The organism is Micromonospora sp. NPDC005305, from assembly GCF_040607315.1.
Taxonomy (GTDB): Bacteria; Actinomycetota; Actinomycetes; order Mycobacteriales; family Micromonosporaceae; genus Micromonospora.
Genome location: NZ_JBEXGL010000015.1, coordinates 1 through 113,153, shown reverse-complemented (window position 1 = coordinate 113,153; position 113,153 = coordinate 1). Strand labels below are relative to the sequence as shown.

At 73.7% G+C, this 113,153-nt stretch carries 96 protein-coding genes and 7 pseudogenes (1 of these 103 running past the window's edge); 58 read left to right on the top strand and 45 right to left on the bottom strand.

Features of this window, described 5'->3' with window-relative positions; translation table 11 throughout:
- The 3 genes from fabI to ABZS80_RS23570 form a co-directional block, all read left to right on the top strand.
- Positions 1 to 477, top strand: the 3' portion of a protein-coding gene (fabI, locus tag ABZS80_RS23580) for an enoyl-ACP reductase FabI (protein ID WP_355059019.1). 291 nt of this gene lie to the left of the window's left edge; the window shows 477 of its 768 coding nt (coding positions 292–768); its start codon lies off the left edge, out of view; its stop codon occupies positions 475 to 477.
- Between the two features lie 113 nt (positions 478 to 590).
- Positions 591 to 1,622, top strand: a complete 1,032-nt coding sequence (locus tag ABZS80_RS23575; RefSeq protein ID WP_355059017.1) for a ferrochelatase — start codon at positions 591 to 593, stop codon at positions 1,620 to 1,622.
- Positions 1,571 to 2,437: an HAD-IIA family hydrolase gene (locus ABZS80_RS23570; RefSeq protein WP_355059060.1), complete on the top strand. Its 867-nt coding sequence runs from the start codon at positions 1,571 to 1,573 to the stop codon at positions 2,435 to 2,437. Before ABZS80_RS23575 ends, ABZS80_RS23570 begins: the two co-directional genes overlap by 52 nt.
- 10 nt (positions 2,438 to 2,447) lie before the next feature.
- Here the strand turns inward: ABZS80_RS23570 and ABZS80_RS23565 are convergent, their stop codons facing one another.
- On the bottom strand, positions 2,448 to 3,242 hold the full coding sequence (locus ABZS80_RS23565; RefSeq protein ID WP_355059015.1) for a hypothetical protein: 795 nt from the start codon (positions 3,240 to 3,242) through the stop codon (positions 2,448 to 2,450).
- A gap of 161 nt (positions 3,243 to 3,403) precedes the next feature.
- Here ABZS80_RS23565 and ABZS80_RS23560 point away from each other — a divergent pair, with 161 nt between their 5' ends.
- The gene (locus ABZS80_RS23560; RefSeq protein WP_355059013.1) at positions 3,404 to 4,216 is read left to right on the top strand and encodes a DUF3097 domain-containing protein; all 813 of its coding nucleotides are present in this window, start codon (positions 3,404 to 3,406) and stop codon (positions 4,214 to 4,216) included.
- 132 nt (positions 4,217 to 4,348) lie between these two features.
- Here ABZS80_RS23560 and ABZS80_RS23555 read toward each other — a convergent pair whose 3' ends face one another.
- Complete coding sequence (locus ABZS80_RS23555; RefSeq protein WP_355059011.1) at positions 4,349 to 5,659, bottom strand: serine hydrolase domain-containing protein; 1,311 nt, start codon at positions 5,657 to 5,659, stop codon at positions 4,349 to 4,351.
- A gap of 91 nt (positions 5,660 to 5,750) precedes the next feature.
- Between ABZS80_RS23555 and ABZS80_RS23550 the strand changes: the two genes are divergently transcribed.
- The 4 genes from ABZS80_RS23550 (at position 5,751) to ABZS80_RS23535 (ending at position 10,663) form a co-directional block, all read left to right on the top strand.
- A complete protein-coding gene (locus ABZS80_RS23550; RefSeq protein WP_151464837.1) occupies positions 5,751 to 6,224 on the top strand; it encodes an NfeD family protein in 474 nt (157 codons plus the stop codon).
- A 4-nt stretch (positions 6,225 to 6,228) separates the two neighbouring features.
- A complete protein-coding gene (locus ABZS80_RS23545) occupies positions 6,229 to 7,335 on the top strand; it encodes an SPFH domain-containing protein (RefSeq protein ID WP_355059009.1) in 1,107 nt (368 codons plus the stop codon).
- Between the two features lie 138 nt (positions 7,336 to 7,473).
- Positions 7,474 to 8,268: a hypothetical protein gene (locus ABZS80_RS23540; RefSeq protein WP_355059008.1), complete on the top strand. Its 795-nt coding sequence runs from the start codon at positions 7,474 to 7,476 to the stop codon at positions 8,266 to 8,268.
- Positions 8,269 to 8,458: 190 nt separating this feature from the next.
- A complete protein-coding gene (locus ABZS80_RS23535; RefSeq protein ID WP_355059006.1) occupies positions 8,459 to 10,663 on the top strand; it encodes a transglycosylase domain-containing protein in 2,205 nt (734 codons plus the stop codon).
- Positions 10,664 to 10,684: 21 nt separating this feature from the next.
- Here the strand turns inward: ABZS80_RS23535 and ABZS80_RS23530 are convergent, their stop codons facing one another.
- The gene (locus ABZS80_RS23530) at positions 10,685 to 11,326 is read right to left on the bottom strand and encodes a thymidylate kinase (RefSeq protein ID WP_355059004.1); all 642 of its coding nucleotides are present in this window, start codon (positions 11,324 to 11,326) and stop codon (positions 10,685 to 10,687) included.
- A 133-nt stretch (positions 11,327 to 11,459) separates the two neighbouring features.
- Between ABZS80_RS23530 and ABZS80_RS23525 the strand changes: the two genes are divergently transcribed.
- Positions 11,460 to 12,017 (top strand): dihydrofolate reductase family protein, encoded by a 558-nt coding sequence (locus ABZS80_RS23525; protein ID WP_355059003.1) that lies wholly within the window; start codon positions 11,460 to 11,462, stop codon positions 12,015 to 12,017.
- A 3-nt stretch (positions 12,018 to 12,020) separates the two neighbouring features.
- On the opposite strand, the gene ABZS80_RS23520 is transcribed toward ABZS80_RS23525, so the two are convergent.
- A complete protein-coding gene (locus ABZS80_RS23520) occupies positions 12,021 to 13,859 on the bottom strand; it encodes a thiamine pyrophosphate-requiring protein (RefSeq protein WP_355059002.1) in 1,839 nt (612 codons plus the stop codon).
- A 110-nt stretch (positions 13,860 to 13,969) separates the two neighbouring features.
- Between ABZS80_RS23520 and ABZS80_RS23515 the strand changes: the two genes are divergently transcribed.
- A complete protein-coding gene (locus tag ABZS80_RS23515; RefSeq protein WP_355059000.1) occupies positions 13,970 to 14,779 on the top strand; it encodes an RNA methyltransferase in 810 nt (269 codons plus the stop codon).
- A 39-nt stretch (positions 14,780 to 14,818) separates the two neighbouring features.
- Here the strand turns inward: ABZS80_RS23515 and ABZS80_RS23510 are convergent, their stop codons facing one another.
- The gene (locus ABZS80_RS23510) at positions 14,819 to 16,093 is read right to left on the bottom strand and encodes a serine hydrolase domain-containing protein (RefSeq protein ID WP_355058998.1); all 1,275 of its coding nucleotides are present in this window, start codon (positions 16,091 to 16,093) and stop codon (positions 14,819 to 14,821) included.
- A 112-nt stretch (positions 16,094 to 16,205) separates the two neighbouring features.
- Here ABZS80_RS23510 and ABZS80_RS23505 point away from each other — a divergent pair.
- Both ABZS80_RS23505 and ABZS80_RS23500 read left to right on the top strand, forming a co-directional pair.
- Positions 16,206 to 16,925 (top strand): annotated as a pseudogene (locus ABZS80_RS23505) (PucR family transcriptional regulator ligand-binding domain-containing protein); the annotation flags it as partial.
- A gap of 279 nt (positions 16,926 to 17,204) precedes the next feature.
- A pseudogene (locus tag ABZS80_RS23500) lies at positions 17,205 to 18,245 on the top strand (helix-turn-helix domain-containing protein); the annotation flags it as partial.
- 12 nt (positions 18,246 to 18,257) lie between these two features.
- Here the strand turns inward: ABZS80_RS23500 and ABZS80_RS23495 are convergent.
- Positions 18,258 to 19,607, bottom strand: a complete 1,350-nt coding sequence (locus tag ABZS80_RS23495) for a hypothetical protein (protein ID WP_355058997.1) — start codon at positions 19,605 to 19,607, stop codon at positions 18,258 to 18,260.
- A 90-nt stretch (positions 19,608 to 19,697) separates the two neighbouring features.
- Here ABZS80_RS23495 and murD point away from each other — a divergent pair, with 90 nt between their 5' ends.
- A complete protein-coding gene (gene murD / locus ABZS80_RS23490; RefSeq protein ID WP_355058995.1) occupies positions 19,698 to 21,044 on the top strand; it encodes a UDP-N-acetylmuramoyl-L-alanine--D-glutamate ligase in 1,347 nt (448 codons plus the stop codon).
- Between the two features lie 66 nt (positions 21,045 to 21,110).
- Here the strand turns inward: murD and ABZS80_RS23485 are convergent, their stop codons facing one another.
- From ABZS80_RS23485 to ABZS80_RS23475, 3 genes are all read right to left on the bottom strand, one after another.
- Entirely contained in the window at positions 21,111 to 21,668 is a 558-nt protein-coding gene (locus ABZS80_RS23485) for a DUF6114 domain-containing protein (RefSeq protein WP_355058993.1), read from the bottom strand.
- A gap of 1 nt (position 21,669) precedes the next feature.
- On the bottom strand, positions 21,670 to 22,299 hold the full coding sequence (locus ABZS80_RS23480) for a DUF6230 family protein (protein ID WP_151464342.1): 630 nt from the start codon (positions 22,297 to 22,299) through the stop codon (positions 21,670 to 21,672).
- Positions 22,300 to 22,503: 204 nt separating this feature from the next.
- A complete protein-coding gene (locus ABZS80_RS23475; protein WP_355058991.1) occupies positions 22,504 to 23,268 on the bottom strand; it encodes a TetR/AcrR family transcriptional regulator in 765 nt (254 codons plus the stop codon).
- 397 nt (positions 23,269 to 23,665) lie between these two features.
- On the opposite strand from ABZS80_RS23475, the gene ABZS80_RS23470 reads away from it, so the two are divergent.
- Positions 23,666 to 24,352: a Tat pathway signal sequence domain protein gene (locus tag ABZS80_RS23470; protein WP_355058989.1), complete on the top strand. Its 687-nt coding sequence runs from the start codon at positions 23,666 to 23,668 to the stop codon at positions 24,350 to 24,352.
- A gap of 59 nt (positions 24,353 to 24,411) precedes the next feature.
- On the opposite strand, the gene ABZS80_RS23465 is transcribed toward ABZS80_RS23470, so the two are convergent.
- Positions 24,412 to 25,389 (bottom strand): hypothetical protein, encoded by a 978-nt coding sequence (locus tag ABZS80_RS23465; RefSeq protein WP_355058987.1) that lies wholly within the window; start codon positions 25,387 to 25,389, stop codon positions 24,412 to 24,414.
- 144 nt (positions 25,390 to 25,533) lie between these two features.
- Here ABZS80_RS23465 and ABZS80_RS23460 point away from each other — a divergent pair, with 144 nt between their 5' ends.
- From ABZS80_RS23460 to ABZS80_RS23440, 5 genes are all read left to right on the top strand, one after another.
- Positions 25,534 to 26,112, top strand: coding sequence for an IS607 family transposase (locus ABZS80_RS23460; protein WP_355058985.1), 579 nt, complete (start codon positions 25,534 to 25,536; stop codon positions 26,110 to 26,112).
- A 301-nt stretch (positions 26,113 to 26,413) separates the two neighbouring features.
- Complete coding sequence (locus ABZS80_RS23455) at positions 26,414 to 26,932, top strand: helix-turn-helix domain-containing protein (protein WP_355058983.1); 519 nt, start codon at positions 26,414 to 26,416, stop codon at positions 26,930 to 26,932.
- Positions 26,933 to 27,416: 484 nt separating this feature from the next.
- Positions 27,417 to 27,830, top strand: a complete 414-nt coding sequence (locus ABZS80_RS23450) for a hypothetical protein (RefSeq protein WP_355058981.1) — start codon at positions 27,417 to 27,419, stop codon at positions 27,828 to 27,830.
- A 104-nt stretch (positions 27,831 to 27,934) separates the two neighbouring features.
- Positions 27,935 to 29,242 carry an aspartate aminotransferase family protein gene (locus tag ABZS80_RS23445; protein WP_355058979.1) on the top strand — a complete coding sequence of 436 codons (1,308 nt, stop codon included), beginning with the start codon at positions 27,935 to 27,937 and terminating at the stop codon, positions 29,240 to 29,242.
- Entirely contained in the window at positions 29,239 to 30,729 is a 1,491-nt protein-coding gene (locus tag ABZS80_RS23440; protein ID WP_355058977.1) for a CoA-acylating methylmalonate-semialdehyde dehydrogenase, read from the top strand. Before ABZS80_RS23445 ends, ABZS80_RS23440 begins: the two co-directional genes overlap by 4 nt.
- Here the strand turns inward: ABZS80_RS23440 and ABZS80_RS23435 are convergent.
- Entirely contained in the window at positions 30,701 to 32,086 is a 1,386-nt protein-coding gene (locus tag ABZS80_RS23435) for an acyltransferase (RefSeq protein WP_355058975.1), read from the bottom strand. The two genes, ABZS80_RS23440 and ABZS80_RS23435, sit on opposite strands and share 29 nt — an antisense overlap.
- A 173-nt stretch (positions 32,087 to 32,259) precedes the next feature.
- On the opposite strand from ABZS80_RS23435, the gene ngcE (ABZS80_RS23430) reads away from it, so the two are divergent.
- From ngcE (ABZS80_RS23430) to ABZS80_RS23415, 4 genes are all read left to right on the top strand, one after another.
- Positions 32,260 to 33,678, top strand: coding sequence for an N-acetylglucosamine/diacetylchitobiose ABC transporter substrate-binding protein (gene ngcE, locus ABZS80_RS23430; RefSeq protein WP_355058973.1), 1,419 nt, complete (start codon positions 32,260 to 32,262; stop codon positions 33,676 to 33,678).
- A gap of 66 nt (positions 33,679 to 33,744) precedes the next feature.
- Positions 33,745 to 34,653: a sugar ABC transporter permease gene (locus ABZS80_RS23425; RefSeq protein ID WP_355058971.1), complete on the top strand. Its 909-nt coding sequence runs from the start codon at positions 33,745 to 33,747 to the stop codon at positions 34,651 to 34,653.
- Complete coding sequence (locus ABZS80_RS23420; protein ID WP_355058969.1) at positions 34,650 to 35,558, top strand: carbohydrate ABC transporter permease; 909 nt, start codon at positions 34,650 to 34,652, stop codon at positions 35,556 to 35,558. The genes ABZS80_RS23425 and ABZS80_RS23420 overlap by 4 nt, the downstream gene beginning before the upstream one ends.
- A gap of 86 nt (positions 35,559 to 35,644) precedes the next feature.
- A complete protein-coding gene (locus ABZS80_RS23415; RefSeq protein WP_355058967.1) occupies positions 35,645 to 36,172 on the top strand; it encodes a hypothetical protein in 528 nt (175 codons plus the stop codon).
- Positions 36,173 to 37,094: 922 nt separating this feature from the next.
- On the opposite strand, the gene ABZS80_RS23410 is transcribed toward ABZS80_RS23415, so the two are convergent.
- Positions 37,095 to 38,081 carry a BadF/BadG/BcrA/BcrD ATPase family protein gene (locus ABZS80_RS23410; protein WP_355058965.1) on the bottom strand — a complete coding sequence of 329 codons (987 nt, stop codon included), beginning with the start codon at positions 38,079 to 38,081 and terminating at the stop codon, positions 37,095 to 37,097.
- A gap of 153 nt (positions 38,082 to 38,234) precedes the next feature.
- Here ABZS80_RS23410 and ABZS80_RS23405 point away from each other — a divergent pair, with 153 nt between their 5' ends.
- From ABZS80_RS23405 to ABZS80_RS23365, 9 genes are all read left to right on the top strand, one after another.
- Positions 38,235 to 39,197 carry a MurR/RpiR family transcriptional regulator gene (locus tag ABZS80_RS23405; RefSeq protein ID WP_355058963.1) on the top strand — a complete coding sequence of 321 codons (963 nt, stop codon included), beginning with the start codon at positions 38,235 to 38,237 and terminating at the stop codon, positions 39,195 to 39,197.
- Positions 39,194 to 39,943 (top strand): SIS domain-containing protein, encoded by a 750-nt coding sequence (locus tag ABZS80_RS23400; RefSeq protein ID WP_355058961.1) that lies wholly within the window; start codon positions 39,194 to 39,196, stop codon positions 39,941 to 39,943. The genes ABZS80_RS23405 and ABZS80_RS23400 overlap by 4 nt, the downstream gene beginning before the upstream one ends.
- Positions 39,944 to 39,968: 25 nt before the next feature.
- Positions 39,969 to 41,384, top strand: coding sequence for an N-acetylglucosamine/diacetylchitobiose ABC transporter substrate-binding protein (gene ngcE, locus ABZS80_RS23395; protein WP_355058959.1), 1,416 nt, complete (start codon positions 39,969 to 39,971; stop codon positions 41,382 to 41,384).
- Between the two features lie 22 nt (positions 41,385 to 41,406).
- Complete coding sequence (locus ABZS80_RS23390; protein WP_355058957.1) at positions 41,407 to 42,348, top strand: sugar ABC transporter permease; 942 nt, start codon at positions 41,407 to 41,409, stop codon at positions 42,346 to 42,348.
- Between the two features lie 166 nt (positions 42,349 to 42,514).
- Positions 42,515 to 43,315: a carbohydrate ABC transporter permease gene (locus ABZS80_RS23385; RefSeq protein ID WP_225853937.1), complete on the top strand. Its 801-nt coding sequence runs from the start codon at positions 42,515 to 42,517 to the stop codon at positions 43,313 to 43,315.
- Positions 43,316 to 43,383: 68 nt separating this feature from the next.
- Positions 43,384 to 45,087: a bifunctional 3'-5' exonuclease/DNA polymerase gene (locus tag ABZS80_RS23380; RefSeq protein WP_355058955.1), complete on the top strand. Its 1,704-nt coding sequence runs from the start codon at positions 43,384 to 43,386 to the stop codon at positions 45,085 to 45,087.
- A 143-nt stretch (positions 45,088 to 45,230) separates the two neighbouring features.
- Positions 45,231 to 45,833: a nucleotidyltransferase family protein gene (locus ABZS80_RS23375; protein ID WP_151464500.1), complete on the top strand. Its 603-nt coding sequence runs from the start codon at positions 45,231 to 45,233 to the stop codon at positions 45,831 to 45,833.
- A 48-nt stretch (positions 45,834 to 45,881) separates the two neighbouring features.
- Positions 45,882 to 46,676 carry a hypothetical protein gene (locus ABZS80_RS23370; RefSeq protein ID WP_355058953.1) on the top strand — a complete coding sequence of 265 codons (795 nt, stop codon included), beginning with the start codon at positions 45,882 to 45,884 and terminating at the stop codon, positions 46,674 to 46,676.
- A gap of 36 nt (positions 46,677 to 46,712) precedes the next feature.
- Complete coding sequence (locus ABZS80_RS23365) at positions 46,713 to 47,060, top strand: TfoX/Sxy family protein (RefSeq protein ID WP_355058951.1); 348 nt, start codon at positions 46,713 to 46,715, stop codon at positions 47,058 to 47,060.
- Between the two features lie 22 nt (positions 47,061 to 47,082).
- On the opposite strand, the gene ABZS80_RS23360 is transcribed toward ABZS80_RS23365, so the two are convergent.
- Both ABZS80_RS23360 and ABZS80_RS23355 read right to left on the bottom strand, forming a co-directional pair.
- Positions 47,083 to 47,754 carry an MBL fold metallo-hydrolase gene (locus ABZS80_RS23360; RefSeq protein ID WP_355058949.1) on the bottom strand — a complete coding sequence of 224 codons (672 nt, stop codon included), beginning with the start codon at positions 47,752 to 47,754 and terminating at the stop codon, positions 47,083 to 47,085.
- Positions 47,755 to 47,773: 19 nt separating this feature from the next.
- The gene (locus ABZS80_RS23355; RefSeq protein ID WP_355058947.1) at positions 47,774 to 48,652 is read right to left on the bottom strand and encodes a LysR family transcriptional regulator; all 879 of its coding nucleotides are present in this window, start codon (positions 48,650 to 48,652) and stop codon (positions 47,774 to 47,776) included.
- 73 nt (positions 48,653 to 48,725) lie between these two features.
- Here ABZS80_RS23355 and ABZS80_RS23350 point away from each other — a divergent pair, with 73 nt between their 5' ends.
- Positions 48,726 to 49,958: an MFS transporter gene (locus ABZS80_RS23350; RefSeq protein WP_355058945.1), complete on the top strand. Its 1,233-nt coding sequence runs from the start codon at positions 48,726 to 48,728 to the stop codon at positions 49,956 to 49,958.
- Positions 49,959 to 50,013: 55 nt separating this feature from the next.
- Entirely contained in the window at positions 50,014 to 51,057 is a 1,044-nt protein-coding gene (locus tag ABZS80_RS23345) for a phosphotransferase (RefSeq protein ID WP_355058943.1), read from the top strand.
- Between the two features lie 7 nt (positions 51,058 to 51,064).
- Here the strand turns inward: ABZS80_RS23345 and ABZS80_RS23340 are convergent, their stop codons facing one another.
- The 9 genes and pseudogenes from ABZS80_RS23340 to ABZS80_RS23300 form a co-directional block, all read right to left on the bottom strand.
- Positions 51,065 to 51,988, bottom strand: coding sequence for an amidohydrolase family protein (locus ABZS80_RS23340; RefSeq protein ID WP_355059058.1), 924 nt, complete (start codon positions 51,986 to 51,988; stop codon positions 51,065 to 51,067).
- A 5-nt stretch (positions 51,989 to 51,993) separates the two neighbouring features.
- Complete coding sequence (locus ABZS80_RS23335) at positions 51,994 to 52,803, bottom strand: metal-dependent hydrolase (protein WP_355058941.1); 810 nt, start codon at positions 52,801 to 52,803, stop codon at positions 51,994 to 51,996.
- Positions 52,804 to 52,856: 53 nt separating this feature from the next.
- Complete coding sequence (locus ABZS80_RS23330; protein ID WP_355058939.1) at positions 52,857 to 53,594, bottom strand: zinc ribbon domain-containing protein; 738 nt, start codon at positions 53,592 to 53,594, stop codon at positions 52,857 to 52,859.
- A 104-nt stretch (positions 53,595 to 53,698) separates the two neighbouring features.
- On the bottom strand, positions 53,699 to 55,867 hold the full coding sequence (locus tag ABZS80_RS23325) for a protein kinase (RefSeq protein ID WP_355058937.1): 2,169 nt from the start codon (positions 55,865 to 55,867) through the stop codon (positions 53,699 to 53,701).
- A gap of 11 nt (positions 55,868 to 55,878) precedes the next feature.
- The gene (locus ABZS80_RS23320) at positions 55,879 to 56,076 is read right to left on the bottom strand and encodes a hypothetical protein (protein WP_355059064.1); all 198 of its coding nucleotides are present in this window, start codon (positions 56,074 to 56,076) and stop codon (positions 55,879 to 55,881) included.
- Positions 56,077 to 56,100: 24 nt separating this feature from the next.
- Positions 56,101 to 56,253: pseudogene (locus ABZS80_RS23315) on the bottom strand (hypothetical protein); the annotation flags it as partial.
- 1,039 nt (positions 56,254 to 57,292) lie between these two features.
- Positions 57,293 to 57,911 (bottom strand): annotated as a pseudogene (locus ABZS80_RS23310) (IS607 family transposase).
- A 120-nt stretch (positions 57,912 to 58,031) separates the two neighbouring features.
- Entirely contained in the window at positions 58,032 to 59,357 is a 1,326-nt protein-coding gene (locus ABZS80_RS23305) for a glycosyltransferase family 4 protein (protein ID WP_355058935.1), read from the bottom strand.
- A gap of 130 nt (positions 59,358 to 59,487) precedes the next feature.
- Entirely contained in the window at positions 59,488 to 61,431 is a 1,944-nt protein-coding gene (locus ABZS80_RS23300) for an amylo-alpha-1,6-glucosidase (protein ID WP_355058933.1), read from the bottom strand.
- Between the two features lie 42 nt (positions 61,432 to 61,473).
- Between ABZS80_RS23300 and ABZS80_RS23295 the strand changes: the two genes are divergently transcribed.
- Entirely contained in the window at positions 61,474 to 64,173 is a 2,700-nt protein-coding gene (locus tag ABZS80_RS23295) for a glucosidase (protein ID WP_355058931.1), read from the top strand.
- Positions 64,174 to 64,210: 37 nt separating this feature from the next.
- Here ABZS80_RS23295 and ABZS80_RS23290 read toward each other — a convergent pair whose 3' ends face one another.
- The gene (locus ABZS80_RS23290; protein ID WP_355058929.1) at positions 64,211 to 65,548 is read right to left on the bottom strand and encodes a hypothetical protein; all 1,338 of its coding nucleotides are present in this window, start codon (positions 65,546 to 65,548) and stop codon (positions 64,211 to 64,213) included.
- A gap of 210 nt (positions 65,549 to 65,758) precedes the next feature.
- On the opposite strand from ABZS80_RS23290, the gene ABZS80_RS23285 reads away from it, so the two are divergent.
- The 4 genes from ABZS80_RS23285 (at position 65,759) to ABZS80_RS23270 (ending at position 69,405) form a co-directional block, all read left to right on the top strand.
- The gene (locus tag ABZS80_RS23285) at positions 65,759 to 66,457 is read left to right on the top strand and encodes an HAD family hydrolase (protein WP_355058927.1); all 699 of its coding nucleotides are present in this window, start codon (positions 65,759 to 65,761) and stop codon (positions 66,455 to 66,457) included.
- A 22-nt stretch (positions 66,458 to 66,479) separates the two neighbouring features.
- Entirely contained in the window at positions 66,480 to 67,271 is a 792-nt protein-coding gene (locus ABZS80_RS23280) for a DUF4184 family protein (RefSeq protein ID WP_355058925.1), read from the top strand.
- A gap of 427 nt (positions 67,272 to 67,698) precedes the next feature.
- Positions 67,699 to 68,637, top strand: coding sequence for a rhomboid family intramembrane serine protease (locus ABZS80_RS23275; RefSeq protein ID WP_355058923.1), 939 nt, complete (start codon positions 67,699 to 67,701; stop codon positions 68,635 to 68,637).
- Positions 68,638 to 68,712: 75 nt separating this feature from the next.
- The gene (locus tag ABZS80_RS23270; RefSeq protein WP_355058921.1) at positions 68,713 to 69,405 is read left to right on the top strand and encodes a hypothetical protein; all 693 of its coding nucleotides are present in this window, start codon (positions 68,713 to 68,715) and stop codon (positions 69,403 to 69,405) included.
- 51 nt (positions 69,406 to 69,456) lie between these two features.
- Here the strand turns inward: ABZS80_RS23270 and ABZS80_RS23265 are convergent, their stop codons facing one another.
- Both ABZS80_RS23265 and ABZS80_RS23260 read right to left on the bottom strand, forming a co-directional pair.
- Entirely contained in the window at positions 69,457 to 69,732 is a 276-nt protein-coding gene (locus tag ABZS80_RS23265; RefSeq protein WP_151462940.1) for a hypothetical protein, read from the bottom strand.
- Between the two features lie 47 nt (positions 69,733 to 69,779).
- A complete protein-coding gene (locus ABZS80_RS23260) occupies positions 69,780 to 70,211 on the bottom strand; it encodes a RusA family crossover junction endodeoxyribonuclease (RefSeq protein ID WP_151462938.1) in 432 nt (143 codons plus the stop codon).
- A gap of 456 nt (positions 70,212 to 70,667) precedes the next feature.
- Here ABZS80_RS23260 and ABZS80_RS23255 point away from each other — a divergent pair, with 456 nt between their 5' ends.
- From ABZS80_RS23255 to ugpC, 4 genes are read left to right on the top strand one after another with little or no spacing between them, the layout of a single operon-like run.
- Positions 70,668 to 71,954: an ABC transporter substrate-binding protein gene (locus ABZS80_RS23255; RefSeq protein WP_355058918.1), complete on the top strand. Its 1,287-nt coding sequence runs from the start codon at positions 70,668 to 70,670 to the stop codon at positions 71,952 to 71,954.
- On the top strand, positions 71,951 to 72,946 hold the full coding sequence (locus tag ABZS80_RS23250) for a sugar ABC transporter permease (protein WP_355058915.1): 996 nt from the start codon (positions 71,951 to 71,953) through the stop codon (positions 72,944 to 72,946). The genes ABZS80_RS23255 and ABZS80_RS23250 overlap by 4 nt, the downstream gene beginning before the upstream one ends.
- A gap of 1 nt (position 72,947) precedes the next feature.
- Positions 72,948 to 73,784, top strand: coding sequence for a carbohydrate ABC transporter permease (locus tag ABZS80_RS23245; RefSeq protein WP_151462932.1), 837 nt, complete (start codon positions 72,948 to 72,950; stop codon positions 73,782 to 73,784).
- Between the two features lie 11 nt (positions 73,785 to 73,795).
- Entirely contained in the window at positions 73,796 to 75,004 is a 1,209-nt protein-coding gene (ugpC, locus tag ABZS80_RS23240; protein ID WP_151462930.1) for a sn-glycerol-3-phosphate ABC transporter ATP-binding protein UgpC, read from the top strand.
- A gap of 45 nt (positions 75,005 to 75,049) precedes the next feature.
- On the opposite strand, the gene ABZS80_RS23235 is transcribed toward ugpC, so the two are convergent.
- Positions 75,050 to 76,153 carry a winged helix DNA-binding domain-containing protein gene (locus ABZS80_RS23235; protein WP_355058913.1) on the bottom strand — a complete coding sequence of 368 codons (1,104 nt, stop codon included), beginning with the start codon at positions 76,151 to 76,153 and terminating at the stop codon, positions 75,050 to 75,052.
- A 146-nt stretch (positions 76,154 to 76,299) separates the two neighbouring features.
- Between ABZS80_RS23235 and ABZS80_RS23230 the strand changes: the two genes are divergently transcribed.
- Positions 76,300 to 76,692 (top strand): DUF4190 domain-containing protein, encoded by a 393-nt coding sequence (locus ABZS80_RS23230; protein ID WP_355058911.1) that lies wholly within the window; start codon positions 76,300 to 76,302, stop codon positions 76,690 to 76,692.
- A 191-nt stretch (positions 76,693 to 76,883) separates the two neighbouring features.
- Here ABZS80_RS23230 and ABZS80_RS23225 read toward each other — a convergent pair whose 3' ends face one another.
- Positions 76,884 to 77,375, bottom strand: coding sequence for a GNAT family N-acetyltransferase (locus ABZS80_RS23225; protein ID WP_355058909.1), 492 nt, complete (start codon positions 77,373 to 77,375; stop codon positions 76,884 to 76,886).
- A 95-nt stretch (positions 77,376 to 77,470) separates the two neighbouring features.
- Here ABZS80_RS23225 and wrbA point away from each other — a divergent pair, with 95 nt between their 5' ends.
- Positions 77,471 to 78,088: an NAD(P)H:quinone oxidoreductase gene (gene wrbA, locus ABZS80_RS23220; RefSeq protein WP_355058907.1), complete on the top strand. Its 618-nt coding sequence runs from the start codon at positions 77,471 to 77,473 to the stop codon at positions 78,086 to 78,088.
- 75 nt (positions 78,089 to 78,163) lie between these two features.
- On the opposite strand, the gene ABZS80_RS23215 is transcribed toward wrbA, so the two are convergent.
- Entirely contained in the window at positions 78,164 to 80,083 is a 1,920-nt protein-coding gene (locus ABZS80_RS23215) for a chorismate-binding protein (protein WP_355058905.1), read from the bottom strand.
- 259 nt (positions 80,084 to 80,342) lie between these two features.
- Between ABZS80_RS23215 and ABZS80_RS23210 the strand changes: the two genes are divergently transcribed.
- The 3 genes from ABZS80_RS23210 to ABZS80_RS23200 all read left to right on the top strand — a co-directional run bounded on the left by ABZS80_RS23210 (position 80,343) and on the right by ABZS80_RS23200 (position 84,881).
- Positions 80,343 to 81,746, top strand: a complete 1,404-nt coding sequence (locus ABZS80_RS23210) for an FGGY family carbohydrate kinase (protein ID WP_355058903.1) — start codon at positions 80,343 to 80,345, stop codon at positions 81,744 to 81,746.
- A gap of 109 nt (positions 81,747 to 81,855) precedes the next feature.
- Positions 81,856 to 84,462, top strand: a complete 2,607-nt coding sequence (locus tag ABZS80_RS23205; protein WP_355058901.1) for an ATP-binding protein — start codon at positions 81,856 to 81,858, stop codon at positions 84,460 to 84,462.
- 5 nt (positions 84,463 to 84,467) lie between these two features.
- Positions 84,468 to 84,881, top strand: a complete 414-nt coding sequence (locus ABZS80_RS23200; RefSeq protein WP_204342026.1) for a roadblock/LC7 domain-containing protein — start codon at positions 84,468 to 84,470, stop codon at positions 84,879 to 84,881.
- Positions 84,882 to 84,926: 45 nt separating this feature from the next.
- Here ABZS80_RS23200 and ABZS80_RS23195 read toward each other — a convergent pair whose 3' ends face one another.
- Positions 84,927 to 86,420, bottom strand: coding sequence for a GH1 family beta-glucosidase (locus ABZS80_RS23195; RefSeq protein ID WP_355058900.1), 1,494 nt, complete (start codon positions 86,418 to 86,420; stop codon positions 84,927 to 84,929).
- Positions 86,421 to 87,278: 858 nt separating this feature from the next.
- On the opposite strand from ABZS80_RS23195, the gene ABZS80_RS23190 reads away from it, so the two are divergent.
- The gene (locus tag ABZS80_RS23190) at positions 87,279 to 90,176 is read left to right on the top strand and encodes a glycoside hydrolase family 48 protein (RefSeq protein WP_355059056.1); all 2,898 of its coding nucleotides are present in this window, start codon (positions 87,279 to 87,281) and stop codon (positions 90,174 to 90,176) included.
- A 287-nt stretch (positions 90,177 to 90,463) separates the two neighbouring features.
- On the opposite strand, the gene ABZS80_RS23185 is transcribed toward ABZS80_RS23190, so the two are convergent.
- Positions 90,464 to 91,147, bottom strand: coding sequence for a DUF3159 domain-containing protein (locus ABZS80_RS23185; protein ID WP_355058898.1), 684 nt, complete (start codon positions 91,145 to 91,147; stop codon positions 90,464 to 90,466).
- 91 nt (positions 91,148 to 91,238) lie between these two features.
- On the opposite strand from ABZS80_RS23185, the gene ABZS80_RS23180 reads away from it, so the two are divergent.
- Complete coding sequence (locus ABZS80_RS23180; RefSeq protein WP_355058896.1) at positions 91,239 to 92,120, top strand: phosphatase PAP2 family protein; 882 nt, start codon at positions 91,239 to 91,241, stop codon at positions 92,118 to 92,120.
- Between the two features lie 34 nt (positions 92,121 to 92,154).
- Here ABZS80_RS23180 and ABZS80_RS23175 read toward each other — a convergent pair whose 3' ends face one another.
- The 4 genes from ABZS80_RS23175 to ABZS80_RS23160 form a co-directional block, all read right to left on the bottom strand.
- Complete coding sequence (locus tag ABZS80_RS23175) at positions 92,155 to 92,607, bottom strand: YbhB/YbcL family Raf kinase inhibitor-like protein (protein ID WP_355058894.1); 453 nt, start codon at positions 92,605 to 92,607, stop codon at positions 92,155 to 92,157.
- A 164-nt stretch (positions 92,608 to 92,771) separates the two neighbouring features.
- The gene (locus ABZS80_RS23170; RefSeq protein ID WP_355058893.1) at positions 92,772 to 93,416 is read right to left on the bottom strand and encodes a response regulator transcription factor; all 645 of its coding nucleotides are present in this window, start codon (positions 93,414 to 93,416) and stop codon (positions 92,772 to 92,774) included.
- The gene (locus ABZS80_RS23165; RefSeq protein WP_355058891.1) at positions 93,407 to 94,579 is read right to left on the bottom strand and encodes a histidine kinase; all 1,173 of its coding nucleotides are present in this window, start codon (positions 94,577 to 94,579) and stop codon (positions 93,407 to 93,409) included. The genes ABZS80_RS23170 and ABZS80_RS23165 overlap by 10 nt, the downstream gene beginning before the upstream one ends.
- 66 nt (positions 94,580 to 94,645) lie before the next feature.
- Positions 94,646 to 95,461, bottom strand: coding sequence for a DedA family protein (locus ABZS80_RS23160; RefSeq protein ID WP_355058889.1), 816 nt, complete (start codon positions 95,459 to 95,461; stop codon positions 94,646 to 94,648).
- A gap of 156 nt (positions 95,462 to 95,617) precedes the next feature.
- Between ABZS80_RS23160 and ABZS80_RS23155 the strand changes: the two genes are divergently transcribed.
- Positions 95,618 to 96,289, top strand: a complete 672-nt coding sequence (locus ABZS80_RS23155; RefSeq protein ID WP_355058887.1) for a maleylpyruvate isomerase N-terminal domain-containing protein — start codon at positions 95,618 to 95,620, stop codon at positions 96,287 to 96,289.
- A gap of 64 nt (positions 96,290 to 96,353) precedes the next feature.
- On the opposite strand, the gene ABZS80_RS23150 is transcribed toward ABZS80_RS23155, so the two are convergent.
- Positions 96,354 to 96,803, bottom strand: a complete 450-nt coding sequence (locus tag ABZS80_RS23150) for a hypothetical protein (protein ID WP_355058886.1) — start codon at positions 96,801 to 96,803, stop codon at positions 96,354 to 96,356.
- On the bottom strand, positions 96,796 to 98,112 hold the full coding sequence (locus ABZS80_RS23145) for a molybdopterin-dependent oxidoreductase (RefSeq protein ID WP_355058884.1): 1,317 nt from the start codon (positions 98,110 to 98,112) through the stop codon (positions 96,796 to 96,798). The genes ABZS80_RS23150 and ABZS80_RS23145 overlap by 8 nt, the downstream gene beginning before the upstream one ends.
- 170 nt (positions 98,113 to 98,282) lie before the next feature.
- Between ABZS80_RS23145 and ABZS80_RS23140 the strand changes: the two genes are divergently transcribed.
- Positions 98,283 to 99,344: an NAD-dependent epimerase/dehydratase family protein gene (locus ABZS80_RS23140; RefSeq protein WP_355058882.1), complete on the top strand. Its 1,062-nt coding sequence runs from the start codon at positions 98,283 to 98,285 to the stop codon at positions 99,342 to 99,344.
- Positions 99,345 to 99,363: 19 nt separating this feature from the next.
- On the opposite strand, the gene ABZS80_RS23135 is transcribed toward ABZS80_RS23140, so the two are convergent.
- Positions 99,364 to 100,755: a hypothetical protein gene (locus ABZS80_RS23135; protein ID WP_355058880.1), complete on the bottom strand. Its 1,392-nt coding sequence runs from the start codon at positions 100,753 to 100,755 to the stop codon at positions 99,364 to 99,366.
- Between the two features lie 144 nt (positions 100,756 to 100,899).
- Between ABZS80_RS23135 and ABZS80_RS23130 the strand changes: the two genes are divergently transcribed.
- The 3 genes from ABZS80_RS23130 to ABZS80_RS23120 are packed head-to-tail and all read left to right on the top strand — an operon-like array spanning position 100,900 to position 102,925.
- The gene (locus tag ABZS80_RS23130; protein ID WP_151463320.1) at positions 100,900 to 101,574 is read left to right on the top strand and encodes a glycosyltransferase family 2 protein; all 675 of its coding nucleotides are present in this window, start codon (positions 100,900 to 100,902) and stop codon (positions 101,572 to 101,574) included.
- Positions 101,571 to 102,257, top strand: coding sequence for a DUF2064 domain-containing protein (locus ABZS80_RS23125; RefSeq protein ID WP_355058878.1), 687 nt, complete (start codon positions 101,571 to 101,573; stop codon positions 102,255 to 102,257). Before ABZS80_RS23130 ends, ABZS80_RS23125 begins: the two co-directional genes overlap by 4 nt.
- A complete protein-coding gene (locus ABZS80_RS23120) occupies positions 102,254 to 102,925 on the top strand; it encodes a class I SAM-dependent methyltransferase (protein ID WP_355058876.1) in 672 nt (223 codons plus the stop codon). The genes ABZS80_RS23125 and ABZS80_RS23120 overlap by 4 nt, the downstream gene beginning before the upstream one ends.
- A gap of 33 nt (positions 102,926 to 102,958) precedes the next feature.
- On the opposite strand, the gene ABZS80_RS23115 is transcribed toward ABZS80_RS23120, so the two are convergent.
- From ABZS80_RS23115 to ABZS80_RS23100, 4 genes are all read right to left on the bottom strand, one after another.
- On the bottom strand, positions 102,959 to 103,981 hold the full coding sequence (locus tag ABZS80_RS23115; protein ID WP_355058875.1) for an ATP-binding protein: 1,023 nt from the start codon (positions 103,979 to 103,981) through the stop codon (positions 102,959 to 102,961).
- Entirely contained in the window at positions 103,974 to 104,669 is a 696-nt protein-coding gene (locus ABZS80_RS23110) for a response regulator transcription factor (protein WP_355058873.1), read from the bottom strand. The genes ABZS80_RS23115 and ABZS80_RS23110 overlap by 8 nt, the downstream gene beginning before the upstream one ends.
- A 132-nt stretch (positions 104,670 to 104,801) precedes the next feature.
- Positions 104,802 to 105,653 (bottom strand): DUF1028 domain-containing protein, encoded by an 852-nt coding sequence (locus tag ABZS80_RS23105; RefSeq protein ID WP_355058871.1) that lies wholly within the window; start codon positions 105,651 to 105,653, stop codon positions 104,802 to 104,804.
- A 51-nt stretch (positions 105,654 to 105,704) separates the two neighbouring features.
- A complete protein-coding gene (locus ABZS80_RS23100; protein ID WP_355058869.1) occupies positions 105,705 to 106,940 on the bottom strand; it encodes a low temperature requirement protein A in 1,236 nt (411 codons plus the stop codon).
- Between the two features lie 181 nt (positions 106,941 to 107,121).
- Between ABZS80_RS23100 and ABZS80_RS23095 the strand changes: the two are divergent.
- A pseudogene (locus ABZS80_RS23095) lies at positions 107,122 to 107,736 on the top strand (LLM class F420-dependent oxidoreductase); the annotation flags it as partial.
- Between the two features lie 9 nt (positions 107,737 to 107,745).
- Here the strand turns inward: ABZS80_RS23095 and tnpB are convergent.
- Together tnpB and ABZS80_RS23085 are read right to left on the bottom strand one after the other, a co-directional pair.
- Entirely contained in the window at positions 107,746 to 109,125 is a 1,380-nt protein-coding gene (tnpB, locus tag ABZS80_RS23090) for an IS607 family element RNA-guided endonuclease TnpB (protein WP_355058867.1), read from the bottom strand.
- Positions 109,122 to 109,700: an IS607 family transposase gene (locus ABZS80_RS23085; RefSeq protein WP_355058865.1), complete on the bottom strand. Its 579-nt coding sequence runs from the start codon at positions 109,698 to 109,700 to the stop codon at positions 109,122 to 109,124. The genes tnpB and ABZS80_RS23085 overlap by 4 nt, the downstream gene beginning before the upstream one ends.
- Positions 109,701 to 109,755: 55 nt before the next feature.
- On the opposite strand from ABZS80_RS23085, the pseudogene ABZS80_RS23080 reads away from it, so the two are divergent.
- Both ABZS80_RS23080 and ABZS80_RS23075 read left to right on the top strand, forming a co-directional pair.
- A pseudogene (locus ABZS80_RS23080) lies at positions 109,756 to 110,132 on the top strand (LLM class flavin-dependent oxidoreductase); the annotation flags it as partial.
- A pseudogene (locus ABZS80_RS23075) lies at positions 110,129 to 110,981 on the top strand (SDR family oxidoreductase). The pseudogenes ABZS80_RS23080 and ABZS80_RS23075, both read left to right, overlap by 4 nt.
- A gap of 524 nt (positions 110,982 to 111,505) precedes the next feature.
- Here ABZS80_RS23075 and ABZS80_RS23070 read toward each other — a convergent pair.
- Positions 111,506 to 113,153 (bottom strand): DUF3488 and transglutaminase-like domain-containing protein (locus ABZS80_RS23070; RefSeq protein WP_355058863.1); only part of this gene is annotated, 1,648 nt, incomplete at its 5' end.

The window sequence follows — 113,153 nt, the reverse complement described above, 5'->3', positions numbered from 1 at the left end:
AGCTGCCTCGGCGGCGGCTTCCTCGACGCGCCCTGGGAGGACGTGGCGACCGCGCTCCAGGTCTCCACCTACTCCTACAAGTCCCTGGCCATGGCGGCGCTGCCGCTGATGTCGGCGGGCGGCGCCGTGGTGGGCCTCACCTTCGACGCCACCAAGGCGTGGCCGGTCTACGACTGGATGGGCGTGGCCAAGGCCGGGCTGGAGTCCGCCTCCCGCTACCTGGCCCTGCACCTGGGCAAGCAGGGCATCCGCAGCAACCTGGTCGCCGCCGGGCCGCTGCGCACCATCGCCGCCAAGTCGATCCCCGGCTTCGACCAGTTCGAGGACGCCTGGACCGAGCGCGCCCCGCTGGGCTGGGACCTCACCGACCAGGAGCCGGCCGCCCGGGCCTGCCTGGCGCTGCTGTCCGACTGGTTCCCGGCCACCACCGGCGAGATCGTCCACGTCGACGGCGGCTACCACGCGATCGGCGCCTGAAAGCGCAAGGAAGGGCCCCTTCTTAACGTCTCCGGTATAGGAGGGGACCCTTCCTAACGCCCTGGACCCGGGGTGTCACGCAGGGAGCAGCCCGGTCGGGGGAGAATGAGCCCATGGCGTACGACGCGTTGGTGCTGGTCTCCTTCGGCGGCCCGGAGCGGCCGGAGGACGTGCTGCCCTTCCTGCAGAACGTGACCCGGGGGCGGGGCGTGCCGCCCGAGCGGCTCGCCGAGGTCGCCGAGCACTACCTGCACTTCGGCGGGGTGTCCCCGATCAACCAGCAGTGCCGCGACCTGCTCGCGGCGATCCGCGAGGACTTCGCCGCCAACGGCGTCGACCTGCCGGTCTACTGGGGCAACCGCAACTGGGACCCGATGCTCGCCGACACGGTGGCGCGGATGCGCGACGACGGCGTCCAGCGGGCCCTGGCCTTCGTCACCAGCGCCTACGGCGGCTACTCGTCGTGCCGGCAGTACCAGGAGGACATCGCCGCGGCCCGGGCCGCGGTCGGGCCGGATGCCCCGCTCATCGAGAAGCTGCGCCAGTTCTGGGACCATCCGGGCTTCGTCGAGCCGCACACCGACGCGGTGCGGGCCGCGCTCGCCCAGCTCGACCCGGCCCGGCGGGACAGCACCCGGCTCGTGTTCACCGCGCACTCGGTGCCGGTGTCGGCGGCCGCCACCGCCGGCCCGCACGGCGGCCGGTACACCGCCCAGCTCGCCGAGACCGCCCGGCTCGTGCACGCCGCCGCGGCGCCGGACCTGCCCTACGACCTGGTCTGGCAGAGCCGTTCCGGGCCGCCGCAGGTGCCGTGGCTGGAGCCGGACGTCAACGACCACCTGACGGCGCTGGCCGGCCAGGGCGTGACCGGCGTGGTGGTCAGCCCGATCGGGTTCGTCTCCGACCACCTCGAGGTGGTCTGGGACCTGGACACCGAGGCCCTCGACACGGCCAAGCAGCTCGGCCTGGACTTCGTCCGCGCCGGCACGCCGGGCACCGACCCGCGGTTCGTGGCGATGGTCCGCGAGCTGGTGCGGGAACGGAACGCCCCGGACGGCGGGCGATACTTCCGCCGCCTCGGGGAACTGCCCACCTGGGACACCTGCCCGGCGCTGTGCTGCGTGCCCCCGTCCCGCCGGCCCTGAGCCCGGCCACCTTCGACATCCTGTGGGGACGACACATGCATGACCGCAAGCCGGTGCAGAGCTGGCTCACCGACATGGACGGCGTGCTGGTGCACGAGGGCCAGCCGGTGCCCGGCGCGCCCGAGTTCGTCAAGAAGCTGCGTGCCTCCGGCAAGCCGTTCCTGGTGCTCACCAACAACTCGATCTACACGCCGCGGGACCTGCGGGCCCGGCTGGCCCGGATGGGGCTGGACGTGCCGGAGGAGGCGATCTGGTCGTCCGCGCTGGCGACCGCCCAGTTCCTGGCCGACCAGCGGCCGGGCGGCACCGCGTACGTGATCGGCGAGGCCGGCCTCACCACGGCGCTACACGCGGTGGGCTACGTGCTCAGCGACTTCGCCCCCGACTACGTGGTGCTGGGGGAGACCCGCACCTACAGCTTCGAGGCGATCACCAAGGCGATCCGGCTGATCAACGACGGGGCCCGGTTCATCTGCACCAACCCGGACGCGACCGGCCCGTCGGTGGAGGGCGCCCTGCCGGCTGCCGGCTCGGTGGCCGCGATGATCTCCAAGGCGACCGGGGTGGACCCGTACTTCGTCGGCAAGCCGAACCCGATGATGATGCGCTCGGCGTTGAACACCATCGACGCGCACTCCGAGTCGACCGCCATGATCGGCGACCGGATGGACACCGACATCCTCTGCGGCCTGGAGGCCGGGCTGGAGACGATCCTGGTGCTCACCGGGATCAGCAGCCGGGCCGAGGCCGAGCGCTACCCCTACCGGCCGTCCCGGATCGTCAACTCGGTGGCCGACCTGATCGACGAGGTCTGAGAGCCGGGGGTCAGGGGCGCAGCGGGGCGTTGCAGGCGGCCACCAGGGCCTGCCGGCAGGCGGTGGTCAACGGCCGCAGCGCCGCGTCCCGCTGCTGCGCCTCGAAGGTGTTCACCGCCCCGCCCGGGGCGCTCTCCCCGGCCAGGGCGAGCACCCGGTCCAGCACGGCCGCGCGGGCGAACAGCCGGCGGGACCGCGGGTCGAAGCCGGGCGGCAGGTCGGTCCCGCCGTCCGGGCGGCGCAGCGCGGCGAGCGCGCCGGCCAGCTCCGGCCGCCACTGGGCCACGTCGAGCCGGGTCAGCGCGGCGGTCGTCTCGGCCAGCGCGGCGGCCAGTTCGGCCTCCGCCTCGGCCGCGCCGGGCGTGATCAGCGACGCCTTCGGCGCGTCGGCCGGCAGCGGGTAGACCCGCCAGAGCACGGTCTCCCAGGTCATCCCCGAGCCCGAGGTGTGCGTGCGCACCTCCGGGACGAATCCCAGCCCGCTGGCCACCACGGCCTCGCCGGCCAGCAGCGCCGCCCCGGCGAAGTCGCCGGGACCGGGCAGCCCGCGGGGGTCGCCCGGTGCGGGCAGCACCAGCCGGATCTCGTCCGGGGAGAGCTTGGCCAGGCTGGGCAGCGCCTCCCGCAGGGACACGTCGGTCCAGGTGCCGGGGGCGTCGGCGACCAGGTGCTCCTCGTCGCCGGCGATCTCGTCGGCGACCTCGTCGAAGGGCACCAGGCCGGCGCGCCAGGCGCGAACCCAGGCGACGAACCGGCTCGACCGGCGCGGAGCCAGCGTGGCCGCGCCCGTTGCGGGGGAGGACATGCCGAAAGGGTACGTGCTCGCCGCCGTCGCTGTCTCGGCTGCCGCTCCGGCGGCGTGACCTGCCCCCAACTACCCCCTTCGCCCCTTTCTGTGCCGCCGGTGGGGCACCTGGTCGGCGCGTCGCCGGGCGACGCGCCGGGCCGGTGGCTAGCGTGATCCACATGGCGGGGCGATACGACGGCGACGTGCTGGCGGGCAACTGGCGGCGGCGGAAGGTGATCCCCGAGGTCGACGCCGAACCGGACCTGGTGGTCGAGGACGCCGACTCCGGGTTCTGCGGCGCGGTGGTCGGGTTCGAGTCCGGCGCGGTGGTGCTGGAGGACCGGCACGGCCGGCGGCGGAACTTCCCGCTGCTGCCCGCCGCGTTCCTGCTCGACGGGCGGCCGGTCACCCTGCGCCGCCCGGCCCGCGCCCCGGTGCCCGCCGCCCGGCGGCGCACGGCCTCCGGCTCGATCGCGGTCGACAACGTCCGGGCGCAGGTCGCCAAGGCCAGCCGGATCTGGGTCGAGGGCGTGCACGACGCGGCGCTCGTCGAACGGATCTGGGGCGACGACCTGCGGATCGAGGGCGTGGTGGTGGAACCCCTCGACGGCATCGACGAACTCGCCGCCGAGGTGCGCGCCTTCGGCCCCGGCCCGGGCCGCCGGCTCGGCGTGCTGGTCGACCACCTGGTGCCCGGCTCCAAGGAGAGCCGGATCGTCGCGCGGGTCACCTCGCCGCACGTGCTGGTCACCGGGCATCCGTACGTGGACGTGTGGCAGGCCGTGAAGCCCCGGGCGCTGGGCATCCCGGCCTGGCCTGTGGTGCCACCCGGGCGGCCCTGGAAGGAGGGCGTCTGCGCGGCCCTCGGGGTGGCCGAGCCGGCGGACATGTGGCGACACATCCTGTCCCGGGTGGACAGTTTCGCCGACGTGGAGACGCCGTTGATCAACGCCATGGAGCGATTGATCGATTTCGTGACGTCGCCCTCCTGAGTGGTTGCGGTTCCGGCCGGGGGCGACGGTGCCCGGCTCCGGGCGGTCAGGCTTGATCCCTCCGCGGGGTGAGTCATCCGCGTCATCAGGTTTGCAGCGACTGGAACGGATCCGGTCGTCCGCGCGGGTCGGTCAGGGTTCCTGGTCGGGGGTTCGGGTGAAGACGAAGGTGGCGATGTCGAGGGCGACCGGGCGGCCCTTGTCGTCGCGGATGACGGTGAGGAGTTCCCCGTCCTGGGAGCCGGAGCGGCCGCGCCAGCGGTCCGGGGCCTCCGGGGTGAAGCGGAGCTGCGGGTTGCCCACCAGGCCGCCCACCAGGTCACCGGCCGGGTCGACGCGGAACTCGTACTCGTTGCCCATCCACCACCAGCGGCCGGTCAGCCCGGCCAGGTCGGCGGGTGGCGCCTCGGCCGGGCGCCACGGGGCGGGCGCGGCCGGCTCGGCGTCCAGCACCAGGGTGAGGATGTCGCGGGCCAGGCCGACGACGTGGTGGCCGCGCAGGCCGTACGAGTTGGCGAAGTCGACCACGGCGGTGCGGGTGGGGCGGTGCACGGCCAGGCCGGCCACGTAGCCGGGCATCGAGCCGCCGTGGCCCACGTACACGCGGTCGCCGACCCGGTAGAGCTCCACGCCCAGGCCGTGCCCGCCGGTCCAGGCGTCCAGGTCGCTGATCACCACGGGCGCGCACATCTCGGTGAGCGTCGCCGGGGCGAGCAGGTCCGGGGCCGGGTCGGCCAGGAAGGCCGCCCAGCGGGCCAGGTCCTCGACGGTCGACCAGAGCTGGCCGGCCGGCGCCATCGCCCCGGTGTCGGTGCGCGGCTCCTCCCGCACGGTGTCGTGCCAGGGGTGCACCACGTAGCCGCGCGCGTAGGGCTCGGTCGGGTGGTAGGTGGTGCGGCGCATGCCCAGCGGGTCGAGCAGCCGCTCGCGCAGCAGGTCCGCCCAGGGCGTGCCGGTGAGCCGCTCCAGCACCCCGCCGAGCAGCCCGTACGCCAGGTTCGAGTAGTGGTAGACGTGGTGCGGCGGGTGGGCGATCTTCGCCGGGGTGAGCCCGGCGAGCAGGGTGGCCAGGTCGGCGCCCGCGGCCCGCTCCCACCACTGCCCGTCCGGCTCCCGCTGGAGGCCGCTGGCGTGCCCGAGCAGTTGGCGCAGGGTGAGCGCGCCGGCCGGGGTGCCGGGCAGGTGCTTGTCGAGCGGGTCGTCCAGGTCCAACCGGCCGGCGTCGCGCTGCTGCATCACCAGCACGGCGGTCATGGTCTTGCTGATCGAGCCGATCCGGTACTGGAGGTCCGCGTCGGGGCGGGGCTGCTCGCCGGCGAACGCCACGTGCGCCAGGCCGCCGTCGCGGACCACGCCGAGGGCGAGCGAGGGGCCGCGCCCCTCCGCCTGGGCCCGCGCGACCAGCAGGTCCACCTGTCGGCCGGTCTCGGGCAGCAGGGCCATGAAGTCCTCCTCGGCGGTCGTCGGCGCGGTGCCGAGCTTAGGTGATCATTTCGGGTCGGTGTTGCGTGCGTCGGCGTGTCACGATCTAAGGGTGGACGCCGTGTTCTGGATCGTGCTGGGTGTGCTGCTGGCGGTCGCCGAGATCTTCACGACGACGCTCTTCCTGATCATGTTCGCGGCCGGGGCCTTCGCCGCCGCGGGCGCCGCCGCGCTGGGCGCCCCGGTCGCGCTCCAGGCGCTGGTCTTCGCGGTGGTCTCCGCGCTGTCGGTGGCCCTGGTCCGGCCGGTCATCAAGCGGCACGCCATGCCGGCGCTGGAGAGCGGCGACCAGCCGTTCGGGGTCGAGGCGATCGAGGGGTCGACCGCGGTGGTGCTCGAGCCGGTCGACGCCGAGCGCGGCCTCGTCAAGATCGACGGTGAGCTGTGGACGGCCCGGGCGTACGACGCGACGCGCAGCTACGCGGCGGGCGAGCGGGTGCAGGTGATAAAGGTCCGGGGCGCGACCGCCCTGGTCTGGCAGGACGAGATTTCCACCCCGGGCGGAATGCCCGAAGGGAAAAGGTGAAGATATGGAGTTTGCAGCGATCCTGTTGATCGCCGTCGCCGTGATCGTCGTGGTGACGCTGGTGAAGGCGGTGCGGATCGTGCCGCAGCAGCGCCAGGACGTGGTGGAGCGGCTGGGCAAGTACAAGCGGACCTTGAACCCGGGTCTGAACCTGCTGGTGCCGTACATCGACGCGGTGCGGACCAAGGTCGACATGCGCGAGCAGGTGGTCAGCTTTCCGCCGCAGCCGGTGATCACCTCGGACAACCTCGTGGTCTCGATCGACACGGTGCTCTACTTCAAGGTGGTCGACTCGGTCCGCGCCACCTACGAGATCTCGAACTTCCTCCAGGCCATCGAGCAGCTCACCGTCACCACGCTGCGTAACGTGATCGGCTCGCTGGACCTGGAGCGCGCGCTGACCAGCCGCGAGGAGATCAACCGGCACCTCTCGGGGGTGCTGGACGAGACCACCGGCCGGTGGGGCATCAAGGTGACCCGGGTCGAGATCAAGGCGATCGAGCCGCCGCCGAGCATCCGCGACTCGATGGAGAAGCAGATGCGCGCCGAGCGGGACCGCCGCGCCGCCATCCTCAACGCCGAGGGGCACAAGCAGTCCCAGATCCTCACGGCCGAGGGTGAGAAGCAGGCCGCGGTGCTGCGCGCCGACGGTGACCGGCAGGCCCGGATCCTCCAGGCGGAGGGTCAGGCCAAGGCGATCCGGACGGTCTTCGACGCGATCCACCAGGCCAACCCGAGCCAGAAGGTGCTCGCCTACCAGTACCTCCAGGCCCTGCCGCAGATCGCCAACGGCACGGCCAACAAGGTCTGGATCGTGCCGACCGAGCTGACCAAGGCCCTGGAGGGCATGGGTGGCGCGCTCGGCGGGCTGGCCAACATGGTCGGCGACGTCCCGTCGCCCGAGGCGACCAAGAGCGCCACCGAGGTGGAGCGCGAGGCCGCCGAGGCCGCGCACGCCGCCGCCACGGCGGCCCAGGAGATCCACGACGAGGTACGCGTCGCCGAGGCCCAGGCCACCGGCGGCAACGGGCCGCAGGGGCTCCCGGCGCCCGAGCCGGTCTCCCCGCAGAGCCTGCTCAACGACCCGTCGGACCAGCGCGAACGGGGCTGACGGAGGGCCGCCGGCAAATCCGAGAATCGCTCATACGGCGCCCCGGCGCCTGCCACCATCGGTCTGAGGACGGGTGGTGACCAGGGCCGGGGCGCCGTTGCGCGTCCCGCGCCACCCGCACAGTGAGCGAGGTGGCGCATGAAGGATCCGGCGAACCGGCTGTTCTCCAGGACCCCCGTCCCGGGCGCGCACGACCCGGCCGGGCCGCTCGGCACCCGGCGTACCGGGGGCGGGTTCGGGGTGCTGCCGTTCGTCTCCGAGCCCGGGCCGGCCGCCCCGGCCACCGACGCGAGCTGGGCCTGGTCGATCCGCCGGTTCGCCCGCGCGGCGGTCTGGCTGCTGCCCGCGTACGCGGTCCTCTACGGCCTGGTGGCCATGGCCAGCGACGGCGGGGTGGGCAACGACCCCTACCCGGCCGACGGCCAGCCGGTCTACCTCGTGGGCTGGGTGGCCGCGGTGTGGCTCGGGCTGCTCGCCCTGCTGGCGCTCGCCGGCCTGCTCGCGGCCACCCGGTGCCGGCGGATCGCCCTCGTCGGGCTGCTGGCCAGCATCGGCGGGATGGTGCTGATGCTGCCCTTCGCCGGGCTGGCCGAGCAGGCGCCGGTCTTCGGCACCACGGCGCGCACCCTGGTCCTGGTCGGCGCCACCTTCTACAGCCTGGGTTGGTTCCTCACCGGGTGGTCGGTCGCCCGCTCCGGAATGTTCTCCTACGGCGACGGCGTCATGCTGATGATCGCCGCCCCGCTGCTCGGCCTGGGCGGCGCGTTGATCGGCTCCCTGCAGACCTTCGGCGCGATCTTCGTGCTGGTCGCCGGCATCGGCATCGGCTACCGCTCCGGCCGCCTCGTCCCGGCGGTGATCGCCCAGGACGCCCTGGCCGCCAGCGTCACGGCCACCCCGCCAACCCCCACCAGAGGCCCCCGCCCCACCTGACCCCGCCTGACCTCCCCGACCTCCCCGCCCCCGCCGCGTCGATCAAGAAGTTTGCGTCATTCCGAGGCGGTCGACAGACGCAAACTTCTTGATCAACAGGGGGAGGGGCGGCTGGGAGGTCGCCGTGAGGTTACTGACAGTTGTCTGACGGGGTGGCCGAATCGCCGTATTCGCGGTAATCCTGGGGTCCATGCCGTCTCCCCGGTCGCCGCTGTCGCGGCTCTTCACCGTGCTCCTCGCCGGCGTCCTCGGCGGGCTCGTCCTCGCGGTCGCCGCGCTTCCCAGCGGCCTGCTCGGCGGGCTCGCGGCCCAGGCCGGCCTGGGCGCGTACGCGGAGCTGCCCGACGCGCTGCGCACCCCCGCGCAGCCGCAGCGCTCCTACCTCTACGCGAACGACGGCAAGACCCTGATCACGACGTTCTACGACGTCAACCGCAGCGACGTCCCCCTCGCCGAGATCGCCCCGGTGATGCGGCAGGCGATCATCGCGGCCGAGGACCGCCGCTTCTACTCGCACGGCGGCGCCGACCTGCGCGGCATCGCCCGCGCCCTGGTGGCCAACGTCAGGGGCGGCGGCACCGAGCAGGGCGGCTCGACGCTGACCATGCAGTACGTCCGCAACGTGCTCAAGACCGACCCGACCCGCACCGCCGAGGAGCGGCAGGCCGCCACCGAGCAGACCGTCGGACGCAAGCTCCAGGAGATCCGGTACGCGAACGCGCTGGAGGAGACGCTCAGCAAGGACGAGATCCTCAACCGCTACCTGAACATCGCGTACTTCGGCTCCGGCGCGTACGGCGTCGCGGCGGCCAGCCAGCGCTACTTCGGCAAGGCCCCGGCGGACCTGACCCTGGGCGAGGCGGCGCTGCTGGCCGGCCTGGTCCAGTCGCCCGACCAGTACAGCCCGATCGACGGCGACAAGGACCAGGCGCTCGCCCGGCGGGGGTACGTGCTCGACTCGATGGCCGAGACCGGCGCGATCACCGCGCAGCAGGCCGCCGCGGCCAAGGCCGAGCCGCTGACCCTGCACCCGACCGCCCAGCCCAACGGCTGCACCGCGGTCGCCCAGGGCCACGACGACTGGGGCTTCTTCTGCGACTACCTGCGCCAGTGGTGGCGTACCCAGCCGGCCTTCGGCGCCACCGTCGAGGAGCGCGAGCAGGCGCTGCGCCGGGGCGGCTACCGCGTGGTCACCACGCTCGACGCGAAGATCCAGCAGACCGCCCAGAAGCAGGCCACCGCCGTCTACGGCTATGGCAACAAGCGCGCCCTGCCGATCGCCGCGGTCGAGCCGGGCACCGGCCGGGTGCTGGCCATGGCGGTCAACCGGCACTACAGCCTCGCCGACAACCCGGCCGGGCAGGCCAACCACCCGAACACCGTCAACCCGCTGATCTCCGGCGGCGCGAGTGTCGACGGCTACCAGGCCGGCTCGACGTTCAAGATGTTCACGATGCTCGCCGCGCTGGAGGCCGGCAAGCCGCTCGCCACCGGCTTCGACGCCCCGGCCAAGCTGCCCACCCGCTACGCCTCCGACGCCGAGGGCAACTGCAACGGCACGTGGTGCCCGGCCAACGCCAACCCGGAGTGGATGGACGGCTACCGGATGATGTGGGACGGCTTCGGCCGTTCGGTGAACACCTACTTCGTCTGGCTGGCCGAGCAGGTCGGCGAGGACAAGGTGGTGGAGATGGCGCGGCGGCTCGGCATCACCTTCCGGGCCGACTCCGACGCCGCCTTCGCGAAGGACGACGCGGAGAACTGGGGCGCGTTCACGCTCGGCGTCGCGGCCACCACCCCGCTCGACCTGGCCAACGCGTACGCCACCGTGGCCGCCGAGGGCACCTACTGCACCCCGCTGCCGGTGGTCTCGGTGACCGCGGCCAACGGCGAGAAGGTCGCCGTCGGGCAGCCCTCCTGCAAGCGGGTGCTCGACGCCGACGTGGCCCGGGCGGCCACCGACGCGGCCCGCTGCCCGGTCGGCCAGCAGTCCGCGTACGGGCAGTGCAACGGCGGGACGGCCACCTCGGTGGACGGGATCGTCGACCGCCCGGTGGCCGGCAAGACCGGTAGCTCCGAGGAGAACGCCACCGAGACCTTCGTGGGGTTCACTGCGCAGGTGGCGGTGGCCGGCATCGCGGCGAACCCGGACGACGCGACGGACCTGGTCGGCTCGGCCGTGCAGGCCAAGGTCATCGACGCGGTCGCCCGGGTCATCCGGACGGCGGTGGACGGCAAGCCGGTGAAGGACTTCACGGCGCCGAGCCGCGAGCTGGCCGGCGACCCGCACCGCCCTCAGCCGCGCCCCACCCCGAAGCCCGACGAGGAGCGCCGGCAGGACCGCGGCCTCCCCTCGGACCTGCTCCGCTGGCTCCAGGGCCGCGACCGCGGCTGAGCCAGAAGGAAGGGCCCCCTGTTAACGCCTGCGGTATAGCAGGGGGCCCTTCCTAACGTCGGCTTCGGGGAGGAGCGGCGCGACGACGCGGTCCAGCGCCGTCGCCACCTCGTCGGGGGTGGCGTCGCCGTCGAGGAGCGCGAACGTCGTGAAGTCGGGCAGCGCGCGGTAGGCGCTGTCCAGCGCGCGCAGGTGCGCCAGTTCCTCGGTGTCGATGCCCCGGGCGGCCACCCGCCGCTGCGCCACCTCGGGTGAGGTGGCCAGGAAGCAGACCACCGCCGGGCGCGGGAACATCGCGTAGACCGCCCGGACCGCGCGCCGTCCGCGGTCGCCGCGGGCGGCCATGATGACCTCCTGGCACCAGGTCCACCGGTCCAGCACCGCCGTGCGCCCGGTCACCCGGGCCGTCAGCACGGTGCGGGCCATGGCCAGCGCGCGGACCGTCGCCTCCAGCGCCGGATAGAGGGTACGGCCGAACAGCGCCACCCCGTCCGGCCGGCCGAGCGCCCGGGCCAGCCGGTTCCACAGCGGCCGGCCGCCGGCGTTCTCGAAGTAGGTCGCCGGGACCCCTTGGGCCGTCAGCCGGCGGGCGAGCGCTCTGGCCTGGGTGCTCTTGCCGGAGCCGTCGACACCGACCAGGGCGATCATCACGGGGCGGGCCACGGATCCGGACGTTAGCCGCCCCGGGCAAATTTCCTGAGAAAGAATCCCTGCGGGCTGTCGGATCCGGTCGGCCGGCTCCGACCCACCGGTGAGCGCGCCCCGCCCCGGGGCGCCGCCGGAAGCGGAGGACATCATGCGCAAGCTCGTCTACTGGGTGCACCAGTCGGTCGACGGCTTCATCGAGGGCCCGAACGGGGAGTTCGACTGGGCGGCCATGGGACCGGAGCTGTCCGCGTACTCCCTGGAGCTGACCGACCGGGCCGACGCCTTCCTGTACGGCCGGAAGGTGTGGGAGATGATGTCCTGGTACTGGCCGCGCGCCGAGCAGATGTCCCCGGACCCGCACGACCTGGCCTTCGCCCCGGTCTGGGCCCGCACCCCGAAGATCGTCATCTCCCGCACCCTGGAGAGCGCCGAGTACGGCGCCCGGGTGATCGGCCGTGACCTGGCCGCCGAGGTGGCCGAGCTGAAGACGCAGCCCGGTGGGGAGCTGCTGCTCACCGGCGGCTCCGGCGCGGCGGCGGCGCTGGGCGAACTGGGGCTGGTCGACGAGTACCAGGTGGTGGTGCACCCGGTCGTGCTGGGCGGGGGCACACCCGTCTTCCCCGGCAAGGAGCGCCTCGACCTGCGGCTGACCGGCACCCGGGGCTTCGACGGCCGGTCGGTGCTGCTGCGCTACGAGCGGGCGTGAGGGTCACCGCCCCCGGCGGCGGGGACGGTACGTGGCGAGGACCGAGGGCAGCCCGCGCCGGATGATCTCCGTCCGGTCGCTGTCCCCGCGCAGCACCGCGGCGGCCGTCTTGCGGGCCTGCTCGGCGGTGAAGTGCGGGGGCAGCATCAGCTCGGCCGGGTCGACGACCGCGTTCACCACCACCGGCCGGTCGGCGGTGAGCGCCCGCTGCCACAGGTCGGGCACCTGGTCGGGGGAGTCGACCAGGACGCCGTCGAGCCCCAGCACCTCCGCCCACCGGTGGTACGCCACGTCCGGCAGGTCCTGGCTGGCCGGGAACATCGGCGTGCCCTCGCCGGAGCGCTGCTCCCAGCTCACGAAGGACAGGTCGCGGTTGTTGAGCACCAGCACCACGAACCGCGGGTCCGCCCACTCCCGCCAGTACTTGGCCACGGTGATCAGCTCGTTGACGCCGTTCATCTGCATGGCGCCGTCGCCGATGAGCGCCACGAGCGGCCGGTCCGGGTGGGCGAACTTGGCGCTGATGGCGTACGGCATGGCCCCGCCCATGGAGAGCAGGGTGCCGGAGAGGCTGGCCAGCATGCCGGGGCGGACCCGGATGTGGCGGGCGTACCAGGCGGTCGCCGTGCCGCAGTCCACGGCCAGCATGGCGTTGTCCGGCAGGGCGTCGTCCAGGGTCGCGAAGAGCAGCTGCGGGTTCACCGGGTCGGCCGTCTGCTCGGCCACCTCCCGCTGGGACTGCCGCCACTTCGCGGTGGCGTCGGCCAGGGTGGCCCGCCAGGCGGCCGGCACCGGCCCGGTGCCCAGCTCCCGCAGCAGCGCCCGCAGGGTCGGCGCGGCGTCCCCGGTCAGGTTCACCTCGGTCGGGTAGCGCAGCCCCATCCGGCTGCCGTCCAGGTCGATCTGCACCGCCCGGGCCTTGCCCGGCGGCGGATAGAACTCCGAGTACGGCATGTTGCTGCCCACGATCAGCAGCCGGTCGCACTCCTGCATGAGCTGCCAGCTCGGGCGGCTGCCCAGCAGGCCGATGGCCCCGGTCACCCAGGGCTCGCGGTGGTCGACGGCGGCGAAGCCGAGCAGGGCGGTGGCCACCCCGGCACCGAGCCGGTCGGCGACCCGGCGGACCTCGTCCTCCGCGCCGAGGGCGCCCTGACCGACCAGCATGGCGACCTTCTCGCCGCCGCGCAGCACCTCGGCCGCCCGGCGCACCTCCTCTTCCGGCGGCACGGTCGGCATGCTGCTCGGCACCGCGCTGGTGTGGTAGTAGCCGTGCGCGTGCGGCGGCTCCGGCACCGCGGGCTCGTCCTGCACGTCGGAGGGGAGCACCAGGGCGGTGACCGTACGCCGGGCCAGGGCGGTCCGGCAGGCCCGGTCGACCAGGTGCCGCGCCTGCGACGGGTCGTCGAGCTGGGCCAGGAAGGCCGACGCCACGTCCTTGTAGAGGGCGAGCAGGTCGACCTCCTGGTAGTAGCCGCCGCCCTCGGCGGGCAACGCCGTGTGCCCGAGCAGGGCCACCACCGGCTGGTGGTCGAGCTTGGCGTCGTACAGGCCGTTGAGCACGTGGATGGCGCCCGGGCCGCTGGTCACCACCACGCACCCGAGCGGCCCGCCGCCGTACTTGACGTGGGCGCTGGCCGCGAAGCCGGCCGTCTCCTCGTGCCGCACCTGGATGAACTCGGCCCGGCCGGCGGCGCGTTGCAGCGCCGAGGTCATGCCGTTGATGCCGTCGCCGGGGTAGCCGTAGTAGCGGTGCACGCCCCACTCCGCCAGCCGGGCCACGATGTAGTCGGCGACCGTGGCATCCCGGGGCAGCCGGCCGTCGCCGGTGGGGTCCGCGCTCATCGGGGTGATCCCTTCGTCGCTGTCCGCTTTCCGGGGCTCCGTTCCCTTCTCGGGGCGGCGGAAACCCGGGCCGTGCCGGGCCGACCGCAGGGACCAGGCAGAATCGTCCGGTGTCCGTCCACGAGATCACCAACCCCGACGACGACCGGATCGCCGACTACCGCGCGCTGACCGACGTGGAGCTGCGGACCCGGTGGGAGCCCCCGCACGGTCTGTTCATCGCCGAGGGGGAGCTGGTGCTGCGGCGGGCGCTGCGGGCCGGCTACCCGGCCCGGTCGTACCTGGTCGACGCCAAGCGGGTGGACCAGCTCGCCGACCTGGACACGGGGGACACCCCCGTCTACGCGGCCACGCAGGAGGTGCTCCAGCGGGCCACCGGCTTCCACGTGCACCGGGGCGTGCTCGCCTCGTTCCGCCGCAAGCCGCTGCCGTCGGCCGCCGAGGTGCTGGCCACCGCCCGCCGGGTGGTGATCCTGGAGGACGTCAACAACCACACCAACCTGGGCGCGATCTTCCGGGCCGTGGCGGCGCTCGGCGTGGACGCCGTGCTGCTCTCGCCGACCTGCGCCGACCCGCTCTACCGGCGCAGCGTCCGGGTCAGCATGGGCGAGGTCTTCGCCATCCCGTACGCGAAACTGGAGCCCTGGCCGGACGCGCTCGGCGAGGTCCGGGCGGCGGGATTCACGGTGCTGGCCATGACCCCCGCGCCGGACGCCGTCCCGATCCAGCGGCTGGACGCCGGGCAGCGGGCCCGCGCGGCCCTGCTCATGGGGGCCGAGGGCGCCGGCCTGACCGGGGCCGCGATGGCCGCCAGCGACGTCCGCGTGGTGATCCCCATGCGGCGCGGGGTGGACTCGCTCAACGTCGCCGCCGCCACCGCGGTGGCCTGCTGGGAGCTGGGCCGCGACGACCCGCTGTGACGCCGGGGGCGGCGCGGCCCGCCCCCCGACGCCACGCGGTCAGGCGAAGTACTTCGACCAGAGGTTGTGCGTCGGCCAGCTGGTCACCGCCCGGGAGGCGGTCCACAGCGCCGAGTCGATCGGGGCGTAGCTCAGCCCGGACTCGTCGTCGCGCTGGTTGAACACCGCCGCCCAGCTCATCCCCTGGTAGGTGCGCACCAGGATGCTGTACGTGCCGGCGAAGCTGCCGGTGTGCCAGGTGTTGCGGCCGGTGCCGCCGGTGAGCGGGCGGACCGCCCAGCCGAGGCCGTAGTACCAGCCGTCGGCGTTGACCCCGGTCGGGCTGGGGACCGCGAAGACCCGGCCGGTCGAGGTGCTGTTCAGCACGGGGCTGCCGCTGTCGAACGCGGTCGCCCAGCGGACCAGGTCGACCGCCGAGGCGAGCCAGCCGCCGTTGGCGTCGTGGACGCGCATGCTGAACGTGCCGTACGGGGCGTCGACCACGGTGCCGGAGTTGTCCAGCACGGTCGGGCCCGTGTACTGCGAGCGGTAGCCGACCTCGCCGGGGTGCCGGCTGACCGTCCCGCCCAGCCCCATCCGGGTGATGCCGAGGGGCGCGAGCAGCTTCTGCTTCACGTACGTCTCGTAGGGCAGGCCGCTGACCTTCTCGACGATCCGGCCGGCGAGCAGGTAGCCGTAGTTGCTGTAGGAGACCGTCGAGCCGGGGTCGTGCATCAGCGGCTGGCCGGACATGAAGCGGATGACGTCGGCGTGGGTCAGCTCCATCGGCACGCCCAGCGCGTTGGCGATGATCCGGTCCTTGAACACCGGGTCGAACGCGGTGAGGTCCCGGTCCCAGCCGCCGGTGTGCTGGAGCAGCCGCCAGAGCGTGACCTTGGCGAGGCGGGGGTCGGCGTTCTGCCCGGCCGGCGGGGTCAGGTCGAGGAATTTGGTGATCGGGTCACCGAGGCTGAGCTTGCCGTCCTGGGCGAGCCGGACCACCGCCGCCGCGGTCAGCGACTTGGAGAGGCTGGCCACCCGGAACAGCGAGGTGGGCTGGATGAGCATCGGGGAGTTGTTGCCGTAGCCCCGGGCCAGCACCAGCCGGCCCTTGTAGGTGACCGCGAGCTGGCCGGCGTCGATGTGCCGGGCCTGCATGAAGCTCTTCATCGTGTCGTCGAACGCGCTCAGCGCGCTCACCGCGGTGCCGGTGGTCGTCCACGTTTCCGGCGCGGCCTGCGCCGGCGCCGCCACCGCGCCCGCGCCGACCGCCCCCGCCCCCGCGGCGGTGACCAGCTTCGCGAACGCCCGCCGGCTGACCGTCGTCCCGTCCATGCCTCCCCTTCCGATTGATCACGATCACCGGCACGCTACTGGAGGTGATCGGCCGGCGGGGGGCCGCCCGGCACGCTCGGAATCGGCGGTGACGCAGGGTAGCGTGTCGCCCGTGTTCCCTACCGTCCGTGAGGTGCTCGCCCTGGTGCCGGTGCGCCACGGCGCGCCGCGCCTGGTCGCCGGGGACGCGGGCCTGGACCGGCCGGTGCGGTGGGTGCACGTGGCCGAGGTGCCGGACATCGCCACCCTGCTCGGCGGCGGCGAGCTGGTGCTCACCACCGGGATCGGGCTGCCCGCCGACGACGCCGGCCTGCGCGCGTTCATCGGCGACCTGGCCGACGTCGGGGTCTCCGGGCTGGTCGTGGAGCTGGGCCGGCGCTACGTGAGCGGGGTGCCCCGGGTGATGGCGGCCGCCGCCGAGCGGCGCGGGCTGCCCCTGGTCGAGCTGCGCCGGGCCACCCCGTTCGTGCGGATCACCGAGGCGGTGCACGCGCTGATCGTGGATGCCCAGCTCACCGAGCTGCGCGCCACCGAGGAGATCCACCAGCGGTTCACCGAACTGTCCGTGGAGGGCGCCGAGCCGGCCGAGGTGGTCCGGCAGGCCGCCGAGCTGGCCGGCTGCCCGGTGGTGCTGGAGAACCTGTCCCGGCAGGTGCTCGCGTACGACCCGGCGGGGGAGAGCGCCGAGCTGCTGCTGGACGGCTGGGAGCAGCACTCCCGGCGGATCCGGCCGGCCGGGCGGACCGCGTACGACCGGGACAGCGGGTGGCTGGTCACCACCGTCGGCGCCCGCGGCCAGGACTGGGGGCGGCTGCTGCTGCGCTGGCCGGCCGGTGCCGAGCTGACCACGCGCGACCCCGAACGGACGCCGGCCTTCTTGGAGGACCGACCGCGGTTTGGCGAGGCGTGGCGCGCCAGCGCGGCCGGAGAACCGGCCGGCGGACCCGACGCCGGGGCGGGCGGCGCCGACGGCGGGGCGGGGGGTGCCGACGGCGGCCAGCCGACCACGAGCGCCGGGCCGGCCGACGCCGCGCCGGTCGACGCCGCGCCGGTCGAGGGCTGGACGCCACCGCACCCGCGCCGGGATGCCGGCGCCGGCGGGGGAGCCGGCGCCACCCCGCCCACCCGGCTCACCATCCTGATCGAGCGGGCCGCCTCCACCCTCGCCCTGGGCCGGCTGATCCGCCGTGACGCCGAGGGGCTGGAACGGCAGATCCACCGCACCCTGCTCACCGCCCTGATCGACCATTCCCGCCCGGTGGACGAGGTGGCGCTGCGGGCCAAGGCGCTCGGCGTGACCCTGGACCGCCGCCACCTGGTCGGCGTCGTGGTCCGCCACCGGGCCGACGACCCGGGCGAGGGCGGCGGTCCGGGCCCCGACGCCGGCCCCGAGGCCGGTCCGGCCCGGCTGCGCGACCTCGCCGAGGCGGTCGGCCAGGCGCTGCGCGAGGCCAAGCTCACGGCCCTGACCAGCGCCGTCGACGACCAGGCGGTGGGCGCGCTGCTGGCGCTGCCCGACCCGGCCGCCGAGGAGAAGGCGCTCGCCGCGTTCGCCGCCGCGCTGCGCCGGGTACGCCTCGACGCCGACCCCGCCCGCCCGCCGGCGCCCCGGTCCGCCCGCCCCGCCGACCCGCCCGCCCGGACCGTGGCGGTCGGCGCCCTGCGCGCCGCGGATCCGGCGTCCCGCCCGCGCCCGGCCGGCCCGGCCGTGATCGTGGCGGCCGGTTCCGGGGTGGGCAGCCTGCGGGAGGCGCGCCGCTCGCTGGTCGAGGCGCGGCAGATCGCCGAGGCCGCCCGCCGCGACCGGCGGGACCTGCCCTACTTCCGGCTGCCGCACGTCGGGCTCGCCGGCCTGCTGCACCTGCTCCGGGACGAGCCGCGGTTGCAGACCTTCGTCGAGCGCGAGCTGGGCGGGCTGCTGGCGTACGACGCCCAGCACCCGAGGGAGCAACTGCTCGGCACCCTCCGGGCGTACCTGGAGCAGGGCCGCAACAAGTCCGCGGCGGCCGCCGCCGCCCACCTGTCCCGGCCGGCCTTCTACGAGCGGCTGGCCCGCATCGGCCGCATCCTGGACGTCGACCTCGACTCGGTGGAGCAGTGCCTCAGCCTGCACGTGGCCCTGCTGGCCCTGGACGCCGTCCGCACCCCCTGACGGCCCAGGCGGTCAGGTCAGGGCCGTGAGGGCCTTGGCGTAGGAGGCCGGGACGTACGTCGGGCCGCCGGGGGTGAAGACGTCCGAGGTGGCGGCCGTCGACCAGGCCGTCGGGGGTACCGCGTCGACCAGGGCGCGGATCACCGGGGCGTCGCGCCACTGCTCCTGCTCGGCGAGCAGGAGCAGCGCCACCACCGACTCCTCCACCTCGCCGACGCACTCGAAGGGCTTGTGCCCGTCGACGCCGAGCAGTTCCCGGTAGCCGGGGATCTGCGACTCGTCGGCCAGCAGGTCGCCGCCGAAGATCGTGGTGATCCGTTCGCGGGACATGAACGGGGCCATGGCCAGGAAGACGAACCGGCACTTCGGGCAGTCGCGGCACCAGCGCTCGCTCGCGTCGCGCAGCTTGAACGCGGCGTTGCAGCTGGTCACCACCGCGTCGTACCGGTCGGTCTCGGCGAAGAGCCGCGCGATGTGCAGCTCGGACAGCGACCGCAGCAGGGAGAAGTACGGCTCGGTGAGGCCGGCGTGCTCGGCCAGGGCGGCACGCAGCAGCCCCTCCGCCTCGACGCCCTTGGACCACTGGTGGTTGATCTCGTGGCCGTGCCAGACCAGGTTCGGGTCGGACGCCGAACGCTCGTTGGACATGACCACCGGCCCGAGCCCGTGCAGCACGGCCGTGGCGACCGCGATCAGCGAGTTGATCGCGGTGACCGGGATGTGCCCGTTCAACGCGCCGGCCGCGTTGAGGTCGAACAGCACCGGGTCGATCCGCCGGCGCGCGGCGAGCGGCACCAGGTCGGACGCCTCGTTGACCGAGACGATGACGTGGTTCGGGTTGACCGAGAAGGGCACCGGGTCGAAGCCGGCCCGGCGCAGCGCCTCCAGCGTGACGATCGAGTCCTTGCCGCCGCCGACGGCCGACAGCGGCCGGCGGTCCGAGTCGTCGTACACCCGGGGCGGGGCGACCTCGCCGGCCGGCACCTCCGGCCGCAGCTCCAGCACGTGCGGCAACTGGTTGCGGTACGCGTACTCGGCGAGGCCCTTGGTGTAGACGGCGGTGACGAGGTCGGCGGCGGCCACGCCCAGCGGCGCGGGCAGCACCAGCCGTTGCGGCGCGGCGGCCTTGTAGTAGCTGACCCCGGCGACCACGTGCAAAAGTTCGAGGACCCGGGCGAGGGTGGCCGCGGTCTCGTCGGACACCGGCTCCGCCGGCAATGGAAGGGTGACCGCCTCGGTGAACCGCTGCTCGCCGTCGGGGCCGGTCAGGGCGTAGTCGAACAACACCTCGCCGGTGGCGAAGTCGATCGAGTAGGACGGGAAGGTGAAGGCGTCCATCCGCCGCAGCTGCTCGTTGGGCACACGCCATAATAGGCCCTGGTCTGTCCTGCCGTGTCCGGCTGTGCCGGACCGCACCCGCCGACCCGCCGACCCGACCCCCGAGGAGAGCCTGTGCGCCTGTCTGATCTGCGCGGACGTCATGTCGCCGTCTGGGGCGCCGGCCGCGAGGGCCGCGCCGCGGTGATCGCCATCGCCGCGCACGGGCCGGCCGACCTGGTGGCCGTCGACGACAGCGCGAACTTCCTCACCCTGCCCTGGGAGGGCCCGCTCGCCGCGGCCGCGCCGCTGGTGACCGGGGAGGACGGCTTCGCCCGGCTGGCGGCCGCCGACGTCGTTGTCCGCTCGCCGGGGGTGCCGAACACCCACCCGTGGATGGTGGAGCTGCGCCGCCGGGCCGTCCCGGTGACCCAGGGCAGCGCGCTCTGGATGGCCGACCACGCGGACCGGACCGTCGGGGTGACCGGCAGCAAGGGCAAGAGCACCACCTCCAGCCTCATCAGCCACCTGCTCACCGCGATGGACCGGCCGAACGTGTTCGGCGGCAACATCGGGGTGCCGCTGCTCGACCTGCCCGAGGCCGAGCTGTACGTGCTGGAGCTCTCCAGCTACCAGTGCGCCGACCTGACCGACTCGCCCCGGGTGGCCGTGGTGACCGCGCTGTTCCCCGAGCACCTCGACGCGCACGGCGGCGAGCGGGAGTACTACCGGGACAAGCTCAACCTGCTGGCACACGGCCCGCACACCGTGGTGGTCAACGGCGCCGACCCGCGCCTGGCGCTCGAACTGGGTGACCGGGCGGCGATCCGGGCCGGCTCGGCGGACACCACCCACGTGGCCAGCGGCCCGGACGGCACCCCCTGGTTCCACCTGCGGGACACCCCGCTCTTCCCGCGCGCCGTGCTGCCCCTGGTCGGCCGGCACAACGAGGGCAACCTCTGCGTCGCCCTCGCCGTGCTCGACGCGCTCGGCGTCGACGTGGTCGCCCGCAAGGACAGCCTGGCCATCGCGGTCGCGGAGTTCCAGGGCCTCGCCCACCGGCTCACCGAGATCCCCGACCCGTCCGGGCTCACCTTCGTCGACGACACCCTCGCCACCAGCCCGTACGCGGCCATGCACGCGATCGACGCGTACGAGGGGCGGCCGCTGACCGTCATCGTCGGCGGGACGGACCGGGGGCTGGACTACACGCCGCTGCGCGAGCACCTGGCCGAGCGGGACATCACCGTGATCGGCATCCCGGACAGCGGCCCCCGGATCGTGGAGGCCCTGGCCGGGCTGCCCGCGGTGCGCACCGAGAGCGCCGAGGACCTGGTCGCCGCGGTGGGGCTGGCCCGCAAGCTCACGCCGGCCGGCGGGGTGGTGCTGCTGTCGCCGGCCGCGCCCAGCTACGGCCGGTTCCGCAACTTCGAGCACCGCTCCGAGGTGTTCGCGCAAGCGGTCACCGACACGGCCCGCTGAGTCGCTCCGGCCGGCAACTGGTCGGCGCCGTCTTCCGGGCGATCGGCCGGGCCCGCTTCCGCTGACTCAGCGCCGGTCGCCCGGCGCCGCCTCCGGCCTGCCCACCCGGGCCTCCGCCTCTGCCGGGCCGGTCTGCGCCGGGAGGCCCGCAACCGGGTCCGGCTCCGCGACCGCGCCCGCCGGCGTCTCCTCGTCCCGCGGCGCCGCCGGCCGGGCGGTCCGGGGCTGCTTGGCCGGAGTCCAGGCGAAGGCGAGCGCCCCGCCGACCAGGGCGAGCAGCATGCCGACCAGGAAGCCGCCCAGGTTCGAGGTCAGCCAGGACACCAGCCCGAGCACCAGGGTGAGCAGCGCGTAGAAGACCCGTTGCTGCGGCGTGGCGATCAGCAGCACCCCGCAGAGCACGAGGACGACCGGCACCAGGTACGCGGCCAGCCCCTGCGGCCCGACGTGCAGCAGCACGCCGAGCGGGGCCCGCAGCGTCAGGAGCATCTCGGCGCCGCCGAGCGCGACCAGCACCCCGGCGGCGAACGGGCGGCCCCGCCGCCAGCGGCGCCAGCGCCCGCCGGAGCGGCTGACGGCCGGCGCCTCCGCCGCCTCCGCCGCCTCGTGTCGTCCGGCGGTCATGTCAGCACCCGTCGGAGCTGAACGCCATGTGCAGGTTGGGCAGGGTGAAGACGGCGGCCGTGGTGGCGTAGTTGTTCTGCCGCAGGTTGGTGATGGTCACCGTGTCGGCCTGCTGGGCGAAGACGCCCGGGTTGCCGCGCACGCCGGGCACCTGGTCGACGGTGCTGGCGTCCTGCCCGACGTTGATGTTCCTGAACGACGCGTTGCCGGCGACCTCGTCGCCGTCGACCACGAGGGTGCGGGCGGTGACCGGTTTGCCGGCGCCGCCGGCCGTGATCCGCAGGTTGATGCCGCCCAGGCTGATGCTCTGGCAGAGGTTGGTCAGTTCGGCCTTGTCGATCGCCGAGACGATCACCACGACCTGGCCGCCGGTGTCGCCCTGGTTGGGGCTGTCCGGGATCATCTGGTCGAGCGTGGCGAACTGCTCGAACCCGGTGCCGGTGAGCTTGTCGGCGGTGACGGTGAACGGCATTCCGGAGATGGCGAACTGCGCGCCGAGCACGCCCTGCGCGGTCAGCACGACCATGCCGGCCGCGCCCGCCACGACGGTGCCCATGGTGACGGCGAACCGGCGCCAGCGCACGCCGCTGCGCGGCGGCTCGGGGTCGTGCGGTGCGATCTGCTCCGACATGGCGGCTCTCCTTTTCGAGATCAATTCATCGACGACGATGCGGGATGAGATCTGAATTGGTTCGCAGAATTCCTCGCGCGGGGGGGCGCACGGCCGAAGTTACCGCTGGGTAAAGAGCGGGTCAACGGCGCGTAGCAGTTCGTTGGACGGCATGTGCGAATTGCGGCCAAAGTGAAAAACCGCTGCGGTTTTCGACGCCGCAGGTCAGGAGTGCGCGGTCGGCGCGCACGGGGCGGCGGCGCTGGGGCCGTCGTCCGGGTGGACCGGCCGGATCGCCCGCACCGCGCCGTCGGTGCCGAGGAACGGGGCGGTGGCCGCGTAGGTGAGCACCGGCAGCAGCAGGGGCAGGTCCTCCGCCCGGTCCTGCGCGACCCGGGCGCGGATGGTCGCGTGGATGCCGCCGACCACCGTGGACACCAGCGTCTCCCGGTCCACGCCGGCGGCGGCCGGCCCGGGGCCGGCATCGGCGAAGAACCGGCGGAAGCTGCCCAGCAGGGCGTCCCGCTCCCGGCGGGCGTCGGGGCCGGCCGCGTCCACCTCGACCAGTGCCATGCGGGCGAACGCCGGCACGCTGGCGAGGACCTCCAGCAGGGTGCGCAGCGCGGCGCGGGCCGCGTCCGGCCAGGCCGGCCCCGCCTCGCGGTAGGCACTCTCCATGAGCTGCGACACCACCGCGATGCCGTGCCGGTAGGCGGCGAGGAACGCGTCCTCCTTGCCGGTGAAGAGGGCGTAGAAGGCGGGTCGGGTCACCCCGGCGGCGTGGCAGATGTCGCTGACCCGGGCGTTGTCGTAGCCCCTCGTGGCCACCTCCTGCACCAGCCCGTCGAAGAGGCGGTCGCGCTGGGTGGCCGCCACCACCTCGGCGGAGACCTGGCGCGGGCCGCGCTTGATGGCGCGGTCCGGGTCGCGGCCGGGGCGCGCGCCGGGCAGCGGGACCGGCACCAGTTGCGGGCGGTGCTGCGTGGTCAACTTATCGACCTCCCTGGATGCATTGACTTTACGACCCTCCGGGGTTTACAACTATCTGCACCCTGAGTTGACGCACCCGTCACCGTTGGTGACCTCCCCGGATGGTCACCCCGGCACGTCGAAGGAGGGCTCGATGGCTGCCATTATCACCGAGCGCGAGTGCCCTCCCAAGACCGGAAAGGCGCAGGTGACGCGGCTCGGCCGCAGTGCACCACGCCGACCCGGCCGCTGACGTCGCGGCAGCTCCACCACCGCCCGGCGGCCGGACGTGCCGCCCGGCGTCCTCCAGCGCGTCCGTCCAGCCCGGACGGCCGCGTTCACCGCCCGGCCGTCCCCGCCGGGCGCGGACCGCCTGCGCGGTCCGAGCATCCCCGTCCCACCGCCGGAAGGAAGAACCATGCCCAGGTACGGACGAATCGGCGCGGGCCTCGCCGCCCTGGCGCTGCTGACCGGTGTGGTCGGCGCCGCCCCCGCCGTCGCCGCCCCCTCGTCGTCGCTCGCCAGCGCCGTGCTCACCTACCCGACCCCGGCCGGCACCGCCGTCGCCGTCAACGACGCCATCCAGGCCAGCCTGAAGACCGGCACCAACGCCACCTTCTACTCCTCGGCCACCGGCAACACCGGCGTGCGGTGCGCCGCGTCCAGCTTCAGCGCCACGGTGCTGAGCAACCCGCCCGCACCGGGCACCGCCACCGAGAGCCTCACCGGGCAGAGCTTCACCAGCTGCACCACCAACGTGTTCGGCACCACCGGGGTGCAGAGCGTGACGGTGAACAACCTGCCGTACGCCACGTCGGTCACCAGCGGCGGCGTCGTCACCATCTCCGGCACGGCGACCGCGCCGATCCAGAGCACGGTCGTGCTGAACAGCCTGCTCGGCACGATCACCTGCGTCTACCGGACCGGCACGAACACCCTCACCGGCACGGCGGCCAACGCCACCAACTCCATCACCTTCACCAACCAGGTGCTGACCAAGTCCTCCGGGCCCAGCCTCTGCTTCGGCACCGCGTACTTCAGCGCCACGTACTCGCCGGTGCGGGACACCAGCAGGACCGGCACGCCGGCGGTCTACGTCAACTGACCACCCGTCCACGGGCCGGTGCGCGGTGGTTCGCCGGGCACCGGCCCCGCCGTGCGCGGTCAGCCGGCCGCGAGCGCCGCGTGCAGGGCGCGCATGGACCGGACCGCCGAACGGATCTCCTGGAGATAGCGCCCCGCCGTGAGGGTGGGCTCCGGCACGGGGACCGGCGCGGCAAGCGCCGGGTCCACCCCGACCGTGTCGATCCCGCAGCCGAACGGCACGGCGAGGGTGCGCAGCGCGTCGCAGTGCTGGAACGGCACGTAGATCGGTGCGGTCACCATGAGCACCGGATCGCCGACCCGCAGCCGGACGTGCTCGGCCCAGAACCGCTGGGTGTCGGCGGTGTGCGCCCGGCGGCGGTCCGGCTCGCCGGAGGGGGCGGCGAGCACCCGGACCGGGGGCAGCCCGACCGGCCGGTAGGTGCGCGAGGACCAGGCCCGGTGCGGGTCGTCCGCGGTCTCGCAGGTCTCCTCGGCCGGCGCCGCCACCCCGAACGCCAGGCGCACCCCGGCGTCGAGGGCGTCGACCTCGGTGGCGCAGCCGTGCACCCCGACCTCGGCGAGCAGCCGCGACTCGACCGGGGAGAGGGCCCGGAAGCTGCCCAGCACCGCCACCTCGCCGGCCACCCCGGCGCCCGTCCGGGCCAGGTGCGCGGCGTACGCGGTGCGCCGCAGGCAGGCGTGCGCCAGGCCACCGAGGACCAGCAGGTGCGCGTACCGGGGCAGGGCGGGTGGGAGGGACCGGACCAGGCCCAGCGCGCTCGCCGCGTCGTGCACCAGCCCGACCGTGGCCGGGTCGAACGCCGGCTCCCGGGCGTCGGGGCGTTCCCGCCCGCCCCGGAAGTCCCAGTGCCGGGCGGAGAAGTCGTCCAGCCCGGCCAGCACCGCGCCCAGGTCACCGGCCGGCCAGTCGCCGCCGAAGTGCCCGACCAGGGCCCGCATCGGGGGCGAACCCACCCAGGCCCCGATCCCCGCCGCGAGGTCCGCCCGGGTCGTCCCCGCCGCGCCGGCCGGCAGCGCCACCTCCGTCGTCCGCACCCGGCGGATGCTACCGGCGGCGAGCGCGTGCCGACCGACCGGAGTCGGCCCGCACCTGCACGTCAACCTCGTGGTCTGGGACGGGTCGAGCTGCTGGCAGGGGCTGTCAACAGCTGTCCACTGATGATGCTTTATGATGCGTGAGTGAACTTGAAGCAGTGGGCGGAGCGCGAGGGCGTGCACCACGTCACCGCATACCGGTGGTTCCGGGAAGGCCGGCTACCCGTCCCCGCTCGCAAGGTCGGACGGCTGATCCTGGTGGAGGTGTCGGGCTCGACGGAGCCCGTCACGGAGTCGGTCGTTGTGTATGCGCGGGTGTCCTCGGCGGACCAGCGCGCCGACCTGGACCGCCAGGTTGCCCGGGTGACCGGGTGGGCCACTGGCCAAGGGCTGGCGGTGTCGCGTGTGGTGACCGAGGTCGGTTCCGCACTCAATGGACACCGGAAGAAGTTCCTCGCCCTGCTGCGTGATGCGTCGGTCACCACGATCGTGGTGGAACATCGCGACAGGTTCGCTCGCTTCGGTGCCGAGTATGTCGAGGCGGCGCTGGCTGCGCAGGGGCGGCGCCTCTTGGTCGTCGACCCCGCGGAGGTTGACGACGACCTGGTCCGGGACGTGACCGAAATTCTGACCAGCCTCGGCGCCCGCCTGTACGGGCGTCGTGAGGCGGCGAGCCGTGCCCGCCGTGCAGTTCAGGCCGTCACCGGAGCGGGCGCGCGCTGATGGCCGCAGGGAAGGTCGTGGTGAGGTGCAACGGCTGCGCGAAGACGCAGACGCTCAGACCGTCCAGGATTGAGCCGTGTGACGGCTACTACTGCACACCCGAGCACGGGCCGAAGGACGACCAGCCCCCAGGGCTGGTACGTGAGCAGATCATCAACGCTGCCGGCGGATTTTGGGGTTGGCGTGACGTCGTGCCGACCCAGGAGGACATGGACGCGATCGGCCGTGCTCGGGCGATCATGGCTCTCGGCCAGGCCAAGCAGATCGTCGACGAGGCCGTGGGTGGCGTCGCGTGAAGGTGATGCAGGCCTACCGCTTCGCCCTGGACCTAACCCCCGGTCAGGAGCGAGACCTCGCCCGTCACGCTGGTGCGGCAAGGAAGGCTCACAACTGGGCGCTGGACCGGGTGAAGGCGGTGATGGCGCAGCGGGCCGCCGAACGTTCCTACGGCATCGGCGACGATCAGCTCACCCCGGCCGTTGGTTGGACGCTGCCGGCGCTGCGACGTGAGTGGAACCAAGTCAAGGACGAGGTGGCGCCGTGGTGGCGGGAGTGCTCGAAGGAGGCGTACAACACCGGCCTGGATGCGCTCGCCCGCGCGTTGAAGAACTGGTCCGACTCCCGCTGCGGCAAACGCGCCGGTCGGCCGGTCGGTTTCCCGCGGCGCAAGTCGAAGCGCCGCACGACCCCGTCCGTGCGATTCACCACCGGAGTCATCCGCGTCGCGCCCGACCGCAAGCATGTGACCCTGCCCCGGTTGGGAACGATCAAGCTACACGAGTCCGCCCGCAAGCTGGCCCGCCGGCGGCGAGATCAGTGAGCACGAGTTCTCCGTCCACCCGGCCGACGTGGAGCGGCTGACCCGGATCTTCCGGCTCTGCGCCGACATCGCCACCTTCCCGGGCTGACCGCCATGACGTGGACCGCGGTGCTGCTGGTGACCGCCGTGGTCTGGGCGGTCAGCGTGGTCCGCTCGGTGCGGGTGCGGGCCTTCGTCTACAGCCTGCCGCTGCCGATGACCCTGGCCCTGGTCACCACCGGGCACCGGGTGGACGGGCCGCAGCTGCTCGGCGTGGTCGGCCTCAACCTCTTCTTCGTCACGGTGGCGGTCACCCACCGCCGGCTGCGCTGGCCGATCCTCCCGGCCGACCTGGCCGGCGTCGTGGTCTACGTGGCGCTCAGCGCCGATGTGCTGGCGGTGCCGGTGCCGTTCGAGGCGGCGCTGGCCGGCACCGTGGTGCTCTGGGTGCTGACCATGGTGCTGCTGCGCCGCCGGCCCGTCGTCGCGCCGCCCCCCCGATCCCGTGGCGGCCCGGCCGGCCGGTCTCGCCGCGCCGGTCAAGCTGGCGGTGATCTTCGTCGGCGCGCTGCTCACCGGGCTGCTCGGCGAGCTGCTGCGCGGCATGGTCGTCACCTTCCCGTACTCCGGGGTGCTGGTCGCCGTCGAGGCCCGCCGCCAGCTCGCCGAGTTCAGCCGGCACTTCGCCCGCAACAGCCTGGCCCTGGTCGGCTTCCTCGCCGGCCACCACTACCTGCAGGACACCTCGCCGGTCCTCGCCCTGGCCGCCGGTTGGGCCGCCTTCGCGCTGGTCGCCGGCGCCCTGCACCTGCCTCGCGTGTCTGCGTTGCTGCGGATCGAGTGGCCGATGAGCCGCCTGACCAGCGGAAGGGCGAGCCATGGCCGGATTTTGCTCCGGAAACCGCAGCAGAACGGTTGACGTGGTGTCAGGCGGGCGACCCCGCTGCGCTACACAGTGACAGTTGTCCCTGCCTCCCCGTGATGAGAGCGTGCGGGGACCAACCGCCGCTGAAGGGTGCGCCGATGACCTCCGACGACCTGCTGGCCCGACACCGGGCCGTGCTCCCGTCCTGGATGCCGCTCTACTACGCCGAACCGCTCGAACTGGTCTCCGGCTCCGGCCGCCGGGTAACCGACGCGGCCGGCCGCACCTACCTGGACTTCTTCGGCGGCGTGCTGACCAACATGATCGGCTACGACATCCCGGAGATCCGGGAGGCGGTCGAACGGCAGGTGCGCACCGGCATCGTGCACAGCTCGACGCTCTACCTGATCCGGCAGCAGGTCGAGCTGGCCGAGAAGGTCGCCCGGCTCTCCGGCATCCCGGACGCCCGGGTCTTCTTCACCAACTCCGGCACCGAGGCCAACGAGGCGGCCCTGCTGGTCGCCACCAACTACCGCCGCTCCCACCAGATCCTCGCCGTGCGCAACAGCTACCACGGCCGGTCGTACGCGGCCATGGGCGTCACCGGCAACCGGGGCTGGTCGGCCAGCGCGCTCAACCCGCTCCAGGTGGCCTGGCTGCACTCCGGCGAGCGGCTGCGCGGCCTGCTGGCCCGGCTCGACGAGGACGACCGGATCGACGCGGCGGTGGAGGACCTGCGCGAGGTGCTCGCCACCCAGACCGCCGGCGACGTGGCGTGCCTCATCGCCGAGCCGATCCAGGGCGTCGGCGGCTTCGTGCACGGCCCGGACGGGCTCTTCGCCGCCTGGAAGAAGGTGCTCGACGAGCACGGCATCCTGCTCGTCTCCGACGAGGTGCAGACCGGCTGGGGCCGCACCGGCGAGCATTTCTGGGGCTACCAGGCGCACGGCGTCACCCCGGACCTGCTCACCTTCGCCAAGGGCGTCGGCAACGGTTTCGCCCTGGCCGGCGTGGTCGGCCGGGCCGACGTGCTGGAGTCGGTGCCGGCCATCAGCTTCTCCACCTTCGGCGGCAACCCGGTCTCCGCGGCGGCCGGCAACGCCGTCCTCGACTACCTGCTCGACCACGACCTCCAGGCCAACGCGGCGCGGGTCGGCGCGATCCTCGGCGACGGCCTGCGCGCCGCCACCGCCGACCTCGACGCCGTCGCCGAGGTCCGCGGCAAGGGCCTCATGCTCGGCGTCGAGTTCGTCCGGCCGGGCACCACCGAGCCGGACCCGGCGCTCACCACCCGGGTCTTCGAGGCATGCCGGGAGGGCGGCCTCCTCGTCGGCAAGGGCGGCCTGCACGGCAACGTGGTGCGGATGGGCCCACCGCTGACCCTCACCGAGGACGAGGCCCGCGAGGGCCTGGCCATCCTGGTCGAGGCCATCCGCTCATCCGTCCCCGCGGAGGTGACCGCATGAACCAGATCGGGCATTTCGTCGACGGCAAGCGGATCACGGGGGACTCCGAGCGGCGCGGGGACGTCTTCGACCCGGCCACCGGTCGGCGTACCGGGCAGGTGGCGCTGGCCTCCGCCGCCGACGTGGCGGGCGCCGTCGAGGCCGCCGAGCGGGCCGCCCGGACCTGGCGGGACGCCTCGCTGGCCAAGCGGACGGCCGTCATGTTCGCCTTCCGCGAGCTGGTCAACGCCCGGCGCGACCGGCTCGCCGAGGTGATCACCGCCGAGCACGGCAAGGTGCTCGCGGACGCCGCCGGCGAGGTGCAGCGCGGCCTCGAGGTGATCGAGTACGCCTGCGGCATCCCCTCGGCGCTGCGCGGCGGCTTCAGCGAGAACGTCTCCACCGAGGTCGACTCGTACAGCCTGCGGCAGCCGCTCGGCGTGGTGGCGGTGATCTCCCCGTTCAACTTCCCGGTGATGGTGCCGCTCTGGTTCGTCCCGGTCGCCGTGGCCTGCGGCAACGCCGTGGTGCTCAAGCCCAGCGAGAAGGACCCGAGCGCGGCGCTGCTGCTGGCCGAGTGGTTCACCGAGGCCGGGCTGCCGGACGGCGTGCTCAACGTGGTCAACGGCGACAAGGAGGCGGTCGACGCCCTGCTCGACCACCCGGGCGTCAAGGCGGTGTCGTTCGTCGGCTCCACCCCGGTGGCCCGGTACGTGCACCAGCGCGGCTCGCTGGCCGGCAAGCGGGTGCAGGCCCTCGGCGGGGCGAAGAACCACATGGTGGTGCTCCCCGACGCCGACCTGGACCTGGCCGCCGACGCGGCGGTCAACGCCGGGTTCGGCTCGGCGGGGGAGCGGTGCATGGCGATCTCCGCCCTGGTCGCGGTGGAGCCGGTGGCCGACGCGCTGGTCGCCCGCATCGCCGAGCGGATGGGCCGGCTGCGCACCGGGGACGGCCGGCGTGGCTGCGACATGGGCCCGCTGGTCACCGCCGCGCACGCCGAGCGGGTCCGCTCCTACGTGGAGTCCGGCGTCGCGGCCGGCGCCGTGCCGGTGGTGGACGGGCGGGAGGTCACCCCGGACGGGGACGCCGACGGGTTCTGGCTGGGCCCGACCCTCTTCGACCACGTCACCCCGGACATGTCCATCTACACCGACGAGATCTTCGGCCCGGTGCTCAGCGTGGTCCGGGTCGGCTCGTACGACGAGGCGGTCGAGCTGGTCAATGCCAACCCGTACGGCAACGGCACGGCGATCTTCACCAACGACGGCGGGGCCGCCCGGCGCTACCAGCACGAGGTGGAGGTCGGCATGATCGGCGTCAACGTGCCGATCCCGGTGCCGATGGCCTACTACTCCTTCGGCGGCTGGAAGGCCTCCCTGTTCGGTGACCTGCACGCGCACGGCGCCGACGGCGTCGCCTTCTTCACCCGGGGCAAGGTGGTCACCAGCCGCTGGCTCGACCCGCGCCACGGCGGGGTCAACCTCGGCTTCCCCACCCAGACCTGAGCAGCCGCAGCACCCCCGCCCCGGCCAGGTACGCCACCAGCGCCGGGGCGGGCAGCCCCAGCGGCTCCGGTGCGCTCTTGCGGGCGAGGCTGTTCAGGAGCAGCCCGGCGACCAGCCCGGCGTACCCGAGGACGGCCAGCGCGGTGCGGAGCCGGCGGGCGCCCTCGCCGGCCGGAGCGGTCGCGGGCGGGCGGCGGGTGCGGGCCTCGATCGGGCCGAACACGGCGACCAGCGCGGCCAGCACCACGGTGAGGGCGAGCAGCCAGGGGATGCGCCAGCCCCACCAGGCGGCCGAGCCGACCGGAGGGGTGGGCAGCGCGCCGAGGGCGTCGAGCAGCCCGACCAGCAGCACGGCCGCGGTCAGGTGCCAGAGGAAGACGGTGAGCACCACGGCGTTCACCGCGATCACCGCCCGCCAGGGGCGGGGCCGGCGCAGCCAGCGTCCGGCCGGCTCCCGCAGCAGCAGGATCAGCCCGAGCTGGGCGGTGGCCACGGCCAGCAGCGCGAGGCTCGGCGGCGCCGTGTTGTCCAGGCGCTCGCCGGGCACGTTCAACATCGCCACCGGGTACGGGCCGACCAGCGTCAGCAGGACCACCGCGACCAGCCCAGTGGCGAGCAGCGCCGTCCCGGCGGTGCGGGAGAGCGGCAGCCGGCGCCGCCGCAGGCCGCGCGGCTCGGGCGCCTCGCCCCGGGAGCGCTCCTGGGTGCGGCTGTCGTACCAGGCGAAGCCGAGCTGATGGACGGCCAGCCAGCCGAACAGGTAGTTGCCCGTCGCGAGCCCCGACGGGCCCCAGATCCGGCCCGCATCGCCGAGCGCCACCAGGCCGACCAGCACGACGGGCACGGCGAGCCCGAAGCGGCGGTGCAGTGCGTACATGGGCGGGGTCAGCGGCACCACCACGAGGTAGGCCGCCAGGAACCACAGCGGGATGGTGGCGAACCAGACGACGGTGCGGACCTGCGCCGGGTCGGCGCCGCGCAGCGTGGCCACCGCGGCGCCGGCCGCCAGCACCACCAGCAGCGCGGTGGTCGGCCGGACCAGCCGGGCGCTGCGGTCGACCAGCCACCCGGTGGGGGTGCCGCCGCGGCGCCGGCGGGCGGCCAGCGAGGCGGCGTTGGCATAGCCGCCGACCAGGAAGAACACCGGTATCACCTGGGCCACCCAGGTCAGCGGCCAGGCCCACGGCAGGTCGCCGAGGGCGGAGTGGCCGGCGGGGCGGCCGGCGCGGTCGTACCCGATGACGGTCACGCCCCAGTGGCCGAGCACGACCATGGTGATGGCGAGCGCCCGGAGCAGGTCGACGTAGCGCTCCCGAGTAACCGGCGTGCGCTCGGCGAGCTGCCGCAGGCGGCGCATGGGCCCAGGCTATGCCAGCGGCCACCGACCGGTATGAATAACGGTTCGGTCCTGAGGTCTTGTGGTCCGCGCCGCGCTGCCGTAGAAATTCTTCAGCAACATCACGTTGAGTGAAGACAAGCGACAGCTGACACCTCAGAGCCTCGACGTTCACCCGAAACCGAGGAGATGCGATGAACAGGCGTGAGATCCTCCGGCGCACCGCTGCGGCGGGACTGCTGGCCACCCCCGCCGCCGGCCTGCTCGCCGGCTGTGCCACCTCCGGTGGCGACGACGACAAGGGCGACTCCGGCGCCTACAAGGGCACCAAGAGCGAGCAGAACCCGCTCGGCGTCAAGGAGGACGCCCCGCTCGAGGTGGTGATCTTCAACGGCGGCTTCGGCGAGGGGTACGCGAAGGCCCACGAGGCCATGTACAAGGAGAAGTACCCGAAGGCGAAGATCACGCACTCGGCCACCCAGGAGATCAACAAGACTCTCCAGCCGCGCTTCGTCGACGGCACCCCGCCGGACGTGGTGAACAACTCCGGCGCCGGTCAGATCGACTTCAACGGTCTGGTCTCGCAGAACGCCATCGCCGACCTGGGCGACCTGCTCGCCGCGCCCAGCCTGGACATCCCCGGCAAGTCGGTGAAGGACACCCTGCTCCCCGGCGCCGTCGAGGTCGGTTCGTACGACGGCAAGTTCATGGTCCTGAACTACACGTACACCGCCTACGGCATCTGGTACTCCACCAAGACCTTCACCGAGCGCAACTGGCAGTACGCGAAGACCTGGGACGAGCACATCGCGCTCTGCAAGCAGATCAAGGCCGCCGGGATCGCCCCCTGGACGTACGCGGGCAAGCACCCCCGCTACATGAGCTGGCCGCTGATCGCCACCGCGATCAAGTTCGGCGGGCCGTCGGTGGGGGTCGCGATCGACAACCTCGAACCGAACGCCTGGAAGTCCGACGCCATGAAGGCGGCGGCCGACGCCTGGTACCAGATCGTCAAGGACAAGTACATCCTGGACGGTTCGCCGGGCCTGGACCACGTCCAGTCGCAGACCGCCTGGTGCCAGGGCAAGGCCGCCTTCATCTCCTGCGGCTCCTGGCTGGAGAGTGAGCAGGCGAAGGTGACCCCGGCCGGCTTCAACATGACCATCGCGCCGACGCCGAGCCTGGGCAGCGGCGACAAGCTGCCGTTCGAGGCGATCCGGGGCACCGCGGGCGAGCCGTTCATGGTGCCGGCGAAGGCCAAGAACGTCGCCGGCGGCCTGGAGTACTTCCGGACGATGCTCTCCAAGAAGGGCGCGCAGGACTTCACGAAGAAGGTCTCCAGCCTGACCGTGGTGGCCGGCGCGACCGACGGGGTCACGCTGCCCTTCGGCCTGACCAGCGTGGTCAAGGCGCTGGAGGCGTCCGGCAGCAACGGCTTCAACTGGGTCTACAACAACTACTACCGCAAGCTCGAGCGCGAGCTGGTCGACGCCGCCTGCGGCGAGTTCTTCAGCGGCCGGAGCACCCCGGCCGAGTTCCTCGACCAGTGCCAGAAGGGCGCGGACTCGATCGCCCAGGACAGCTCGATCAAGAAGTACAAGCGGGCTGCGTAACATCCGGCCGGTGGGGGCGGCCCGTCCGCCCCCACCGTTCCGCCGCTGGGGGAGTAGGTCCATCTCGTGAGACACGGCAAGTACCCGCTGATCATCACCTTCCTGGTGCCACCGCTGCTGCTCTACGGCATCTTCGTGCTGTCGCCGTACCTGCAGACGTTCCAGATCTCCACCACCAACTGGCTCGGCTACTCCGCGAAGGCCGACCCGGTGGGGATGGCCAACTTCCGGACGCTGCTGCACGACGGCCACGTGTGGAACGCGATCAAGAACAACGCGATCATGCTCGCCGTGGTGCCGGTGCTCACCATCGGGCTCGGACTGTTCTTCGCCACCATGCTCAACATGGGTGGCCGCAAGGGGCGGGCCGGGGTCACCGGCGTCCGGGGCACCTCCGTCTACCGGATGGTCTACTTCTTCCCGCAGGTGCTGTCGGTGGTGATCATCGCCTTGCTCTGGAAGGAGGTCTACCACCCCAACAACGGCCTGCTCAACGGCGCGTTGCGGGCCTTGGGCCTGCCGGCGCCGACGTGGCTGGGCGATCCGCGCACGGCATTCTGGTGCGTGCTGGCGGTGATGGTCTGGAGCAACGTGGGCTTCTACGTGGTGCTCTTCGGCGCCGCCATGTCCGCCATTCCGCGGGACATCTACGAGGCGGTGATGCTCGACGGGGCATCACGGTGGACGACCCTGCGCCGGATCACCGTGCCGCTGCTCTGGGACACCGTGCAGGTCGCCTGGATCTACCTGGCCATCGCCGCGCTGGACGGCTTCATCCTGGTCCAGCAGATGACCAACGGCGGCCCCAACTTCTCGTCCGACGTGATCGGCCTGCGCATGTACGAGACGGCGTTCGGCAGCGAGAGCAAGTTCGGGTACGCCTCCGCCATCGGTGTGGTGATGCTGTTCCTGACCCTGTCGGTCGCGGTGCTGGCGCTGCGTACCGCCCGCCGTGATCGGATCGAATACTCGTGACCACGCTGGATCGGCACACCACGACGGAGACTGAGAAGCCCGGGGCCGCCCGTGGCGCGGACCGGCGGCTGCGCCGCGAACTGGGCGTCGCCAACCTCTTCTCGCACGGCTTCCTGCTGCTCTGGGCGGCGCTGACCGCGCTGCCGCTGCTGTGGATGTTCCTCAGTTCGTTCAAGAGCGACGGCGAGATCCTCTCCGACCCCTGGGGCCTGCCGGGGGCGCTGCGCTTCGAGAACTGGTCCCGGGCCTGGACCGAGGCGCACATCGGCCGGTACTTCCTGAACAGCGGCATCGTGGTGGCCGGCTCGCTCACCCTCACCATGCTGCTCGGCGCCACGGCGGCGTACGTCTTCGCCCGGTACGAGTTCCGGGGCCGGCAGGTCGTCTACTACCTGTTCGTCGGCGGGATGATGTTCCCGGTGTTCCTCGCCCTCGTGCCGCTGTTCTTCGTGGTGCGCAACGCCGGCCTGTTCGGCAGTTGGACCGGGCTGATCCTGGTCTACGCCGCCTACTCGCTGCCCTTCACGGTCTTCTTCCTGACCGCCTTCTTCCGGACGCTGCCGACGTCGATCGCCGAGGCGGCGCTCATCGACGGCTGCGGGCACTTCCGGCTCTTCTTCCGGGTGATGCTGCCGATGGCGCGTCCAGGATTGATCAGCGTGGCGCTCTTCAACTTCCTCAACCACTGGAACCAGTTCATCCTGCCGCAGGTGCTGATGCAGGGCGACGACTCCAAGTGGGTGCTGGCGCAGGGCCTCACCGCGCTCGCCGTCAGCCAGGGCTACCAGGGCGACTTCAGCGGCCTGTTCGCCGGCCTGACCATCGCCACCCTGCCGGTGCTCGCGGTGTACGTCGCGTTCCAGCGGCAGATCCAGACCGGCCTCACCGCCGGGCAGCTCAAGTGAGGTCGTTGCCACAGGCAACGGGGCAGCGCGACCGCTGAGGGCTCCTCTATCGTGGGCCGGCACCTTCACCGATCGACAGGAATCACATGTTTGAACTTGTCTACGAGCTCCTGCTTATTCTCGGCGGCATCGCGATGGTCGCGATCGGCATCGCCATCAAAGAGCAGAGCACGGGCTCTCGGATTTTGAATGTCGTCGTGGGCCTCGGCTTCTTCGGCTACGGCTTCTACCTGATGTTCCTCGCGCCCGTGGGCAGTAGGTACACGATTTTCTTCTACGCCTTCATCCTGCCGATCCTGCTGATCGTGCGGGCCGTGAAGGCCCGCAAGGAGGCCCGCGAGCAGGCCGCCGCGCACCAGTTCGCCGGCGCGCCTCAGCCCGGCCAGTTCGCCCCGTCGGCCCCGGCCCAGTCGGGCCAGGGTTGGCCGGCCCCGCAGGGTCAGCCCGCCCCCTACGGCCAGGCGCCCCAGGGACAGCCCGGCCAGGCCCCGCACCAGCCCGGCCACCCGGCGCCGCAGGCGCCCTACGGCCAGCCGGCCCCCCAGGGTCAGTACGGCCAGCCTCAGGGCCAGTACGGCCAGCCGCAGGCGCAGCCTGGCCACCCGAACGCCTGAACCTCGCACCGCGGCAGCGGGCTGGTCGACGCGCTGTCGACCGGCCCGCTGTTCCGTTCCGGCTCCCGCCCAACGCGGCCAGGTCGCGTTCGCCGTCGAGGCCGTCGCCGTCGCGCAGTCCTGGGGCGCCGGGTCGGCGCGAGCCGGCCGGTCCGGCTCGCGTGGCTGACCGATTTTGACCATCGATTCGCACAGGCTCACGTCGCGGTGGCGGGCATCACGTACCTTCATCGCGGCCAGGCGCCCCGCGCCTTCCCACCGGCCGCTGATCCCTGCGCCGCGCCCTGACGAGCTGAGTCGTTCGTGATGTCACCGTCCGACAGCGTCCCCGCCGCCGCGACACGGGCCGGCGGAGCACCCGCCCGGCCGCCCACCAGATCTTGACGACTTACCGTCAGCAGCGGACAGCAACTCGCCAAGATCCGGCGGACCTCGACGCCCGAGACGCGATTCGCGGCGCGCGAGGCGGCTCGGGGATAGCTCACGAGCTGCTAGGAACTTGATGACGTGGGTGACTCACTCGACCTGATGACGCGGGCGATTCAGCGGGCTCGCCCAAACGGCGCTGGGATGAGTCACTTACGACATCAAGTTGCTAGGCGCTGAGCAGAAGGCGGCCGACCCGCAGGTGCCTCCCGAGCGCCGTTAAGCCGACATCGGCAACGACGTGGGTTCGCTGGCCGAGCGCGCCCGGCGGGATCCTCTTCGTGCCGGTTCATCGACGGCACGATCTCCGGCCGCCGCCGGGTCGGCATCCAGGTCGCACTCCCGCGGCCGCAGCGGGACGGTCGGCGGTTCCCCCCAAGGCGCGTCACGGCCGCCGAGTAGCGGCGTAGGCCGCCGGGTGCAGGTGCAGGACCCGGGGTGCAGTGCGGGCCGAGGGGTCAGGGCGGCGGGACGAGCAGGGCGGCGGGACCAGGGGTCAGGGCGGCGGGACGAGCAGGGCGTGCAGTGTCGCCGGGTCGGCGACCTCGGGCAGGTCGCGAGCGGCTAGCCAGGCGGCTGCCGCCGCTCCGTCGCCGGCGCTGTGCAAAGGGGCGGCCGGCCACCGGCGGGCGAGTTCCCGGCGCACCGCGGCGGCCAGCGGGGTGTCCCCGGTGAGCAGGCCGCCGCCGAGCACCACCGGGTCGGTCGCGTCGGGCGGCCGGATGCGGGAGACGCTCTCGGCCAGCAGCGCGGCCGCCTCCGCGACCAGGGCCAGGCCGGTCGGCTCGCCGTCCCGGGCCGCGGCGACGACCAGCGGCGCGAGTCGAGCCAGCTCGACCGGTGGTCGCCGGGTCACCGCCTGCACCACCGTGTCGGCGGTCGCGCGGGGGCGGGCGGCGACCTCGGCGCTGCCGGTCAGGTCGGCGAGGACCTGGCGGGCCAGGTCGCCGGGCGGCTGGGCGCGGTCCAGGTCGGTGAGGAGCCTGCGGACCGCCTCGCGGCCCAGCCAGAATCCGGAACCGGCGTCGCCGAGCAGCCAGCCGTGGCCGTCGGCGGTCCGGTCGAGGCGCATGTCGTGCACCTGGGCGGCGATGGCTCCGGTGCCGGCGATGAGCACGGTGCCGTCCGGGGCCGCCGTGCCGGAGGCGTACGCGACGAGGGCGTCGCCGTGGACCGTGTAGGGGCAGCGCAGGCCCGCGTCGGCCCAGGCGTGGTCGAAGGCGGCCCGGCCCTGCGGGTCGGCGAGGAGCCGGCCGGCCCCGGCCAGCCCGATGACGCCGCCGCGGACCCGGGCCGGGTCGACGTCGGCGAGCGCGGCGCGCAGCGCGGTGAGGAGTTCGGCGGCGGCCCGGTCGGCGCCGTGGCTGGTCGGGTTGCCCCCGCCGGCCCGGCCGGCGCCGAGGCGTACCCCGTCGAGGCTGAGGGCGGCGGCGCGGGTGGACGTACCCCCGACGTCGAGGCCGACCACGACGGTGTCCGACATCCCCTCATGCTGGTCGGCCGGGCTTCAGGACGCAAGATCCCGCCTGTGCGCCAGGTAACAGTTTGAAAACTTCGCCCACGGCCTTGACACGGAGGGGCCTTCAGTAAGAAATTTTACCACTAACAGTTAACACTCTTTTCCGAAAGGCGTCCCATGGTTGATCACGAGGTGGACACCCCCGCGGGGACCGCGGTGGTCGACGCCGACGCGGTCGACCGGCGGGGTGCGATGGCCGTCTCCTCCGACGGCGTGCTGGCCAGGGTCCGGGCCGGGGCGGGGGAGCTGACGGGGGCGTTGCGCCGGGTCGCCGAGCACGTGCTCAGTGACCCGGAGGCGGCCGCCCGGGCCACCATCGTCGAGTTGGCCGAGCGCAGCGGCACCTCACCGGCCACCATCACCCGGTTCTGCCGGGCCATGGGCTTTGAGGGCTACGCCGACCTGCGGCTCGGCATCGCCGCGGAGACCGGCCGGGCCCGCTCGGCGGGCTGGACGGTCGACATCGGCCGGGAGATCCAGCCCAGCGACCCGCTGTCCCGGGTGCTCGACCAGATCATGGCCGCCGACACCCGGGCCATGCACGACACCGCCGCGCTGCTCGACCTCGGCGAGGTGGAGCGGGCGGCCGTGGCCATCGCCGGAGCCAGCCGGGTGAACATCTTCGGCGCCAGCGGCAGCGCCCTGGTCGGCGAGGAGATGCAGTTCAGCCTGCACCGCATCGGGGTGGCCGCCTGGGCCTGGAGCGACGTGCACGAGGGGCTGGCGAGCGCCGCGCTGCTCGGCGTCGGCGACGTCGCGCTCGGCATCTCGCACACCGGGCAGACCCGGGAGACCATCGAGATGCTCGCGGAGGCGGGCAGCCGGGGGGCGACCACGGTCGCGCTGACCGGCTTCCCCCGCTCGCCGCTGGCCGAGCTGGCCGACATCGTGCTGGTCACCGCCAGCCAGGCCACCACCTTCCGGCCCGACGCGCTCTCCGCGCGGCACCCCCAGCTCGTCGTGCTCGACCTGCTCTACATCGCGGTGGCGCAGCGCACCCACGACCGCGCCCACGCGGCCTTCCGGCGTACCGCACAGGCCGTCGACGGGCACAAGGCCGAGAAGGGGGCCACCTCATGATCAGTGCCCAGCGGTACGCGGACGCTGTCCGCCCGGTGCTCGACCGGTTGGTCGACACCCAGTCGGAGGCGGTCGACCGGGCGGCCGACGTGATCGCCGGCGGCCTGCGTGCCGGCGGGGTGCTCCAGGCGTTCGGCGCCGGGCACTCCGAGGCGTTCGCCGCCGAGCTGGTGGCCCGCGCCGGCGGCCTGGTCCCGACCAACCGGCTCTCCCTGCACGACCTCGTGCTGCACGGCGGCGCGCCCCGCGACGTGCTCGCCGACCCCAAGCTGGAACGCGACCCGGCCGTGGCGCACCAGCTCTTCGCCCTGGCGGCGCCGCAGCCGGAGGACGTTTTCGTGGTCGCCTCCCAGTCCGGCATCAACGGCTCGGTCGTCGAGCTGGCGACGCTGGTCCGGGAACACGGCCACCCCCTGATCGCGGTCACCTCGGTCGAGCACACCGCACGGGTCGCCCCGCGGCACCCGTCCGGTCACCGGCTCGCCGACCTCGCCGACGTCGTGCTGGACAACGGCGCGCCGTACGGTGACGCACTGCTGCCGCTCGAGGGCGGCGGCGCGGTCTGTGCGGTCTCGTCGGTCACCGCGGCGCTGCTGGCGCAGCTGCTGACCGCCGAGGTCGTACGACGGTTCCACCAGGCCGGGGAGGTACCCCCTATCTACCTCTCCGCCAACGTCCCCGGTGGGGACGAGCACAACCTCGCCCTCGAGTCGCGGTACGCCGGGCGCCTCCGGCGGACCGCCTGACCCGACACCACAAGGAGAGACAAAGATGTCGGTTTCCCCCGAGAACATCGGTGACCTCAGTCGCCGGACCCTGCTCCAGCGGGCCGCCGCGGCCGGCCTCCTCGCCGCCCCGGCGATGGGCCTGCTCAGCGCCTGCGCCGGCAGCGAGCCGAGCAAGTCCGACAACGGCGGCGGCGCGGCCAAGAGCAAGGACAACCCGTTCGGTGTGAAGGACGGCAGCGCCGTCAAGGTGGTCATCTTCAACGGCGGCCTGGGCGACCAGTGGGCCAAGGAAGACAAGGTCATCTTCAGCGCCAAGCACCCGAACGTCACGGTCAACATGTCGTCGACGCAGAAGATCAAGACCGAAGAGCAGCCGAAGATGGCGACGCAGCCGAGTGACCTGGTCATGAACTCGGGCGCCGACATGATGGACCGCAGCACCCTGATCAACGAGGGCGCCATCGAGCCGCTCGACGACCTGCTCACCGCGCCCGCCTGGGACAGCGAGGGCACGGTGGCGGACTCGCTGCTGCCGGGCACGGTCGGCGACGGCACCCAGAACGGCAAGTTCTACGTCGTGAACGTGGCGTACACGGTGTGGGGCAACTGGTACAACGCGGCGCTGTTCAAGAAGGAGGGTTGGCAGGCGCCGACCACCTGGGACGAGTTCTTCGCGCTGGCCCCGAAGATCAAGGCCAAGGGCATGGCCCCGTACGTGCACGACGCGCTCCACGGCTACTACCCGCGCTGGGGGCTCATGGCGAGCATCTGGAAGACGGCCGGCAAGCAGGTCATCGTCGACATCGACAACCTGAAGGAGAACGCCTGGAAGGCCGACGGCGTGCTCAAGGCGCTGGAGCCGTGGGAGAAGCTCGTCAAGGACAAGCTGCTCCTCCCGGGCAAGCTCGACCACACCCAGTCGCAGCAGGCCTGGCTCGACGGCAAGGCGGCGTTCATCCAGGTCGGCACCTGGCTGAAGAACGAGATGGCGGCGACCATCCCGCCGGGCTTCGAGCTGACCCTGTCCGACTACTGGCACAACGCGGACGACAAGGCGCCGAAGGACGTGTTCGCCGCGTCCGGTGAGGGCTTCGTCGTGCCGAGCAAGGCCCCCAACAAGGAGGCCGCGAAGGAGTTCCTGCGGGCGATGCTGTCGAAGGCCGGTTCGGCCAAGTTCGCCGAGCTGACCAAGTCGCTGGCCTCCACCAAGGGCTCCGGCGACAACGTGCAGGACACGGCGCTCGCCAGCGCCAACGCCCTGATGAAGAACGGTGGCACCGAGCTGATCTCGGTCAAGTTCCAGGACTTCTACGCCGACCTGGACAAGGAGAGCCAGAACCTCTCCGAGGAGCTGATGGCCGGCCGGCTCACCGCGCAGCAGTTCGTCGACAAGATGCAGGCGGCCGCCGACAAGGTCGCCAAGGACTCGTCGATCAAGAAGCAGACCCGCACCGCCTGATCCGACGGAGAGAGTGAGTCCTATGCGGCACGGAGTCGCGCGTTTCGTCACGGGCTTCCTGGCCCTGCCCGTCGCGCTGTACCTGTTCTACGTGGTGTGGCCGTTCGTGCAGGCGGCGGGATATTCGCTGACCGACTGGGGTGGGTACTCGGACTCCCAGCGCTTCGTCGGGCTGGACAACTACGTCCGGCTGCTCTCTGACGAACTGATCCGGAAGGCGTTCTGGCACAACGTTTTCTTCCTGGTCACCGTGCCGCTGTTCACCATCGCGCTGGCCCTGTTCCTCGCGTTCCTGCTCAACGTGGGCGGACGCGAGGACAGGGCCGGCATCCGCGGGGTGTTCGGCTCGGCCCTCTACAAGGTCATTTTCTTCTTCCCGCAGGTGCTGTCGCTGGTGGTCATCGCCGTCATGTGGCAGCAGATCTACCGGACCGACAGCCAGGGCCTGATCAACGGCCTGCTCGTCAAGATCGGGTTGGTCGACGCCGACAACCCGATCGCCTTCACCGCCGACCCGGAGCCGTTCCTCGGCATCCCCGCGGTGCTGTGGTGGCTGCTGCTCATTGCGGTGTGGAGCGGCGCCGGCTTCTACATGGTGCTGTTCTCCGCGGCCATGCAGTCGATCCCGAAGGACATCTACGAGGCGGCGATCCTCGACGGGGCGGGCCGGTTCCACACGTTCTTCCGGGTCACCCTGCCGCTGCTCCGGGACACCATCTCGGTGGCCTGGGTCTACCTGGGCTTCATCGCCCTGGACATGTACGCCCTGGTCTTCGTCATGACGCCGAGCCAGGGCGGCCCGAACCACGCGAGCGAGATCTTCGCCTCGGTGATCCAGTTCAACGCGTTCCAGAAGGGCCAGTTCGGCTACGCCTGCGCGATCGCCGTGGCGCTGGCCATCTTCACCATCCTGCTGGCCGCCGTCCAGCTGAGGATCACCCGTCGTGAGCGGATCGAGTTCTGAGGAGGCCTGGACGATGAGCACGGTGACCCACACCTCCGACCAGAGGCGACCCGGCGCGACGCCGCCGGTCGGTCCCGCAGAGGACCGGCGGGCGCGAGCCGCGGGCGGCATCGGCGGCCGGATATTCAACGGCTTCTCACACCTGTTCCTCGTGGTGTGGGCCGTGATGGTGATCTACCCGCTGCTGTGGGTGGTGATGTCGGCACTGAAGACCGACTCGGAGGTGATCCGCGAGCCCCTGTCGCTGATCCCCAAGTCGCTGCAGTGGGACAACTTCGCCCGGGCCTGGTCGGCCGGGATCGACAGCTTCTTCCTGAACACGCTGCTCGTGCTCGTCTTCAGCGTGACCCTGACGATGCTGCTGGGCTCGATGGCGGCGTACGCGCTGGCCCGCTACGAGTTCCGGGGCAACCGGCTCATCTACTGGATGTTCCTGTCGGGGCTGACCCTGCCGATCTACCTCGCCGCGGTGCCGCTGTTCAAGGGCGTCTACAACATGAACGTGGTGTTCCCGCTGCTGGGCCCGAACAAGCACCTCACGCTGATCCTGGTCTACGTGGCCTGGTCGCTGTCGTTCACGGTCTTCTTCATGCACTCGTTCTTCCGGACGCTGCCCGATTCGATCGCCGAGGCGGCCATGGTCGACGGCGCCACGCACACCCGGACCTTCTTCAGTGTGATGCTGCCGATGGCCAAGCCCGGCCTGATCAGCATCGGCATCTTCAACGTGCTCGGCCAGTGGAACCAGTGGTACCTGCCGACCCTGCTCATGCAGTCGGTGGCCGGTGAGCCGAAGCACCAGGTGATCGCCCAGGGGCTGATCGAGCTGTCGGTCAACCAGGGCTACAAGTCCGACTGGTCCGGCCTCTTCGCCGGGGTCACCATGGCGATGCTGCCGGTGCTGATCGTGTACGTCGTGTTCCAGCGCCAGGTGCAGTCCGGCCTGACGGCCGGCGTCAGCAAGTAACCCCCGCGGTTAGGAAGGGGCCCTTCTTATGCCTTAGGCGTTAAGAAGGGCCCCTTCCTTGCGACGAGGTGTCGGTGGGGCGAGGCAGAATCGCGTCCGTGCTGGTGGCGGTGGTGGGGGACGAGCGGGGCGGCGGCGTGCTGCAACCGCTCGACGACGCGGGGCGCCCGACCGGCCCGGCCGAGCCGGTGGCCGACCTGGCCGCCGCGGTGGCCGCCCGGGAAGCCGCCGACCGGCCGCGCTGGGTGTGGGCCACCGGCGCGACGCTCTACCCGGCGCTGCTGCGCGCCGGCGTCCGGCTCGACCGGTGTCACGACGTCGAGCTGACCGAGGCGCTGCTGCTCGGCCACGCCGGCCGCTGGGGCGAGCCGCGCTCGCTCGCCGCGGCGTGGGCCCGGCTCACCGGTGCGCCGGTCCCGCCGGACCCGGCGCCCCGCCCGCCGGAGCCGCCCGGCCACGGCCAGGGCGCGCTCTTCGACGCGCCGTCCGGCCCGCCCGGTCCGGGCATCGCGGCGTTGACGAGGGTGTACGCGGACCAGGTCGCCCGGATCGCGGGGACCGGGCACCCCGGCCGGTTCCGGCTGCTGGTGGCCGCCGAGTCGGCGGGCGCGCTGATCGCCGCCGAGATGGGCGCGGCCGGCCTGCCCTGGCGCGCCGACGTGCACGACGCCATCCTGGCCGACCTGCTCGGCGAGGCGTCCCCGGTCGGCGGGCCACCCCGCCGGCTGGCCGAGTTGGCCGCGCGGATCGCCGAGGCGTTCGGCGTCCGCCAGGTGCACGCCGACTCCCCGGCCGAGCTGCTGAAGGCGTTCGCGCGGGTCGGCGTGGAGCTGCCGAACACCCGGGCGTGGTCGCTGCGCGGGGTGGAGCACCCGGCGGTGCCGCTGGTCCTGGAATACAAGGAGCTCTACCGGATCTGGACGGCGCACGCCTGGGCCTGGCGCGACGCCTGGGTGTCCAGCGGCCGCTTCCACCCGGAGTACGTGCCCGGCGGCGTGGTCTCCGGCCGCTGGGCCACCCGGGGCGGCGGGGCGTTGCAGATCCCGAAGGTGATCCGGCGCGCCGTGGTGGCCGATCCGGGCTGGACGTTCGTGGTGGCCGACGCGGGCCAGCTCGAGCCGCGGGTGCTCGCGGCGGTCTCCGGCGACGAGCGGCTGGCCGCCGCCGGTGGCGCGGGTGACCTCTACGCGGCGCTGGCCCGGGACGCGTTCGCCGGTGACCGGGCCCGCGCCAAGGTGGCCCTGCTCGGCGCCATGTACGGGCAGACCGGCGGGGCCGCGCTGCCCGCCCTGGCGGTGCTGAAGAAGAACTACCCGACGGCGTTCGGCCACGTCGAGGCGGCGGCCCGCACCGGCGAGGCGGGCGGGCTGGTCCGGTCGTGGCTGGGGCGCACCTGCCCGCCGGGGTCGGTGGGTTTCGGTGACGGCGACGAGGCGGTGGTCGACACCGGGGCGGACCCGCAGAGCCCACGGGCCCGGGCGGCCCGCTCGCGGGGGCGGTTCACCCGCAACTTCGTCATCCAGGCCACCGCCGCCGAGTGGGCGTCCACCCTGCTCGCCACGCTCCGCACCGAGCTGGCCGGCGCCCGGGCCGAGCTGGTCTTCTTCCAGCACGACGAGGTGATCGTGCACTGCCCGGCCGAGACCGCCGAGGCGGTCGCCGCGGCGGTGACCGGGGCCGGGGAGCGGGCCACCCGGCTGATCTTCGGCGAGACCCCGGTCCGCTTCCCGCTCGACCTCTCCGTGGTGGACTGCTACGCCGACGCGGCATAGTCCCGCAATTTTCCGATTTGCCCCGCTACCCGCCCCCCGGCGCGCTCGTTGGGCCCGGTGTGCGTACGACGGGACGGACGGGGTGCGGCTGCCTCCGGTCCGTCCCCCAGGTCGAGGGGGCACCGCTGAACCGGATCGCAGGAATGATCATCGCCGCTGGTGGGGGCCGCCGGATCGGTGGGCCCGAGGCGCTGCTGCACCAGGGGGAGAAGCCCCTGGTCAGCCGGATGATCGACACGATGGCCGAGGCGGGCTGCGTCGAGGTCGTCGTCGTGCTGGGCGCGGCGGCGGACCAGGTGCGGCAGACCACCGACCTGGCCGCGGCCACCGTGGTGGTCAACCGGGCGTGGGGGACCGGGGTCGGCTCCTCGATCCGCGCCGGGCTGGCCGCGTTGACCGACGAGACCATCGAGGCCGTGGTCGTGGTGCCGGTGGACATGCCCGGGCTCACGGCCACGGCGGTCCGCCGGGTCGCCGCCCTGCCGTACCCCGACGTGCTGGTCTGCGCCACCTACGACGGGCTGCGCGGCTACCCGATGCTCTTCGGCCGCCGGCACTGGTCCGGCATCGCCACCCTGGCCAGCGCCGACGTGGGCGCCCGGCCCTATCTGCTGGCGCACAAGGACCAGATCGTCGACATCGCCTGCGACTCGGTGGCCGACGGCAGCCGGATCGACAGCCCGGAACTGATGGCCCTCTACGGCCTGAGCATCCCCGAACAGCGGGTCGCCTCCGAAGTGGGCTGAGTATCCGTACGGATGTGCCGGGTGGGCCGCGTGGCCAGACTCGGTGCCATGCGTCGACTCGCCACCGCCCTACTGTGCCTGTCCACGCTCGTCGGCTGCGCCCAGCCGGGCGCCCTGCCGCCGGCCGACGGCCCCGCCATCGACACGGTCCCCGCCACGCAGGAGGCGCCCGCCACGGACACCGGTTGGGTCACCTACCAGGCCGATGTCACGGCCGTCCGGGTCGGCCCCGACCCGCGCTCGCTCGCGCTGACCGTGGCGTTGCTCGGAGACGCCGACGGGTGCTCCCGCAACCCGCGGATCACCTACCTCACTGAGGAGAACAACCGCGTCTATGCCAACGTGGTGCAGGACTCGCGCCTGTCCGGCACGGTCGGGGCCTGCCCCACACACACCCCGGGCACGGTGACGCTGACGACGCCCGGACCGATCGGTGACCGGATCGTCGTGCTCAACCAGGAACCGTGGAAACGCGACGGTGACGGGTACCAACGCTGCGACACGACGTTCGGCTGCGACCCGATGCCGACCGACCACTGTGACCCCGCCTGGATCAGCGTCGCGGTACGCGGCATGGACGTGTCGCGGCACTCCGTCGGCTCGCCCGAGGGCTGCGACGGCCGATGGCTGGTCATGACGGTGCCGTTCGACCCGGTGCCGTGCGGCGTCGAGGCGCGGGCGGGCTGCGACGCGTCAGTCACCGTACGCCGCTACTTCCTGCGCTGGGCCGGCGAGCGCGGCTGGGCCTCGATCGCCACCTCGACCGAGGCCGGTTGTGGACGTGTCCGCAGCGTGGAGCCCGCGTTCCCGAGAAAGCTGTGCGCCGACCTGCCCACGCCGTGACGGCGTCTTGTCGGCCCCGGGTGCCAGGATTCGGCTGTGGCGTATGACGAGGACCTCGCGGACCGGGTCCGCGAACTGGTCGAGCGGGAGCCCGGGTTCGCCGAGAAGCGCATGTTCGGCGGCCTAGCGATGATGGTGAGGGGCAACATGGCGGTGGTCGTCCGCGGCGCCGGTGGCCTCATGGTCCGCGTCGACCCGACGGAGTCCGAGCGGCTGAAGGCGGAGCCGGGCGCGCAGGCGACGGTGATGCGGGGGCGGCCGATGCGGGGCTGGATCACGGTGGACCCCTCGGCCTGCGCGGGCGACGCCGATCTGGCCCGGTGGGTCGATCGCGGCGTCGGCTACACCGGGACGCTGCCCGCGAAGCACGGGGATTCCCGGTGACGCCGACTCGCCGCGACTCGTCTCAGAGCGACTGGCCGGGCGCCAGATACCGGTAGCCGTAGTCGGCCTCCTCCGCGAGCCAGCCGTTGACGCTGCCGAGCCCGCGATTGTTGATCTGGGCGTCGTGGATGGGGAACGCCCGCCGCGGTTTGATCGCCTTGACGAAGTCGATCGCCTCCGCCATCTTCAGCCAGGATCCTTGCGCGGGAACCAGCAGTGTTTCGATCGGCTGCTCGGGGACGTGCAGCGAGTCGCCGGGGTGGTAGACGGCCTCGTCGATGATGTAGCCGAGGTTCGCGCAGTCCGGCTGGCCGCCGTAGATGAACGCGTGACGGCCGCCGACGGCCCGTACGCGGAAGCCGGCGGCGGTGAACTCCTCGCCGGAGGACACGCCGGTGACCTCCAGCCGCGGAATGTTCGCTTCGGCGGGGGCGTAGACCGGCACTCCGAGCCCGGCCAGGCGAAGGACGTCGACATGGTCGGCGTGTTCATGAGTTACCAGAACCGCGTCCGCGCCGGCCAGGGCCTGCGGCTCGCTCCAGGTGCCAGGGTCGATGACGAGCACCCCGCCGTCGTGTTCGAGCCGTACGCAGGCATGGGTGAATTTCACAATCTGCACGGTGCTCAACGTACGCTGGCCGCATCGCCTGCTCCACCCGGCGGCATACAGCGGGCCGCTGGTGGCCGCGAGCATCGGCGGTCAACCGCCCGGGCTAGGGCCGGCCGCCGGACGGCGGCTCTAGGCCGAGCCGGTCAGCCAGCTGGCCCACCACGGCCGCCAGCGCGGCCGGCACCGGCCGCCGGGTGACCAGGAAGAGGGTGAAGCGGCCCGGCACCGGCGCGGGGGCGACCCGCTCGTCCGGTGCCGCGTACGCGAGCGCGAGCCCGTGCGGCAGCACGACCGGGCAGCCGAGCAGCCGGCCCATCCGCACCGCGGTCTCACCCGTGGCCGCCGGCTTCGGCCGCGCGCCCAGCGCGGAGAGCCGCCGGTGCAGGGCGTCGGCGGACGGGTCGTAGCTGTGCGCCACCACGTCGAGCCCGGCGAACGGCCGGCGGCCGCGCCCGAGGCGTACCCCGGGCGGGGTGAGCAGGGCCAGCCGGTCGGCGGCCACCGGTGTCGCGGTGGCCGTGGCCGGCAGCCGCATCTGGTTGGCGACCGTCACGAAGGCGGCGTCGAGCGAGCCCTCGCCCACCCACTCGACCAGGCGATCGCCGTGATCGGTGACCTGGTGCAGCGTCGCCTCCCGCAGCAGGTCGGCCAGCGCGGGAAACAGCCACGCGGCCAGGCTCGGAAAGGTGCCGACGCTCAGCACCTCGCCGCGCGCCGCCGCGCGGGTCCGGTCGAAGATCGCCTCCAGGTGGCCGAGCACGTGGACCGCCTCCGCCGCCAGGGCCCGCCCGGCCGGGGTCGGTCGCGCCCCCGTGGTGTCCCGGTCGAAGAGCCGCTCGCCGATCCGCCGCTCCAGCGCCGCCAGCCGGCTGCTGGCGGCCGGTTGGCTGATCCGCATCTCGCGCCCCGCCGCGCCGAGGGAGCCGTGCCGCGCCAGCGCCGCCACGAGCCGGAGGTCCTCGACCGTGGGTAGGGAGCTCATAGGCCCAGGTTATGAGGCCGGCGATGGAACCGCCAGCTACCGGGCGAGCTGCCGGGACCAGAGGATCGAACCCGTGAACACCCGCCGGGACATCGCCGCCATGCTCACCACCACCTTCGTCAGCTGGCTGGGGCAGCGCACCACCGCCGTCGCGCTGCCCCTGGTCGCGCTCGCCGAGACCGGGTCGGCCTGGACCACCGGCCTGGTCGGCGGCGCGGTCGGGCTGCCCATGCTCACCTCCGCGTGGTGGGCGCGCGGCCTGCGACAGCGGCTGACCACCGGCCGGGCCCTCGCCGGGGTGCTCGCCATCCAGGTGCTCGGCCTGCTCGTCATCCCGGTCGGCGCGGCCGTCGGCACCGTCGGCCCGCCGCACCTGGCCGCCGCCGGGCTGATCACCGGGGCCGCCACCACGCTCAGCGGGCCGGGCCAGCGGGCGCTGCTCGCCGACCTCTGCGCCGACCCCGGGGTCGCCACCCGGATGCTGGCCTGGCAGGACTTCGCGCACCGCAGCACCATGATCCTCGCGCCGCCGCTGGCCGGCTGGGCGGTCACCGCCGGCGGACCGCTCCGACTGCTCTGGGCGGAGGCAGCCGGCGTCACCCTCGGCGCGGCCCTGCTGCTGGCCGTCCACGGCAGCGCGGCCCCCGCCGCCGAGGCCGCCACCGGCGCTCCCGCCCTCCGCCACGTGCTGGCCCGGCACCCCGAGGTACGCCGTGCGGTCACCATGGCCGGCGTCGGCGGCCTCACCTGGTTCGCCTTCACCCTCGGGCTCGCCATCCTCGGCGCCGAGACGGGCCGGCCCGGGCTGCTCGTCTCGGCCGGCATGACCGGCTACGGCGCCGGCTCGCTCGCCGGCGCGCTGGTCGCCCCCGCGCTCGTACCCCGGCTGCCGCCGCTGGGCACCATGGCGGCCGGCTGGATCCTGCTCGGCGTGACCTTCGCGGCGCTGCCCGCGGTCACCGCGTCGCTCCCGCTCATCGCGGTCGTGGCCGCCGTGGGCGGCCTCGCCATGCCGCTGGGCATCGGGGCAGTCAACCACCTGATCACCACCCGCACCGAGGGCGCGGAACGGCGGGCCGCCTTCGCCGTGGAGAGCCTGGTGCACGACGGCGCCGTCTCGATCGGCCTGCTCGGCGGTGGGGCGGTGATCGGCCTGGCCGGCGCCGGGCCGACGCTCGTCGTGGCGGGCGCCGCCCAGGTCGCCGTCGGGCTCCTCGCCGGCCCCTGGCTGCTCCCGCCGCCGAAACGGACCACAGCGGCGACCGCGGCCTCCGACCGGCCGGTCCGGGAGCGGGTCGCCGGCTGACCGGCCCACCGTCCTGTGGACCGTGCATCCGGTCCCCCGGCGTTAGGCTCGCCCCGTGACCCGCCCTCCGGCCGACCTCGTTCCCGCCGAGGTGCCAGCACGACCGCTGGCGCACAACCCGCTCAACGGAGTCACCGGCGGGATCTGGCGGACCCGTCGCGCCGGGCGGCCGGCGGTGCTCAAGCTGGTCGCCCCGCCGGGAGCCGGCGCCGGCCCGGCCCACTGGGCCGCGAGTGACGACACCGGACACTGGAACTACTGGCGGCGCGAGGTGGAGGCGTACCGGAGCGGGTTGGCCACGACCTGCTACGCGGACGGCGGTCTCGTCGCTCCGGACCCGCTGGCGATCGACGATCGTCCGGACGGGACGGTCGCGCTCTGGCTGAGCGAGGCGGTCGGCCGCCCGGGCGCCGCCGGCACCGTGTCGGACCTCGCGGACCTGGCCCGGCGGCTCGGGACGGCCCACGCCGCGTGGCTCGCCGGCTCCGTCCCGGCCGCCCCGCGGTACGACTGGCTGGCCCGGGACTGGTTGCGCCACTACACGCTGAGCCGCCCCGTCACCGAGCCGGTGCCCTGGGACCATCCGGTCGCCGCCGCGACCTGGCCGGTGTCGCTGCGGGACGACCTCCGCCGGCTCTGGGAGCGGCGGCAGGCCGTGCTGGCGGCCACCGACCGGCTGCCCCGTACCCTCTGCCACCACGACGTCTGGCCGGCGAACCTGGTGTTCGCCGACGGTGGCCCGGTCCTGCTGGACTGGTCCTTCGTCGGCCCGGGGCCGATCGGTGAGGACGCGGCCAACCTGATCCTGGACACCTTCTTCGACGGTCTGGTGGACGTGGCGCTGCTGGCCGACGTGGCCGACGCGGTGGTCGACGGCTATGTCGACGGCCTGCGCGGCGCTGTCGATCCGGCCCTGGTCGCCTCAGCGGTCCGGCTCAGCGGCGCGGCCAAGTACTTCTGGCTCGCGCCCGTGATGCTCAACCGGGCCGGCGGCGCCACCGGCCAGACCTACGACCGGCGCGACGAGGCCGCCATGTTCGCCGGGCGCCGCCCGGTCCTGGAACTCCTCGCCCGATGGGCGACCACCGCGGTCGGCTGACCGCCGTTCAGGCCAGGCCGAACAGGGCGGCCGCGTTGCCCCAGCAGACCGCCCGCAGCCAGTCGTCGCCCAGGTCGAGCCGGGCCAACCCGTCGAGCTGCTCGGCGTACGGGTAGGGGATGTTCGGGAAGTCGCTGCCGAGCAGCACCTTGCCGGCCAGCCCCAGCTCGCGCAGCCGGGGCAGCTCGGCCGCCGGAAACGGCATGAACCGGTCGAAGAACGAGGTGAACACCATCGTCGTGTCCAGCCGCACGTGCCGGTGCCGCTCGGCCAGATCCAGGAAGGCCGCGTAGTCGGGCGCGCCCAGGTGCGCCACGACCGCGGCCAGCCCGGGGTGCCGGGCCAGCAGCGCGGCGAACGACGCCGGTCCGGTGTGTGCGGTGCCGACCGGCGCGTGCCCGGCGTGCACCACCACCGGCACGCCCGCCTCGGCCAGCAGCCCCCACACGGCGTCCAGCGCCGGGTCGGTCGGCGCGAACCCGCCCACCTGGACGTGCACCTTGAACACCCGGGCGCCGGCCGCGAGGGCGTCCGCTACGTAGCGCGCGGCCGCCGGCTCCGGGAAGAAGGTCGCCGAGGGCAGGCAACCCGGGGTACGCGCCGCGAAGTCCAGCGTCCACCCGTTCAGCGACTCGGCCATGCCGGGCCGGTGCGGGTACGCCAGCGCGCTGAACGCCCGCACGCCGAGCCGGCGCAGGTGCGCCACCCGTGCCTCGTCGTCCCACCGGTACCGGATCGGCCACTCGGTGCCGACCAGCGGCCCGGCCGCGTCGAAGTACGCCCACACCTTGCGCAGCATCCGGGGCGGCAGGAAGTGGGTGTGCACGTCGGCGAGCCCGGGCAGCCCGAGCCGCCGCCAGAACTCCGGCACGGCCGCGTCCTCGGCCGGCGGCCGGGCGTGGCCCGCCGGCCCCTCGCCGCCGTCAATCAGGTCCGTCACCCCTCGATGTTGAACCGCTGGAGCACCGAGGGCGCGACCAGCCCCACCGCCGCCAGCACGGCGAGCACGGTCAGCGCCGCGCGCAGCACGATCGTCTCGGCCTTGCTCCCGGTGCGCAGCGCGATGCCGTTGGGCAGCCCGACCATCGTCCACATCCGCCGCTTGATCGGGATGGGCCAGAGGATCGGCACCCCCGCCTTGGTGATCATGTCGCCGAGGATGTGCACGAAGCAGCCCACCCCGACCGCCGTGCCGATGAGCGGATAGCCACGGTCGCCGGGCAGGTTGGCGAACGTGAACCACGCCGCGGCCGCCGACAACAGGGTGACGACCACCCAGCCGGCCCGCTCGGCCCACTCGTCGAAGAGGCCGCGCAGCGCCAGACCGATCATGAAGAAGAGGATGCTGACCACCGCCCACTTGCCGTACGCGGCGCAGAGCGCGGTGGTGCCCCAGCCGACCAGCAGGGTGAACGGGATGGTGTGGGTCAGGGTCCGGTGCCCGTTGTTGCGGCGCGGGTCCCTGCTCAGCTTGGTCGCGTAGTAGACCCCCAGCGAGATCTTCTCCATCACCTCGGCGATGAAGAGGCTGAACACGCCGAAGGTCCGGGCCACGGTGGCGCCGCCCTGGTTGCGGGTCACCTTGCCGGACAGGTCGAGGTCGGGAAAGAGCGCCCCGCCGGCGCAGACCGCGGTGCCGACCGCCAGCGCGAGCGGTGTCTGGTGGTAGTCGGCGAACTGGTCCAGCGCCCAGGAGCCGGTCAGCCACACCGCCGCGCCGGACAGCGCGTGGGACGGTCCCATCATCTCGGCTCGCCTTTCCCGGAGATCTCTTGATCGCCAAAACTACGCCACTGTAGTTAGTGCGGTGTCCACTGACGTTCACCGGGTGTCCGGTGTTGGTTATGGATCCTCGCCGGGTGGGCGAGCGACTCCCCCGGTGGTGGGGCGGGCCTCCGCGGGCCAACTGATCCTCGCGCCGCCCTGCGTGGGCGGCGGGGGTCACGCCGGGACCGACCGGAACCGGGGAGGTGTCGGCCGGCTCGACGGTGCGTGACCACCCCGGGCACCACGACCGGTGGTGTGGGGGTGGTGGTTCCGCCGCCCGGGGTGCGGGTGGCGATGGTGGCGGCGGCGACGAGGTCGCGGTGCCCGGTAAACGTGCAGTGTGGGCAGGTCAGGGTCCGGCCGCGGGGTTTCGGTACCCGCCGCCGGCAGGCGGGGCAGGTCGAGGAGCTGCGACGCTCGTCGACGAGGTGGACGGTGATGCCGGCCAGGACGGCTTTGTCGGTGAGGACCTGTAGGAGCCGGCCGATCTGCCACTGCCGCAGCCGCAGGTTGTGCCGCCGCCCCGCGTCCAGGTCGAGCACGCCGCGTGGGTCGCCCACGTGCAGCACACCCACCCGCTGGCGTACCGCCCAGGACACCACCTGACGGGCGGCCTCGTGCTGGGCCTGACGCACCCGACGCCGATGCCGGCTCTCTACCTGCCGCGCCCGACGCCGGTACTGGCGCCATCGCCGTGACCCCTTCTGACCGGGCTTCGGGGCCCGCCGGGCGACCGCACGGCGGCGGGCCTTCGTATCCGCGAGGTGCATGCGGTGTTCGGCGCGGATCGCCCGCCCCGACACCAACAACCCCGCACCGTCGGGGCCAAAATCTTCGAACGGCATTACCTAAACCGTCCACTGGGGAGGGGATGTCAGCCGGCCGCGCGAGTGGCGCGGCCCGCCCGGAAACTGTCTCGGATCACCGCCAGTTGCGTGGCCGCGCCGGACCAGTCGGCGTCCGAGGTGGTCCACCCGAGCGTCCATCCGCCGGTGTCGCCGGGCAGCACCCGCAGGGCGTGCAGCCGCTCCCCGTACGGGGCGGTCCAGCGGCACTCCCACTCCGCGCCGCCGCCCACGGCGGCCAGCCGCACCTGCTGGTAGCCGGGCAGCCGGCCGTCGGTGGTCAGCTCCCGTTCGGCCGCCCGCAACTGGTTGAGCGGGTCACCGCCGGCCGGATAGGGCTCGACCCCGAGGATCCGCCGCGTGGTCGGGTCCTGGAAGCAGGTGGTGCTGCCGGATCGCAGGTGCAGCCAACCGGCCGGCACCGCGACCCGGAAGCCGGCAGAGTCGGCGTACCAGATCCAGCCGGCCGGGAGCGTGAGCGCCGCGTCGGCGGGCGGCGAGCCGGCCCGCACCGTGTTGCCCGCCGCGTCGGGCCGGACGCACGGAAAGGGCGGCGGGGGTACGCCGGGCGGCGGTCCGCCGCCGGGCCGGCCGGGCGGGTGTCCCCACGGATCACCCTGCGCCTCGCCGTGCGGGTCGCCGCCCGGCGTCCCGTCGTGGTCGTGGGTGACCGCCAGCGCGGTGCCGATCCCCGCCGCCACGGCGAGCACGGCCGCGGCCGCCGCGAGCGCCCAGCGCCGCAGCGCCGCCCGGCGCCGCCGGCTCGGGCACTCGCCGCTCCCGCCCGGGGCCGGTGCGCCGTCCGGGTGGTCGGCGCCGGCCGTGCCGGCGGCCTCGCTGGTGGCGGGGCCGGCGAGTGCGCCGCTGATGGTGGCGGAGGTGCCGGCCGCCCCGCTGATGGTGGCGGAGGTGCCGGTCGCCCCGCTGATGGTGGCGGAGGTGCCGGGGCCGTCCCCGCCGGGCCGCCCGGGGCCTTCCGCGACTCCGGGCCGGCCGGCGGCCAGCGGCAGGGTGGCGTCGCGGTTCCGTCCGGCCGGCGGCGCCCACTCGCTCCGGCGCGCGGCCCGGCTCCATTCGCGGGCGGCGGCGGCCGGTGGCATCACGTCCGGGTAGCCGCGCTCCGGCGGTGGCACGGCGGTCGCGCCGCCGCTGTCCCAGCCGGGCCCGCCGGCCGTGCCTGCCGTGTCGCCGCTGTCCCAGCCCGGCCCGCCGGCAGTGCCTGCCGTGCCTGTCGCGCCGCCGCTGTCCCGCGCCGGTCCGCCGGCTACCGTGCCGCCGCTGTCGCGGCCGGGCCCGCCGGTCGCGCCCACCGTGCCGCTGTCCCGGCCCGGCCCGCCGGGGGACGGTGTGGCGCCCGCAACCGGCCAGCCGGGCAGGTCGACGGTCGGGGCGGTGGCGGCGGCCAGGAGGCGGGCCGCGTCGACGTGCCCGAGCCGGTGCCGCGGGTCGCGGCGCAGCAGCCCGACCAGCACCGGTGCCAGTGGGCCGGCGTGCGGCGCCGGATCCGGCGGCTGGCTGGCCAGCGCCGCCAGCGTGGCCATGGCGGTGCTGCGGGCGTACGGGGACCGGCCCTCGACGGCGGCGTGCAGGGTGGCGCCCAACGACCACAGGTCGGCCTCGACGCTGGACACCCCCTCGGCGGCCCGCTCCGGGGCCACGTACTGGGGGGAGCCGAGGACCAGGCCGGGGCGGGTCATCATCCCGTCGCCGCCGTCGAAGACGGCCAGCCCGAAGTCGGTGAGCAGCACCCGGCCGTCCCGGGCCAGCAGCACGTTGGCGGGCTTCACGTCCCGGTGCAGCACGCCCGCCTCGTGCGCGGCGCGCAACGCGGCCAGCACCGCCAGCCCGATCCCCGCGGCCCGGCGCGGGTCCACCGGCCCGTCCGAGTCGACGATCTCCTGCAACGAGCGGGACGGGACGTACTCCATCACCAGCCACGGGTCGCCGTCGACCCGGACCACGTCGTAGACCCGGACCACGTTGGGGTGGCTGAGCCGGGCGGTCGCGCGCGCCTCGCGGAGGGTCCGGCCGCGCAGCTCGTCGCGTTCGTGCGCGGCGAGCCAGCCCGGTGGCACCACCTGCTTCACCGCCACCTCGCGGTGCAGCATCTCGTCCCGGGCCCGCCAGACCCGACCCATCCCGCCGCGTCCGACCAGGTCGAGCAGGCGGTACCGGCCGGCGATCATTACTTGCTGCACCGCACTGCTTCCTACTTGTTGCTCATAGTTGAGCGGTTCGGATAGTTCGCTCTCCGCCCAGCGGTGGCTGGGCTGGAGTCCTGGACCGGCAGTCTGGTCCGGTGGCGATCGGTCCTGTCCTGCAGGATCTGCTTCACCTTGTGGTGCGGGGTGTGCAGGGCGATGTCGGGGTCGCCGGCTCGGTGCAGGATGTTGATCGCGGCGTTCACGTCGGCCTGCCACACCACCCCGCAAGGAGTGCAGTGAAACCGGTCCCCGCTGCGTCGGCCGAAGGCGCCGCAGCGGTGACAGGTTGTGAGGTGTAGGCGGCGTTGACGTGCACGAGCGCAGAACCTCTGCGCTCCGACACGTTTTTCAGTGCCTCGGCGGTGACTCCTTTGGTCCACCCGGCGAGACGCCGGTTGATGTTCTTAGGAAGCTTCTTGCGGCCGGTGAAGCGTTGGGTGAGGTCTTCGGCGACCACGCTGCCGGCCTTGTCCACGACCTCGTGCACAGCCGTGAAGATCTGCGTACGCACCCGGGCACGATGGCGGGCGGCCTGCCGGCTTCGCTTGATCGTGCCGAGGTTGTTGGCCTTGATCCGGTGCGCTTTCGCGTAGTCGCCACGGAGCGCGGCATTGTTGGCGATTGAGCGGAGCTTCGCCCGACGGCGGTTTCGTCCATTCAACCGGTCCGACTCGCGGGTGAGCAGGTCGCCGAGCTGCTCACCGTGGGGCTGGCCGTCGGAGTCGGTGAGCGCTTCGGTGTAGCCCTTGTCCACGCCGATCGTCGCCTCGCCGCATGGTCGCTGTGACGACCGCATCTGCGCCGCGTCGATTTGGTAGTGGACCTCGACCCGACCGCCGCGCAGGATCAGGCGCAGCGTCCCGGTCGGGGCGACAGTCGTGGACAGCGGGATCTTGACCAGTTTGCGGGGCTCGAGACCGGGAATCGCCAGCCACAACCGTCCCCGCCCATCGACGGCGGTGTTGTACCTGTCGGCGCGCACCACGATCTGATCGTGCGTGCGGTTGCGGCCCCGCTTCCAGTGCTTGCGCATCTGCCGAGCCAGGAACGGATCACTGGCCCAATCGTCAGCCTTCAACGCCGTGAACATCCGCCTACGCTTGGCCGGATCGTTGGCGCGTCGGCTGATCGCCCGCCGAACGTCGACCTTGGCCGCCGCCAGGTTCGCTGCGATGTCGGCCATGGCATCGCGGACGGTTTCCTTCCACGCATTCGCCAGCACACCAAACAACGCGTGCGTGCCGTCGGTCAGCCACCGGTCCCGTACCTGTCGGTCTGTCAACCCAGACCCGACCCCGGCGATCGAGCCGTAGCGCTGCCACACCTCGCTGCGTACCCGGCCCAACCGGCGGGCCTGCTCCACCAGGGCAGCGTACTTGCCCGCATTGAGTCGGGCCGAGTAGGCGATCCGGGTGACCTTCATCGATCACCCTCCATGGCCAAGTCCGCCCTTTCCAACTCCGTCTCGTAGCGGCGCAAACCAAACAGCCGGCACGAGAAGGTGTGCACGACGGCCAGGACGTCCTCGATCAACTCCTGCTGCGGGGACAGGAACTCCTGATCGGCCACGACAATCTCGCAGCCGCCACGCGCCGCCAGATGTTCCAACACGTCAAACCCGAACCGGACCAACCGGTCCGTGTGCGCCATCACCAGCCTGCCAACCTCACCCCGATCGACGGCGTCCATCAACGCCAGAAACTTCTTGCGACGAAGGCCCATCCCGCCGCCCACCTCGCTGATCCACTCATCAACGGCCAGACCATGAGCGAGGCAGTACTGCTGCATCGCCGCCACCTGCAAGGCCAAGTCAGACTTCTGACCCGGCGATGAGACCCGGCACTACAACACAACCTTCCGCCGGTCGATGTCCGAGCCCGGCTGACGTACCCCGCGCACATTCGAATCTTCGAAGAAACGCTGCCCGGACGGCAGGGCGACGAGCCGTGATCCGGCCCTCCGCCTCTCACCGGCGAACCGTGCTCACCGAGCGGCCCACCCGCTTGGCGAACTTTCCGATCCGATAGACACTGCCCACGACAGGCATCTATGGACAGCTCTAAAGGAAAGCAACCACTAGTAACTGCTCCGCACCGCTGGTCGATGTCCACAATAACCAACGGATCGGACAACACCTATCCCCGGCGGGGCGGCACGCTCAGCTCGCGGCGCCGGCCAGCAGATTCCCCTCCGGAATGGCGATCGCGGAGCGGCCACCGGCCAGCAGCGCCGCCGCCCGACGGGTCTGGAACGCGCCGTGCTCCCGGCGTGCGGTGGCGTAGCTGCCGGCGGTCCGGGCGGCGATGGCGGACCAGGCGTAGCGCTCGGCGACCACGGTGCGGGCCCGGCGGGCCACCCGGCGGGCGAAGACCTCGTCGCCCAGCAGCCGGCCGACCGCGCCGGCCAGCGCGTCCGGGTCGCCGTGCGGGAAGGTCACCCCGGTCACGCCCGGCTCGACGATCTCGGCCAGGCCGCCGGTGTCCGCCACCGCGAGGGGCGCGCCGGCGGCGGCCGCCTCCAGGGCGATCATGCCGAACGGCTCGTAGAGGCTGGGGACCACCGTCGCGTCGGTGGCGGCCAGGACGGCCGGGAGCTGCGTGGCGTCCAGGAAGCCGGCGAACCGGACGGTCTCGGCGAGGTCCAGCCGGTGCGCCTGGTCGACCAGCTCGTCGCGGTACGGGCCGTCGCCGGCGATCACCACCCGCAGGCCGGGGTGCCGGTCCCGCAGGTACGGCACGGCGTGTACCAGGTGCTGTACGCCCTTCTCGTACACCAGCCGGCCGGCGTACCCGACCAGCGGGCCGCCGGCGGCGAACCGGGCGCGGGCGGCGGAGACCGCCCGGGGGCGGGCGCGCCAGGCCTGGTCGTCCACGCCGTTGGGGACCACGTCCATCCGCGTGGCGGGCACGTCGAACAGCTGCCCCACCTGGTCGCGCATGTAGCCGGAGCAGGCGATCACCCGGGTCGAGGCGTTGCTCAGCCAGTGCTCGACGCCGTGGATGGTGCGGTTCATCTCCTCGGGCAGCCAGCCCTGGTGCCGGCCGGCCTCGGTGGCGTGGACGGTGGTGACCAGGGGCAGGTCCAGGTGCTCGGCCAGGGTGACGGCGGTGTGCGCGACCAGCCAGTCGTGGGCGTGGATGACGTCGTAGCCGCCGGAGCCGGCGGCGCGCAGGGCGGCCCGGGTGAGGGTGTGGTTGAACGCCATGGTCCAGGCCAGCAGCGAGTCGGTGGCGAGCGGGAACCGGACCGGGTCCTCGGCGGCCCGCAGGACGCGCACGCCCTCGGCGTACTCCTCCAGGGGGACGCCCTCGGCGTGCCGGGTGACGACGGTGACCTCGTGGCCGGCGGCGGCCAGGGCGACGGAGAGCGCGTGCACGTGGCGGCCGAGGCCACCGACGAGCACGGGTGGGTACTCCCAGGAGAGGATCAGCACCCGCTGGCGCCGGGCGGGCTGGATGTCGATCACTTCGGCGTCAGCTGGCATGCGGCCCCCTTGGAGTTGTGGTTCCCGCACCGCCCGACGGCACCGCGTCCGGCGCGTCGTGGGGTCGTAGCCCATCCTGCCCGGCGGTCGATAACCAGCGGCGACGCGCCGGTTGCCGGTCTGTAACGCGTTACCCCCGAAGGCGCCGGACGCGGAGCAGCTCGGCCACCGACCAGGCCTGGAACGGGCAGCCGGTGGCGGCGTGCGGGGCGAGCCCGTCGGCGGTCTCGCTCACCGAGCCCAGGCCGTACTCGGTGAGGTGCCCCTCCAGCCCCACCAGCAGGTCGTCGGTGGGCAGGCCGGCCCGGCGGTACGCGTCGACGAACGGCCCGATCAGCCAGGGCCAGACGGTCCCCTGGTGGTAGGCGGAGTCCCGCTCGGCGGGGCCGCCGCGGTGCCGGCCGACGAAGCCGGGGGAGTCGGGGGCGAGGCTGCGCGGCCCGAGCGGCGTGAACAGCCCTTCGGTGACCAGGCGCAGGGTGGCCTCGTCCGGTTCGAGGGGCGCGTACGGCAGCGACCAGGCGAGCAGCTGGTTGGGGCGGAGCAGGTCGTCGTCGTGGTGCGGCGCCCCGCCGAGCGGGTACGCGGGCGCCGGCGCGTCCACCACGTCGTGCAGCCAGCCGGCCGGGGTGGGGAAGCGCTCCCGGAACGCGGCGGCGGCCCGCTGGTGCCGGCCCCAGAGCTCGGTGGCGTCGCGGCCGGCCAGCTCGGTCAGCTCGGCGAGCCCGGCCAGCCCGTTCACCCAGAGCGCGTTGACCTCGACCGGCTTGCCGGTGCGGGGGGTGACCGGCACCCCGTGGACGCGGGCGTCCATCCAGGTGAGCGCCACGTCCGGCGGCCCGCCCTGGGTGAGCAGCCCGTCGGCCGGGTCGACGCCGATGCCGTACCGGGTGCCCGCCACGTGCGCGGCCACCACGGCCTCCAGCGCGGGCAGCAGCTCCACGCCGAGGTCGGTGTCCCCGGTGAGGGTGACGTGCCGGTTCACCGCGTGCAGGAACCACAGCGTCGCGTCGACGGTGTTGTGCTCCACCCGCCCGGTGTCGGCGGTGTTGGCGAGCATCCCCTCCGACAGCGTGGCCGCGTACGCCCGCAGCAGCTCCCGGCCCTCGTCGCCCCGGCCGGTGCGGAGGAGGAGCCCCTCGTAGGAGGTCATGGTGTCCCGCGACCAGGCACCGAACCAGGGGTAGCCGGCCACCACGTCCGGGCCGGTGGCGGTGTGCACCACGAAGGCGTCGGCGGCCAGGGCGAGGGTCGCGTCGACGTCGTCGTCCGGCTTCGCCGCGGTCACCACCGCCCGGTGCCGCCGCCGGGCGGACTCGACCAGCGCGGTCGCCGGCGGCGGCTCCTCGGCCAGGTCGTCCGCCCAGGCCAGCACGGACACCTCGGCGCCCGGCTCGTCGAGGGCGCCGGAGAACCGGCCCGCGTACCAGAGGTCCTCGTCGGGGTGCAGGCCGCGCGCCGCCTCCTCCCGGTGGCGCACGCCGAGCCACCACTGCCCCTCGGGAGTCCAGCCCGGCCCGGCCAGCCGGTACGCGCCCTCCACCACGGCGCCGCCGGCCACCTCCTCCAGCCGCGGGGCGGGGCCGTCGGCCCGCCGCTCGCCGTGCGCGTCCCGCCAGGTGCAGGCCGCGGCCAGGTCCAGCCGGACCGGGCCGCCGGAGACGAGCCGGTGCACCACCGCCACGCAGGACCGGCCGTACGCCATGGCGATCTCCCGCTCGATCACCACGTCGCCGACCCGCCAGCGCCAGCGGGGCACCCCGTCGGTGAGGTCGAAGCGCTCCAGCAGCTCGTAGCCGCGCGGGTCGACCACGCCCGAGGACCACTCGTGCGCGCCGAGCCGGACCTGCCGCCCCGACGGCAGGGTCACCGCCGGGTCGAGGCTGACCAGGCCGACCCTGCGGGCGGCGGGCGTCTCCCCGGCCACCACCAGCAGCCCGTGGTAGCGCCGGGTGCGCAGCCCGGCGACCGTGCCCATGGCGTAGCCGCCGCGCCCGTCGGTGACCAGCCACTCCCGGGTCGACGAGGCGGACAGCTCCCCGCAGACCTGCGGACCGAAGCGAATGTCGATCAACTTTCCTCCACCACCGGCGGGGTGTCACCCGCCACGACGACAATGGCCCCTGTGGAGAAGTACCCCGGCGGCGTCGAAGATGTGCAGGTGATCACTGACCGCCCGACCTCCGCGACCCCCGACCCCGAGCGGCACCGGCTCGCCCAGGCCGACGCCGGGGAGCAGGACTGGCGCGCATGGGGTCCCTATCTGTCCGAGCGGGCGTGGGGGACGGTACGGGAGGACTACAGCGAACACGGCACGGCCTGGGACTACTTCCCCCACGATCACGCGCGCTCCCGAGCCTACCGGTGGAACGAGGACGGCATGGCGGGCGTCTGCGACGACCGGCAGACGTTCTGCTTCGCCCTGGCCCTGTGGAACGGCCGGGACCCGATCCTCAAGGAGCGGATGTTCGGCCTCGGCGGCGACGGCGGCAACCACGGGGAGGACGTGAAGGACTACTGGTGGTACGAGGACTCCACGCCGACCCACTCGTGGATGCGCTGGCGCTACCACTACCCGCAGGCCGCCTTCCCCTACGACGAGCTGGTCGCCGTGAACGCGCTGCGCGGCCGGGACGACACCGAGTACGAGCTGGTCGACACGGGGATCTTCGACGACGACCGGTACTGGGCCGTCACCGTCGACTACGCCAAGGCGTCCCCGACCGACCTGTGCGTGCTGGTCACGGTGGCCAACCGGGGGGACACCGACGAGACCCTGCACGTGCTGCCGACCCTCTGGTTCCGCAACACCTGGGCGTGGGGGCTGCCCGGCGGCGACCGGGTGCCGAAGCTGACCGGTGCGGGGTCCCGGCTGGTCGGCGAGCACTGGGTGCTCGGCCAGCTCCTGCTGGAGGGCGACGGCGCGCCCACGCCGCTGCTGTGTGACAACGACACCAACGCCGAGCGGCTGTGGGGGCTGCCCGGGCGCTCGGCGTACCCGAAGGACGGGATTAACGACCACGTGGTGGCCGGAGCGGCCACCGTCAACCCGGACCGGGAGGGGACCAAGGGGGCGCTGCACTACGTGCTGGACGTGCCGGCCGGCGGGCAGCGCCAGATCCGGCTGCGGTTGACCCGCACCGCCCCGCCCCCGGCGAGCGACCCGCCGCCCCCGGCCGACCTGGGCGACGGGTTCGACACGGTGCTCTGGGCGCGGCGCGCCGAGGCGAACCGGTTCTTCGACAGCGTCATCCCGGCCGCCGCGAGCGCCGACGAGGCGCTGGTCGCCCGGCAGGCCATCGCCGGGCTCATGTGGGGCAAGCAGTTCTACCACTTCGACGTGAAGCGCTGGCTGGAGGGCGACCCGGGCTCCACCCCGCCGGCCGGCCGCCGGCACGGGCGCAACAGCGCCTGGTGGCACATGAACAGCTTCGACGTGATCTCCATGCCGGACCCGTGGGAATACCCCTGGTACGCCGCCTGGGACCTGGCCTTCCACTGCGTCACGATCGCCCGGGTCGACCCGGGCTTCGCCAAGGAGCAGGTGCTGCTCCTGCTCCGCGAGTGGTACCTGCACCCGAACGGGCAGATCCCGGCGTACGAGTGGGCGTTCGGCGACGTGAACCCGCCGGTGCACGCCTGGGCGGCGCTCAAGGTGTTCGAGATCGACGGTTCCTCCGACCACGAGTTCCTCGCCCGGGTGATGCACAAGCTGCTGCTCAACTTCACCTGGTGGGTCAACCGGAAGGACACCGGCGGCAACAACGTCTTCGAGGGGGGTTTCCTCGGGCTGGACAACGTCGGCCCGTTCGACCGCTCGGCCGCGCTGCCGGTAGCCGGGGTGCTGGAGCAGTCCGACGGCACCGGCTGGATGGCCATGTACGCGCTCAACCTGCTCGACATGGCCGTCGTGCTGGCCGAGCACGACCGGGCGTACGTGGACACCGCGACGAAGTTCTTCGAGCACTTCGCGTACATCGCCGCGGCCGCGTACGACCAGGGGCTCTGGGACGACGAGGACGCGTTCTTCTACGACGTGCTGCGGCAGGCCGACGGCACGAAGGTGCCGCTGAAGGTCCGCTCGGTGGTCGGGCTGCTGCCCCTCGCCGCGGTCACCCGGCTCACCGCGCGCACCGTGCGCCGGCTGCCCGAGCTGGGCGCCCGGCTGCGCTGGTTCCTCACCCACCGCCCCGAGTACGCCGAGGTGATCGGCGCCCGCCGGCTCGGCCCGGACGGCCGGCAGCAGCGGCTGCTCTCCATGGTCGGCCCCGACCAGATGGTGCGCCTGCTCGCCCGGATGCTCGACACCGACGAGTTCCTCTCCGACTACGGGCTGCGCACGCTCTCCCGCGCGCACCTGGACAAGCCGTTCACGGTCACCCTCGGCGGCCAGGAGTTCAGCGTCGGCTACGAGCCGGCCGAGTCGACGAGCGGCCTGTTCGGCGGCAACTCCAACTGGCGCGGCCCGATCTGGATGCCGACCAACTTCCTGCTGATCAGCGCGCTGCGCGACTACGCCGCCTTCTTCGGCGACGACCTCCAGGTGGAATATCCGACCCGGTCCGGGGTGAAGCGCACCCTCGACGAGATCGCCGACGACCTGTCGGCGCGACTGATCTCGCTGTTCACCCGGGACGGCTGGGGCCGGCGGCCGATCTACGGGGCGGCCCAGCTCTTCCAGACGCACCCCGACTGGCGGGACCTGATCTGCTTCCCGGAGTATTTCCACGGCGACAACGGCGCCGGTCTGGGCGCGTGGCACCAGACCGGGTGGACCGCCCTGGTCGCCGACCTGATCCTCACCCTGCGCCGCTGAGGGTGGGGCGCGACGCCGAGCGCCACGCCCCACCCGTTCAGGGCAGCGGGAGGAACGCCACCCGGGCGTGGTACTCGCCGGCCACCGTGACGGTGTCGCTGCCGACCCAGAGCCCCTGCTCCGTGGCGTACAGCTCCTGGGTGCCGACGCCCCGGTCCTTGGTCGGGTTCCAGGGCAGGGCCTTGCCGGTGGTGGGGTGGATCGCCCCGATCCCCGGCCGGGACACGGCGCCCGGGCCGGCCGAGTCGCGCCCGAGCGGGTTGTCCAGCCACCGCTGGTGGCCGCCCACGTAGACCGCCGCGCCGGTGATCGCCACCGAGAGCAGCGTGTCGCCGCCGGTGTAGTTCGCCCACGTCGGCTGCTTGCCGCCAATCTCGGCGCCGAACTCGAAGCGGGACGCCGTGTCGCACAGCGTGCCCGGGAACGAGGCGCCGGTGGTGACCGCCACGAACCAGGTGCCGTCCGGGGAGATGTCGACCCCGCGCAGGTAGGTGGGCATGGTCTTGGCGCACTGCGGCTGGTAGCGGTCGGTCGACCAGGTCGACAGAGTGGCGCCCGTGGCGGTCAGGTTGGCCACCGCGAGCTGGTGCCGCGTCACGCCGGCGACCGAGCTGAAGTTGCCCACGAAGACGAGCCGCCGGCCGTCCGCGGAGACGTCCAGCGCCTCGATCTTGACCGGTGCGGTCGCCCCGGAGGTGGTCTTCCGGGGGCCCTCGATCCGCAGGTTGACCGACGTGTCGGCGGCGCCGGTGGTCGCGTTCAACGCGGCCAGGGCCCGCCGTGTCACCCCGCCGACGGTCTGGAACGCGCCGCCGACGATCAGTCGGCCGCCGACCAGCCGCATGTCGTTGACCTGGTTGTTGAGCGCGGCGGGGGCGAACCCGGCGACCCGGGCGCCGGTAACCGCGTCGACCCGGGCCACCCGCGGTGCGGCCACGCCGTTGACGGTCGTGAACGCGCCACCGAGGTAGAGCGAACGGCCGTCGGGCGCGGCGGCGAGCGCCTTGACCGTGCCGTTGACCGCGGGCCGGAACGTGGTGTCGATCCGGCCGGTGGTGGCGTCGAAGGCCACCAGCCACGGCATCGCCAGCTGTGCGGTCTGGCCCGCGTTGCGGACCTTGGTGAACGAGCCGGCCAGGTAGACCCGGTTACCGATCTGGAGGATCCGGTACACGGTGCCGTCGAGCGCGTGCGGCGTCCAGTCCACCGGATTGGCAACGACCACCGTGGAGTGGGTGGCGTTGACGGCGAGGGCCGGGGACGGGGGGAGCGCGCCGCCCGCGGCGGCGAGCGCGGCCACGACGGCGGTGGCCGCCCTCCGGCGACGCCGGCGCCGGGCCGGGGTCGCGCGGGGCTGATCGCGTGAGGTCGTCATCGCCGAAGCATGCCGCCCCGACCCGGTTCGGCACAGTCGGGTTCCCGCCGCTGGTCGCACGGCGTTCGGCCAGTCCGGACGGTCCATCCGTCCGGTGCGGGATGATCTTGTCGGCCGATCCCGGACCCGCCCGGCGCGCCGGAAACCCGGCTGCCGGGGCGAGGCGGAGGCAGTACCGTGTCCCGGTCCGCCACACGGGAGGAGTACGCGATGCCACAGCGCCGGGAGGCCGCGGTGCTGGTCTTCGACGCCGACGACACGCTCTGGGAGAACAACGTCCTCTTCGAGCGGGTGATCGACGACTTCCTCACCTGGCTGGACCACCCGACGCTGGACCGTACGGAGATCCGGACGGTGCTCGACGACATCGAGCGGGCCAACGCGGTAGCGCACGGCTACGGCAGCAAGGTCTTCCTGCGCAGCCTGGGAGAGTGCCTGGAGAAGCTGCGCGCGCGCCCGGCGACCGACCGGGAGCGCGCCGAGATCGACGACCTGGCGGCGGCGCTGGTCGGCCACCAGGTCGAGCTGATGCCCGGCGTGGCGGAGACCCTCGACGACCTGGCCACCCGGCACGAGCTGCTGCTGCTCACCAAGGGGGAGCACGAGGAGCAGCAGCGCAAGCTCGACGCCTGCGGCCTGCTGCACCACTTCCGTGCCGCGCACATCGTGCCGGAGAAGGACGTCGACACCTACCGCTGGCTGGCCCGGGAACACGGGTTCGCCCCGGCCACCGCCTGGATGGTCGGCAACTCGCCGCGGTCGGACATCCTGCCCGCCCGGGCCGCCGGGCTGAACGCGGTCTTCATTCCCAACGAGAACACCTGGGTGCTGGAACACGACGAGCTGGACCCGACCGACCCCGGGGTGATCCGGCTGGCCGCCTTCCCCGACCTGGTCCGGCACTTCTGATCCGGCGGGTAACGTCCGAGGCGTGCCGCTGACCTTCCCCTCGCACCTCGCGCCGGTGCTGCCGCTGAAGCTCTGGCGGCCGCACTGGTTCGACGGGGTGGCGCTGGCCACCGGGGCGGTCGCGCCGGACGTGGGTTACCTGTTCACCGGCACCGGGCTCAGCCCCGGGCTGCGCACGCACACCCTCGGCGGGCTGCTCTGGTGGTGCCTGCCGGTCGCCCTCGGCTACGCCTGGATCGTCCGCCGGGTGATCGCCGGGATCGCCGTGCACCTGCCCGGCCAGCGGCTGTTCGGCTGGCCCGACCACGCCGCGCTGGCCGGCGTCCGGCACCCCTGGCAGGTCACCGTCTGCTCGGCGCTGATCGGCGCGTTCAGCCATGTCGCCTGGGACCGGATCACCCACAGTGACCGGTGGCCGCGCCTGCTCGGCATCGCCGACTTCCACGCCCTGACCGGGCTGCACTGGTGGCAGCTGGCGGATGTGGTGGGCACCCTCGGCGGCGGGCTGGTGGTCGCCGTCCTGGCGGTGCGCGCCGCCCACCGGGGTGAGATCTTCGACGGCGTGCGGCCGCCGGCGCCGCCGGCCCGGCCGGGGATGTTCTGGGGGGTGGCCCTGGCGGTCACCGGACTCGGGACGATGCTGCTGCCCGGCCTGCCGGCGGCCACCGTCCCGGCGCCGGCCGGGGTGCGCCTGCTGCACCTCGCGGCGGTCGCGCTGATCGCCGGGGCGGCCGCGGCCGGGGCCCTGGCCGGGCCTCCGCCGGACGGCGGTCGCAGTCGTCGTCTCGAAACCGAACAGCGCTGGCCCGGCTGACCCTGTTACGCCGACATGCCGTATTTCAACGTTGGCATCAATCACATTCTCCCGAGCCCGCCCCGCCTTGTCCGACCTGCGAGAACCTGCCTAACCTGAGCCCGCGCCCACGCCTCTTCGGGGTGAGTCGGGGGCGCGCCGAAGTCCGGTAGTTGGGCACCGTGGAGCTGAGTGCAGGCGGGTCGGCTCGCCGTATTGAGCCCGGCGTTGGCGGCGTGCCACGCCCGCCGTGCTCACACACGGCGAAGACCGCTACCACGCCGGACGGCTGGGGTCAGGACCGGGGAGTTGCGGACCCGGTCCTGACCCGTCCGGCCCCCCCGCCGCCACCCGTGGGGACCGACCGGGACCGGGGCGGTGCGCGGCCCCGCCCCGTGCGAGGATCCTCCGCGTGAGGCCGACGAGGCCGCCCGGCTGAAGGACACCCATGTCGATGGACACGGCCAGCACCGGCCAACCGCCCGCCGAGAACGCCGCCAGCACCTGCTACCGGCACCCGAAGCGGGAGACGCTGCTGCGGTGCAGCCGCTGCGACCGCCGCATCTGCCCCGACTGCATGCGGGAGGCGCCGGTCGGCCACCGCTGCCCGGACTGCGTCCGCACGGACAACCGGACGGTCCGCCAGGCCCGCACCGTCTTCGGCGGACGGCCGGTCGCGCGCCCGCTGGTGACGTACGCGCTGATCGCCCTCATCGTGCTCGCGTACCTGGTCGAGCTGGTCCACCCGGCCGTGCTCGGCCGGTTCGACAGCCTGGGCACGGGGCTGGTCGACGATGCCGGCCAGCGCTACGTCGACGACGGCGTCGCCCGCCCCGGGTACGAGCCGGTCGGGATCGCGCACGGCGAGTGGTACCGGCTCATCACCTCGGCGTTCCTGCACCTGCTGCCCACCCAGGGCGCCCTCGGCTTCCTGCACATCGCGTTCAACCTGTGGTGGCTGTGGGTGCTCGGCCGGGTGATCGAGGACCGGCTGGGGCACGCCCGTTACCTGGCCGTCTACCTGCTCTCCGCCCTGGGCGGCGGGGTCCTGGGCTTCCTGGTCTCCCCGGACCAGGCGGCGGTCGGCGCCTCCGGCGCGGTCTACGGCCTGGCCGGCTGCTACGTGGTGCTCACCCGGCGGCTGCATCACCATCCGATCGAGCCGCAACGGGTCCTCATCCCGTTCGTGATCTGGATGGTGCTCTCCGCCGGCTGGACCTCCTGGGAGGGGCACCTGGGGGGCCTGCTGGCCGGCGGCCTCGTCGGCCTCGGGTTCGCGTACGCCCCGGCCGGGCGGCGGACCGCCGTGCAGGTGGCGGTCACCGCGGCGGTCGCCGTGCTGCTCGTCGCGCTGGTCGTCGTGAAGTCGCTCGCCCTCACCGGCTGACCGTCGCCGGGCGTCCGCCGGCCGGGCGGACGAACGGCTCTGGTGGACGGGGGCCGCCCGGCGCGACACTGAGCCATGACACCTCAGCGCGTACCACTGCTCGCCGGCCTGGTCGTGCTGCTCGCGGCGGCCTGCACGGCGACCGACCACGACGGCGCCGCCCCGACGACCTCAGCGGCGCCGGCAGCCGGCACCACCGCCGCCGCGACCACGCCCGCCGCCGGCCCGTCCGCGCCCACCGGCGCGACGCCCGCCGAGGGCGCCTGGCGGGTGACCTACGACTGGACGGTGCCCACCGCGGCCGCCCGGGTGACGCACCAGGTCCGGGTGCCGGTCACCCCGGCGCCGGGGGAGCCGCTGCCGGTCCTCGTCGAGGTGCGGGTCGGCGACCATCCGGCCGAGGGGTTCAGCCGGATCACCTTCGCCTTCCGCGGCCCGACGCCGTCCTACCAGGTCGGCTACGTGCCGCAGGTGTCGACGGAGGGGCGCGGCGCGCCCGTCGAACTGCCCGGCACCGCGTACCTGTCGGTGCGGTTCGACCCGGCGCAGGCGCACGACGCCCGCGGCGCCGGCACGGCCACCCTGCCCCCGGCGCGGATCGGCTACCCGACCCTGCGCGGGTGGGCCGCGGCCGGGGACTTCGAGGGCCACCTCAGCTTCGGGCTCGGGCTCCGGCCCCTGGCCGGCGGGACGCTGCCGGTGCGGCTGGGCGAGGCCACCCGCGCCGACGGCACCCACGTCGTCGCGGTCGACGTGCGACGCGGCTGAGCGCGCGGAACGGCCGCGCCGGCCCGGTGGCCGGCGCGGTCGGCGCGTGGGTCAGCCGACCTCGCCGCGGACGATGGCCACCGCGACCCGGCAGAACTCGTCCATGTCCGGCTGGAAGCCGGCGGCGATGTCCGGGTGCAGCCCGGCACGGGTCTCGTCGAGCAGCCGACGGCAGACCTCCTCCACGGGCTCACCGGCGTAGCCGGCGCGGACCCGGTCGGCGGCCGCCTGCAGGGCCGAGGTCAGCTGATCCTCCAACGGGCCGCGCAGCTTCTGCTGCACAGGGTCGAGCCCGCTCGGATCGAGCGTGACATGTGGCTCCGACATCGGCGCTCCCTTCTTCGGCGACCGCGGTACCCCACCGCGGTCGTCGGTCAAACCATCCTCGGTACGGCCGCCACCCGGACCTGGTACGAGAAGTCCTCCGCGGGCTCCTCGACGTAGGACAACCGGCGGATCTGCCGGTCGTCGGACCAGAGGACGACGTCGACCAGCACCCCGAGGTGGGCCAGGCCGATGTTCGCCACCCGCTTCTTGTCCTGGAGCACCGCGCAGACCCCGCCCACCAGCGTGCTGGCGTCGGAGGTGCGGTGCCCGGGCGGGCAGCGCAGGGTCACGTCCACCTCGATCGGACCGGTGAGCGGAGTCCACCCCGTGCGCTGGGCCGCCGTGCAGGCGGCCTGGAGCAGGGCGCGGACCCTCGTCGCCTGCCGGTGCCCGGCGGCGAAGATGGACAGGGCCTCGGTCTTGACCGGGGGCAGGCCGCTCACCTCGAACGTCAGGGCGAGAGCGCGGGTGTCCTGCACGACGGCACCTCCTCGTGGGGATCCTGCCCAACCGGTGGGACCGCAGAAGGGAGTTCGCGCGAGAACCAACCGATCGGACGGGCTGGGGTCGGCCGGAGGCGTATCGACTTCGACGGCGACGCGCTGGCTGCGGAGCTACGGAAACGCTAGTCCACCGGGCGCACGCTGGGTAGCTCGCCGCTCACTGCGTGGGACGGGCCGGGACGGCGCGGAACCCGTTCCCCTCCGGGTCGGGCCAGCACCCACCACGACGGCGCCGCCGTCCGTGATCCGTCCCACACCGCGGGCCGTCGTATCCGTCTCGTGACCGTCAGGTTTCGCAGCGTCGCAGCCAGGGCACTGTCTGGCCCACGAAACGTCCCGGGGCGCCCGCCCGACCACGGTGCCCCGGCCGTCTCGCCGTGCGCCGGGGCACGGGTGACTCCCCGGTTCTTCGCCGAAGAAAGGGGGAGGGCGATGACGGCAGACCCCGACGCGGCCCCGAGGAGGCGGCCGGCCCGGCGTGCGGCGGCGGCAGCCGCCGCACTTGCGTTGGTGGCCCCGCTGGCCGCCTGCGGGTCGGGCGGCGAGGGCGGCACGCCCACCATCAACCTGTACTACCCGCCCGAGCAGAACCTGCAGAAGGTCGTCGACGACTGCAACGCCCAGGCCCAGGGGCGCTACCGGATCGCCTACCGGGTGCTGCCACGGCAGGCCGACGAGCAGCGGGTGCAGATGGTGCGGCGGCTCGCGGCGCAGGACAGCGGGATGGACGTGCTCGGCCTCGACGTGACCTGGACCCAGGAGTTCGCCAGCGCCGAGTGGATCCGGGAGTGGACCGGCCAGGACAAGGCCGAGGTCGAGCAGGGCACGCTCGCCGGCCCGCTGGACACCGCCCGGTACGAGGGCAAGCTCTACGCCGCGCCGAAGAACACCAACGTGCAGCTGCTCTGGTACCGCAGCGACCTGGTGCCGGAGCCGCCGAAGAGCTGGGACGAGATGATCTCCGCCGCCCAGCAGCTCAAGCAGCAGGGCAAGCCCTACCAGGTGCTCACCATGGGAGCCCAGTACGAGGGCCTGGTCGTCCTCTACAACACCCTGGCGGAGAGCGCGGGTGGGAAGGTCCTCAGCGACGACGGCCGGAAGGCCGTGATGGACGAGGGCACGGTGCGGGCGCTCGACCAGCTCAAGAAGTTCGCCACCTCGGGGGTGACCTCGCCGTCGTTCAGCAACGCCACCGAGGACCCGGTCCGGCTGGAGTTCCAGTCCGGCTCCGGCGCCTTCCAGGTCAACTGGCCGTTCGTGTATCCGGCCATGCAGGAGGCCAACCCGGAGCTGGCGCAGAAGGTGAAGTGGGCGCGGGTGCCGGGCGTCGACGCGAACACCCCGAGCAAGGTCACCATCGGCGGGGTGAACATGGCGGTCAGCTCCTACTCGAAGCACCCAACGGAGTCCTTCGAGGCGGCGAAGTGCATCCGCGACGCCGAGCACCAGAAGTTCTCCGCGGTCAACGACGGGGTGCCGCCCACCATCGAGGCGGCCTACGCCGACCCGGAGATGGACAAGGCGTACCCCATGAAGGAAACCATCCTGGAGGAGCTGAAGGAGCCGGCGGTCCGGCCGCTGACCCCCGCGTACCAGAGCATCTCCACGGTCATGTCGGCGATCCTGTCGCCGCCGTCGGCGATCCGGCCCGAGCAGACCGCGAACGAGCTGCGCGACGCCATCGCCGACGCCCTGGAATCGAAGGGGGTCCTGCCATGAGCGTCAACGCCACGCCCGCCGGCGCGGACGTCGCGGCGGACGCCGAACGGTCCGCCGGCCGGCACGCCGCCGTGCCCGCCCAGCGGGCCCGCCGCGGGTCGAAGCCGCCGCTGAGCGAGAACAAGCGCGCCGAGCGGCGCCTCGGCTGGCTGCTCTGCGCGCCGGCCGCGCTGGTCATGGTGCTGGTCACCGCCTACCCGATCCTCTACTCGGTCTGGTTGTCGCTGCAGCGTTTCGACCTGCGCTTCCCCGACGAGCGCGAGTTCATCGGGCTGGAGAACTACGTGACCGTGCTGACCAACCAGTTCTGGTGGACGGCGTTCGGGGTGACCGCCCTGATCACCGTGGTCACCGTGGTGATCGAGCTGGTGCTCGGCATGGCCCTGGCGCTGATCATGCACCGGACGCTGGTCGGCCGGGGCATCGTCCGCACCGCGGCGCTGATCCCGTACGGCATCGTCACGGTGGTCGCCGCCTTCTCCTGGCGGTACGCCTGGACGCCCGGCACCGGCTACCTGGCCAACCTGTTCGACGGCAGCGCGCCGCTGACCGAGCGGGCCAGCTCGCTGGCGATCATCATGCTGGCCGAGATCTGGAAGACCACCCCGTTCATGGCGCTGCTGCTGATGGCCGGCCTGGCGCTGGTGCCGGAGGACCTGCTCAAGGCGGCCTCCACCGACGGCGCGACGGCCTGGCAGCGGTTCACCAAGGTGATGCTGCCGGTGATGAAGCCGGCCATCCTGGTCGCGCTGCTGTTCCGCACCCTGGACGCGTTCCGGGTGTTCGACAACATCTTCGTGCTCACCGCCGGCGGCAACGAGACCTCGTCGGTGTCGATGCTCGCCTACAACAACCTCATCCGGGGGTTGAACCTCGGCATCGGCTCCACGATGTCGGTGCTGATCTTCCTCACCGTGGCGGTCATCGCGTTCGTGTTCGTGAAGCTGTTCGGCACCGCTGCCCCCGGCAGCGACGACGGGGAGAGGCGCTGAGATGGCCACCGAAACCACCCCCCGGGCGAAGCTGCGCTGGGGCCTGCTGGACGTCATCGTCGTCGTCTTCGCGCTGGTCCCGGTGCTCTGGATCGCCTCGCTGTCGTTCAAGACCCCGGCCACCCTCACCGACGGGAAGTTCTGGCCCCGGGAGTGGACGCTGGACAACTACCGGACGATCTTCGACACCGACCAGTTCGTCCGGGCCCTGGTCAACTCCATCGGCATCGCGCTGATCGCCACCCTGATCGCGGTGGTGCTGGGCGCGATGGCCGCGTACGCGATCTCCCGGCTGGACTTCCCCGGCAAGAAGCTGCTGGTCGGGGTGTCCCTGCTGATCGCCATGTTCCCGCAGGTGTCGCTGGTGTCGCCGCTGTTCGAGATCGAGCGGCAGCTCGGCCTGTTCGACACCTGGCCGGGGCTCATCCTGCCGTACATCACCTTCGCCCTGCCGCTGGCGATCTACACGCTCTCGGCGTTCTTCAAGCAGATCCCGTGGGACCTGGAGAAGGCGGCGAAGATGGACGGCGCCACCCAGGGGCAGGCGTTCCGGCGGGTGATCGCCCCGCTGGCCGCGCCGGGCCTGTTCACCACGGCCATCCTGGTGTTCATCTTCTGCTGGAACGACTTCCTGTTCGCCATCACGCTCACCTCGACCGAGCGGTCCCGCACGGTCCCGGTGGCCCTGCAGTTCTTCACCGGCGAGTCGCAGTTCGAGGACCCCACCGGGGCGATCTGCGCCGCCGCCGTGGTGATCACCATTCCGATCATCCTGTTCGTGCTCTTCTTCCAGCGCCGCATCGTCTCCGGTCTGACCTCCGGCGCAGTCAAGGGTTAGGTGGTGTTGTCATGGCCGACATCGTGCTGGACAAGGTGAGCAAGCGGTTCCCGGACGGGACGACCGCGGTGCGGGACGTCGACCTGGAGATCGCCGACGGCGAGTTCGTGATCCTGGTGGGCCCGTCCGGCTGCGGGAAGTCCACCACGCTGAACATGATCGCCGGGCTGGAGGACATCAGCTCCGGGGAGCTGCGCATCGCGGGGGAGCGGGTCAACGACAGGGCGCCCCGGGACCGGGACATCGCCATGGTCTTCCAGTCCTACGCCCTCTACCCGAACATGAGCGTCCGGGAGAACATGGCCTTCCCGCTCCGGCTGGCGAAGCTGGACAAGGAGACCATCCACCAGAAGGTGGAGGAGGCCGCGAAGGTCCTGGAGCTGACCCCGCTGCTGGACCGCAAGCCGGCCAACCTCTCCGGCGGGCAGCGGCAGCGGGTGGCCATGGGCCGGGCGATCGTCCGGCAGCCCAAGGCGTTCCTCATGGACGAGCCGCTGTCCAACCTGGACGCGAAGCTGCGGGTGCAGATGCGCACCGTGGTGTCCCGGCTGCAGAAGCAGCTCGGCACCACCACCGTCTACGTGACCCACGACCAGACCGAGGCCATGACCCTCGGCGACCGCGTGGTGATCATGCGGGGCGGCGCCGTGCAGCAGGTCGGCCCGCCGCAGGAGCTGTACGACCACCCCCGCAACCTCTTCGTGGCCGGGTTCATCGGCTCCCCGTCGATGAACTTCCTGCACGCCGCCGTCGAGGACGGGCACCTGCGCACGGCGCTGGGCGACGTGCCGATCGGGGACCGGGTACGCCGGCAGCTCGACGGCGCCGACGCACCGCGCGAGCTGATCCTCGGCATCCGCCCGGAGCACTTCGAGGACGCCGCGCTGATCGACGACGACACCCTCCGCCGGGGCCTGGAGTTCGAGGCGCCGGTCGACATCGTCGAGTCGATGGGCTCGGACAAGTACGTCTACTTCACCGTCGAGGGGGAACGGGCCAGCGCCGCCGAACTGGAGGAACTGGCCGCCGACGCGGGCGCGGCGGACTTCACCGGGACCGGGTCGAGCCTGGTCACCCGGCTGTCGGCCGAGTCGCCGGTGCGCGAGGGCGAGCCGCGGCGGGTCTGGTTCAACCTGGAGAAGATCCACCTGTTCGACCCGTCCACCGGACGAAACCTCACCCTGCACGAGGGACGGGCGTCGGGCGCGCTGGCCGACTGAGCGTCACCGGGCCGGTGGGCGTCGCCCGCCGGCCCGGTCGCGGTGCTACCAGGTGAGGCGCAGCGGCAGCCCGAGGAAGGCGGCGTAGCCGGCGAGGGCCGACTCGACGCGGGCCCGCAGCGCGGCGTCGAACGGCGTCAACTGCCGCACGGTCACCGTGACCGCCCGCTTGCCCACGGCCCGCTTCCAGATGCCGACGGTCCGGCCGCCGCGCACCACCGTGGCCTGGAAGATCCCGTTGTTGCCGGGGACGACGGCGTTCGCGTGCGCCGGATCGAGCATGAGCGACCGGTCCTTGTAGCCCAGCAGGTACTCGTCGAAGCCGGGCAGGGTGTGCACGTCGTCGACCGGCCCCCGGGGCGCGTCGAGCAGGGCGGCGTCGACCACGGCCGGCACGCCGTCCACCTCGACCGGGGCCAGCGCGTCGCCGGCCGCCGCGATGCCCCGGGTGGCGTCGGTGACCGTGAGGCCGGTCCACCGGGCCAGCTCGTGCCGGGTCACCGGCCCGTGGCCGCGCACGTAGCGGTGGGCCAGCAGGCCCAGGGCCTCGTCGCGCTCGGGGCGGTGCGGATCCGGCGCCCACTCGTCGAGCAGCGCGAACGTCTGTTCGGTGCCCACGTGCGGGGCGATGCAGGTGACGCCGCGCTGGCTCGCATACCAGAGCATGTGGTAGCCGCGCTGGCCGGTGGTGTCCAGGCCGGCGGCCCGCAGGGTGGCCAGGCACTCGGCCCGGCTGAGCCGGCCCCCGCCCGCGAGGGCCTCACCCAGCACCTCGGCGGCGCGGCCCGCATCGGTCCCGGCCAGGCCGAGCTGGGCCCACCGGCCGGCCACGCCGGACAGCGCCCGGACACCGGTCACGGCCAGCATCCAGCGCGCGTCGCGGGGCGGCACCAGGTGCACGGTGCCCCGCATGGGCCAGGTGCGCAGCGCCTCGCACCGCTCCAGCGCCGCGCGCACGTCGTCCTGGGTGCGGCCGGGCAGGCGAACGCCGAGGGACCAGAGGCCGCTCGCCGCGTCCTGGGCCTGCATGGCGCCGAACCACTCGACCACCCCGGCCACGCTGTCCGGGCGCCCGGTCGGATGGGGGCGCAGCAGCAGGCTGGTCATCCGCAGCGCCAGCGCCTCGGCCCCGGTGAGACGTACCGTCACGCTGCCTCCCGTCGACGTGGACGGTCAGCATAGGCCGCGGGTGTGACGCTTCCGGCCGGGCCGGTGAGCCGGGCCCGGGAGGATTGAGAGCCGCCGGAGTGGGGATGCGCCGCCGGAAACCGAGGCGAGGAATGCGAGGTGAGGGTGTGACAGCGTCCAGTGAACCGGCCCGGGGCGCCGGGCGGGCCACCACCGCCCGGCCGGCGGGGCCGTCCGGCGGGGCGAAGACCAGCGCCGCGGCCACCTTCTCGCTGGTCTTCGGCGTGGCGGGCCTGCTCAGCGTGCTCACCGCGATCCTGGCGTCGGTCGGGCTGCTGCTCGGGATCATCGGCGTCATCCTGGGCATCTTCGGGCTGCGGATGAGCCGGCGCCCCGGCGTCACCGGGCGCGGCGTGGCGATCGGCGGTCTGGTGCTCAGCGCCCTGGCGGTGTTGATCGGGCTGGCGCTCGCCGCCGGCATCAGCACGTTCCTCAACAACGAGCAGGCGGTGGACCGGCTGGAGAAGCGGGTGACCGACCTGCGGGACAAGCTCGACTGAGCCCCGAAGTACCCCTGATCGCGCTACGCCAGCCACGTTGCCGGCGGAGCGCGATCCCCCGTTCAGGTTCCCGGTGCGGGGCGGCGGCGGTACGCCGGCACCGATGGGACCAGGATCCTCGCGCGCCCGCGCCCGGGGAAGCGTTTTCCATCGGAACTTGCGCAAATCTTGAGCTGGGGCAAGGTATCGACTCAGGTCAGTCGGCGATACATCACGAGCAGGTCCACGTACCCCTCGACGGGGTGCCGGAAGCCCTCCGGCACCCGGCCGACGACCTCGAAGCCCAGCGACCGCCACAGCTCCACCGCCCGGATGTTGCTGGCCACCACGGCGTTGAACTGCATGGCCCGGTAGCCCTCGGCGCGGGCCAGCGCCAGCACGTGCCCGGCCAGCGCCCGGCCCACGCCCCGACCGGCGGCGGCCGGGGCGACCATGAAGCTGGCGTTCGCCACGTGGCCCCCCGGGCCGGCCTGGTTGGGCAACAGCTTGGCCGAGCCGAGCACCGTGCCGTCGGCGTCCACGGCGACCAGCGTCCGCCCCGGTGGGCCCACCAGCCACAGCTCACGGGCCCGCGCCTCGGTGACGTCCCGCGGCCAGGTGTACGTCTCGCCGGCCGCCACGATCTCGCGCAGGAACGGCCAGATCTGGGCCCAGTCGGCGGCGGTCGCCTCGCGGATCTCCACCCGCCGAGCATGCCATGGCCGCGGCGCCCGCCGTTTGGCGCAGCAGGCAACGGGTAGTCGCCGGAGCTGACCCGACACCGAGGAGGAAACGTCTGATGGATGGCCAGGTCAAGGCCGCGGTGATCTACTACAGCGCGACCGGAATCACCTACCAGATGGCGCAGGCGGCGGTCGAGGCCGCCGGGGAGGCCGGAGCCGAGGTACGCCTGCGCAAGGTACGTGAGCTGGCGCCGGACGAGGCGATCCGCTCGAACTCGGGCTGGCAGGCGCACCGCCTGGAGACCCAGGACGTGGAGGAGGCGCAGCCGGACGACCTCTCCTGGGCCGACGTCGTCATCATGGGCTCGCCCACCCGCTACGGCATGGTCGCCGCCCAGCTCAAGCAGTTCATCGACACCACCGGCCCGCTCTGGGCGCAGGGCGCGCTGGCCAACAAGGTCTACACCGGCTTCACCTCGACCGCCACCTCGCACGGCGGCCAGGAGGCGACCCTGCTCTCGCTGTACACGGTCTTCTACCACTGGGGCGGCATCGTGGTCACCCCCGGCTACACCGACCCCAGCCAGTTCGTCGCCGGCAACCCGTACGGCGCCTCGCACACCAGCAACAACGGGGAGGTCCCGCCGGACCACGTGGCCCTCGGCGCCACCGCGCTGACCGCCCGGCGGGCCGTGCAGATCGGTGCCGCCCTGAAGAAGGGCATGGCCGGCTGACCCCCGGCGCGACGTGCGGCGACCGGTGGTGGGACGAGGGCTCTCGACTCGTGCCACCACCGGTCGCCTTCCGCCCTACCCGCGATCGGCCGGTCCATGCCCGGTCAGCGCCGGATGGGCCAGCAGGTGCCCGAGCAGATCCGCCAGGACCGCCATCCCGTCCCGGCTCAGCACCGACTCCGGGTGGAACTGCACTCCGGCGAAGCCCGGCCCGCGCAGCGCGTGCACCGCACCGTCCGCCGGGTCCCGGGACAGCTCCACCGGGCCGTACGCGGTGGCGATCCGGTCCGCGCCGGCCCGCGCCGTGAAGCTGGAGTAGAAGCCGACGCGGCGGGTCGAGCCGAACACCGGCACGTCCCGCGGCAGCCCCTGGTAGGGGGCGTCGCGGCGGTGCAGCGTCAGCCCGAGCAGCCCGGCGAGCAGCTGGTGGCCGAGGCAGACCGCCAGCGTGGGCCGGCCCGCCGCGAGCAGCCCCGCCAGCAGCGCCCGCATGCGCGCCATCTTCGGCTCGGCCAGGTCGTTCGGGTCGCCCGGGCCGGGGCCGACCACCACGAGGTCGTACCCGCCGACCGGGCCGGCCTCGTGCCAGTCCCGGCGGGTCACCGCCAGGCCGAGCGCGCCGAGCTGGTGGGCGAGCATCCCGGTGAAGGTGTCCTCACCGTCCACGATCAACGCGCGGCGGCCGGCCAGGCCCGGCAGCGCGGTCGCCCCCGGGGTGCGCTGGTCCAGCCAGAACCGGGCCAGCGGGAGATTCCGGGCGGCCAGCGCGGCGCGCACCTCGGGGTCGTCGGCGTACCGCGGCGCGGGCCCGGCGCCGCGCGCCGGGGCGTCCGGGCCGAGGCCGAGCGCGGCCAGCACCCCGGCCGCCTTGGCGTGCGTCTCGGCCACCTCGCCCTCGGCCGTGGAGTGCCGCACCAGGGTCGCCCCGACCGGCACCCGCAGCTCCCCGTCGGGGGACAGCTCGGCGGTGCGGATCAGGATCGGCGCGTCGAGCGTCTGCCGGCCCTGCTCGTCGCGGCCGAGCAGGGCGAGCACCCCGGCGTAGTACCGCCGGCCGGTGCGCTCGTGGCGGGCGATCACCCGGCAGGCGTTCTCCATCGGGCTGCCGGTGACCGTGGGCGCGAACATGGTCTCCCGCAGCACCTCCCGGACGTCCAGCGAGCCCCGCCCGGCCAGCAGGTACTCGGTGTGCGCGAGGTGCGCCATCTCCTTCAGGTACGGCCCGACCACCTGGCCGCCGTGCTCGGCGACGGTGGCCATCATCTTCAGCTCCTCGTCGAGCACCATGTACAGCTCCTCGACCTCCTTGGGGTCGTCGAGGAACCGCAGCAGCGCCTCCCGGTCCGCCGCCGCGCCGGTGTGCCGGAACGTGCCGCTGATCGGGTTCATCATGACCAGGCCGTCGTCCACGCTGACGTGCCGCTCCGGGCTCGCCCCGACCAGGGTGCGGCTGCCGGTGTGCACCACGAACGTCCAGTACGCGCCGCGCTCGCGCAGCAGCAGCCGGCGCAGCGCCGCCAGGGCGGCCACCAGCGGCGTGCCCTCGACGGTGGCCCGCAGGGTGCGGTGGATGACGAAGTTGGCGCCCTCGCCCCGGCCGATCTCGTGGCTCAGCACCCGGCCCACGGTGTCCGCGTACTCGGCGTCGGAGATGTCGAACGCGGCGTCGCGGGTCACCACCGGCGCGTCCGGCAGGGCCGCCAGCACCTCGTCGAGCGGGAGCCGCCGGTGCCCGGTGACCAGCAGGCACTCCAGCGGCAGGCCGTCGTCCACGCAGGCGAAGCCGCGCTCGGCGATCTGCCGGTAGGGCACCAGTGCCAGCGTGCGCGGCCCGGGCCCGCCGTCAGGCAGCGGGACGTCGGCGAGCCGGTCGGCCGTGCGGACCGGACCGGTGAACAGGTCGACGTGGTCGGCGCCCTCGCGGCGGACGAGCGCGAACGGGCCGGGGTCACGGCCGGCCGCGATGGCGGCGAGCGGGTCGTGCGGGCGGGTCATCGGGTCTCCTCGGTGGGCCGGAGGCCGCCGGCGGGGCGACCCGGGGTGCCGGGGAGAGACCGGCGGCCGCCTCGTCGGGCGGCCGCGTGGGGAAGCTACGCGCGGGGGTGGGCCGCCGGGTCGGCGGGCCACCAGCAGGTCAGGTGCGCGGGCATGGCGATCACTGTACGCGAGCGGGGGTGCCCGGGGAACCCGATCGCGGCGCCGGGCCGGCCGATCTTGGCTTCGCCGCCCCTCGCGGCGGGTAGGTTGACCCGCGATGGACATTCTCGCTCTGGACCTGGGCACCTCCTCGGTGCGCGGGCTCGTGCTCGACGCGGACGCCGTCCCGCGCCCCGGCGCGCTGGCCCGCCGGAAGGTGCACCTGGTGACCGGGGACGACGGCAGCGGCGTCCTGGACGGCCCCCGCTACCTGGGGTGCCTCGCGGAGTGCCTGGACGAGCTCGCCGCCGGCGGGCACCTGCGGGACGTCGAGCTGGTCGCCACCTCGGCGCAGTGGCACTCGGTGCTGCCGCTCGGCCCCGGCGGCGCCCCGCTGGGCCCGGTGCTCACCTGGATGGACACCCGGCCGGAGGCGGTCGCCGGGGCCACCGGACCGGCCGATCCGGACGCCTTCCACCACCGCACCGGCGCCTGGTGGCACCGCTGCTACTGGACCATCCGGCTGCCCTGGCTGCGGGAACACTGCGGCAGCCCGGTGGCCCGCTTCGGCGGGCTCGTCGAGTACGCCCTCGGCGAACTGCTCGACGAGGCGCCGATGTCCATGTCGATGGCCTCCGGCACCGGGCTGCTCGACCTGCGCCGGCTCGAGTGGGACGCCGAGGCGTGCGAGCTGGCCGGCGTACGCCCCGAGGACCTTCCCGCGCTGGCCCCGCAGCGGTGGCGCGGCCGGCTCCGCGCCAAGCACGCCCAGCGCTGGCCGCAGCTCGCCGACGCCCGCTGGGCCGCACCGGTCGGCGACGGCGCGGCGTCCAACGTGGGCTCCGGCTGCGTCGACCCGTCGCGCGCCGCGGTCACGGTCGGCACCTCGGCCGCCGTACGCCTCCTGCAGGCCGTGCCGGCCGGTGCGCCGCTGCCGCCGCTGCCCGAGCAGCTCTGGCGCTACCGGGTCGACCACCAGCACGTGGTGACCGGGGCGGCGTACTCCAGCGGGGGGAACCTGTTCGCGTGGGCGAACCGCGAGCTGCGGCTGCCGCCCGGCGCCGAGCTGGAGGCCGCGCTGGCCCGGGCCGGCGCGAACCTGACCCTGCAGGCCAACCCGCGCTTGGGCGGGGACCGGCCCCCCGGCGTGGGCCCGGCCGGCTCCGGGGAGCTGCGCGGCCTGAGCTTCGGCACGACGGCGGTCGACATCCTGGCCGTCCTGATGACCGAGCTGTGCCGGCTGATGGCCGACGACCTGGCGCTGCTGGAGGCCGGGGTGGGCGAGCCCGCCGAGGTGGTGCTCGGCGGGGGCGCGATGGCCGCCTCGCCCTGGTGGCGGGCCGCGTTCGTCGACGCGCTGGCGCCTCGCCCGGTGCGCCACCAGCACAACCCGGAGATCGGGGCGACCGGGGCCGCGCTGGTGGCGCTCGGCAGGATCGCCGAGGCGGCGCACGTGGGCGGCATCGGCCGGACGGACGACCGGAACGCGCCGAACACCGTAGCCGCCCACCCGCCGCGCTGACCTTCCTGCTCGTGCCGCTGGCCGCAGCGTTTGACACCGCCCGCCGGCCTGGTTGGATGGACTTCCGCTCCCCGTCCCGGTGGAGCCGAGGGGGACTCAGGAGGAGAGCGTGGGCGCAGGTCCCGACCCGGCTCGCGGCGCGGCGCCGCAGTCGCGCCGGAGCCCGTCCGACGACCGGGTGGCGCCGCACCGGCGGCGGCGCTCGCGCTTCCGGTTGCGGGACTGGCGGATGGGCACGAAGCTCGCCACCGTGCTGGTGCTGCCCTCGGTGGCGTTCCTGGTGCTCGCCGGGGTGCAGACCCGGGGGCTGGTCGGGCAGACCACCGCGCTGAGCGACTTCGCCCAGCAGGTCGGCATCGGCCGGCAGATCAGCACCGCCGTGGACCGGCTCCAGCAGGAGCGGGACCGCTCCGCCGGTGAGCTGGCCGCGCTGCGCAGGGCGGGCGGCGGCGCCGACCGGGACGCGGCGGTCGCCGCGCTCAAGCCGCTCCAGGACGCCTCCGACCGGGCGATGGGCGACCTCCGCGCCGCGGCCGAGCCCCTCGCCGACGCCGACGCCGCCTGGCGGGTCGCCTACTCCGAGGTGCTGGAGGCCTACGACCAGGTCGTCTACATCCGTGCCGCCGTGCCGCCGGCGGTGCTGTCCAGCGACACCGTGCTGAGCAACTACCACCGGGCCATCGCCGCCCTGCTCAACCTGATGGCCGAGCCGTCGCCCGGCGACGACCAGCGGGCGCTGACCAACGCGGTGCTGCGCTACGTGCAGCTGTCCCGCGTCAAGGAGCTGTCCTCGCGGATCCGGGCCGAGCTGTACGCCGCCGCCCGCGCCGGCCGCTACGAGGTGGACGACCAGGTTTCCCTGACCGACCTGCGCGCCCAGCAGCTCACCGCGCTGGGCGCGTTCCGGGTCGCGGCGACCGGCGACCAGGTCCGCCGCTACGACGAGACCTCGGTGGACCCGGCGTTCGTCTCGGCCGCCCGGCTGGAGGAGCAGACCCTGCCCAGCGGGGCCGCCGAGCCGGCGGTGCTGCCGGCGACCCAGTGGTGGGCGGCCAGCGAGCAGCGGCAGGAGCTGCTCCGCCAGTTGGAGGCCGGCATCCTCGACGACGCCGTACGCCAGGCCGACGACGCCAGCGCCCGGCAGCTGCGGGACACCCTGCTGGTGGTCGGCGGCATCGTCGGCGTGCTCCTGGTCGCCGTGCTCATCTCGTTGCTGGTCGGCCGGTCGGTGGCCCGCTCGATGCGGCAGCTGCGCGGCCAGGCGCTGCGGATCGCGCAGGTGGAGCTGCCGCACACCCTGGACCGCCTGCGGGCCGTGGACCGCCCGGTCGCCGCGATCGACGTGCCGCCCGCGGTGATCGACTCGCAGGACGAGATCGGCGAGCTGGCCGAGGCGTTCGTGGCGGTGCACCGCAGCGCCGTCGACGTCGCGGTCGAGCAGGCGATGATGCGGCGCAACGTCAACGCCATGTTCGTCAACCTGGCCCGGCGCAGCCAGGTGCTGGTCGAGCGGCAGCTCGAACTGCTCGACGAGCTGGAACGCGAGGAGGGCGACCCGGACCAGCTGGAGAACCTGTTCAAGCTCGACCACCTGGCCGCCCGCATGCGCCGCAACGACGAGAGCCTGCTGGTGCTCGCCGGCACCGAGTCCAGCCGGCGGTGGAACCGGCCCGTCGGCCTCGGCGCGGTGCTGCTCGCGGCCAGCGCCGAGATCGAGCAGTACCAGCGGGTGCGCCACGACTCCCGGTCCGAGCTGCACGTCGTCGGGCACGCGGTGGGCGACCTCGTGCACCTCTTCGCCGAGCTGCTGGAGAACGCCACCGCCTTCTCCCGGCCGGACACCGTGGTGCGGGTCGTCGCCGGCGCGGAGGGCCCGGGCGCGTTCGTGGAGATCGTCGACCAGGGGCTCGGGATGAGCCCGGCCGCGCTGGCCGAGGCGAACGCGGTGCTGGCCGAGCCGCCGGCGGCCGACGTGGCCGCCTCCGAGCGGATGGGCCTGTTCGTGGTGAGCCACCTGGGCGCCCGGCACGGCGTGCAGGTGCGGCTGCGGGGCGGGCAGGAGGGCCTGGTCGCCCGGGTCCGGATCCCGGCCGAGTTGCTGGCCGCGGCGCCCGCGCCGGGGCTGGACCAGCCGGCCGCGCCCCGGATGCTGACCAGTCAGGTGGCCGCCGCGTCCCGCCTGACGCCCGGCACTGCCCGGCTCGGGACGCCGACCGCCGAGCTGCCGGTGGCCGGACGCCGCCCGCCGGCGCCACCGGCGGAGCTGCCGGTGTCGCCGCTGACGGGGCTCCCGCTCGGCGCGGCGCCGCCCGCCACGGCGCTGCCGGGCCGTCCGCCCGGTGTGCCCGTGCCCACGCCGCGCCCCGTGCCGGGCCGGGCCGAGGACGTGCTCGCCCCGGCGACCGGGGCGCCGACCGGCGGTGGCTGGTTCAGCCGCCAGGGCCCGTCGGCCGCGGTGCTCGGTGTGACGCCGGCGCCCGCCGCGACGCCGGTCACCGGAGGCACCAACGAGCGGGGCCTGCCGGTACGCGTACCGATGGCCCAGCTCGCCGCGGTCACCCAGCCCGCCGCCCCGAAGCGTTCCGGGCGTGACGAGCCGGATCCGGAGGCGGTCGGCGGCATGCTCTCGCGCTACTACAGCGGGGTGCGGCGGGCGGAGGCCGAGGAAACCACCGAGATGTACCTGCCGCGCGATGAAGGGGGAGTACGACAGTGACGACGTTGAGCCAGGAGGCACGGGACCTGAGCTGGCTGGTGAACGCGTTCGCGGAGCGGGTGCCGGGGGTGGCGCACGCCGTGGTGGTCTCCACCGACGGGCTGCTCGTGGCGATCTCCGCGCACCTGCCCCGCGACCACGCGGACAAGCTCGCGGCGGTGACCTCGGGCCTGATGAGCATCACCGCCGGCGCGGCCCAGATGTTCGACGGCGACGTCGTCAAGCAGACCGTGGTCGAGATGGGCCGGGGCTACTTCCTGGTCATGCAGATCCGGGACGGCTCGATCCTGGCCACGCTGGCCGGGGCCGACGCCGACATCGGCGTGGTCGGCTACGAGATGGCGCGGCTGGCCAAGCAGGCCGGCGAGATGCTCACCCCGGCGCTGCGGGCCGAACTCCAGCAGGCGCTGCCCCGCTGAGCCGAGGCGGGCCCGGCCGGTGCGCCACCGGCCGGGCCGCCCCGCTTAGAGGCCGTTGCGGCGGATCACGTCGCGGTACCAGTGAGCGCTGCGCTTGAGCACGCGGCGCTGGGTGGGGTAGTCGACGTAGACGAGGCCCCAGCGCTGCTCGTACCCCTCGTTCCACTCGAAGTTGTCCAGCAGCGACCAGACGTGGCAGCTCTCCAGCGGCACCCCGTCGCGGATCGCCCGGTGGGCGGCCGCGAAGTGGTCGCGGAGGAAGTCGATGCGGGCGGTGTCGTCGACGGTGCCGTCCGCGGCGAGGGTGTCCGGGCAGGGCAGGCCGTTCTCGGTGATGGTGATCGGCACCCGGCCGTAGTCGCGGGTGACCCGGGTCAGGATGTCGTACATCCCCTCGGGGTAGATCTGCTGCCACTCGGCCTCCGACGTCGGCCACCGGCGGACCGTGTCGCCCTGGGCGGTGACGTAGATCGGCGTGTAGTACTGCACGGCCAGCAGGTCGACGGGGCTGGAGATGATCTTCAGGTCGTCGTCGCGCACGCCGCGGACCATCCGGCTGTCCGCGCCGAGGTCGGCCAGCACGTCCTCCGGGTACGCGCCCTTGAAGATCGAGTCGAGGTAGAGCCGGTTCTCGTAGCCGTCGTACAGCCGGGTCGCGGCGGCCGCCTCGGCGGTCCCGTCGGCGGGGTAGCAGGGGTGCAGGTTGAGCGCCGGGCCGATCCGCCCCTCGACGCCGGCGGCGCGCAGCGCGCGGACGGCGAGGCCGTGGGCCAGCTGGAGGTGGTGGGCGACCAGGTACGCGGCCGCGGGGTCCTGCCGGCCGGGCGCGTGGTGCCCCCAGAGGTACCCGTTCTGCACCACTGTCTTCGGCTCGTTGACGGTGAGCCAGACCGGCACCCGGTCGCCGAGCGCGCGGAACACCGCGTCGGCGTAGTCGGCGAAGCGCTCGGCGGTGTCCCGGTTCTCCCAGCCGCCGGCGTCCTGGAGGGCCTGGGGGAGGTCCCAGTGGAACAGGGTGGCCATCGGCGCGATGCCGCGCTCGTGCAGCCCGTCCACGAGGCGCCGGTAGAAGTCCAGGCCGCGCTGGTTGGGCCGGCCGGACCCGTCGGCCTGGATGCGGGGCCAGGCGATGGAGAACCGGTAGCTGTGCAGCCCGAGGTCGCCCATCAGGTCGAGGTCCTGGGCGTACCGGTGGTAGTGGTCGGCCGCGACGTCGCCGGTGTCGCCGTTGCGGGTGCGGCCGGGGGAGTGGCTGAAGGTGTCCCAGACGGATTCGCCCCGCCCGTCCTCCTTCGCGGCTCCCTCGATCTGGTAGGCCGAGGTGGCCGCGCCCCAACCGAAGTCGGGCGGGAAGCGCAGCGCCCCGTCGGGGTCCGCGTCGCCGTCGGGGTCGGGCGTGCCGTCGCAGCCGGCGACGGTGGTCGCGGACGCGACGGTGCCCGCGGCCGCAGCGCCGGCCGACCCGGTCCGGGCCGCGCCGACGGCGGTCGCGGAGAGGGCGGCACGGCGGAGCAGGCGCCGTCTGGTGAGTAGCGACATGGCGGTTCTCCTCGGAGTGACTGGCCGCCCCGAGAGGCCGGGAGCGCTCCCAGCATAGGCCAGGGGCGGCCGGCCGCGTCCCGAGGGCGGACCGCGGCAGGGGGCGGCCCGGCCGGCGGGCGGCCGCAGGTGTGCGGGGGTGGGGTGTCGCTCGGGGCGGCGGGGGCGAGCGGCGATGGGCCGGGGCGCGATAGCGAAGAAGGCCGTCCGGGTGGCGCGTCGCGCCTGTCCCGTCGGCCTCTTTTCCCGTCGACAACGGGGGTTTAGTGTGGGGACGGGGGAGGGCAACCCCCGTCCCCACCTGTGATGCACACACGCACGAGTGGAATTTTGGCGTCCGGTCGTGCGTGTCGCGCGGGAGCCGGGCCACGCGAGTGGCTCTGCTTCCACCTCCCTCCGTGTCGGTGGGTGATGGCTGACGGCGGCGTCCGGGCTGGCCCGCCGTCAGCCGCTGGGCTGGCGCACCGGGCACACGCGGTCCCCGGCGATCTCTTACTTGCATCTCCGTCGATGGAAGCGCTCCCATCGGCGATGCTTGCGACTGTAACGCCCGTCACGGCTTTGTGAAAGCCCCAAAACGAGATCGAAACATCGATGTGGGTGTCTGCGCTGGCCATTGTGGTGGGAGCGCTTCCATGGCACACTCTGCACCACCACGCGGAGCCAGCTCGCGCGAGTGCGGGCCGCCGAGGGCACCCGGTCACACCGGTGCGGCGCCCGACATCCCCGGCACGGCCGGGTCGACCACCTTCCCGGGCGCCTCCGTCCCCCCGCGTACGCCGCGTCGACGCGTGGAGGCGCCCCGCCGGGGCCCCGTGTCCCGGCCCGGCCCGAGGAGACACCGCGCACATGAGACTCATGGCCAGACGTCGCCGGACGGCGATGGTCGCCGCCACCGCCCTCGCCATCGGCGGGGTGGCCCTGCCGGCGGGCGCCGCGCAGGCCGCCCCGGCCTGCGACGTGACCTATGTGACCAGTGACTGGAACAACGGCTTCACGGCCAACGTCACCATCAAGAACCTGGGCGACGCCGTCAACGGCTGGTCGCTGAAGTTCGCCTTCTCCAACAGCGGCCAGAAGCTCACCCAGGGCTGGTCGGCCAAGTGGAGCCAGTCCGGCAGCGAGGTGACCGCGACCAACGAGTCGTGGAACGGCAGCCTGCCCACCGGCGCCTCCACCACCATCGGCTTCAACGGCGCGCACACCGGCAGCAACCCGAAGCCCACCGCCTTCACCCTCAACGGGGTCGCCTGCAACGGCGCACCCACCAACCAGCCGCCGACCGTCTCGCTGAGCCTGCCCACCGGCCCGTTCGAGGCGCCGGCCGACGTGCCGCTGACCGCCACCGCCGCCGACCCCGACGGCACAATCGCCAAGGTCGAGTTCTACCGCAACGGCCTGCTGGTCAACACCGACACCACCGCGCCGTACGGGTACACCCTGGAGGACCTGCCCGCCGGCAGCTACACCGTGCAGGCCAAGGCGTACGACAACGCGAACGCCGCCGCCGTGGCCGAGAAGTCCTTCACCGTCAGCCCCGCCACCGGCCCGGTGCTCGTGGCCACCCCGTCGGCCGTGAGCGTCACCGAGGGCGGCGCCGCTCCGGTGACTTTCACCCTCAGCGCCGCACCGACCGCCAACGTCCCGGTGACCCTCGCCGTCACCGGCGACAGCGACGTCACCGTGTCGCCCGCGACGCTGACCCTCACCCCGAGCAACTGGAACACCGGGGTCACCGCCACGGTCGCGGCCGCGGAGGACGCCGACACCGCCGGCGGCACCGCCACGATCACGGCCTCGGCCACCGGATTCGCGCCCGTCGCGGTCACCGCCACCGAGGTCGACAACGACACCCCCGGCGGGGACAACGCGTACCTCAAGAAGTTCCTCGACCAGTACGGCAAGATCAAGAACTCGGGCTACTTCAGCCCCGAGGGCGTGCCGTACCACTCCGTCGAGACGCTCATCGTCGAGGCGCCCGACCACGGCCACGAGACCACCTCGGAAGCCTTCAGCTTCTGGCTCTGGCTGGAGGCCCAGTACGGGCGGATCACCCAGAACTGGGCCCCGTTCAACAACGCCTGGACGGTGATGGAGAAGTACATCATCCCGTCACACGCCGACCAGCCCACGGCCGGCGCCCCGGGCACCCCCCAGTACGCCGCCGAGCACAACCTGCCCAGCCAGTACCCGTCGGCGCTGGAGCCCAACGTCCCGGTCGGCCAGGACCCGCTGCGCTCGGAGCTCCAGTCCACCTACGGCACCGGCGACATCTACGGCATGCACTGGCTGCTGGACGTCGACAACACCTACGGCTACGGCCACTGCGGCGACGGCACCACCCGCCCCGCCTACATCAACACCTTCCAGCGCGGCACCCAGGAGTCGGTCTGGGAGACCGTGCCGCAGCCGTCCTGCGACACCTTCAAGCACGGCGGCCAGTACGGCTACCTCGACCTGTTCGTCAAGGAGTCCAGCGCACCGGCCAAGCAGTGGAAGTACACCAACGCCCCGGACGCGGACGCCCGCGCCGTGCAGGCCGCCTACTGGGCGCTCACCTGGGCCAGGGCGCAGGGCCGGGAGGCCGACGTCGCGGCCACCGTGGCGAAGGCCGCCAAGATGGGTGACTACCTGCGCTACGCCATGTTCGACAAGTACTTCAAGAAGATCGGCAACTGCGTCGGCGCGTCCACCTGCCCGGCCGGCAGCGGCCGCGACTCGGCGCACTACCTGCTCTCCTGGTACTACGCCTGGGGCGGCGCCTACGACACGTCGCAGAACTGGTCGTGGCGGATCGGCTCCAGCCACAACCACTTCGGCTACCAGAACCCGTTCGCGGCCTGGGCGCTGACCAACGTCGCCGAGCTCAAGCCGAAGTCGCCGACCGCGGTCTCCGACTGGCAGAAGAGCCTCGACCGGCAGCTGGAGTTCTACACCTGGCTGCAGTCCGCCGAGGGCGGCATCGCCGGCGGCGCCACCAACAGCTGGGACGGCAGCTACGCCCAGCCGCCGGCCGGCACCGCCACCTTCTACGGCATGTACTACGACGTCGACCCGGTCTACAACGACCCGCCGTCCAACCAGTGGTTCGGCATGCAGGCCTGGTCGATGCAGCGCATCGCCGAGCTGTACCTGCAGACCGGCAACGCCAAGGCCAAGGCGCTGCTGGACAAGTGGGTGCCCTGGGCCATCGCCAACACCACGGTGGGCACCAACTGGTCGATCCCCTCGGACATGAAGTGGACCGGCCAGCCCGCCAACTGGAACCCGGCGAGCCCCCAGCCGAACACCAACCTGCACGTCGAGGTGACGGTGAAGGGCCAGGACGTCGGCGTCGCCGCCGCCTACGCCCGGACGCTCATCGCGTACGCGGCCAAGTCCGGCAACGCGGCGGCCAAGACCACCGCCAAGGGCCTGCTGGACGCGCTGTCGGCCGCCGCCGACACCAAGGGCGTCTCGATGCCGGAGAAGCGCGGCGACTACAAGCGCTTCGACGACGTCTACAACGCCGCCGACGGGCAGGGCCTCTACGTCCCCTCCGGCTGGACCGGGAAGATGCCCAACGGCGACGCCATCGCCGCCGGCAAGAGCTTCCTGGACATCCGCTCGTTCTACAAGAACGACCCGGACTGGCCGAAGGTGCAGGCGTACCTCAACGGCGGCGCGGAGCCGGTCTTCACCTACCACCGGTTCTGGGCCCAGGCGGACGTCGCCATGGCGTACGCCGACTACGGCACCTACTTCCCGGCGGGGTGAGGTGACCACCCCTGCGCGGGCGGGCCCGGCCCGTCCGCGCAGGGGGCCGACCCGGGCCGATGGGGGAACGGAGCGGCCCGGTCGGCGGGCGGCCCGATTCCCACGGTCGGGCCGGGTGGGCCGGCCGTCCGGCCGACGCAGCGGACGGACCGGCCCACCGAACCGCCCGGAGACGAACTTGCCGCGAAAAAGCCCGGGAAATCGGCGCTCCACGGGATCACACCGCAGCCGTGGACGGAGTAACGTATTTCACCGGAGAGGCCGCTCCCCCCGTGGCGGCCTCTCTTTTATTTTGCCGGCGCGGCGTCCGCATCGGACGGCGTGACCGGATGCCGCAGCCCCGGGTGATCCGCCGGGAGCGACCGCCGGATCACCAGCCAGCTCACGGCCAGCGCCGCCGCGACCAGCGGCCAGGTCAGCGCCACCCGTGCCACCACCAGCGCGACCACCTGCCCGCCGAGCCACAGCGGCACGAACACCGCCAGCCGCAGCAGGTAGGTCGCGGCCCACACCCAGCTGCCCCGCCCGTACGCGCGCAGCAGCGCCGGGTCGCGCCGCCACCGGCCGCGCTGGCCCAGCGCCACGCCGACCAGCACGCCGAGCAGCGGCCAGCGCACCACGATGCTCACGATCCAGGCCAGCGCGCTCGCCGCGTTGGAGACCAGTTGCAGCAGGAAGAAGTCGGTGGCCCGCCCGGTTCGCAGCGCGATCAGGGCGGCCACGCAGACGGCGAGCAGCCCGATGAGCACCGACCGCGGCCGGTCCCCGCGCCGCCACCGCCAGCCCGCCACGGCGGTGCCGGCGAGCACGGCGGCGACCACCCCGCCCCACAGTCCGGCGGCCAGCCAGCCGACGGCGAACGCCACCGGCGGCACGGTGGCGTCCACGGCCCCGCGCCGGCCGCCCAGCAGGTCGGCAAGCGACTCCGGCGGCTCCCCGGACGGCCGACCCCGCTCCGGCGTGCTGGTCACGCGCCACCCCCTCCCGTCGCGCCCTCAACCTACGCCGACAGCGGCGGGGCTCCGACGAGCGCCGGACCCGGCCGACCGTTAAGTTGTCCGGGTGCGTGAGACGGCGAGGGGTTGGACGGCGGTCTGGTTGGTTGTACTGGCCTTGGCCCAGACAGCCGCGTTCCTGGTGGTGTGGCGCTTCGCCGTGCACACCGAGCTCGGCCAGTGGATCGACACCGTCGCGCTGACCGGCAACCGCATCGGCCAGGACCGCATTGACGGCCCGGTCGACCGCATCCTCAACGCCATGTCGGTGGTGTCCCTGCTGGCCGTCACCACCATGATCGGCTTCATCGCGCTGATCCGCGGCCGCAAGGCGCTCGCCGTCACCGCCACCCTGCTCATCGCCGGCGCGAACGTCAGCACCCAGCTGCTCAAGCGCTACCTGGACCGCCCCGACTTCGGCATCGACCCGGAACGGGCCGCGGCCGGCAACAGCCTGCCCAGCGGACACACCGCCGTGGCCGCGTCCGTGGCGGTCGCGCTGATCCTGGTGCTGCCGCCGAAGCTGCGGGTGGCCGGCGCGTTCCTCGGCGCCGGCTACGCGGCCGCCGCCGGGGTGGCCACCCTCTCGGCCGGCTGGCACCGGCCCAGCGACGCCGTCGCCGCGTTCCTCGTCGTGGGTGCCTGGGCCGCGGTCGCCGGCCTGGTGCTCCTGTTCTTCCAGCGGGAACAGGCCGTGGTGTCCCCGGCCGACGCGCACCGGGTCGCCGCCGTCGTGCTCGGCCTCGCCGGCGCCGTCGCCCTGGTCGTCTCGGCGTTCGCCCTGTCCTGGCTGGTCGACCGCTCCACCACGCCCGTCGAGGAGCTCACCCGCCGCGCGCTCTTCATCGGGTACGCGGGCAGCGCGGCCGGCATCGCCGGCACCATCGCCGTGGTGGCCGCGCTGGTCCTGGCGGTGGTGCACCGCCTCGTGCCCCGCTGGAAGGGCTGACCGGCCGGGATCACCGGCCGGTCCCCGGAGCGGGTCAGCGGAAGTAGGTGCCGATCGTGGTGCCGCTGGCGATCTCCCGACCCTTGAGCGCGCGGTGCACGTCGGTGGCCTGCGGCGCGCCGGACAGGTCCAGCGGTCGGTTCAACGCGTAGAGGCGGAAGAAGTAGCGGTGCGCCTCGTCGCCCCGCGGCGGCAGCGGCCCGCTCCAGCCGGTCTCGCCGAAGCTGTTCGGCCACTCCCGCCCGCCCGGCGGCACCCCGCCCTCGGGCACCTCGCCGGTCTCCGGGGAGATCCCGGTGACCAGCCAGTGCAGGAACGGCTCCTTGCCCGCGTCCGGGTCCTCGACGAGCAGGACCAGCTCCTCGGTGGAGTCCGGCACGTCGGACCACTGCAATGGCGGTGACACGTTGTCGCCGTCCTTGGCGAACCGCCCGGGCAGCAGGTCGTGGTCGGTGAACGCGGTGCTGCGCAGCATGATGCCGGCCATTCGACGCCCCCTTTCTCGTCGACCGGCGCGTACCCGGCGGGTGGGCGACGAAACGACGGTGGGAGGAGGTGCGCAGGCCGAAGCGGGAACCGGTCTTCGGGATCGGTTACCGGAACTGGAGGACGAACGGCGTTGCCAGGCGATCTCGACGCGTTCGTCCTCGGCTATGAGCCGAGGTAGCGCAGGATCGCGAGGATCCGGCGGCTGTAGCCGGTGACGTGGGTCAGGTCGAGCTTGTCGAAGATGGTGTTGACGTGCTTCTCGATCGCGCTCTGGGAGACGTGCAGCCGCTCGGCGATGGCGGCGTTGGTGTGCCCCTGAGCCATGTGGTGCAGCACGTCGCGCTCCCGCGGGGTGAGGCGGCCGAGCGGGTCGGTGTGGCTGGTCGAGGACATGAGCTGCCGGACGACCTCGGGGTCGAGCGCGGTGGAGCCGGCGGCGACGCGGTCGAGCGCGTCGAGGAAGTCCTCGACCTGGGCGACGCGGTCCTTCAGGACGTAGCCGACGCCTTCGGACCGGTCGGCGAGGAGCTTCGCGGCGTAGCGCCGCTCGACGTACTGGGAGAGGACCAGCACGGCGGTGTCCGGCCAGCGCCGCCGGATCTCCAGCGCCGCCCGGAGCCCGTCGTCGGTGTTGGTGGGCGGCATGCGGACGTCGGTGACGACGACGTCCGGTCGGTGCTGCTCGACGGCGGCGACGAGCTGCTCGGCGTCGGCGGTGGCGGCGACCACCTGGTGCCCCTCGTCGGCGAGGAGGCGGGCCAGCCCCTCGCGGAGCAGCGTGGAGTCCTCGGCGAGCACTACGCGCATGGCACCTGAACCCGGATCGTCGTCGGGCCGCCGGGTGGGCTGTGCAGGTCGAACTGTCCGTCCAGTGCGGTGACCCGGCGGGCGAGCCCCTGAAGGCCGCTGCCGTGCGGGTCGGCGCCCCCGATGCCGTCGTCGCGCACCCGCATCTCGATTCCCGCGTCCCGCGTCTCGATCTCGATGGTGATCAGGGTAGCTCCCGCGTGTTTGGTGCTGTTGGTGATCGCTTCGCAGGCGACGAAGTAGAGCACGGTCTCGATCGGTCGGGCCGGCCGGACGGGCACGTCGTACCTGATCCGGACGGGGATCGATGACCGTTGCGCCACCATGCCCAGCACCTCGTCCAGGGTGGTGTGCTCGAGTGCCGAGGGATAGACCCGCCAGGCCACCTCCCGCAGCTCGTCGATGGCGCGCTGGGTGTCCTCGTGGGCCTGCACGAGGAGTTCGCGCGCCCGGTCGGGGTCGCGGCTGCGGCGCGCCCGCCCGAGCAGCATTCCGAGTGCGACGAGGTGCTGCTGCAGCCCGTCGTGGAGGTCGCGTTCGATGCGCTGGCGTTCCGCGTCGACCGCGGCCAGCACGCCGGCCCGGCTGACGGTCAGCTCGCTGATCCGCAGTTGCAGCGCCTCGCGGCTGGTGGATTCGAGCAGCCCGCGCGCCAACCACCGGTCCAGCGTCGCCACGCTCGCCGTCGCCTGGAGGTTCAGCAGCAGCAGGGCGGCCCCGATGAACGCCTGGAGGAGGAGGTCGGCCACGGTCATGGCGCCCGCGACGAAGGAGCGCACCACGATGGCGGCGAGTGCGGCACCGACCACGAGCAGGCCGCCGGTGAGCAGGCCGAGCGCCGCCGGCAGGAGACGGGCGGCGAGAAAGCCGACTACGTGCGGTCCGCCCGCCCGGAGCGGTGGCGGGGGTGGTTCCGAGGCGACGACCGCGAGGCGGCACCGCTCCCAGTCGGCCATGCGCCGGGCGTACCGGAGGGTGGCGGCGCCCACGCGGCGCCGGGCCGCCGGGACCGGCGCGACCGTGACCACGGCGAGCCCGGCGAGGAGGAGGAACAGCACCTCGGCCGCGGCGGTCGGGACGCCGAGCGCCATGCCCGCCAGTGGCCGGCCCCACCGGGCCACCGCGCCGACCCACGTCCGACCGTGCCGCACGCGCTCTGCCACCACGCCGTCCCTCCCCAGCTCGTGCCGTCCCGGACCCCGGCCGCCCACCGACCCTCTCGCCACCGGTCAGCGGAGGCCGTGACGACCCGCCTCCGACCGGCGGGGGGTGCCGTACAGGGTGCCGCGAACGGCGGGGGCCGCACGATCCGGCCCGCGGTCCCCGTGTGATCCGACACGCGGGCCCGGTGCCTGCTCGCTGTCGACGGCCGAACGCCTCCGTCGCTGCCCGATCAGGCGCGACACAACGAAGAACCCCACGGCGAGCGCGCAGACCGCGATGACCACGTTCTGGAACGTCCCCACGTACGGCTCGACGGCACGCCAGTTCTCCCCGAGCACATAACCGGCCATCACGAACACGGTGTTCCAGACCAGGCTGCCCAGCGTGGTGTAGAGCAGAAACGTGCCGAACGGCATCCGCTCCACACCGGCCGGGATCGAGATCAGGCTCCGGAAGATCGGGATCATCCGCCCGAAGAAGACGGTCTTCACCCCGTGCCGGGCGAACCACGCCTCCGTCCTGTCGAGGTCACTCAACTTGATCAGCGGCAGCCGCGCCGCGATCGCGCGAACCCGGTCCCGTCCGAGGGCCACGCCGACGGCGTACAGCGCCACCGCGCCCACCACCGAGCCGATCGTGGTCCAGGCGATCGCGGCGAACAGGTTCATCCGGCCCTGACCGGCGGCGAAGCCCGCCAGCGGCAGGATGACCTCACTGGGGATCGGTGGGAACAGGTTCTCCAACGCGACCGCCAGGCCGGCTCCGGGCGCGCCGAGTCGCTCCACCAGGCCGGTCACCAACCCGACCAGGCCGCCCGACGGCGGATCAGCATCCTGGGCCCACGAGCCGGCGTGGGTCACCGCGTTCCACACAAAGATCATGCCCACGACGCTAGGAACTCACGGCGGCCCGGACCATGAGGTCGACCGCCGACTCCGGAGGGTCGACCCCAGCTCGCCGGGGTGTGGAAAACCGCACCGGGCGGGGAGCGAATAGTCTGATCCGCTCCACCAGGAGCGGGAAGGCAGGTCCGGCGGATGGACACGGTACGAGCGGCGTTCCGCGACGAGTGCGCACGGCTGGAAGAGGTGCTGCGGGGCCTCGACGCCGCGGACCTGGACCGGCCCACGCCCTGCCCGCCCTGGGCGGTCCGGGACCTGCTGGCGCACGTGCGCACCGGTGCCGGGCGGCTGGTCGGCATGCTCGCCGCGCCGGCCCCCGAGCGCGCCGAGGTGGACTCGGCCGGCTACTTCGGGGCGGCCAAGTTCACGCCCGAGGTCGACCGGGACCGGATCGACGGCGCCCGGCGGGAGGCACGGGAGCTGCCCGGCGTACCCGAGGTGGCGGAGGGCTTCGCACGGGCCTGGCGGGCCGCCGACGCGGCGGTCGCCGCCGCGCCGCCGGGACGGCTGGTCCGCACCCGGCACGACGACGCGATGGCGCTGGGCGAGTTCCTGCGTACCCGGGTGGTGGAGGTCGCGGTGCACGGCCTGGACCTGGCCGACGCGCTGGACCGGCGGCCGTGGCTGACCCCGACCGCGGCGGCCGTGGTGGCCGACCTGCTGGCCCATGGCCGGCCCGCCCCCGACGGGCTCGGCTGGGACGCGCTCACCCTGGTCCGCAAGGCCACCGGCCGGGAGCCGCTGACCGGCGCGGAGCGGGCGGTGCTGGACCGGACCGGGTGGCACTGGCTCTCCTTCGGCGGCTGACCGGCGGTGCGGGCCGCAGGGCCATCTCGTCGGCGACCGGCCCGGCTCGGCGACCGGCCCGGCCTCACGGCCTGCGGCGGCCGAACCGGCGCCCCGCGTAGATCAGCGCGCTGGCGGCGAAGAGCACGCCGCTGACCACCAGCCACTGGCCGAGCATGGCCCGGGGCGCCAGGCCGGTCGCCGAGACGTAGGTGACGTCGCCGAGTCCGAGGATCCCGGGCAGGTAGACCAGGAACACCAGCCCGGCGCCGAGCGCCGGGACCCGGACGTGGTTCAGCGGCGACGGGTTGCCGCCCCGGTCCAGAGCGCGGCGCACCACCCGGTCGAGTGACGCGTACACCGGGAAGAGGACCAGGTCGTGCGCGATCACCGCGCCGAGGAACCACAGCAGCATCCGGCCGGCCGACGCCTCACCGGCCAGCCGCAGCGCGATCCACCCGGTGACCGCGAAGCAGCCGGCCAGGAGCAGCGCGTGCCAGGGCGCGGCACCGTAGGCGCGCCGGAGGTCAGCCATCGAACACGATCTCCGCCACCCATTTGGTGCAGTGCACCCCGGGCAACGCGGGCACGATGATCCGCGCCGGGAAACCGTGGTCGGGGCTGAGGTCGACGCCGTTGACCCGCAGGGCGAGCAGCGCGTCCGGGTCGGTCACCTGGCCACCGTGCAGGACGGCCTCGCGGAACAGGCCGGCACGCTCCAGCGACCGCACCCGCGCGGTGGCCGGATCGGTCGCCCCGACCAGTCCGGCGAGGTCACGCAGCCGGACGCCGGTCCAGGTCTGCGCGGTCGACCAGCCCTCCACGCAGGCGATCGGCAGGGTCGCCGTGTGCTGCGCCATGCCGAGCAGCCGGGCCCGGTCCAGGGCCGCCGTGCGGTTCCCCGCGCGCAGCGTGAGCCGCCACCGCGGCCCGGTCTGCTCGGGGGTGACGCCGGCCGCGGCCACGCTGCGGTTGACCGGGAAGCCGGTCGGGCCGCCGTCGATGCGGCGGCCGCGCGGCAGGAGCAGCGCGGTGCGACGCAGCGCGTCGACGCTCTGCCCGACGGTCAGCGCCGCGAGCAGCAGCGCACCGCCGCCGACCAGGGCCAGGACCCCGCGTCGGCTCATCGTCGCCGGCCCGGGCCGCCGGGCCACGAGGCCGTCCGGATCCGCCGGCTCCGGCCCGGTCCGCCCCGACGGGGTACGCGCGAAGCCCGGTCCCCGCAGCGCGCTGACCAGCCGGGGCAGCTTGATCGCCACATGGGTGACCAGCGCGGCCGTGAAGATCCAGGCGCCGTACCAGTGCGCCGTGTAGAAGTCGAAGCCGAACAGGTACGCGTACTGGATGTTCAGCAGGCCGGTGACCGTCTGGAAGAGGATGCCGCCGACCAGCAGCAACAGCGACAGCCGCTCCAGCACCTGGGCGGCCGAGCGGGCCGGTGGCCAGTCGAAGAGCTTGGGCACCACCGACCAGAGCTTGCCCAGCACCACCGGCACCAGCACGATGCCGAGGGTCACGTGCAGCCCCTGGGTGACGCGGAACAGCCAGGCGGGCCGGGTGGGCCAGTCGAACACCGGCGGGTGCAGCCAGCCCACGTCCCGGGGGAACGCCTGGTCGAGGCGGGGCCCGTAGGCGATCCAGTCGAGCAGCCCGGTGACGATCACCAGGGGCAGGGTGGCCAGCAGCACGGCGCCGAGCACCGAGGTGAGCCAGGGCCCGCGTACCGGGCTGCGCCAGGCCCGGTCGAGGGCGTCGACCCCGGGCGGCCGGTGCCGGGCCAGCCCGCGCCACAGCCTCGCCGGGACGGCGGACGGCGGGTCGTGCGGACCCGGACCAGCGGACACGTCTCCTCCTACCCTGTGGAGCTTGCGTTCCCCGCCAGACGCTAGACGCGGCACCCGCCGGCCGGTCCCGGTTTGCCGCATTACCGAACGCTTACGCTCGTCCCTTACGGACCGCTGACGTCCGGCCCAAACCGGCCAGACCGGACCGCGCGGTGCCCTAGCCTGGCCGCATGCGGGTACTGGTCACCGGCGCGGCCGGCTTCATCGGATCGCAGATCGCCGACCTGCTGGCCGCCGAGGGCCACCAGCCGGTCTGCCTGGACGCGCTGCTGCCCCAGGCACACGGCGGCGCGCCGCCGGAGTGGTGCCGGCCGCACGACCTGGTGGTCGGCGACGTCCGCGACGCCGCGCTGCTGGACCGGCTGCTGTCCGGGGTGGACGCCGTCTGTCACCAGGCGGCCATGGTGGGGCACGGGCTGGACCCGTCCGACGCCCCCGGCTACGCCGGCCACAACGACCACGGCACGGCGGTGCTGCTCGCCGCCATGCACCGGGCCGGGGTGTCCCGGCTGGTGCTGGCCAGCTCGATGGTGGTCTACGGGGAGGGGCGCTACACCTGCGCCCGGCACGGCGTGGTCCGGCCCGCCCCGCGCCGGCCCGCCGACCTCGCCGCGGGCCGTTACGACCCGACCTGTCCGGCCTGCGGGGCCGGCCTCGACCCGGCCCTCGTGCCCGAGGACGCCCCGCTGGAGCCGCGCAGCACGTACGCGGCCAGCAAGCTCGCGCAGGAGCACTACGCCGCGGCCTGGGCCCGGCAGACCGGGGGCGGGGTGTGGGCGCTGCGCTACCACAACGTCTACGGCCCGCGGATGCCCCGCGACACCCCCTATGCGGGGGTCGCCTCGCTGTTCCGCTCGGCGCTGGCCGACGGCCGGCCGCCGCGGGTGTACGAGGACGGCCGGCAGCGCCGCGACTTCGTGCACGTCACCGACGTGGCCCGGGCCAACCTGCTGGCGCTCACCGCGCCCACGCCGGACGGGCTGGTCCCGGTGAACATCTGCTCCGGCGAGCCGCACACCGTCGGCGACCTGGCGACCGCGTTGGCCCGGGCCATGGGCGGGCCCGATCCCGAGGTGCTCGGCGGCGCGCGTGTCGCCGACGTCCGGCACGTCGTGGCCGACCCCACCCGGGCCCGCGACCTGCTCGCCTATACCGCCCGGGTCAGCTTCGTCGACGGCGTGACCGCCTTCGCCACCGACCCGCTGCGCGAACCCGCCGCCCTGGTCGGCTGACCCGACCGGCGGGCGGTGGTCAGGAGACCGTGAGGAGCAGGTGGTTGACGGCGAGGGCGGTGAGCGCCTGGGCGGCCAGCCACCAGCGGCGGGTCGGCGGGGGCAGGTGTGCCGCGGCGACCAGCAACCAGACTGCGAACGGCAGCCAGATCCGCTCCACCTCGGCCTTGCTCATCCCGGACAGGTCGGCGGCGGCAACCGCGAGTGCGGCGGCGGCCGGTAGCAGGACGGTCGGCCCCAGCGCGGTCGCCCGCTTGACTGGCTTCCCGCCGTCGCCCAGGGATCCCGCGTTCGCGCGGGCCGCGAGGGTCGCCCGGCGCAACGCCGGCCCGAGCGCCGGCCCGGCGGAGAGCAGCAGAGCTGCCAGGTTCGCCCAGACCCAGTAGGCGTACGGGCGGTCGGTCGCCCAGCCCTGGTAGTACCGCTCGACCACCCGGTCGTACCCTTCCCACCAGCGGAAACCGGCCAGCACGAACAGCGCCGTGACGCCCGCGACGCCGGCCGTCGCGGCGAGCAGCGCGGCCCGGCGGCGGTCGCGGCGCAGCGCCAGCACGACCAGCGCCAGCGCTCCCACCAGCACGAACCCGTAGGACAGGTGCAGCGCGAAGCCGAGCAGGAGCCCGCCGGCCAGCGCCGCGAGCGGCCCGCGCACCGCCAGCAGCGCCAGTCCGGCGGCGACCACGCCGGTGAAGACGGCGTCGCCGGAGGCACCCAGCCAGACCGCGCCGGGCAGCAGCACCAGGAACGGCAGCACCGCCCGGGCCGCCTCGGGGGCGCCCAGCGCGCGCAGGGTGACCGGCACCGACACCGCGGCGGTCGCGCCGACCAGCACGCAGCAGAGCGCGGCCGCGGCGCCGCCGCCCAGGCCGACCCGGTCCAGCCAGACGAAGACCAGCAGCGCGCCCGGCGGGTGTCCGGCGGTGTGGGTGGACCAGGAGTCGGGCTGGAAGTCCAGGATCCGGTCGGTGAAGCCGGCCAGCATCCGGGGGATGTCGGCGACACCGGGCACCTCGTGCAGATACTCCGCCTGCGCGGTGAGCCGCCGGGCCAGCCCGGCCGACCAGCCGTCGATCAGCGCCAGCGACAGCGTCCAGGCCACCGCGGCCAGCCAGCCGGCCGCCAGCAGCGGACCCCACCGGGCGGTCCGCGCCCAGCGCAGGCCCGGCCCGAGCACGACCACGGCGACCAGCACCGCCAGCGGCGTGCCCCAACCGAGATGGGGCCGCCAGGTCGCGTAGAGCGGCGCGGCGTCCGCGTGCAGCCCGACGCCGCGCCGGTTGAGCGCGAGCCCCACCGCGACCGCGGCGACGAGCAGCACCCCCTCGACGGCCAGCACGAGCAGGTCGCCCCGGTTCCCCGGGATGTCCCGGGCCGTGACGGGGGCCGGGCGGACGGCGGCTGCGGGTCTCATGACGACCGGACGATACGGCCTGCCGGGGGGCCTGGGCGGCCGAACCGCCAGCCGTCACCGGACGGTAAGAATTGGCTGGCCGGTAAGGGTTCCGTAAGCACGATCGGGGCCGTCGGAGGTGCCGGCGGGCCTAGCGTCGACGGCATGCGGACACAGATCGACGTGGTGCTGCCGTGCCTGGACGAGGCCGCCGCCCTGCCCGGCGTGCTGACCGCCCTGCCGCCCGGCTACCGGGCGATCGTGGTGGACAACGGGTCCCGGGACGGCTCGCCGGAGGTGGCCGCCCGGCATGGCGCCCGGGTGGTCCGCGAAGGCCGCCGCGGCTACGGCGCGGCCGTGCACACCGGCCTGGAACACGCCGAGAGTGATCTGGTCTGCGTGCTCGACGCCGACGGATCGTTCGACCCGGGCGAGCTTCCCGCCCTGGTCGCCCCGGTGGCGGCCGGCACCGCGGACCTGGCGGTGGGCCGGCGGCGGCCGGTGTCCGCGGGGGTCTGGCCGTGGCACGCCCGCGCGGGCACGGCTCTGGTCGCCGCGCTGCTGCGACAGCGCGGGGTGCCGCTGCGGGACCTCAGCCCGATCCGGGTGGCCCGGCGGGAGGCCCTGCTCGCCCTCGGGGTCGCCGACCGTGGCTTCGGCTATCCACTGGAGCTGATGATCCGGGCCGCCGCCGCCGGCTGGCGCATCCACGAGCGCGACGTCCGCTACGCGCCGCGCGCCGCCGGCACCCGCTCCAAGGTGTCCGGCTCGGTCCGCGGCACCGTCCGCGCCACGCGGGACTTCCTGACCGTGCTGCGCAGCGTGGACGGCCGGCGGTGACCGTCCTGCTGGTGGTGGCCAAGGCGCCGGTGGCCGGGGCGGTCAAGACGCGGCTCTGCCCGCCCGCCGAGCCCGCGCAGGCGGCCCGGATCGCCGCCGCCGCGCTGCGCGACACCCTCGACGCCGTCACCGCCACCCCGGGCGTCGTCCCGGTGCTGGCGCTGGCCGGCCGGTTCGCCGACGCCGAGGACGGGCTGGACCTCGCCGCCGCGGCCGCCGGCTGGCCGGTGCTGCCCCAGCGGGGGGACGATTTCGCCGATCGGCTCGCCCACGCGCACGCCGACGTGGCCGCCGCGTACCCGGGACGGCCGGTGCTCCAGATCGGCATGGACACCCCGCAGCTCACCGCGGCACGGCTGGCCGCCGCGGTACGCCGGCTGGCCGCGACCGGGACCGACGCGGTGCTCGGCCCGGCCGCGGACGGCGGCTGGTGGGCGCTGGGCCTGCACGACCCCCGGCGGGCGACGGCACTGCGCGAGGTGCCGATGTCCACCCCCGACACCGGGCGGCTCACCCGGGCCGCGCTGGCCGGACGCGGCCTGCGGATCGCGACGCTGCCGGTGCTGCGCGACGTGGACGACTGGACCGACGCGCTCGCGGTGGCCGACCTGGTCCCGACCGGCCGTTTCGCCCGGGAGGTCGCGGCAGTGCGGGGCACCCCGGTGGCCGGGGGCCGGCAATGACCGATGTTGTCCGGCGGCCGGCCGCCGGCTCGTTCGATCCGACCGTCAGCGGCTTCGGCACGGTGCTGCGCCACCCCGACGTCGACACGCACTGGCTGGTGCACGCCGACGGAACCCGCCGCCGACTGCCGGTAAAGCGGTGGCACGGGCCCGCCGAGCCGGCGACCGCCGCGGTGCTGGCCCGCTGCGCCGGCCCGACGCTGGACCTGGGCTGCGGCCCGGGCCGGGTCACCCTGGCGCTCACGCGCGCCGGGGTGACCACGCTCGGCGTCGACGTCTCGGCCCGGGCGGTCGCGCTGACCCGGGCCCGCGGCGCGGTCGCCGTTCGGGCCGATCTGTTCGCGCCGCTGCCGGCCGAGGGCAGGTGGGAGCACGTGGTGCTGCTGGATGGCAACATTGGCATCGGCGGGAATCCCGGAAAGTTGCTGCGCCGGTGTCGGCGGCTGCTGCGCCCGGCCGGCACGGTGCTGGTCGAGCTCGAGCCGCCGGGGACCGGGACCTGGCAGGGGCAGGTGCACGTGGTGTCCGGCCGACACCGGGGACCAAGCTTCCGCTGGGCGCGGCTGGACGCTCTGGCGGTGCACGCCCCCGCCGCCGCGGCCGGGCTCGCCGTCCGCGAGGTGTTTCCTGCCGGCCACCGCTGGTTCGCCGAGCTCACCACCTCGTAGGGTCGGATCCGCGCCGCGCCTGACGCACGTGGCTCAGGCGGCGAGCGGCAGCCGGACGACGAACCGGCAGCCACCGGTCACGTTGTGAACCTCCACGCGGCCACCGTGCGCCTTGACCAGGCCGTGCACGATCGCCAGCCCCAACCCGCCCGAACTCTCCACGCCGCCGTCGGCCGAGCGGGTACGGGCCGGCTCGCCGCGAAAGGCCACCTCGAACAGACGTGGCAGGTCCGCCTCCGGGATCCCGCCGCAGGTGTCGGCGACGGCCAACCAGGCGTCACCACCGCTGTGCCCGGCGTCCACCCGGACCGTGCCATCCTCAGGGGTGTAACGGATCGCGTTGAGCAGCAGGTTGCGAACCACCCGAGCCAGCTCAGGCTCGCTGGCGGTGACCACCGGCCAGCCCGACTCGCCGGCGACCAGCCGGATCCGGCGGGCTTCCGCCAGCGGCGCGGCCCCGGCCAGGGCGTCCGACACCACATCGCCCAGAGGCACCGCCGACAGCGACAGCCGCAGTGCCCCGGCGTCGATCCGCGACAGCTCGAACAGGTCGTCGACCAGCCGGGTCATCCGATCGGCCTCCACCCGGATCCGGCGGTGGTACTCGCCGACCGTGGTCACGTCGGCGACCACCCGGTCCTCCAGCGCCTCGGCCATCGCCCGCAGCCCGGCCAACGGCGTGCGCAGGTCGTGCGACACCCAGGCGATCAAATCCCGGCGTCCCTTCTCGATCCGCCGTTCCCGCTCGCGGGCCTGGTCCGCCCAGACCGCCGCGGCGGCGAGCCGCCGCCCGAACAGCCAGCCGACCGCGAGCGAGACCGTCGCGGCGGCGCAGACCGTGATGAGAACGACCTCCAGGTCGTGCGGGGAGAGGAACATCGCCTCGGCGACCACCGACACGCCCGCCGCGACGGCGCCGACGGTCATCGCCAGCAGAACCGAGATGTGTGACGTGATCGACCGGACGCGCAGCAGCCGCAGCGCGCCGGCACCGACCAGCGCCACGGCACCGGCCGCCCCGAGCGCCACGCCGAAGATCAGGGCGAGGTCACCCATCGACCGGCTCGTACCGGTAGCCGACACCCCAGACGGTGACGATCCGCCGTGGATCGGCGGGGTCTGCCTCGATCTTCTCCCGTAGTCGACGCACGTGGACGGTGACGGTGGACTGGTCGCCGAAGTGCCAGCCCCACACCTGCTCCAGCAGCTCCGCCCGCCCCAACGCCCGCGCCGGGTGACGCATCAGGTGTGCCAGCAGATCGAACTCGCGCAGCGTGAGCGCCAGCTGCCGGCCGTGCAGCAGGGCCACCCGGGGACCGGTCTGCACGACCAGACCGCCGTCGGTGAGCACCTCGACAGCCGAGGCCAGAGCGTCACCGCCGGCCCGGCGCAGCACCGAGCCCACCCGCAGCACCAGCTCACGCGGCGAGAAAGGCTTACTCACGTAGTCGTCCGCGCCCAGTTGCAGGCCCAGGATCCGATCGGCCTCGTCACCGCGGGCGGTCAGCATCACGATGGGCACGGGGTTGGGCCGCTGCCGCAACCGCCGGCACACCTCGAGCCCGCTCAGCACCGGCAGCATCACGTCGAGCACCACCAGATGCGGCGGCGCGGCTGCGACCGCGGCGAGGGCGGCGGCACCGTCCTCGACGTGGTCCACCTGGTAGCCGGCGTGCTCGAGATAACGGCACACCACGTCGCTGATCGTCCGGTCGTCGTCAACGACCAGCACCCGATGCGGCACCGGCAGGCCCCCCTCCGCGTGTCAGGGTAGCCGCGCACCGGACGGGCGACGAAGCGCGAAATCTTGCGAAGCCCTTACGGCTTGCTGCCCCGCCCCGCGGGCAACGCGGAGCTGCGTTCTCCTCGGCGATGGTCAGGCGCCGGCGGCCGGCGAGGTGGTGCGGCGCAGGTGGTCCAGCACGACGGGGTCGATCCGGCCGGGGACGATGCGCTCCTCCAGGTTCTCGACGCCGGCCCAGGCGTCGAGCGCCTCCTCCACCCCGGCGGGGCCGACCGGGTGACCGGCGGCGACCAGCAGCGCGGCCACCTCGTCGGCGACGGGCCCGGTGAGGTCGAGCAGGGTGGCCGGGTCGGGCGTGCCGAAGAGCAGCGTGTGGATGTCGAGCAGCCGCCCCAGCTCGGCGACGGGGTCGTGGTGGTCGTCGACGCGCAGGTCGACCAGCTCGTCGCCGGTGCCGGCGTAGCCGCCGTGCCGCCGCACCACGAACAGGGCGGCGCTCTGCCGGCCGCGCCGGTCGCCGCCGGCCCGGTCGCCGGCGGCGAGGGCGGCCAGCAGCCGCTGCGGGAACGGCAGGTCGGCGCTGCCGAGCCAGGTTTCCCGGAGCGCGTCGATGACCTCCGGCCCGGCCAGGATATTGCCCTGCGCCGCCCAACCGTCGCCGGACTGGCCGCCCGCCCAGGGGTGGCAGCGCGGCCCCGTCCAGGTGGCGCCGTCGCCCTTCGCTCCCACCACGCCGAGTTGCCGGTCGTCGCGGCCGGGGTCGGCGGCGATCAGGCCGGCCACGACGTCCGCGGCGGCCACCCCGGTGCGCAGCATCGCCAGCCCCTGCGACCGGTACGCCAGGTTGGCGTGGGCCTGGCTGGCGAGCGCGCCGACCTCCGCCTCGGCGGCCGGCACCAGCGCCCCGGCCGCGAGGAACTTGCTGGCCACGGCGATGCCGTGCACGAGCCCGTCGGCGGAGCGGGCGACGATCGAGAAGGTCACCCGCGGATCGTAACGTCGGGGAAGGGGCGTCAGCGGCCCCGACGGGTCCCGTCAGAACGGTGGGGCCGCCTCCTCCGGTGGGCGGCCCCAGGCACGGCGGGCGTCGGCCACCGCCACCCCGAGCAGCACCAGCGGGGCGGCGATCGCCGCGACCAGCGGGGTGGCGATCGCCGCGGTCAGCGGCACCAGGGGCTTGAGCACCGGCATGAGCAGTACCAGCACGAGCACGGCCACCCAGCGCGACGGGGACACCCGGCCGAACACCTCGTACTCGAAGCGCGCCCGCCCGAGCAGGAAGAACGCCGGACCGCCGAGGATCATGGCGAGCCAGCCGACCTGGTTGTGGCCGGCGGGGTGCTCGTTGACCAGCTCGTAGCCGATCGCGGTGGCCACCACGCCGAGCACCATGATGAGGTGGGTGTCCGCGGCGGAGCGGCCGATGGTGGCGGGATGCGCGGCCCGGGTCACCGCCTCGCCGAGGATCCGCCCGGCCCGCTGCACGTAGATCCGCCAGAGCAGCACCGAGGTGAGCAGCGCGGCGGCGAAGGCCGCGGTGCGGGCGGCGCTCTCCGGTGCGCGGCTGTACGCCAGCCCGGCGATGAGGATCGTCTCGCCGATCGCGACCAGGAAGAACTGCTGGTAGCGCTCGGCCAGGTGCTCCCCGTGGATGTCCCAGCGGGAGACGGTGGACCGGCCCAGCCCGGGGACCGGCCAGCCGAACCGGGACGCCAGGTATTCCAGCAGGAGCGCCAGCGCCCAGAGCGTCACCCGCGGGTCGGTGGGCAGCACCGCGCCGGTCAGCCAGAGCACCCCGGTCACGCTGAAGGTGATCAGCATGCGCAGCTTCAGCCGGCGGTGCTGCAGCCGGCGCAGCGTCAGCAGCAGGATCGCCGGGCGGCTCACCTGCACCACCACGTACGCGGCGGCGAACACCAGCCCCATGGAGCTGAACGCGCGGGGGATGGCCACCCCCATCACCATGCTGCCCACCAGCGCGATGATCACGATGACCTGCAACCAGATGTGGTACGGGTCGTAGCGGCTCGTGGTCCAGGCGGTGCCCTGCCAGACCGCCCAGAGCGCCAGGAACAACAGCAGCGTCTTGCCGCCCCCGGTCACCGCCGTCCAGCCGCTCTTGCCCCCTTCCAGCGCCAGGTCCTCGAAGGCACGGGCGGAGATCCGGGTCAGCGCGAAGACGAACACCAGGTCGAAGAAGAGCTCCAGGAACGTCGCCCGGTGGGGACCGCCGCCCGACGGGACCAGGGCGGTCGGCTCCGGAATCCTCACCGCCGCCTCCCGAGCCCGGTCCACCCCATCTGGCAGTCGTAGCACCTCTTGCGGGCGGCAGCGCCGGGTCCCGGCCGCATCACCCCTGCGGCTGCGCGCGTCGCGACCGGGAGCCGCCGGTCGGATCTTGCCCCCGGCCACGGCGACCGGGCACGATCGACCGGTGACGAATCGATGGGGCATGACCGTGCCGCTGGCCGGCGTCGGGCTCGCCGACCACGCCACGGTCTACGCGGCGCTCGACCGGGCCGGCTTCACCGACGTCTGGTCGTCGGAGGTCGCCGGGACCGACGCGTTCACCCCGCTGGCGCTCGCCGCAGCCTGGGAACCGCGGCTGGGGCTGGGCACCGCGATCGCCCCGGTCTTCACCCGGGGGCCCGGCCTGCTCGCGATGAGCGCCGCCGCCCTCGCCGAGGCCGCGCCGGGCCGTTTCGCGCTGGGCATCGGCGCCTCCTCACCCGTGCTCGTCCGGGACTGGAACGCGGTGCCCTTCGACGAGCCGCTCCGGCGCACCCGGGACGTGCTGCGTTTCCTGCGCGCCGCGCTGCGCGGGGAGACCGTCGACGAGGCCTAAGACACCTTCGCCGTCCGGCGGTTCACCCTGGAACGCCCGCCGACCGTGCCGCCGCCGGTGCTGCTGGCCGCGCTGCGCCCGGGCGTGCTGCGGCTCGCCGCCGCCGAGGCCGACGGGGTGATCCTAAACTGGCTGGCCGCCGACGAGGTGCCGACCGCCCTGGCCGAGCTGGGCGAGCGCCGCCCCGGGTTCGAGGTCGCCGCCGCCCGGATCTTCGTCTGCCGTTACCTCTCAGTGCGCTCTAGTGAGCACACGATCGGTAGTCTCGCCTTGCGGTGAGACGGTCCCGGTCTGACCCGCTGTGGCGGTGCCGGGTTCACGCTTCACTGCCACCTGCCCGCGTACGCGGGTCTTCTGGTCGGCTCCACGTGCTGCCACCGGGCCACTCCCGGCGGTGTCGAACTGGGCCGCGAGAGCGGCCAGGTTGAGTGCGGCGTTATGGTCGCGGTCTATGGTCAGGCCGCATGTCTGGCAGGTGTAGGTGCGTTCGGACAGGGCCAGTTTGGTTTTCACCGCGCCGCAAGCCGAACACGTCTTGCTCGATGGATACCAACGGTCGGCAATGAATAGCCGGCCGCCGTTCCACTGCGTCTTGTAGGTGAGTTGCCGGCGTAGCTCGCCGAAGCTGGCGTCGGCGATGTGCCGGGCCAGGCGCCGGTTGCGCAGCATTCCGGCGACGTTGAGGTCTTCCACCACAATCGCGCCGTGCTCTTGACAGAGCTGGGTGGTGAGCTTGTGCAGGCGGTCGCGGCGCAAGTTCGCCACGCGGGCGTGGGCCCGACCGAGCCGGGCAGAGGCGCGCTGCCAGCGGTTCGAAGGGCGCTGGCCGGTGCGCCGGTCCGGGCCGGCCTTACGCGACGTTGACCTGCCGAGTTTGCGAAGGCGGCGCTGGGCGTCACCCAGGTGGCGTGGGTTCGGCACCAGTTCGCCGGTTGACAGCACGGCGAGGTGCTTGACGCCGACGTCGACACCGACCGTCGAGTCGGGACGGGCCGGTACGCGAACGACCCGTTCAACCTCGACGCAGAAGGACACATGCCAGCGGCCGCCGTCACGCCGAACGGTGGCCGACATGATCCGGGCGGTGCCGTTGTCGATACGCCGGGCCAGCTTCCGGGCGGACTCGTGTAGCTTCAACCGTCCCAGCCGGGGCAGCACCACATGCTTACGGTCCGACTCGACCCGGAGTGTGCCGGTGGTGAACCGCACCCTCGGTGTGGTGCGGCGGCGAGACTTGAACCGCGGGAAACCGACCGGGCGGCCGGCCCGCTTGCCGCCGCGGGAGTCCGACCAGTTCTTCAGCGCGCGGGCGAGCGCGTCGAGGCCGGTGTTGAATGCTTCCTTCGAGCACTCCCGCCACCACGGCGCGACGTCTTCCTTGGCGGCGTTCCATGCTTTCCGCAGGGCTGGCAGCGACCACGACACCGCCGGGGTCAGCAACTCCTCTGGCACCCCGTAGGTGCGTTCTGCTGCCCGTTGGCCCATCACCGCCTTCACCCGGGCCAGCGCCCAGTTGTGGGCGACCCGGGCGGCCCCGGCGTGCGCGAGCACCGCGCGTTGCTGCGACGGGGTGAGGTCGAGGGCGAACCGGTACGCCTGGATCCCTTTCACGACGTGGCCTCGGTGACTGCCTCGACAGCACGGCGGGCGCGGTTCGCCGCCGCGCGGCGGCCGTACAGGCGGGCGCACAGCGACGTCAGGATCTCGGTGACGTCACGCACCAGGTCGTCGTCCACCTCGGCGGGGTCGACCACGAGCAGGCGGCGGCCCTGCGCGGCGAGAGCGGCCTCGACGTACTCGGCACCCAAGCGGGCGAACCTGTCCCGATGCTCGACCACGATCGTGGCCACCCCCGGGTCGCGCAGCAGCGCCAGGAACTTCTTGCGATGCCCGTTGAGCGCCGAGCCGACCTCGGTCACCACCCGATCCACGCCCAGGTGCCGTCCGGTCGCCCACATCGTGACCCGGGCGACCTGCCGGTCCAGATCCGGCTCCTGCTCGGCGGACGACACGCAGGCGTACACCACCACCTGCCCGGCGTCCGGGGCCGCGCCCGTCACCGGTTCGCCGACCATGATGAGCCGGCCGAGTCGATACGTCGGAACGGGCAGCAACCCGGCCGCGTACTGCCGCCGCGCGGTCACGTACGAGATACCAGTTGCCGCCGCCCACTCCTTCAAATTCACGACAGCAACTATAGCGCGCTAGACGTCGCTAAGGACCACCGGCACGCCAGCCGTTGTTAACCCCAGCGAGGACGCCACGTACGCCCGGGCGCTGGGCCACCGGCTGATCACCGGCTACCTGACCGTGCCGGCGTACGCGGCCTTCCACCGCTGGCTGGGGCGGCAGGACAGCCTCGGTCCGATGTGGGAGGCGTGGGCCGCCGGGGACCGGCGGGCGCCTCGGCGGCGGTGCCGGACGACGTGGTCGACGCGCTGATCCTGCACGGCTCGCCCGAGGAGTGCGTCGCCCGGGCCCGCCGGTACGCCGACCACGGCGTGGACGTGCCCGTCCTGGCGCTGCTGCCCACCCCGGAGCTGACCGCCGGGGGCGCGACCGCCTGGGGCGATCTGCTGCCGCGGCTCGGCCCGACCGGCGGGGAGGCGGGCTCATGAACCTGACCGACCGGGTGGCCGTGATCACCAGCGGGGCGGGCGGCATCGGGGCGGCGCTCGGCCGCCGCTTCGTCGCCGAGGGCGCCGCCGCCGTCATCCTGGCCGACCTCGACGCCGAGGCGGCGCGCGCCGTGGCCGAGGGCATCGGGCCGGTGGCGCACGGCGTCGCGCTCGACGTCACCGACGAGGCGCAGGTGCGGGCGCTGGTCGACCAGACCGAGCGCCGGTACGGCCGGATCGACCTGTTCTGCGCGAACGCCGGGGTGACCACCGGCGGGGGAGTGGACGCGCCCGACGCCGACTGGGACCGCGCCTGGCGGGTCAACGTGCTGGGGCACGTGCACAGCGCCCGGGCCGCGCTGCCGGCCATGCTCCGCCGCGGCCAGGGCTACCTCCTCTTCACCTGCTCGGCGGCGGGCGTGCTCACCGCGGTCGGCGACGCCCCGTACACGGCGACGAAACACGCGGCGGTCGGCCTCGCCGGTCCGTTACACCCCTGAGGATGGCACGGTCCGGGTGGACGCCGGGCACAGCGGTGGTGTGGCCATCACCTACCGGGACGCCGGCGTCCGGGTCAGCGCGCTCTGCCCGCAGGGGGTGGACACCCCGATGCTCGCCGGCGGCCTGGCCGAGGGGCACCTGGGCGCCCGGGTGGTCGCCGCCTCCGGCGCGATCCTCACCCCCGACCAGGTCGCCGACGCGACCATCGCCGGGCTGGCCGAGGAGCGGTTCCTCATCCTGCCGCACCCGGAGGTCGCCGGCTACGCCCGCCGCCGCGCCGAGGACCCCGACGGCTGGCAGGCCGGCCTGCGCAAACTCGTCCGGAAGCTGCGCGCGGCCGGTCAGTAGTGTCACCCAGGTGATCGCCGCCCGGGCATCTTTGCCGTCCTGACCTACGGGGCGTGGCGCCGGCCTCGACCTCCGCTCCCGCTCCGCTACGCGGGCATGCCCTAGCATGCGGATGTGTGCCGGTATTCCGAGACCATCTACAAGGTCCACTACGTGTGTGTGCCGTGCCGTCGCAGTCACAAGTACGCCTGGGACGACGCGACCCACCCCTGTACGTCGTGCCGGCAGCCGATGGTCTTCGCCGGGCACGACTTCGCGGCGCCGCGCCGGCGGAACGACTCCGGGTGGGCCGCGGTCGCGGCTGTTCTCGGGGCGGGGCTGCGCTATGAGGGTTTCGAGGTGTGCGGGTGTTCGCGGGAGCCGAAGTTCCGGCCACGGACGCGCGCCCAGGTCCGGGTGCGGCGGCGGGCCGCCGGCCGCCTCGGGTTGTCGGAGGCTGAGGCACTCGCTGCCCGGGATCCCTACGACCCGGCTTGACACCGGGGCTTTCGCCCGCAAGGGAAGTCGCCCGCATAGGCCGTGGGTCAGCGGCGCCAGCGCAGCGGGCCGGGGTGGACGGTCCACCGGAGGCGACGCCAGCGGGAGCCGGTGGCCCGCAGGGCGGTGACGTAGGCGGTGGCGACGGCCTCCGCCCTGTCGGCCTGGGCCGGCGTGGCCGTGCCGGGGGCGAACGCCACCTGGTTGAGCAGGTCGGCCAGCTCGTCCACCTCGGCGGCCACCGGGACCTGCCCGGCCTGCGCCTCGGCGAGGGTGCGGCGGGCCTGGTCGGCGACCTCCGCCGCCGCCAGGTCCGCGCCCGCCGGGTGGCCGGCCAGTCGCAGCGCGTCGGTCACCTCCCGCCAGGCGCCGGCGATCCGGCGGCCCGGGTCACCGTGGGCCAACCGGCCCCGGCTCAGGTTCCGGCGCAGCGTGGCCAGGGTCAGCAGCAGCGCCCCGAGCAGCAGCACCAGAGCGCCGACGCCACCGCCGAGCAGCACCGGCGTACCCGGTCCGGCCCTGCCGCCGCGCCGGTCGGGGGCGGCCGCCGCCGGCGGCGTGGCCGTGGGTTCCACGGTCGGCGCGGGCACCTCGGACGGCGGCGGGTCCTCCGGCTTCGGCCGGAAGTCCTCCTCCACCGGGCGCGGCTCCTCGTCCGGGCGCGGCATCGGGTCGAACGGCACCCAGCCGACGCCCTCGAACAGCACCTCCGGCCAGGCGTAGGCGTCGGCCGCCCGGACCGGGCCGTCCGCCTTCGGCTCGAAGCCGACCACTACCCGGGTGGGCAGGCCGGCCAGCCGGCCCAGCACCGCGAACGACGCCGCGAACTGCTCGGACGTGCCGCGCTGCCCGCCGCCGTTGCGCGGCCCGAAGAGGAAGAACCCCAGGTTCGGGTACGCGTGCCCGCTCGGCGCGTCCGCGGTCACCCGGTAGTGCTCGGCCAGGAAGTCGGCGATCGCGCTGGCCCGGGCGTACGGGGCGCCGTTCTCCTCGGCGAGCTGGGTGGCCAGCCGGCGCATCTGCTCCGGGGCCCCGTCGGCGACCCGCAGCACCCGGGCCACCGCGTCGCCGGCCGGCACGTTGGCCGTGCCCAGCAGGTTCAGGTCCGGCTGGTCCCGCACCGAGGCGACCGTGTACCGCAGCCCCGGCGCCAGCCCCTCCGGCCGGATCAGCGTCCCGGTCGCCGGGTCGTACGCCACCCGCGCGCCGGTCACCTCGCGTGGCGTCGGCACGGCGGGCAGCAGCCGACCGGTCAGGTCGGCCACGGTGACGTCCTGGCGTACCGGCTCGGTGGCGGTGCCCGGCGCCGGATCGGTGGCCGGCAGGATCCGCCCGGCGTTCCGGTAGGTCGCCCCCACCCGCCAGGTCACCCCGTCGTAGTCGCTGAGCACCGCCAGCCGGATCCGCGGCGGCCCGGCGTCCGTGGCGCCAGCCTCGGTGCGCACGTCGAGCAGCTTCTGGTCGGGGTTCAGCGCCCACCCGGAGATCCGGATCAGCGGGTTCTCATCCAGCGACTCCACCTGCGGCGGTTCGACGTAGCGGCGCGGGTCGACCGGCCGGTCGTCCACCCGGCCGGCCACCACGGGGGCGAGCAGCGCGGCGAGGGCCACCACCACCGCCACCCCGGCCGCGCTCGCGGCGAGCAGCCGAAGCCGCACCGCCGCGCGCACCGCCGGCGCCAGGCCGGAGATCGGC

What these genes read in the sequence shown, in the direction of transcription:
- ABZS80_RS23575 (WP_355059017.1), top strand. Translation starts at nt 591, where the DNA reads ATGGCGTACGACGCGTTGGTGCTGGTCTCCTTCGGCGGCCCGGAGCGG.
- ABZS80_RS23565 (WP_355059015.1), bottom strand. Translation starts at nt 3,242, where the DNA reads ATGTCCTCCCCCGCAACGGGCGCGGCCACGCTGGCTCCGCGCCGGTCG.
- ABZS80_RS23560 (WP_355059013.1), top strand. Translation starts at nt 3,404, where the DNA reads ATGGCGGGGCGATACGACGGCGACGTGCTGGCGGGCAACTGGCGGCGG.
- ABZS80_RS23555 (WP_355059011.1), bottom strand. Translation starts at nt 5,659, where the DNA reads ATGGCCCTGCTGCCCGAGACCGGCCGACAGGTGGACCTGCTGGTCGCG.
- ABZS80_RS23545 (WP_355059009.1), top strand. Translation starts at nt 6,229, where the DNA reads ATGGAGTTTGCAGCGATCCTGTTGATCGCCGTCGCCGTGATCGTCGTG.
- ABZS80_RS23540 (WP_355059008.1), top strand. Translation starts at nt 7,474, where the DNA reads ATGAAGGATCCGGCGAACCGGCTGTTCTCCAGGACCCCCGTCCCGGGC.
- ABZS80_RS23535 (WP_355059006.1), top strand. Translation starts at nt 8,459, where the DNA reads ATGCCGTCTCCCCGGTCGCCGCTGTCGCGGCTCTTCACCGTGCTCCTC.
- ABZS80_RS23525 (WP_355059003.1), top strand. Translation starts at nt 11,460, where the DNA reads ATGCGCAAGCTCGTCTACTGGGTGCACCAGTCGGTCGACGGCTTCATC.
- ABZS80_RS23520 (WP_355059002.1), bottom strand. Translation starts at nt 13,859, where the DNA reads ATGAGCGCGGACCCCACCGGCGACGGCCGGCTGCCCCGGGATGCCACG.
- ABZS80_RS23510 (WP_355058998.1), bottom strand. Translation starts at nt 16,093, where the DNA reads ATGGACGGGACGACGGTCAGCCGGCGGGCGTTCGCGAAGCTGGTCACC.
- ABZS80_RS23485 (WP_355058993.1), bottom strand. Translation starts at nt 21,668, where the DNA reads ATGACCGCCGGACGACACGAGGCGGCGGAGGCGGCGGAGGCGCCGGCC.
- ABZS80_RS23480 (WP_151464342.1), bottom strand. Translation starts at nt 22,299, where the DNA reads ATGTCGGAGCAGATCGCACCGCACGACCCCGAGCCGCCGCGCAGCGGC.
- ABZS80_RS23470 (WP_355058989.1), top strand. Translation starts at nt 23,666, where the DNA reads ATGCCCAGGTACGGACGAATCGGCGCGGGCCTCGCCGCCCTGGCGCTG.
- ABZS80_RS23455 (WP_355058983.1), top strand. Translation starts at nt 26,414, where the DNA reads ATGCAGGCCTACCGCTTCGCCCTGGACCTAACCCCCGGTCAGGAGCGA.
- ABZS80_RS23445 (WP_355058979.1), top strand. Translation starts at nt 27,935, where the DNA reads ATGACCTCCGACGACCTGCTGGCCCGACACCGGGCCGTGCTCCCGTCC.
- ABZS80_RS23440 (WP_355058977.1), top strand. Translation starts at nt 29,239, where the DNA reads ATGAACCAGATCGGGCATTTCGTCGACGGCAAGCGGATCACGGGGGAC.
- ABZS80_RS23435 (WP_355058975.1), bottom strand. Translation starts at nt 32,086, where the DNA reads ATGCGCCGCCTGCGGCAGCTCGCCGAGCGCACGCCGGTTACTCGGGAG.
- ngcE (WP_355058973.1), top strand. Translation starts at nt 32,260, where the DNA reads ATGAACAGGCGTGAGATCCTCCGGCGCACCGCTGCGGCGGGACTGCTG.
- ABZS80_RS23415 (WP_355058967.1), top strand. Translation starts at nt 35,645, where the DNA reads ATGTTTGAACTTGTCTACGAGCTCCTGCTTATTCTCGGCGGCATCGCG.
- ABZS80_RS23410 (WP_355058965.1), bottom strand. Translation starts at nt 38,081, where the DNA reads ATGTCGGACACCGTCGTGGTCGGCCTCGACGTCGGGGGTACGTCCACC.
- ABZS80_RS23405 (WP_355058963.1), top strand. Translation starts at nt 38,235, where the DNA reads ATGGTTGATCACGAGGTGGACACCCCCGCGGGGACCGCGGTGGTCGAC.
- ABZS80_RS23400 (WP_355058961.1), top strand. Translation starts at nt 39,194, where the DNA reads ATGATCAGTGCCCAGCGGTACGCGGACGCTGTCCGCCCGGTGCTCGAC.
- ngcE (WP_355058959.1), top strand. Translation starts at nt 39,969, where the DNA reads ATGTCGGTTTCCCCCGAGAACATCGGTGACCTCAGTCGCCGGACCCTG.
- ABZS80_RS23390 (WP_355058957.1), top strand. Translation starts at nt 41,407, where the DNA reads ATGCGGCACGGAGTCGCGCGTTTCGTCACGGGCTTCCTGGCCCTGCCC.
- ABZS80_RS23385 (WP_225853937.1), top strand. Translation starts at nt 42,515, where the DNA reads ATGGTGATCTACCCGCTGCTGTGGGTGGTGATGTCGGCACTGAAGACC.
- ABZS80_RS23375 (WP_151464500.1), top strand. Translation starts at nt 45,231, where the DNA reads ATGATCATCGCCGCTGGTGGGGGCCGCCGGATCGGTGGGCCCGAGGCG.
- ABZS80_RS23370 (WP_355058953.1), top strand. Translation starts at nt 45,882, where the DNA reads ATGCGTCGACTCGCCACCGCCCTACTGTGCCTGTCCACGCTCGTCGGC.
- ABZS80_RS23360 (WP_355058949.1), bottom strand. Translation starts at nt 47,754, where the DNA reads ATGCTCGCGGCCACCAGCGGCCCGCTGTATGCCGCCGGGTGGAGCAGG.
- ABZS80_RS23355 (WP_355058947.1), bottom strand. Translation starts at nt 48,652, where the DNA reads ATGAGCTCCCTACCCACGGTCGAGGACCTCCGGCTCGTGGCGGCGCTG.
- ABZS80_RS23335 (WP_355058941.1), bottom strand. Translation starts at nt 52,803, where the DNA reads ATGATGGGACCGTCCCACGCGCTGTCCGGCGCGGCGGTGTGGCTGACC.
- ABZS80_RS23330 (WP_355058939.1), bottom strand. Translation starts at nt 53,594, where the DNA reads ATGCACCTCGCGGATACGAAGGCCCGCCGCCGTGCGGTCGCCCGGCGG.
- ABZS80_RS23305 (WP_355058935.1), bottom strand. Translation starts at nt 59,357, where the DNA reads ATGCCAGCTGACGCCGAAGTGATCGACATCCAGCCCGCCCGGCGCCAG.
- ABZS80_RS23295 (WP_355058931.1), top strand. Translation starts at nt 61,474, where the DNA reads ATGGCCCCTGTGGAGAAGTACCCCGGCGGCGTCGAAGATGTGCAGGTG.
- ABZS80_RS23290 (WP_355058929.1), bottom strand. Translation starts at nt 65,548, where the DNA reads ATGACGACCTCACGCGATCAGCCCCGCGCGACCCCGGCCCGGCGCCGG.
- ABZS80_RS23285 (WP_355058927.1), top strand. Translation starts at nt 65,759, where the DNA reads ATGCCACAGCGCCGGGAGGCCGCGGTGCTGGTCTTCGACGCCGACGAC.
- ABZS80_RS23275 (WP_355058923.1), top strand. Translation starts at nt 67,699, where the DNA reads ATGTCGATGGACACGGCCAGCACCGGCCAACCGCCCGCCGAGAACGCC.
- ABZS80_RS23270 (WP_355058921.1), top strand. Translation starts at nt 68,713, where the DNA reads ATGACACCTCAGCGCGTACCACTGCTCGCCGGCCTGGTCGTGCTGCTC.
- ABZS80_RS23265 (WP_151462940.1), bottom strand. Translation starts at nt 69,732, where the DNA reads ATGTCGGAGCCACATGTCACGCTCGATCCGAGCGGGCTCGACCCTGTG.
- ABZS80_RS23255 (WP_355058918.1), top strand. Translation starts at nt 70,668, where the DNA reads ATGACGGCAGACCCCGACGCGGCCCCGAGGAGGCGGCCGGCCCGGCGT.
- ABZS80_RS23250 (WP_355058915.1), top strand. Translation starts at nt 71,951, where the DNA reads ATGAGCGTCAACGCCACGCCCGCCGGCGCGGACGTCGCGGCGGACGCC.
- ABZS80_RS23245 (WP_151462932.1), top strand. Translation starts at nt 72,948, where the DNA reads ATGGCCACCGAAACCACCCCCCGGGCGAAGCTGCGCTGGGGCCTGCTG.
- ugpC (WP_151462930.1), top strand. Translation starts at nt 73,796, where the DNA reads ATGGCCGACATCGTGCTGGACAAGGTGAGCAAGCGGTTCCCGGACGGG.
- wrbA (WP_355058907.1), top strand. Translation starts at nt 77,471, where the DNA reads ATGGATGGCCAGGTCAAGGCCGCGGTGATCTACTACAGCGCGACCGGA.
- ABZS80_RS23215 (WP_355058905.1), bottom strand. Translation starts at nt 80,083, where the DNA reads ATGACCCGCCCGCACGACCCGCTCGCCGCCATCGCGGCCGGCCGTGAC.
- ABZS80_RS23210 (WP_355058903.1), top strand. Translation starts at nt 80,343, where the DNA reads ATGGACATTCTCGCTCTGGACCTGGGCACCTCCTCGGTGCGCGGGCTC.
- ABZS80_RS23195 (WP_355058900.1), bottom strand. Translation starts at nt 86,420, where the DNA reads ATGTCGCTACTCACCAGACGGCGCCTGCTCCGCCGTGCCGCCCTCTCC.
- ABZS80_RS23190 (WP_355059056.1), top strand. Translation starts at nt 87,279, where the DNA reads ATGGCCAGACGTCGCCGGACGGCGATGGTCGCCGCCACCGCCCTCGCC.
- ABZS80_RS23175 (WP_355058894.1), bottom strand. Translation starts at nt 92,607, where the DNA reads ATGGCCGGCATCATGCTGCGCAGCACCGCGTTCACCGACCACGACCTG.
- ABZS80_RS23170 (WP_355058893.1), bottom strand. Translation starts at nt 93,416, where the DNA reads ATGCGCGTAGTGCTCGCCGAGGACTCCACGCTGCTCCGCGAGGGGCTG.
- ABZS80_RS23160 (WP_355058889.1), bottom strand. Translation starts at nt 95,461, where the DNA reads ATGATCTTTGTGTGGAACGCGGTGACCCACGCCGGCTCGTGGGCCCAG.
- ABZS80_RS23155 (WP_355058887.1), top strand. Translation starts at nt 95,618, where the DNA reads ATGGACACGGTACGAGCGGCGTTCCGCGACGAGTGCGCACGGCTGGAA.
- ABZS80_RS23150 (WP_355058886.1), bottom strand. Translation starts at nt 96,803, where the DNA reads ATGGCTGACCTCCGGCGCGCCTACGGTGCCGCGCCCTGGCACGCGCTG.
- ABZS80_RS23140 (WP_355058882.1), top strand. Translation starts at nt 98,283, where the DNA reads ATGCGGGTACTGGTCACCGGCGCGGCCGGCTTCATCGGATCGCAGATC.
- ABZS80_RS23135 (WP_355058880.1), bottom strand. Translation starts at nt 100,755, where the DNA reads ATGAGACCCGCAGCCGCCGTCCGCCCGGCCCCCGTCACGGCCCGGGAC.
- ABZS80_RS23130 (WP_151463320.1), top strand. Translation starts at nt 100,900, where the DNA reads ATGCGGACACAGATCGACGTGGTGCTGCCGTGCCTGGACGAGGCCGCC.
- ABZS80_RS23120 (WP_355058876.1), top strand. Translation starts at nt 102,254, where the DNA reads ATGACCGATGTTGTCCGGCGGCCGGCCGCCGGCTCGTTCGATCCGACC.
- ABZS80_RS23115 (WP_355058875.1), bottom strand. Translation starts at nt 103,981, where the DNA reads ATGGGTGACCTCGCCCTGATCTTCGGCGTGGCGCTCGGGGCGGCCGGT.